This is a genomic window from Neorhizobium sp. AL 9.2.2, from assembly GCF_013317225.1.
GTDB lineage: Bacteria > Pseudomonadota > Alphaproteobacteria > Rhizobiales > Rhizobiaceae > Neorhizobium > Neorhizobium soli.
In genome coordinates, this window is the sequence record NZ_JAALXU010000001.1 from 222,773 (window position 1) to 334,604 (window position 111,832).

114 protein-coding genes and 1 pseudogene (2 of these 115 cut by a window edge) are annotated in these 111,832 nt (G+C 61.1%); 60 read left to right on the plus strand and 55 right to left on the minus strand.

The window, feature by feature from the left end:
• From G6K99_RS01155 to G6K99_RS01180, 6 genes are all read right to left on the minus strand, one after another.
• On the minus strand, positions 1–344 hold the start of the coding sequence (locus G6K99_RS01155; RefSeq protein ID WP_174195483.1) for an imelysin family protein. It extends 928 nt beyond the left edge of the window; 344 of the gene's 1,272 nt are visible here — the first part of the coding sequence; it begins with the start codon at positions 342–344; its stop codon lies off the left edge, out of view.
• Positions 345–469: 125 nt separating this feature from the next.
• A complete protein-coding gene (locus G6K99_RS01160) occupies positions 470–1,759 on the minus strand; it encodes an RsmB/NOP family class I SAM-dependent RNA methyltransferase (protein ID WP_174195484.1) in 1,290 nt (429 codons plus the stop codon).
• 99 nt (positions 1,760–1,858) lie between these two features.
• The gene (locus G6K99_RS01165) at positions 1,859–2,275 is read right to left on the minus strand and encodes a septal ring lytic transglycosylase RlpA family protein (protein ID WP_174195485.1); all 417 of its coding nucleotides are present in this window, start codon (positions 2,273–2,275) and stop codon (positions 1,859–1,861) included.
• Between the two features lie 382 nt (positions 2,276–2,657).
• Positions 2,658–3,530, minus strand: a complete 873-nt coding sequence (locus G6K99_RS01170) for an SDR family oxidoreductase (RefSeq protein ID WP_174195486.1) — start codon at positions 3,528–3,530, stop codon at positions 2,658–2,660.
• The gene (queG, locus tag G6K99_RS01175) at positions 3,530–4,708 is read right to left on the minus strand and encodes a tRNA epoxyqueuosine(34) reductase QueG (RefSeq protein ID WP_371816126.1); all 1,179 of its coding nucleotides are present in this window, start codon (positions 4,706–4,708) and stop codon (positions 3,530–3,532) included. Before queG ends, G6K99_RS01170 begins: the two co-directional genes overlap by 1 nt.
• The gene (locus tag G6K99_RS01180; protein ID WP_062454065.1) at positions 4,701–5,393 is read right to left on the minus strand and encodes a glutathione S-transferase family protein; all 693 of its coding nucleotides are present in this window, start codon (positions 5,391–5,393) and stop codon (positions 4,701–4,703) included. The genes queG and G6K99_RS01180 overlap by 8 nt, the downstream gene beginning before the upstream one ends.
• Positions 5,394–5,555: 162 nt before the next feature.
• Between G6K99_RS01180 and G6K99_RS01185 the strand changes: the two genes are divergently transcribed.
• A complete protein-coding gene (locus tag G6K99_RS01185; RefSeq protein WP_092663812.1) occupies positions 5,556–6,362 on the plus strand; it encodes an undecaprenyl-diphosphate phosphatase in 807 nt (268 codons plus the stop codon).
• A 70-nt stretch (positions 6,363–6,432) separates the two neighbouring features.
• Here the strand turns inward: G6K99_RS01185 and G6K99_RS01190 are convergent, their stop codons facing one another.
• From G6K99_RS01190 to G6K99_RS01200, 3 genes are all read right to left on the minus strand, one after another.
• Entirely contained in the window at positions 6,433–6,585 is a 153-nt protein-coding gene (locus tag G6K99_RS01190; protein WP_092663810.1) for a hypothetical protein, read from the minus strand.
• A 216-nt stretch (positions 6,586–6,801) separates the two neighbouring features.
• Positions 6,802–7,782 carry a complex I NDUFA9 subunit family protein gene (locus G6K99_RS01195; protein ID WP_174195488.1) on the minus strand — a complete coding sequence of 327 codons (981 nt, stop codon included), beginning with the start codon at positions 7,780–7,782 and terminating at the stop codon, positions 6,802–6,804.
• A gap of 113 nt (positions 7,783–7,895) precedes the next feature.
• Positions 7,896–8,183, minus strand: coding sequence for a DUF1330 domain-containing protein (locus tag G6K99_RS01200; protein WP_174195489.1), 288 nt, complete (start codon positions 8,181–8,183; stop codon positions 7,896–7,898).
• A gap of 57 nt (positions 8,184–8,240) precedes the next feature.
• On the opposite strand from G6K99_RS01200, the gene G6K99_RS01205 reads away from it, so the two are divergent.
• Positions 8,241–9,311: a NosD domain-containing protein gene (locus G6K99_RS01205; RefSeq protein ID WP_062454061.1), complete on the plus strand. Its 1,071-nt coding sequence runs from the start codon at positions 8,241–8,243 to the stop codon at positions 9,309–9,311.
• 24 nt (positions 9,312–9,335) lie between these two features.
• On the opposite strand, the gene pyrF is transcribed toward G6K99_RS01205, so the two are convergent.
• The 4 genes from pyrF to dnaN form a co-directional block, all read right to left on the minus strand.
• A complete protein-coding gene (gene pyrF / locus G6K99_RS01210; RefSeq protein WP_174195490.1) occupies positions 9,336–10,028 on the minus strand; it encodes an orotidine-5'-phosphate decarboxylase in 693 nt (230 codons plus the stop codon).
• A 5-nt stretch (positions 10,029–10,033) separates the two neighbouring features.
• Positions 10,034–10,621 carry a histidine phosphatase family protein gene (locus G6K99_RS01215; RefSeq protein WP_062454059.1) on the minus strand — a complete coding sequence of 196 codons (588 nt, stop codon included), beginning with the start codon at positions 10,619–10,621 and terminating at the stop codon, positions 10,034–10,036.
• 19 nt (positions 10,622–10,640) lie between these two features.
• Positions 10,641–11,234, minus strand: a complete 594-nt coding sequence (gene pmtA, locus G6K99_RS01220; RefSeq protein WP_062454058.1) for a phospholipid N-methyltransferase PmtA — start codon at positions 11,232–11,234, stop codon at positions 10,641–10,643.
• 123 nt (positions 11,235–11,357) lie between these two features.
• Positions 11,358–12,476 carry a DNA polymerase III subunit beta gene (gene dnaN / locus G6K99_RS01225; protein ID WP_062454057.1) on the minus strand — a complete coding sequence of 373 codons (1,119 nt, stop codon included), beginning with the start codon at positions 12,474–12,476 and terminating at the stop codon, positions 11,358–11,360.
• A gap of 262 nt (positions 12,477–12,738) precedes the next feature.
• Here dnaN and rsmI point away from each other — a divergent pair, with 262 nt between their 5' ends.
• The 4 genes from rsmI to G6K99_RS01245 all read left to right on the plus strand — a co-directional run bounded on the left by rsmI (position 12,739) and on the right by G6K99_RS01245 (position 16,830).
• Complete coding sequence (rsmI, locus tag G6K99_RS01230) at positions 12,739–13,680, plus strand: 16S rRNA (cytidine(1402)-2'-O)-methyltransferase (protein WP_174195491.1); 942 nt, start codon at positions 12,739–12,741, stop codon at positions 13,678–13,680.
• Positions 13,681–13,689: 9 nt separating this feature from the next.
• Positions 13,690–14,061, plus strand: a complete 372-nt coding sequence (locus G6K99_RS01235; RefSeq protein WP_174195492.1) for a YraN family protein — start codon at positions 13,690–13,692, stop codon at positions 14,059–14,061.
• A 112-nt stretch (positions 14,062–14,173) separates the two neighbouring features.
• Entirely contained in the window at positions 14,174–15,124 is a 951-nt protein-coding gene (gshB, locus tag G6K99_RS01240; protein WP_174195493.1) for a glutathione synthase, read from the plus strand.
• Between the two features lie 173 nt (positions 15,125–15,297).
• Positions 15,298–16,830: a YifB family Mg chelatase-like AAA ATPase gene (locus G6K99_RS01245; RefSeq protein WP_174195494.1), complete on the plus strand. Its 1,533-nt coding sequence runs from the start codon at positions 15,298–15,300 to the stop codon at positions 16,828–16,830.
• Positions 16,831–16,866: 36 nt separating this feature from the next.
• Here G6K99_RS01245 and dut read toward each other — a convergent pair whose 3' ends face one another.
• Positions 16,867–17,337, minus strand: coding sequence for a dUTP diphosphatase (gene dut / locus G6K99_RS01250; protein WP_174195495.1), 471 nt, complete (start codon positions 17,335–17,337; stop codon positions 16,867–16,869).
• A gap of 90 nt (positions 17,338–17,427) precedes the next feature.
• Here dut and G6K99_RS01255 point away from each other — a divergent pair, with 90 nt between their 5' ends.
• Positions 17,428–19,008: a peptide chain release factor 3 gene (locus tag G6K99_RS01255; protein ID WP_174195496.1), complete on the plus strand. Its 1,581-nt coding sequence runs from the start codon at positions 17,428–17,430 to the stop codon at positions 19,006–19,008.
• A 2-nt stretch (positions 19,009–19,010) separates the two neighbouring features.
• Here G6K99_RS01255 and G6K99_RS01260 read toward each other — a convergent pair whose 3' ends face one another.
• From G6K99_RS01260 to otsB, 4 genes are all read right to left on the minus strand, one after another.
• Positions 19,011–19,595 (minus strand): YigZ family protein, encoded by a 585-nt coding sequence (locus G6K99_RS01260; protein ID WP_174195497.1) that lies wholly within the window; start codon positions 19,593–19,595, stop codon positions 19,011–19,013.
• Between the two features lie 49 nt (positions 19,596–19,644).
• The gene (locus G6K99_RS01265) at positions 19,645–20,583 is read right to left on the minus strand and encodes a threonine/serine dehydratase (protein WP_174195498.1); all 939 of its coding nucleotides are present in this window, start codon (positions 20,581–20,583) and stop codon (positions 19,645–19,647) included.
• Positions 20,584–20,735: 152 nt separating this feature from the next.
• A complete protein-coding gene (gene otsA, locus G6K99_RS01270) occupies positions 20,736–22,115 on the minus strand; it encodes an alpha,alpha-trehalose-phosphate synthase (UDP-forming) (RefSeq protein ID WP_062454049.1) in 1,380 nt (459 codons plus the stop codon).
• 35 nt (positions 22,116–22,150) lie between these two features.
• Complete coding sequence (gene otsB, locus G6K99_RS01275; RefSeq protein ID WP_174195499.1) at positions 22,151–22,948, minus strand: trehalose-phosphatase; 798 nt, start codon at positions 22,946–22,948, stop codon at positions 22,151–22,153.
• A gap of 192 nt (positions 22,949–23,140) precedes the next feature.
• Between otsB and G6K99_RS01280 the strand changes: the two genes are divergently transcribed.
• Positions 23,141–23,959, plus strand: a complete 819-nt coding sequence (locus G6K99_RS01280; RefSeq protein WP_113166959.1) for a class II glutamine amidotransferase — start codon at positions 23,141–23,143, stop codon at positions 23,957–23,959.
• A gap of 3 nt (positions 23,960–23,962) precedes the next feature.
• On the opposite strand, the gene coaBC is transcribed toward G6K99_RS01280, so the two are convergent.
• Positions 23,963–25,168 (minus strand): bifunctional phosphopantothenoylcysteine decarboxylase/phosphopantothenate--cysteine ligase CoaBC, encoded by a 1,206-nt coding sequence (gene coaBC, locus G6K99_RS01285; RefSeq protein WP_174196016.1) that lies wholly within the window; start codon positions 25,166–25,168, stop codon positions 23,963–23,965.
• A 146-nt stretch (positions 25,169–25,314) separates the two neighbouring features.
• Between coaBC and G6K99_RS01290 the strand changes: the two are divergent.
• Positions 25,315–25,677, plus strand: a pseudogene (locus G6K99_RS01290) (glyoxalase superfamily protein); the annotation flags it as partial.
• Positions 25,678–25,686: 9 nt separating this feature from the next.
• Here G6K99_RS01290 and G6K99_RS01295 read toward each other — a convergent pair.
• A complete protein-coding gene (locus G6K99_RS01295) occupies positions 25,687–26,559 on the minus strand; it encodes a LysR family transcriptional regulator (RefSeq protein ID WP_174195500.1) in 873 nt (290 codons plus the stop codon).
• Between the two features lie 97 nt (positions 26,560–26,656).
• On the opposite strand from G6K99_RS01295, the gene G6K99_RS01300 reads away from it, so the two are divergent.
• Positions 26,657–27,925 (plus strand): MFS transporter, encoded by a 1,269-nt coding sequence (locus G6K99_RS01300; RefSeq protein ID WP_174195501.1) that lies wholly within the window; start codon positions 26,657–26,659, stop codon positions 27,923–27,925.
• On the opposite strand, the gene G6K99_RS01305 is transcribed toward G6K99_RS01300, so the two are convergent.
• From G6K99_RS01305 to ubiE, 5 genes are all read right to left on the minus strand, one after another.
• The gene (locus tag G6K99_RS01305; RefSeq protein WP_174195502.1) at positions 27,922–28,707 is read right to left on the minus strand and encodes an ATP-dependent Clp protease proteolytic subunit; all 786 of its coding nucleotides are present in this window, start codon (positions 28,705–28,707) and stop codon (positions 27,922–27,924) included. The genes G6K99_RS01300 and G6K99_RS01305 overlap by 4 nt on opposite strands.
• A complete protein-coding gene (locus G6K99_RS01310; protein ID WP_174195503.1) occupies positions 28,694–30,061 on the minus strand; it encodes a hypothetical protein in 1,368 nt (455 codons plus the stop codon). The genes G6K99_RS01305 and G6K99_RS01310 overlap by 14 nt, the downstream gene beginning before the upstream one ends.
• Before the next feature lie 95 nt (positions 30,062–30,156).
• Positions 30,157–31,743, minus strand: a complete 1,587-nt coding sequence (locus G6K99_RS01315) for an aromatic amino acid lyase (protein WP_062454041.1) — start codon at positions 31,741–31,743, stop codon at positions 30,157–30,159.
• Positions 31,744–31,830: 87 nt separating this feature from the next.
• Positions 31,831–33,393, minus strand: coding sequence for a 2-polyprenylphenol 6-hydroxylase (gene ubiB, locus G6K99_RS01320; protein WP_174195504.1), 1,563 nt, complete (start codon positions 33,391–33,393; stop codon positions 31,831–31,833).
• Positions 33,394–33,397: 4 nt separating this feature from the next.
• Complete coding sequence (gene ubiE / locus G6K99_RS01325) at positions 33,398–34,174, minus strand: bifunctional demethylmenaquinone methyltransferase/2-methoxy-6-polyprenyl-1,4-benzoquinol methylase UbiE (RefSeq protein WP_174195505.1); 777 nt, start codon at positions 34,172–34,174, stop codon at positions 33,398–33,400.
• 127 nt (positions 34,175–34,301) lie between these two features.
• Between ubiE and mutM the strand changes: the two genes are divergently transcribed.
• The 5 genes from mutM (at position 34,302) to G6K99_RS01350 (ending at position 39,485) form a co-directional block, all read left to right on the plus strand.
• A complete protein-coding gene (gene mutM / locus G6K99_RS01330) occupies positions 34,302–35,180 on the plus strand; it encodes a bifunctional DNA-formamidopyrimidine glycosylase/DNA-(apurinic or apyrimidinic site) lyase (protein ID WP_062454039.1) in 879 nt (292 codons plus the stop codon).
• 280 nt (positions 35,181–35,460) lie between these two features.
• Entirely contained in the window at positions 35,461–35,727 is a 267-nt protein-coding gene (rpsT, locus tag G6K99_RS01335) for a 30S ribosomal protein S20 (RefSeq protein ID WP_062454038.1), read from the plus strand.
• Between the two features lie 847 nt (positions 35,728–36,574).
• A complete protein-coding gene (gene dnaA, locus G6K99_RS01340; RefSeq protein WP_062454037.1) occupies positions 36,575–38,143 on the plus strand; it encodes a chromosomal replication initiator protein DnaA in 1,569 nt (522 codons plus the stop codon).
• A 125-nt stretch (positions 38,144–38,268) separates the two neighbouring features.
• Complete coding sequence (locus G6K99_RS01345) at positions 38,269–38,886, plus strand: LysE family translocator (protein WP_113167010.1); 618 nt, start codon at positions 38,269–38,271, stop codon at positions 38,884–38,886.
• Between the two features lie 5 nt (positions 38,887–38,891).
• The gene (locus G6K99_RS01350) at positions 38,892–39,485 is read left to right on the plus strand and encodes a bifunctional 2-polyprenyl-6-hydroxyphenol methylase/3-demethylubiquinol 3-O-methyltransferase UbiG (RefSeq protein ID WP_174195506.1); all 594 of its coding nucleotides are present in this window, start codon (positions 38,892–38,894) and stop codon (positions 39,483–39,485) included.
• Here G6K99_RS01350 and hemW read toward each other — a convergent pair whose 3' ends face one another.
• The 4 genes from hemW to rph all read right to left on the minus strand — a co-directional run bounded on the left by hemW (position 39,486) and on the right by rph (position 42,585).
• On the minus strand, positions 39,486–40,649 hold the full coding sequence (hemW, locus tag G6K99_RS01355; protein WP_062454924.1) for a radical SAM family heme chaperone HemW: 1,164 nt from the start codon (positions 40,647–40,649) through the stop codon (positions 39,486–39,488).
• 36 nt (positions 40,650–40,685) lie between these two features.
• Positions 40,686–41,330: an RdgB/HAM1 family non-canonical purine NTP pyrophosphatase gene (gene rdgB, locus G6K99_RS01360; protein WP_174195507.1), complete on the minus strand. Its 645-nt coding sequence runs from the start codon at positions 41,328–41,330 to the stop codon at positions 40,686–40,688.
• Between the two features lie 8 nt (positions 41,331–41,338).
• A complete protein-coding gene (locus tag G6K99_RS01365; RefSeq protein WP_174195508.1) occupies positions 41,339–41,743 on the minus strand; it encodes a VOC family protein in 405 nt (134 codons plus the stop codon).
• Positions 41,744–41,865: 122 nt separating this feature from the next.
• Positions 41,866–42,585, minus strand: a complete 720-nt coding sequence (rph, locus tag G6K99_RS01370) for a ribonuclease PH (protein WP_092663772.1) — start codon at positions 42,583–42,585, stop codon at positions 41,866–41,868.
• A gap of 133 nt (positions 42,586–42,718) precedes the next feature.
• Between rph and hrcA the strand changes: the two genes are divergently transcribed.
• Both hrcA and grpE read left to right on the plus strand, forming a co-directional pair.
• Positions 42,719–43,798 carry a heat-inducible transcriptional repressor HrcA gene (hrcA, locus tag G6K99_RS01375; protein ID WP_062454032.1) on the plus strand — a complete coding sequence of 360 codons (1,080 nt, stop codon included), beginning with the start codon at positions 42,719–42,721 and terminating at the stop codon, positions 43,796–43,798.
• An 89-nt stretch (positions 43,799–43,887) separates the two neighbouring features.
• Positions 43,888–44,526 (plus strand): nucleotide exchange factor GrpE, encoded by a 639-nt coding sequence (grpE, locus tag G6K99_RS01380; protein ID WP_062454031.1) that lies wholly within the window; start codon positions 43,888–43,890, stop codon positions 44,524–44,526.
• A gap of 72 nt (positions 44,527–44,598) precedes the next feature.
• On the opposite strand, the gene G6K99_RS01385 is transcribed toward grpE, so the two are convergent.
• From G6K99_RS01385 to lptC, 7 genes are all read right to left on the minus strand, one after another.
• Positions 44,599–44,835, minus strand: coding sequence for a hypothetical protein (locus tag G6K99_RS01385; protein WP_062454030.1), 237 nt, complete (start codon positions 44,833–44,835; stop codon positions 44,599–44,601).
• A gap of 139 nt (positions 44,836–44,974) precedes the next feature.
• Positions 44,975–45,439, minus strand: coding sequence for a PTS IIA-like nitrogen regulatory protein PtsN (gene ptsN, locus G6K99_RS01390; RefSeq protein WP_062454029.1), 465 nt, complete (start codon positions 45,437–45,439; stop codon positions 44,975–44,977).
• Between the two features lie 61 nt (positions 45,440–45,500).
• A complete protein-coding gene (gene hpf / locus G6K99_RS01395; protein ID WP_062454028.1) occupies positions 45,501–46,073 on the minus strand; it encodes a ribosome hibernation-promoting factor, HPF/YfiA family in 573 nt (190 codons plus the stop codon).
• 228 nt (positions 46,074–46,301) lie between these two features.
• Positions 46,302–47,885 carry an RNA polymerase factor sigma-54 gene (gene rpoN, locus G6K99_RS01400; RefSeq protein ID WP_174195509.1) on the minus strand — a complete coding sequence of 528 codons (1,584 nt, stop codon included), beginning with the start codon at positions 47,883–47,885 and terminating at the stop codon, positions 46,302–46,304.
• A 166-nt stretch (positions 47,886–48,051) separates the two neighbouring features.
• Positions 48,052–48,852, minus strand: a complete 801-nt coding sequence (gene lptB / locus G6K99_RS01405; RefSeq protein WP_371816128.1) for an LPS export ABC transporter ATP-binding protein — start codon at positions 48,850–48,852, stop codon at positions 48,052–48,054.
• Between the two features lie 18 nt (positions 48,853–48,870).
• On the minus strand, positions 48,871–49,419 hold the full coding sequence (locus tag G6K99_RS01410; RefSeq protein WP_062454026.1) for an LptA/OstA family protein: 549 nt from the start codon (positions 49,417–49,419) through the stop codon (positions 48,871–48,873).
• A gap of 12 nt (positions 49,420–49,431) precedes the next feature.
• Positions 49,432–50,109: an LPS export ABC transporter periplasmic protein LptC gene (gene lptC, locus G6K99_RS01415; RefSeq protein ID WP_062578831.1), complete on the minus strand. Its 678-nt coding sequence runs from the start codon at positions 50,107–50,109 to the stop codon at positions 49,432–49,434.
• 213 nt (positions 50,110–50,322) lie between these two features.
• On the opposite strand from lptC, the gene sppA reads away from it, so the two are divergent.
• The 3 genes from sppA (at position 50,323) to G6K99_RS01430 (ending at position 52,122) form a co-directional block, all read left to right on the plus strand.
• Complete coding sequence (gene sppA / locus G6K99_RS01420; protein ID WP_092663766.1) at positions 50,323–51,279, plus strand: signal peptide peptidase SppA; 957 nt, start codon at positions 50,323–50,325, stop codon at positions 51,277–51,279.
• A 47-nt stretch (positions 51,280–51,326) separates the two neighbouring features.
• Positions 51,327–51,626: an integration host factor subunit beta gene (locus G6K99_RS01425; protein ID WP_062454023.1), complete on the plus strand. Its 300-nt coding sequence runs from the start codon at positions 51,327–51,329 to the stop codon at positions 51,624–51,626.
• Positions 51,627–51,744: 118 nt separating this feature from the next.
• A complete protein-coding gene (locus G6K99_RS01430; protein ID WP_062454022.1) occupies positions 51,745–52,122 on the plus strand; it encodes a lipopolysaccharide assembly protein LapA domain-containing protein in 378 nt (125 codons plus the stop codon).
• A gap of 10 nt (positions 52,123–52,132) precedes the next feature.
• Here the strand turns inward: G6K99_RS01430 and G6K99_RS01435 are convergent, their stop codons facing one another.
• Entirely contained in the window at positions 52,133–52,603 is a 471-nt protein-coding gene (locus G6K99_RS01435) for a CoxG family protein (RefSeq protein WP_113166972.1), read from the minus strand.
• A 133-nt stretch (positions 52,604–52,736) separates the two neighbouring features.
• Here G6K99_RS01435 and G6K99_RS01440 point away from each other — a divergent pair, with 133 nt between their 5' ends.
• From G6K99_RS01440 to G6K99_RS01460, 5 genes are all read left to right on the plus strand, one after another.
• Complete coding sequence (locus G6K99_RS01440; RefSeq protein ID WP_371816129.1) at positions 52,737–53,936, plus strand: class I SAM-dependent methyltransferase; 1,200 nt, start codon at positions 52,737–52,739, stop codon at positions 53,934–53,936.
• Positions 53,933–54,790, plus strand: a complete 858-nt coding sequence (locus tag G6K99_RS01445; protein WP_092663760.1) for an RNA methyltransferase — start codon at positions 53,933–53,935, stop codon at positions 54,788–54,790. Before G6K99_RS01440 ends, G6K99_RS01445 begins: the two co-directional genes overlap by 4 nt.
• Positions 54,790–55,296 carry a signal peptidase II gene (gene lspA / locus G6K99_RS01450; RefSeq protein ID WP_174195511.1) on the plus strand — a complete coding sequence of 169 codons (507 nt, stop codon included), beginning with the start codon at positions 54,790–54,792 and terminating at the stop codon, positions 55,294–55,296. The genes G6K99_RS01445 and lspA overlap by 1 nt, the downstream gene beginning before the upstream one ends.
• Positions 55,297–55,391: 95 nt before the next feature.
• On the plus strand, positions 55,392–57,125 hold the full coding sequence (locus tag G6K99_RS01455; RefSeq protein WP_174195512.1) for a hybrid sensor histidine kinase/response regulator: 1,734 nt from the start codon (positions 55,392–55,394) through the stop codon (positions 57,123–57,125).
• A gap of 112 nt (positions 57,126–57,237) precedes the next feature.
• Positions 57,238–58,122, plus strand: a complete 885-nt coding sequence (locus tag G6K99_RS01460; RefSeq protein WP_062454017.1) for a GNAT family N-acetyltransferase — start codon at positions 57,238–57,240, stop codon at positions 58,120–58,122.
• A gap of 122 nt (positions 58,123–58,244) precedes the next feature.
• On the opposite strand, the gene G6K99_RS01465 is transcribed toward G6K99_RS01460, so the two are convergent.
• Entirely contained in the window at positions 58,245–58,508 is a 264-nt protein-coding gene (locus G6K99_RS01465; protein WP_174195513.1) for a type II toxin-antitoxin system Phd/YefM family antitoxin, read from the minus strand.
• A gap of 84 nt (positions 58,509–58,592) precedes the next feature.
• On the minus strand, positions 58,593–60,890 hold the full coding sequence (locus G6K99_RS01470; protein ID WP_174195514.1) for an NADP-dependent malic enzyme: 2,298 nt from the start codon (positions 60,888–60,890) through the stop codon (positions 58,593–58,595).
• Positions 60,891–61,103: 213 nt separating this feature from the next.
• On the opposite strand from G6K99_RS01470, the gene mutS reads away from it, so the two are divergent.
• The 3 genes from mutS to G6K99_RS01485 all read left to right on the plus strand — a co-directional run bounded on the left by mutS (position 61,104) and on the right by G6K99_RS01485 (position 65,302).
• Positions 61,104–63,752: a DNA mismatch repair protein MutS gene (gene mutS, locus G6K99_RS01475; protein ID WP_174196017.1), complete on the plus strand. Its 2,649-nt coding sequence runs from the start codon at positions 61,104–61,106 to the stop codon at positions 63,750–63,752.
• Between the two features lie 30 nt (positions 63,753–63,782).
• Positions 63,783–64,265 (plus strand): transcription elongation factor GreA, encoded by a 483-nt coding sequence (gene greA, locus G6K99_RS01480; protein WP_092663754.1) that lies wholly within the window; start codon positions 63,783–63,785, stop codon positions 64,263–64,265.
• 92 nt (positions 64,266–64,357) lie between these two features.
• Positions 64,358–65,302 (plus strand): MYG1 family protein, encoded by a 945-nt coding sequence (locus G6K99_RS01485; protein ID WP_092664109.1) that lies wholly within the window; start codon positions 64,358–64,360, stop codon positions 65,300–65,302.
• Positions 65,303–65,306: 4 nt separating this feature from the next.
• Here the strand turns inward: G6K99_RS01485 and G6K99_RS01490 are convergent, their stop codons facing one another.
• The gene (locus tag G6K99_RS01490) at positions 65,307–66,359 is read right to left on the minus strand and encodes a dienelactone hydrolase family protein (RefSeq protein ID WP_174195515.1); all 1,053 of its coding nucleotides are present in this window, start codon (positions 66,357–66,359) and stop codon (positions 65,307–65,309) included.
• A 126-nt stretch (positions 66,360–66,485) separates the two neighbouring features.
• On the opposite strand from G6K99_RS01490, the gene G6K99_RS23470 reads away from it, so the two are divergent.
• The 3 genes from G6K99_RS23470 (at position 66,486) to murJ (ending at position 72,361) form a co-directional block, all read left to right on the plus strand.
• Positions 66,486–67,550, plus strand: a complete 1,065-nt coding sequence (locus G6K99_RS23470) for an AraC family transcriptional regulator (protein WP_174195516.1) — start codon at positions 66,486–66,488, stop codon at positions 67,548–67,550.
• 175 nt (positions 67,551–67,725) lie between these two features.
• Positions 67,726–70,596, plus strand: coding sequence for a [protein-PII] uridylyltransferase (locus G6K99_RS01500; RefSeq protein ID WP_062454010.1), 2,871 nt, complete (start codon positions 67,726–67,728; stop codon positions 70,594–70,596).
• A 172-nt stretch (positions 70,597–70,768) separates the two neighbouring features.
• Positions 70,769–72,361, plus strand: coding sequence for a murein biosynthesis integral membrane protein MurJ (gene murJ, locus G6K99_RS01505; protein ID WP_174195517.1), 1,593 nt, complete (start codon positions 70,769–70,771; stop codon positions 72,359–72,361).
• Positions 72,362–72,363: 2 nt separating this feature from the next.
• On the opposite strand, the gene G6K99_RS01510 is transcribed toward murJ, so the two are convergent.
• Positions 72,364–72,855, minus strand: a complete 492-nt coding sequence (locus tag G6K99_RS01510; protein WP_062454008.1) for a DUF882 domain-containing protein — start codon at positions 72,853–72,855, stop codon at positions 72,364–72,366.
• A gap of 225 nt (positions 72,856–73,080) precedes the next feature.
• Between G6K99_RS01510 and G6K99_RS01515 the strand changes: the two genes are divergently transcribed.
• The 16 genes from G6K99_RS01515 to G6K99_RS01590 all read left to right on the plus strand — a co-directional run bounded on the left by G6K99_RS01515 (position 73,081) and on the right by G6K99_RS01590 (position 87,253).
• Positions 73,081–73,488, plus strand: a complete 408-nt coding sequence (locus tag G6K99_RS01515) for a VOC family protein (protein WP_174195518.1) — start codon at positions 73,081–73,083, stop codon at positions 73,486–73,488.
• A 138-nt stretch (positions 73,489–73,626) separates the two neighbouring features.
• Positions 73,627–74,691, plus strand: coding sequence for a tryptophan--tRNA ligase (trpS, locus tag G6K99_RS01520; protein ID WP_092663740.1), 1,065 nt, complete (start codon positions 73,627–73,629; stop codon positions 74,689–74,691).
• 116 nt (positions 74,692–74,807) lie between these two features.
• Positions 74,808–75,299 carry a universal stress protein gene (locus tag G6K99_RS01525; protein ID WP_062454005.1) on the plus strand — a complete coding sequence of 164 codons (492 nt, stop codon included), beginning with the start codon at positions 74,808–74,810 and terminating at the stop codon, positions 75,297–75,299.
• A 121-nt stretch (positions 75,300–75,420) separates the two neighbouring features.
• Positions 75,421–75,987 (plus strand): NifU family protein, encoded by a 567-nt coding sequence (locus G6K99_RS01530; protein ID WP_174195519.1) that lies wholly within the window; start codon positions 75,421–75,423, stop codon positions 75,985–75,987.
• Between the two features lie 21 nt (positions 75,988–76,008).
• Positions 76,009–76,662, plus strand: a complete 654-nt coding sequence (gene tsaB, locus G6K99_RS01535; protein ID WP_174195520.1) for a tRNA (adenosine(37)-N6)-threonylcarbamoyltransferase complex dimerization subunit type 1 TsaB — start codon at positions 76,009–76,011, stop codon at positions 76,660–76,662.
• A 39-nt stretch (positions 76,663–76,701) separates the two neighbouring features.
• A complete protein-coding gene (locus G6K99_RS01540) occupies positions 76,702–77,196 on the plus strand; it encodes a GNAT family N-acetyltransferase (protein ID WP_092663734.1) in 495 nt (164 codons plus the stop codon).
• Between the two features lie 38 nt (positions 77,197–77,234).
• Positions 77,235–77,660 carry a Fur family transcriptional regulator gene (locus G6K99_RS01545; protein ID WP_062454001.1) on the plus strand — a complete coding sequence of 142 codons (426 nt, stop codon included), beginning with the start codon at positions 77,235–77,237 and terminating at the stop codon, positions 77,658–77,660.
• Between the two features lie 39 nt (positions 77,661–77,699).
• Entirely contained in the window at positions 77,700–78,503 is an 804-nt protein-coding gene (locus G6K99_RS01550; RefSeq protein WP_062454000.1) for a 1-acyl-sn-glycerol-3-phosphate acyltransferase, read from the plus strand.
• Positions 78,504–78,545: 42 nt separating this feature from the next.
• A complete protein-coding gene (gene miaB, locus G6K99_RS01555) occupies positions 78,546–79,955 on the plus strand; it encodes a tRNA (N6-isopentenyl adenosine(37)-C2)-methylthiotransferase MiaB (RefSeq protein WP_174195521.1) in 1,410 nt (469 codons plus the stop codon).
• 24 nt (positions 79,956–79,979) lie between these two features.
• The gene (locus G6K99_RS01560; RefSeq protein ID WP_062453998.1) at positions 79,980–81,035 is read left to right on the plus strand and encodes a PhoH family protein; all 1,056 of its coding nucleotides are present in this window, start codon (positions 79,980–79,982) and stop codon (positions 81,033–81,035) included.
• Positions 81,036–81,052: 17 nt separating this feature from the next.
• Positions 81,053–81,562, plus strand: coding sequence for an rRNA maturation RNase YbeY (gene ybeY, locus G6K99_RS01565; protein ID WP_062578871.1), 510 nt, complete (start codon positions 81,053–81,055; stop codon positions 81,560–81,562).
• Positions 81,563–81,571: 9 nt separating this feature from the next.
• Positions 81,572–82,768, plus strand: coding sequence for a transporter associated domain-containing protein (locus G6K99_RS01570; RefSeq protein WP_062578873.1), 1,197 nt, complete (start codon positions 81,572–81,574; stop codon positions 82,766–82,768).
• A 90-nt stretch (positions 82,769–82,858) separates the two neighbouring features.
• Positions 82,859–84,460, plus strand: a complete 1,602-nt coding sequence (gene lnt, locus G6K99_RS01575) for an apolipoprotein N-acyltransferase (protein ID WP_174195522.1) — start codon at positions 82,859–82,861, stop codon at positions 84,458–84,460.
• A gap of 149 nt (positions 84,461–84,609) precedes the next feature.
• Complete coding sequence (locus G6K99_RS01580) at positions 84,610–85,029, plus strand: helix-turn-helix domain-containing protein (protein ID WP_062453994.1); 420 nt, start codon at positions 84,610–84,612, stop codon at positions 85,027–85,029.
• 176 nt (positions 85,030–85,205) lie between these two features.
• Positions 85,206–86,465 carry a methionine adenosyltransferase gene (gene metK / locus G6K99_RS01585; RefSeq protein ID WP_062453993.1) on the plus strand — a complete coding sequence of 420 codons (1,260 nt, stop codon included), beginning with the start codon at positions 85,206–85,208 and terminating at the stop codon, positions 86,463–86,465.
• Positions 86,466–86,551: 86 nt separating this feature from the next.
• Positions 86,552–87,253: a tRNA (guanosine(46)-N(7))-methyltransferase TrmB gene (locus tag G6K99_RS01590; protein ID WP_174195523.1), complete on the plus strand. Its 702-nt coding sequence runs from the start codon at positions 86,552–86,554 to the stop codon at positions 87,251–87,253.
• Positions 87,254–87,265: 12 nt separating this feature from the next.
• Here the strand turns inward: G6K99_RS01590 and G6K99_RS01595 are convergent, their stop codons facing one another.
• Positions 87,266–87,523 carry a DUF1150 family protein gene (locus G6K99_RS01595; protein WP_062453991.1) on the minus strand — a complete coding sequence of 86 codons (258 nt, stop codon included), beginning with the start codon at positions 87,521–87,523 and terminating at the stop codon, positions 87,266–87,268.
• A 43-nt stretch (positions 87,524–87,566) separates the two neighbouring features.
• Positions 87,567–88,010 carry an Hsp20 family protein gene (locus tag G6K99_RS01600; RefSeq protein ID WP_062578879.1) on the minus strand — a complete coding sequence of 148 codons (444 nt, stop codon included), beginning with the start codon at positions 88,008–88,010 and terminating at the stop codon, positions 87,567–87,569.
• A 160-nt stretch (positions 88,011–88,170) separates the two neighbouring features.
• Here G6K99_RS01600 and G6K99_RS01605 point away from each other — a divergent pair, with 160 nt between their 5' ends.
• Positions 88,171–89,112, plus strand: a complete 942-nt coding sequence (locus G6K99_RS01605; protein WP_174195524.1) for a nucleoside hydrolase — start codon at positions 88,171–88,173, stop codon at positions 89,110–89,112.
• A 102-nt stretch (positions 89,113–89,214) separates the two neighbouring features.
• Here G6K99_RS01605 and G6K99_RS01610 read toward each other — a convergent pair whose 3' ends face one another.
• Positions 89,215–90,075 (minus strand): LOG family protein, encoded by an 861-nt coding sequence (locus G6K99_RS01610; RefSeq protein ID WP_062578882.1) that lies wholly within the window; start codon positions 90,073–90,075, stop codon positions 89,215–89,217.
• A 164-nt stretch (positions 90,076–90,239) separates the two neighbouring features.
• On the opposite strand from G6K99_RS01610, the gene dapD reads away from it, so the two are divergent.
• From dapD to G6K99_RS01630, 4 genes are read left to right on the plus strand one after another with little or no spacing between them, the layout of a single operon-like run.
• Positions 90,240–91,100, plus strand: coding sequence for a 2,3,4,5-tetrahydropyridine-2,6-dicarboxylate N-succinyltransferase (gene dapD, locus G6K99_RS01615; protein WP_174195525.1), 861 nt, complete (start codon positions 90,240–90,242; stop codon positions 91,098–91,100).
• Positions 91,101–91,115: 15 nt separating this feature from the next.
• Complete coding sequence (gene dapE / locus G6K99_RS01620; protein WP_062578887.1) at positions 91,116–92,312, plus strand: succinyl-diaminopimelate desuccinylase; 1,197 nt, start codon at positions 91,116–91,118, stop codon at positions 92,310–92,312.
• Complete coding sequence (locus G6K99_RS01625) at positions 92,296–92,916, plus strand: hypothetical protein (RefSeq protein WP_174195526.1); 621 nt, start codon at positions 92,296–92,298, stop codon at positions 92,914–92,916. Before dapE ends, G6K99_RS01625 begins: the two co-directional genes overlap by 17 nt.
• A 48-nt stretch (positions 92,917–92,964) precedes the next feature.
• Positions 92,965–93,561 (plus strand): hypothetical protein, encoded by a 597-nt coding sequence (locus tag G6K99_RS01630; protein WP_062580125.1) that lies wholly within the window; start codon positions 92,965–92,967, stop codon positions 93,559–93,561.
• On the opposite strand, the gene truA is transcribed toward G6K99_RS01630, so the two are convergent.
• The 3 genes from truA to def are packed head-to-tail and all read right to left on the minus strand — an operon-like array spanning position 93,549 to position 95,823.
• Entirely contained in the window at positions 93,549–94,313 is a 765-nt protein-coding gene (truA, locus tag G6K99_RS01635) for a tRNA pseudouridine(38-40) synthase TruA (RefSeq protein WP_174195527.1), read from the minus strand. The genes G6K99_RS01630 and truA overlap by 13 nt on opposite strands.
• The gene (fmt, locus tag G6K99_RS01640) at positions 94,313–95,248 is read right to left on the minus strand and encodes a methionyl-tRNA formyltransferase (RefSeq protein WP_174195528.1); all 936 of its coding nucleotides are present in this window, start codon (positions 95,246–95,248) and stop codon (positions 94,313–94,315) included. The genes truA and fmt overlap by 1 nt, the downstream gene beginning before the upstream one ends.
• Before the next feature lie 59 nt (positions 95,249–95,307).
• Complete coding sequence (gene def, locus G6K99_RS01645; protein ID WP_062578892.1) at positions 95,308–95,823, minus strand: peptide deformylase; 516 nt, start codon at positions 95,821–95,823, stop codon at positions 95,308–95,310.
• 163 nt (positions 95,824–95,986) lie between these two features.
• On the opposite strand from def, the gene G6K99_RS01650 reads away from it, so the two are divergent.
• Positions 95,987–97,141, plus strand: coding sequence for a DNA recombination protein RmuC (locus tag G6K99_RS01650; RefSeq protein ID WP_371816130.1), 1,155 nt, complete (start codon positions 95,987–95,989; stop codon positions 97,139–97,141).
• Positions 97,142–97,190: 49 nt separating this feature from the next.
• The gene (locus tag G6K99_RS01655) at positions 97,191–98,093 is read left to right on the plus strand and encodes a ribokinase (RefSeq protein WP_174195530.1); all 903 of its coding nucleotides are present in this window, start codon (positions 97,191–97,193) and stop codon (positions 98,091–98,093) included.
• A 94-nt stretch (positions 98,094–98,187) separates the two neighbouring features.
• On the opposite strand, the gene G6K99_RS01660 is transcribed toward G6K99_RS01655, so the two are convergent.
• Positions 98,188–98,757, minus strand: a complete 570-nt coding sequence (locus G6K99_RS01660; protein WP_371816131.1) for a hypothetical protein — start codon at positions 98,755–98,757, stop codon at positions 98,188–98,190.
• 264 nt (positions 98,758–99,021) lie between these two features.
• Positions 99,022–99,735: a pyrimidine 5'-nucleotidase gene (locus G6K99_RS01665; protein ID WP_174195532.1), complete on the minus strand. Its 714-nt coding sequence runs from the start codon at positions 99,733–99,735 to the stop codon at positions 99,022–99,024.
• Between the two features lie 106 nt (positions 99,736–99,841).
• Here G6K99_RS01665 and G6K99_RS01670 point away from each other — a divergent pair, with 106 nt between their 5' ends.
• On the plus strand, positions 99,842–100,744 hold the full coding sequence (locus G6K99_RS01670) for an EamA family transporter (protein ID WP_174195533.1): 903 nt from the start codon (positions 99,842–99,844) through the stop codon (positions 100,742–100,744).
• A gap of 21 nt (positions 100,745–100,765) precedes the next feature.
• On the opposite strand, the gene argB is transcribed toward G6K99_RS01670, so the two are convergent.
• A complete protein-coding gene (argB, locus tag G6K99_RS01675) occupies positions 100,766–101,653 on the minus strand; it encodes an acetylglutamate kinase (RefSeq protein WP_062578904.1) in 888 nt (295 codons plus the stop codon).
• Between the two features lie 142 nt (positions 101,654–101,795).
• Here argB and G6K99_RS01680 point away from each other — a divergent pair, with 142 nt between their 5' ends.
• The 3 genes from G6K99_RS01680 (at position 101,796) to G6K99_RS01690 (ending at position 103,800) form a co-directional block, all read left to right on the plus strand.
• Entirely contained in the window at positions 101,796–102,335 is a 540-nt protein-coding gene (locus G6K99_RS01680; protein WP_062454914.1) for a sigma-70 family RNA polymerase sigma factor, read from the plus strand.
• Positions 102,332–103,072 (plus strand): anti-sigma factor domain-containing protein, encoded by a 741-nt coding sequence (locus G6K99_RS01685; protein WP_174195534.1) that lies wholly within the window; start codon positions 102,332–102,334, stop codon positions 103,070–103,072. The genes G6K99_RS01680 and G6K99_RS01685 overlap by 4 nt, the downstream gene beginning before the upstream one ends.
• Positions 103,073–103,242: 170 nt before the next feature.
• On the plus strand, positions 103,243–103,800 hold the full coding sequence (locus G6K99_RS01690; protein WP_062453974.1) for a fasciclin domain-containing protein: 558 nt from the start codon (positions 103,243–103,245) through the stop codon (positions 103,798–103,800).
• A gap of 82 nt (positions 103,801–103,882) precedes the next feature.
• Here G6K99_RS01690 and yihA read toward each other — a convergent pair whose 3' ends face one another.
• The 5 genes from yihA to rpmH form a co-directional block, all read right to left on the minus strand.
• Positions 103,883–104,536 carry a ribosome biogenesis GTP-binding protein YihA/YsxC gene (gene yihA, locus G6K99_RS01695; RefSeq protein ID WP_062453973.1) on the minus strand — a complete coding sequence of 218 codons (654 nt, stop codon included), beginning with the start codon at positions 104,534–104,536 and terminating at the stop codon, positions 103,883–103,885.
• Between the two features lie 58 nt (positions 104,537–104,594).
• A complete protein-coding gene (locus G6K99_RS01700; protein WP_174195535.1) occupies positions 104,595–105,551 on the minus strand; it encodes a DMT family transporter in 957 nt (318 codons plus the stop codon).
• A gap of 193 nt (positions 105,552–105,744) precedes the next feature.
• Positions 105,745–107,553, minus strand: coding sequence for a membrane protein insertase YidC (gene yidC / locus G6K99_RS01705; RefSeq protein WP_062453972.1), 1,809 nt, complete (start codon positions 107,551–107,553; stop codon positions 105,745–105,747).
• On the minus strand, positions 107,553–107,945 hold the full coding sequence (gene rnpA, locus G6K99_RS01710) for a ribonuclease P protein component (protein ID WP_062453971.1): 393 nt from the start codon (positions 107,943–107,945) through the stop codon (positions 107,553–107,555). Before rnpA ends, yidC begins: the two co-directional genes overlap by 1 nt.
• A gap of 25 nt (positions 107,946–107,970) precedes the next feature.
• Entirely contained in the window at positions 107,971–108,105 is a 135-nt protein-coding gene (rpmH, locus tag G6K99_RS01715; protein WP_062578914.1) for a 50S ribosomal protein L34, read from the minus strand.
• A 484-nt stretch (positions 108,106–108,589) separates the two neighbouring features.
• Between rpmH and G6K99_RS01720 the strand changes: the two genes are divergently transcribed.
• Positions 108,590–110,626 (plus strand): methyl-accepting chemotaxis protein, encoded by a 2,037-nt coding sequence (locus tag G6K99_RS01720; protein WP_174195536.1) that lies wholly within the window; start codon positions 108,590–108,592, stop codon positions 110,624–110,626.
• A 218-nt stretch (positions 110,627–110,844) separates the two neighbouring features.
• Positions 110,845–111,832, plus strand: partial view of a HAMP domain-containing sensor histidine kinase gene (locus G6K99_RS01725; protein ID WP_113109678.1) — the 5' portion only. It continues 521 nt past the right edge of the window; 988 of the gene's 1,509 nt are visible here — the first part of the coding sequence; it begins with the start codon at positions 110,845–110,847; its stop codon lies off the right edge, out of view.

Below are 111,832 nucleotides of genomic sequence, written 5' to 3' on the forward strand. Positions count from 1 at the left end.
TCGATCAGGCCTTCATCCAGCGGCCAGGCATTCACCTTGCCCTCCCAGTCGTCGACGGCAGAATTGCCGAAACGATAGACTTCCGTCTGCTGGTAGGGAACACGCGCCGCGATCCAGGCAGCTTTCGCCGCCTTCAGCGTTTCCTCGCTTGGATTTGCGATCAGTCCGTCCACGGCCTTTTCCAGGCTCTGCGCAGATATCAGCGAGTCCTCGAACTTGGCATGCGCCAGTTCAGAATAATGCTTGAGCACGGCGGCCGGCTTGGTTTCGGCGCGCGCTGCCGTTAATGTCGTCGATGCGGCAAGAAGCGCCAGTGCGGCGCTGAAAGCGAATTTGCGGATCATGTCCCTCTCCATTGCGGCGTCGTTTAAAACGAGGCTGCCTCAATGGCTCATCGCGCAAATCTAAACTGGTGTCAAATGATCTAGTTTAGAATTCTTTCAGGGTAAATCCGCAATGCAAGTCCCGCTCAAACCTTGCGTTGCATGCGGCAGAAAAAGAATCCGTCCGTATCGGTACTTGCGGGAGACAGCGTGACCGTCGCTGCATCCTTCAAGCGAGGCGTGGCCGCGTCGCTGCCAAAAATCTTCGCCCACTGGTCGGCTGCCGGCACAATGGAGAACTCGGGGTTTTCCTCGCAGAAACGGACAGCCTGCTGGTCGTTTTCTTCCGGCAGGATCGAACAGGTCACATAAAGAAGCGCGCCGCCCGGCTTCACGAAAGCGGATGCTTCGGAAAGCGCGTCCTGCTGCTGCGCAATGCGCTCGTCGAGGTTCTTCTGCGTCAGCCGCCATTTTGTATCGGGGCGACGGCGCCACGTGCCCGTGCCGGTGCAGGGCGCGTCGACCAGAACCGCATCCAGCTTGCTCCGGAGACCTTCAAGCTGGCGCGCATCGTCGTGAACCTGGACGTTGCGGGTACCGGCCCGACGCAGGCGCTCGATGATCGGCGCCAGCCGCTTGCGGTCGGTATCGTAGGCGTGAACCTGGCCCTTGTTGTTCATTGCCGCCGACATGGCGAGCGTTTTGCCGCCGCCACCGGCGCAATAGTCCAGCACCTGATGGTTCTCGGCAGGCTGCACGAGCTCGGCCACGATCTGTGAGCCCTCGTCCTGCACCTCGAACCAGCCCTTCTGGAAGGAAAGCTCGGCAGTGATATTCGGAAGCCGGGAAGCACCTTCGCCGGCCGCGATGCGAATGCCGTTGCGGGAAATGCGCGCAGGCTTGGCACCGGCGCGGTCCAGCGCCTTTACCACCTTGTCGCGCGACGCCTTCAGCGTGTTGGCGCGCAGATCAAGCGTCGGGCGAGTGGCAAGTGCCTTTGCCTCGGCCAGCCAGTCGTCGCCGAAATTTGCTTCGAAGGAGGGCTGAACCCAGTCCGGGATATCACCCTGGACGTGAAGCGGCGCGTCTTCCAGCGTGCGGGAGGAAAAGGCGGCGATATGCGCTTCGGTCAAAACCGGCGGCGCGAAACGGTCGTCGGAAAAATCGGCAGCCAGGGTTTCGGGAGAATATCCCCACTGGCGAAGGAGAACCGCATAGGCCAAAGCGACAGCGCTGTCGTCATCCATGATGAATGCGTGGCTGAGCCGCATACGCAATGCGTCGTAGACGATGTTTCCGATTGCGGCGCGGTCGCCGGATCCGGCAAAGCGGTGCGCGAGGCCCCAGTCCTTCAGCGCGTCGGCGACGGGGCGTCTGCGTGCCTCGATATCCGCCAGTACGTCGATTGCTCCGGCTACTCGTCCGCCCAGTCGCATGTCATTCTCCGTCTCGGTTGAACCCGTGTGGGGTGGGTCGTAACCGCGAACGGTCGAAAGGGCAAGTGCAGCACGTCAGGCGTTCAAAGCTCTGGTGCCTCAGCCGTCGACGTCCTTGATGCCCTTGCCGGAGATCTTCTGGCTGGAAGCGCGGGTGTCGGCAACGATCTGGTAGCAGACCTGCGCAGTGCCCGAAGAGACCATGCCGATATCCTTGGCTGCGGCTTTCGAAACGTCGATCACCCGGCCGCGAATGAATGGGCCGCGATCGTTGATGCGCACGACGACGCTTTTGCCGTTGCGCTTGTTGGTCACGAGAACCCTGGTGCCGAAGGGCAGCGAGCGATGTGCGGCGGTCAGCTTGGCGGCGTTCATCCGCTCGCCGGAAGCGGTCTTCGATGAAAGAGCATACCAGGATGCGTGGCCGCAGCCGGGCGCAGCATTGGCCTGCGCGGTGCCGAGTAGTGCAAAAGCAGCAATGGCAACCGCGAGTGTCGAGCGTCGAATTGTTATCAAGTCGGTCGTCCCCGTCCGTTTTGTCCCTGCACGTGGCGTGCAGCCGGCTTAAGCGGGGCCAAAAATGGCGAAAAAGTGGGATTCGTTATCACGGAGTGTTACGCGGTGTAACATTTGTGATTACATTGCGATCGATGTTGTTTACGCACCCGGCTAAGCTTATTCGGAAGAAAAGCTTTAGAATCAGTCTCCAAGCGAAACGTCATTCCGCTGGATCCCATGGATGACTCGTGTTCACGAAAACAGGCAAAATTTTTTTCTCTTAAAGTCGGTCTGCTGTCTTATTTGGACCGGTTTTGGGGCGGTGCGCCCCAGGGATTAAGAATTTATGACCGGGATAATGGCTCAGGATGAAAATTCCCACCGATGAGTAGAGGAGATTTCACCCTCTCCAGCGGTCGGAACACCACAATTCCGAGAGTGAAACATGGTAGTTCGGAAAGCGGAACTGGAAGCCGGCGGCCCTGATCTTCTCATTCGAGACGCGCTTGTTGGCGCCATAGAAGGACCGCGCCATCGGCGACATGTCGGCGGTGTCGAAATCCTGTTCGGGCGGCGGTTCGACGCCCATCATCCGGGCAGCCTCGACGATCACGTCCTGGGGCGGGCATGGCTCGTCGTCGGTGACATTATAGAGGCCACCCATCCGCTGGCTCCCGAGAAACAGCGAGGCGCCCCCGATATCCTCTACCCGGATCCGGTTGAACACCTGACCCTTCTTGATGATGCGTCGCGCGCTGCCGCGGGAAATATTGATGAAGGCGTTGCGCCCGGGCCCGTAGATGCCGGAGAGACGCAGCACTGCGCATGGCACGCCAACGCTGGTCGCCTGCTCCGTCCAGGCATCCTCTGTATCGACCCGTTCGATCGAGCGGCCAAGGATGGGGCTTCCCGGCGTCTCTTCGGTCACCCAGTCGCCACCATGGTCACCATAGACACCGACTGTCGAGAGATAGCCGATCCATTCGAGCTTCGGAAACAGTGCCGCAAGCCTGCCCTCGACGAGCTTCAGCAACGGATCGCCCTCCTGGCCGGGCGGAATGGATTGAACCAGATGCGTCACCTCGGCCATCTCGCCCAATAGCGCGTCATCGAAGTCGCTGCCATCGAAGAGAAAGGGCTGGATGCCTCTTGCGCGTAGAGCAACGGCCTTCTCCTCGCTGCGAACAGTGCCGGAAACTGCCGCGCCGTCGGCTATGAAGGCCTCCGCAATTGCCTGGCCGGAATAGCCGCATCCGAAGATCATCACCCGCATCAAACCACTCCTGCCATCGTCCATTCGTTTTCGACCTCGGCATCATCTTCCGCGCCGCGTGCCTCCGCAAACATAGCGAACTCCGCCTCCGACATCAGCCGCTTCAGCGCCCAGATCGCCATGCCGCGCACGGTAGGGGACGCATCCACCGATAACCTGCGACACTGATCGACGAAACCACGGTCGCCGGAATTGCCGGCAGCGATCAGCACGTTGCGCACGAACCGGTCGCGCCCGATCCGCTTCACTGGCGATCCGCTGAAGAAGGCCCGGAATGCCGGGTCGTCCAGCGTCAGAAGAAAGGCGATCGACGGTTCCTTGAGGTCCTCGCGCGCCTTCAGCTTCATTTCAGACGCGCTGGCCGCGAACTTGTTCCATGGGCATGCCGCTAAGCAATCGTCGCAGCCATAGATACGGTTGCCGATCAGCGGCCGGAATTCGGGCGCGATCGGGCCCTTGTGCTCTATCGTCAGGTAAGAGATGCAGCGCCGCGCATCCAGCCGGTAGGGCGCCGGAAAGGCAGCCGTCGGGCACGCGTCGAGACAGGCGCGACAGGAGCCGCAATAGTCCCGCTCAGCCTCGTCGAAGGCCAGATCCGCGGTCGTGAACAGACTGCCGAGAAAAAGCCAGGAACCGTGCGTGCGGCTCACAAGATTGGTATGCTTACCCTGCCACCCGAGACCGGCGGCTTCGCCCAGCGGCTTTTCCATCACCGGTGCCGTATCGACGAACACTTTGACATCCTCGCCGGCACGGGCGGCAAACCGCGTGGCGATCTCCTTCAGCCGGCCTTTGATAACGTCGTGATAATCGCGGTTGCGGGCATAAACCGAAATCGCGGCCTTGTCGGGCTTCTCCAGAATGCCGCGCGGATCCTCGTCCGGCCCGTAGTTCATCGCGAACATGACGATCGACCGGACCTCGGACCAGAGCGCCCTGGGATCGCCACGACGCTCTCGCGTCTCCGCCATCCAGTCCATCGTGCCGTGATGATCGTCGGCTAGAAAAGTCGTTAGCCGTTCCGGCGCCTTGGGAATGCTGTCGGGTCTTGTGATGCGACAGAGATCGAAGCCCTGGGCTGCGGCTTCCTCGCGAATGAAGGCGGTCAGCTTCTGCCGACGCCGGTCGGCCCGAAGGTCGACCTTCTCCTTGCTCAGGTCGTGGTCCGGCTCAGAAATCAAGGTCCGCATAATGCGATACCGGAGTGAGGCCGCGGATGCGCTCGGACAGCAGCGGACGGAAAGAGGGGCGCGATTTGATCCGCTGGTACCAGTCCTTGGCGATCGGGATTTCCGACCAGTCGATTTCGCCGAGATAATCGAGCACGGAAATCGAGGCGGCGGCAGCAAGGTCCGCATAGCTCAGGCGCTCGCCGGCCAGCCACTGGCGCGAGCCGGCAAGCCAGGCAAGATATTTCATGTGCTGGCGAATATTGGCGCGAGATGTCCGCAGCACTTTCGAATCAGGTGCACCGCCGCCCTGAGCCGCGGTCATCTGCAGCTTGTAGACCCGTTCGCGCGTCAGCGGCCGGGTCACGTCCTGCTCCATCTTGATCAGGAACCATTCCGTCAGCCGGCGTATTTCAGCGCGTTGCCACGGGTCTTCGGCAAGCAGCCGGCGGTCGCGCTTCAGCACGCCATGGGTCTCGTCGAGAAATTCCATCAGAACCGACGGACCGCACAGAACGCGCATATTGTCGTCAACATAGACAGGCAGGGTCGCCGCCGGGTTGAGCGTGAGAAACTCGCGGCGTTTCTCCCACGGCTGCTCCTCGACAAGATCCGTCTGGAAGCCGTATTCGGCGAGGATCAGACGGACGAAGCGAGAGGAAGACGACATTTGATGATGATACAGGGTGGGCATCGATAAGAAAACTTCAGTTATAATGTATAGGAAAGCGGCTGCTTCGGGCGCCCGCCTGACATATGCCAGCTATATGGATTTGGTAGGGCCAGTACAAGCAGGGGCCACAAACCGCTAAGAAACGATTAAAAACCACCTCTATCGCATAGCAAAGGACTAAGAATGGTGGATCAGCCCATTATCAGCGCCCTCGTACTCGGTATTATCGAGGGGCTCACGGAATTTTTGCCCGTTTCATCCACCGCACACGTGCTGCTCGCCGGCCATTTTCTCGGTTTCAATTCTCCGGGGAATACGTTTGCGGTCCTGATCCAGCTCGGCGCCATACTGGCCATTCTCCTGGTCTATGCGCAAAGGCTGATCTCGATCGCCGTCTCGCTGCCGACCAGTGTCCAGTCGCGCCGTTTCGTTCTGACCATCCTGGCGGGTTTTCTCCCGGCCGCCGTGATCGGCGCGATCGCGCATGATTTCATCAAGACGGTCCTGTTCGAAACGCCGATGTTGATCTGCGTCATGCTGATCGTCGGTGGCTTTATCCTGCTTGCCGTCGATCGCATGAAGTTCGAGCCGAAATACCATGACGTGATGGATTATCCACTGTCGCTGGCGATCAAGATCGGCTTCTGCCAGTGCCTCGCGATGATCCCAGGTACGTCGCGCTCCGGCGCCACCATCGTCGGCGCGCTTCTGCTTGGCGCGGACAAGCGTTCGGCCGCGGAGTTCTCGTTCTTCCTCGCGATGCCGACAATGGTCGGCGCCTTCACGCTCGATCTCGTCAAGAACCGTGCGCTGCTCTCCTTCGACGACAGCGCCGTGATCGTGGTCGGCTTTCTGGCAGCCTTCGTGACGGCAGTGTTTGTCGTGCGCTCGCTTCTCAATTTCATATCGAGCCGCGGCTACGCGCCTTTCGCCTACTGGCGGATCGCAGTCGGCGCCATCGGCCTCACCGCGCTGCTGCTCGGGGCCTGATGGCCGGAAGCTGAAAACAGAAAAGGCGGCCACCGGCCGCCTTTGTCATATGGGTCGTTCAATCACTGCTTCAGTAACGGATGGATGCAGTGCTGCAGGGATCGACGCCATAAGCAGGCGCACAATCGAGCTTGCCGGCGGCTCCGGTTTCAGGAGCCATGAACGATCCTGCAAGGATCACAAGTGCTGCACATACGAAAAAGAGGGCGATGGGTTTGCCCATGCAAATGCGCCTTTCAGAAGGGAAATATCTGTGTGTGGGTCTACGGGCCGTGTGGCTGATATTCAATAAACGTTTTTGCTAAACTGCCCGTTAACGCAAGACGGCCAATAACTGCGACCTTTGCGCCACAGAGCTTTCGACACCTGCGCCCAAAAAAAACGACGCGCCCCGGAGAGCACGTCGTCAAGGATCCGGTAAGGATCTAGGATATTGAAATCAGGCGGCCTTGCCGGAGCCCGTGTACTGGCCCTGCGGCCGGTAGCGCACGAGGTAGGACGCAAGAACGGAGGTAGCCAGCGTCGGCGTGATGCCGATACCGGCAAGCGTGCGGCCTTCTTTTTCCGCAGCGTCCGAAACCACATTGTCCCGTTTCAGGAGTTCCACCTGGTCCGCCGTGATCGGCGGGGTGATCAGGGGCACCATCGAGGCAACGCTGCCGATCATGGAAGCCACGCCGAAAGGCAGCGAGAGAAGCGGCTTCTTGCGGGCGGTCACACGCATGACCGCTTCCATGCAGTCGCGCATCGTCATCACTTCGCCGCCACCCAGCTCGTAGATCTTGCCGGACGGAATGGAGCCGTCGACGGAGCGTCCCACGGTTTCCGCCACGTCTTCCACGAAGACCGGCTGCAGTTTCGTATGGCCACCACCGATCAGCGGTAGGAACGGGAACGTCCGTGCCATCGAGGCGAACCGGTTGAAGAAGCTGTCGTCAGCACCGAAAACCACTGAAGGACGCAGGATCACCGCATCCGGCAGTGCGGCTTGGATCGTCGCCTCAGCGCGGCCCTTGCTGCGGGCATAGCTCGAAGCGGAATTGACATCGGCACCGATGGCCGAAACATGGGTCAGCTTCGCGCCGGCAGCCTTGACGGCTTCGACCAGCGTCTTCACGCCGATATCCTGCACGCCGTCGAACGTGTTGCGGCCGCTTTCAAACAGGATGCCGATGCAGTTGACCACATGCGCGGAGCCTTCGACGGCTCGCAGCACGGAATCGCGGTAGCGCAGGTTCGCCTGCACCAGCGAGATCTGGCCGACATAGCCGGCGGGCAGAAGAAAGCCGGCAAGATCCGGGCGACGCACCGCGACGCGAACGCGGTAGCCGCGCTTGGCAAGCGTGCGAACCACCTGTCTGCCGACGAAGCCGGATCCCCCGAAGACGGTGACGAGAGGCGGTAGATTGTTGATGGTCATGATAAGCTCCGGGAGCCTGAAGAAGGGACGACGAAATATGGAATGCTGTTTAGCCGAATCCGGGCGACGGTGGAAGTGTTTCCGCAACCGGTTGTCGCTGTCAGCGAGCGATATCAGACGCCCTCGACCACAATCATTTCGGCATCGGCCACTTCCTGGCGGATTTTTGCGGCGATCTGATAAGCCGGCGAGTTGTAGCAATCGACTGCAGCCTGCATCGACGGGAACTCGATCACCACATTGCGGCCGCGGGCCACGCCTTCCAGTTCGGTCATCGCACCGCCACGGGCAAGGAAATTGGCGCCGTATTCCTCAAACGCCGGTTTTGCCGCAGCGACGTAGTCCTCGTATCGCTCGGCGTCGCGAACATCGACCCGAGCAATCCAGTAACCTTTTGCCATAATAACCTCTCCTCGATTGGGCATATTCGATTCGAGCAAATCTGGCGGGGAGTCAACATGATAAAGACCGGACAACGCGGCCGGATTGCAGCGCGCAACGCCTATTGGGCGCTCCCTTATCTCGTGCCGTTCATGCTTCTTGGCGCGCCTACGGCAAGCGCGGCATCCTGCAGCGCCGATACGCTGGAACAGCTCCGCTCGCCCGCCGAAGCGGCCACGCGCCCGATCGAAATCGATTGCGATCTCACCCTTCAGAAGAATGCCGTCATCACCGTGCCGATCGCGTTTTCCGGCAGTCGCGCGTCTGGGACGACGATGGACTGCAACGGCGCGACGCTTGATGGCACCAAGCCCAAGGCCCGCACGATCGTGATCCGTTCGGTTCAGCGCAAGGATGGCACCTGGGACACGCCCCGCGACATCCATATCCGCAACTGCACGATCAAGGGTGATATCCGCATCGAAGGCCTCGGTCACAACGGAGAGGCCGAGAAGGTCAGGGAATCCTCACTCACGCCGGGACATACGCAAAGAGCGCAGTCGATCGCGCCAAGCGATATCGTGCTGTCACAAAACCGCTTCATCGCCAATGTCGGCACGCCGGTCTATATCGCGCCCGGCGTCACCAATGTCATTGTCGAAAACTCGCGCTTCACCGGCAAGACGGTCTCGGCCGTGATTTATCTGGATGCGGAATCGGCCCGAAACCGCGTCATCGGCAATACATTCGAAACATCAGCCAGCCAGCGCGAGATCATCGCAATAGATGGCTCCGCGGAAAATCTCATCGAGAAAAACACGTTCGTGAACCCGGTAAAGGGCGGCGTGTTTCTGTACCGCAATTGCGGCGAGGGTGGCACGATCCGCCACCAGGCGCCTCAACGCAACGTCATCTCCGGCAACAGCTTCCGCTACAAGGACTGGCTTGCCATGCCGGCGGTCTGGCTCGGCAGCCGGCAAGGCGTGCGCAAATATTGCATGACACGGCCAACGGCGTCGTTTGGCAGCGGAGCCAGCCCGCTCGATTACGCGCAGAACAACCGGGTCACCGGCAACCGCCTGTCGGGCGGCGTCGCCACCTTCGTCCTCAACAGCGACGCGAACAATGTCGTCTCGGACAACCGCTGATCCGGATCAAGCGTCGTCTGCAGGTCAGAGCGCCGCCTGCATCGCCGCGAGGATAGCCTGCGCGGCCGCCTTCGGGTCGGCTGCTTGGACGATCGGGCGGGCAACGACAAGGTGGCTGGAGCCTGACTTCAGGGCATCGAAAGGTGTCACGACACGTTTCTGGTCGCCGGCATCGGAGCCGGTCGGACGGATGCCGGGGGTGACCACCGCCATGTCGGCTCCGACGATCGCCCTGACGGCGGCCGATTCCTCGGCCGAGCAGACGATGCCGCCCATGCCGGCCGCACGCGCCTGTTCGGCGCGGCGTGCCACCAGCTCGCCCGGTGTCTGCGCATAGCCGGCTTCGATCATATCGGCCGCATCCATCGAGGTCAGCACGGTAACGCCGAGCAGGCAGAGATCGGAGCCCTTTGCTGCTTCGACCGCGGCGCGCATTGCCTTCGGATAGGCATGCAGCGTCAGCATGGTCATGCCCATCTTGGCGATGTTCTCGACAGCTTTGGCGACCGTGTTGTCGATATCGAGCAGTTTCATGTCGAGAAAGATCTGCTTGCCATCCTCTGCAAGCTCGCGGGCAAACTCCAACCCACCGGCAAAGGCCAGCTGGTAGCCGATCTTGTAGAAGGAAACGGTGTCGCCAAGCGTTGCCACCATCTTTTCCGCTTCGAACACGGTCGGGATATCAAGGCCCACGATCAGCCTGTCACGCGCTTGCATGTCTGTCAGTCTCCCTTCCATGTTTCGATCGGGGTCCAGTCGCATGTGACGGCGCGATCCGCAAGGGTGAAGCGGAACAGATTGCCACCGCCACCCGGCTGATCTTCCGTGCGGGATATGGCCGATCGTTTCAGGTGACATTTCAGGAGCGTGCCGACGCCGCCATGACCGACAAAGGCGATCGGCACCGCGGGATCGTGGCCCGCCAGAATGGATTCGACCAAAGACACGATCCGCGCCTGCGCATCCGCGGCGCGCTCCCAGCCTTTGAAGCTCTCGGTCGGGTTGGCGAAAAACCAGTCGGCTGCCGCCTCGAAATCAGGCGGCGCCAGAAAGCCTGTCGCCGAGCGATCGTTCTCGTGCAGTTCCCCGATGATTTCCGTCTTGAGACCGACGGCCGCAGCCAGGATGTCGGCGGTCTCGATTGCCTTTGTCTCGTCGCTCGAGACGATGCGCCCGAGCTTGGATACCCAGCCGGATGTCGCCGCCTGTTCGGCGCGCAGGCGACCCGTGTCGGACAGGCCCCATTGCGGCACCGGCACGTTGGGGTCGATCCGGACCTGCGGATGCGTGATGTAAATCCCAAATGTCATGTCGGAGAAGGTCCGGACGCTAAGCGCGCGTATATGTCCATAGCTGCGCCGGCGGAATGTTGCGCACCACGAAGTCATAGTGCTTGATCTTGTAGCGCTCTGGCTTGGCGATAATAGGCGAAACTGGGCTGTAGGTGATCTGCATCACCGGGCGTCCCGGCGGGACGCGGTCGAGAAGATCCTCCAGAAGCTCGATGCGGCGTTCCATTGGAAAGCTCAGCATCGGAATGGCGCAGATCACGCAGTCGAATTTCTGATGTTTCAGTGTGTCGAGCGTGCGATCCAGATCGAACGCGTCGCCATTGATGAAATGCACGCCTTCGAATGTCTTCATCAGATGCTGGTAGAAATCGGTCGAATACTCGATCGAAACAAGGTTCTGAGGCTCGATGCCGGTTTTCAGGATCGCCTTGGTGATGACGCCGGTGCCTGGTCCGAGCTCGAGAACCGGCAGGCCAGAACTTGTGTCGATGATGCTCGCCATCCGCTTGGCGGTGACTGACGATGTCGGGATGATGGCTCCGACCTGTTTCGGACCGTCGATCCATCCCTTGAAGAAACGGATCTCCTCGTCAAACTTCCGGCCGAGCCGTTCCTTCAAACGCAGTTCCATCAGGTCGTCCCCTCCAGTTTCATCCAATGTGAACCGTTTTGCCGCAAACACAAGATGAAATGTCGCAAGCGGAATACGGCACAAAAAAGGCGGCTGGGGTTAACCGAGCCGCCTGGTAAGATGCTATACGCGCATCGGCATCAGCACATAGAGCGCATCGTCGCCCGCCGTATCACGAACCAGCGTCGGTGACCCCGCATCCGCCAACATGAAGATCGCGTCGTCGCCGGAAAGCTGGGCGGTGATGTCGAGCAGATATTTGGCGTTGAAGCCGATTTCCATCGCGTCATATTCGTAGCCGACGGCCACTTCTTCCGTGGCGCTGCCGGAATCCGGATTGTTGACCGTCAGCATCAGCTGCCCTTCGGACAGCGACAGCTTCACGGCACGTCCGCGCTCCGAAGAGATGGTCGAGACGCGGTCCACGGCCTTGGTGAAGCTCTGGCAATCGACGCGCATTTCCTTGTCGTTGCCGGTCGGGATGACGCGCTGGTAATCGGGGAATGTGCCGTCGATTAGCTTCGATGTCATGACGATGCCGCCGATCGAGAGGCGGATTTTGGCGTCCGAGACTTCCACCGTCACGAAGGCTTCCGGATCGTCGACCAGCTTCTGCAGCTCGCCCACGGTCTTGCGTGGCACGATGATGCCAGGCATGCCTTCGGAGCCGGAAGGCGCCTTGAGATCTGCACGGGCAAGACGATGGCCGTCGGTTGCAACGGCACGCAGCTTCAGGTCGCCACCGGCCTCGATCGTGTGAAAGAAGATGCCGTTCAGATAATAGCGGGTCTCTTCTGTCGAGATCGCAAACTGCGTGCGGTCGATCAGCATTTTGAGATCGGTCGCCTTCATCTTGAACGTATGGCTGAAGCTGCCGGCTGTAAGGTCAGGGAAGTCCGTTTCCGGCAGGCACTGCAGCGAAAATTTCGAACGGCCGGACTGCACGGTCATGGTCGCGCCGTCGGCGCTTGTCGCAAGCAGCACCTCGGATCCATCCGGCAGCTTGCGGACGATTTCATAAAGCAGATGCGCCGGCACGGTCGTGGCGCCGGACTGTTCCACCATGGCCGGTGTCGATTCCGTCACTTCCAGATCAAGGTCCGTCGCCTTCATGTCCAGGCTCGCGTCGGACGCGCGCAGCAGGATGTTGGACAGGATCGGAATCGTGTTGCGCCGTTCCACGACGCGGTGCACGTGATTCAGCGACTTCAAGAGATTGGAGCGCTCAAGAGTTATACGCATGGACACTATCGCTTTCGACCGTGGCGATCCGGCTTGGCGGACCACCTGATATTCTCTGCCGGCCATTGCGCAGCCGGAACATGTGGACGGGCAAAATGGCAGACATTCGGATGCGAAAGCAAGAGCAGAACGGACCCTGCGCCATTTGAATTGCTCGTTCATACCGCACTTGCACACAGAAAACGCAACGCGGCGAAACCGGACGCGCAAAACATCGCCGGCCTCTGCTTGCCGAAGACTGCGGCCTCGACCATAACAGGCGATGACCCTCGACCAATCTTCAGAGCAATCCACCGAAACCGCTGCCGAACCCGTCAAGGGTCAGCGCGGTTATCGCGTCGGCAACACGTTCATCGCTTCCCGCCCCATCGAGCCGGCGCTCTATCTCGTCGCCACCCCGATCGGCAATCTCGGCGATATCACGCTGCGCGCGCTCGAAACCCTGTCCGGCGCCGATGTGCTCGCCTGCGAGGACACAAGGGTCACCCGCGTGCTCCTCGATCGCTACGGCATCGTCAATCGCCCCTATTCCTATCATGAGCACAATGCCAACGAGGCCGGGCCGAAGCTGATTGCGGCACTCGAAGCCGGCAAGTCTGTGGCGCTGGTCTCCGATGCCGGCACGCCGCTTGTGTCGGATCCCGGCTATCGCCTCGGCCAGATGGCGATCGATGCCGGTTATCGTGTCGTGCCGATCCCCGGCGCGTCCGCCCCGCTTGCGGCCCTCGTCGGTTCCGGCATGCCGTCGGATGCTTTCCTGTTCGTCGGGTTCCTGTCTTCCAAGGACAAGGCCCGCCGCGACCGGCTTGCGGAGCTTTCAAAGATCCCGGCAACGCTGATCCTGTTTGAATCGCCCCATCGCATCGCTCACACTCTCGTTTCTGCAGCCGATGTGCTCGGCGGCACTAGGCTCGCCTGCGTCTGCCGGGAACTCACCAAGACCTATGAGGAGTTTCGCCGGGGCACGCTGGCAGAGCTTGCCGCGCATTACGGTGACGGCCACAACGTCAAAGGCGAGATCGTCCTTCTGATTGAACCTCCAGCACCCGAAGAGGCGCCGGGCGAGGTGGAGGTGGACGCCATCCTGCAGGACCTTTCCAAAACGCATCCGACGGCAAAGGCTGCGACTGAGGCGGCGCGGATCACCGGCCTGCCGCGCAAGGATCTCTATCAGCGTTTGATCGCCATGAAGAACGGAACCTGATGGATCGCGATGGCACAACGGGATGAGATCGGCGCCAGACGCCGCAAGGCAGAGCGCCGCGGCCATGTCTCGGAGTATGTCGCTGCCGCCTATCTCATGCTGAAAGGCTACCGCATCCTCGCCATCCGCCACCGCACGAAGCTGGGCGAGATCGATCTCATCGCCCGCAAGCGCGATCTCGTGATCTTTGTCGAGGTGAAGGCGAGACGATCCGAGATGCAGGCGCTCGACGCCGTCTCCTACGCATCGCAGAAACGCATCCGGGCCGCGAGCGATCTCTGGCTGCAGAAACGCAAGGATGCGTCCGGATTATCGCAGCGATACGACATCATCGCCGTCCTGCCGGGAAGGTTTCCGCGCCATTTCCAGGATGCGTTCTAGGGCCGTCCTCAGCATAGGCCTTGCCGCGGCCCTGTCGGAATATCCCGGCCACGGTTGCCTTTCGGGGTTCGTCGTCCTACATCAGGCGGGCCAATCCTAGGGGGCTGAAGTCATGGCGAAAATTCGCACGGTCGCATTTCAGATGGACCACATTTCCGGCATCAACATTGCCGGCGATTCCACATTCGCCATGGCGCTCGAAGCGCAATCGCGCGGTTACGAGCTGTTCCACTATACGCCCGACCGCCTGACGATGCGCGACGGACGCATCTTTGCAGCTCTCGAGCCGCTGCAGGTGCGTGACATCAAGGGCGATCACTTTACCCTTGGGGAAAAGCAGCCGACCGATCTGTCGACGATGGATGTCGTGCAGCTTCGCCAGGATCCGCCCTTCGACATGGGCTACATTACATCCACCCATCTTCTGGAGCGCATCCATCCGAAGACGCTCGTGGTCAATGACCCGGCCTGGGTGCGCAACTCGCCGGAAAAGATCTTCGTTACCGAGTTCGCCGACCTGATGCCGCCGACACTGATCTCCCGCGACCCGGCGGAGATCGCCAAGTTCCGCCATGAGCTCGGCGACATCATCCTGAAGCCGCTTTACGGCAATGGCGGTGCCGGCGTGTTTCATTCCGCCCGCGATGATCGCAACTTTACCTCGCTTCTGGAAATGTTCGGCCAGATGTATCGCGGCGAGCCCTATATCGCGCAGGCCTACCTTCCGGCAGTGCGCAAGGGCGACAAACGCATTCTTCTCGTTGACGGCGAACCGGTCGGCGCGATCAACCGCGTGCCCTCGGAAACCGACAGCCGCTCCAACATGCATGTCGGCGGCCGTGCCGAGGCGACCGATATCACGCCGCGCGAAAAGGAAATCTGCGCCCGTATCGGGCCGGCTCTGCGCGAGCGCGGCTTCATCTTTGTCGGCATCGACGTGATCGGCGATTACATGACCGAGATCAACGTCACATCTCCGACGGGCATCCGCGAAGTGAAGAAGTTCGGCGGTGCTGACGTCGCGAGCCTCATGTGGGATGCAATCGACGCCAAGCAGAACTGATAACCGTTCACATCTGTTCTCGTTATGCAACCTGATGCACGCTGTCTTCGTCTCATGCGCGAAATTGTTCACTGCCTGTTCTTGAAATTCGCCAGCAATCGTGCAAGCTTTCAACCTGTAGCACGGTAGGCGGGAATATCCCCACCTTAGCTTGCGCATGTGGGCGGGTCGGAATGGTCGCGCGTATCAGAACGGTAGCATTTCAGGGCATTGAAGGCATTCCGGTCGATGTGCAGGTCATGATCGGCCCTGGCAAGATCGGCATGCATATCGTCGGCCTGCCGGACAAGGCGGTCGCCGAAAGCCGCGAGCGGGTGCAGGCGGCACTGCATGCCTCGGGCCTTGCCATGCCGCCGAAGAAGGTCACGGTCAATCTTGCCCCGGCGGACCTTCCCAAGGAAGGCAGCCATTTCGACCTCGCGATCGCCGTCGGACTGATGGCAGCGCTCGGTGCCGTACCCGGGGATATGCTGGCCGATTATGTGGTGATCGGCGAGTTGAACCTCGATGGAACGCTTGCCGCCGTTGCCGGTGCGCTTCCGGCGGCCATCAGCGCCAATGCAATCGGAAAGGGCCTGATCTGCCCGGCGGAAAGTGGAGCCGAGGCGGCCTGGGCCGGCCCCGGCGTCGATATCTTGGCCCCCCGCAGCCTGATCGCGCTTGCCAACCATTTCCGCGGCACGCAGGTCATGTCGCGACCGCAGCCGGCCGTGCGTGCACCGCCTGCCAATCTGCCTGATCTCGTCGATATCAAGGGCCAGGAAAGCGCCAAACGCGCGCTCGAAGTCGCAGCTGCCGGCGGTCATAACCTCCTGATGGTCGGTCCGCCCGGTTCGGGAAAATCCATGCTCGCCGCCCGCCTTCCCTCGATATTGCCGCCGCTTTCGGCCACCGAACTGCTCGAAGTCTCGATGATCCACTCGATCGCCGGCCAGCTTTCGGGCGGAAAGCTGTCCGATCGGCGGCCTTATCGCATGCCGCATCATTCCGCCACGATGGCGGCATTGGTCGGCGGCGGTCTGCGCGCAAGGCCTGGAGAAGCGTCGCTCGCGCATCACGGCATCCTTTTTCTCGACGAGTTTCCGGAATTCTCGCCCCAGGTTCTCGATGCGCTTCGCCAGCCGCTCGAGACAGGCGAATGTGTCATCGCCCGGGCCAATCACCGGGTGTCCTATCCGGCCAGCATTCAGCTTGTCGCCGCGATGAACCCGTGCCGCTGTGGTATGGCGGGACAACCCGGGCATAGCTGCGCGCGTGGCCCGCACTGTGCTTCGGATTATCAGGCGCGTATCTCCGGCCCGCTGATGGACCGCATCGATATCCGCATCGATGTGCCCGCTGTCTCGGCAAGCGATCTCATCCGCCCGGCACCGGCAGAGCCAAGCGCCGGCGTGGCAAGGCGGGTGGCGGCCGCACGCGACAGGCAAAGAGAGCGCTTCGAAGGCGAGGGCCAGTACACGGTTCTCACCAACGCGCGCTGCTCGACCGCCATGATCGAAAAATTCGCCGAGCTCGATCCGGGCGGGCTGCAGTTGCTGCGCGACGCGGCAGAGAAACTGAAATTCTCCGCCCGCGGCTATCATCGGGTCTTGCGGGTGGCGCGGACGCTGGCCGATCTCGACGAGAAGGACGGTATCGGTAGAATTCACCTGGCCGAAGCGATCTCCTATCGCATGGCAGGGGAACGTCCCACCGTATCCGCGTGATCGAACGAAGTCGGCGTCACGGGGCTCCGACGAACTTCAGACGCCGGTGGATCCGAACCCGCCGGCGCCGCGTGCCGTCGAACTTGCCTCGGTCACTTCGACGATCTGCGCCTGGGTCACGGGCGCGATTACCATCTGCGCGATCCGCATGCCGCGGGTAATCACGAAATCCTCGTCGCCCAGATTGATCAGGAGAACCTTCACTTCGCCGCGGTAATCGCTGTCGATCGTGCCCGGCGTGTTGAGGCAGGTGATGCCGTTCTTGAACGCAAGCCCCGAACGCGGGCGGATCTGCACCTCGAACCCGGCGGGGATCTCGAACACGAGGCCGGTCGGCACCAGGGCGCGCTTGCCGGGTGCGATTGTCAGTGGATCTGTATCGGTCACGGCGGCGCGCAGGTCCATGCCGGCAGCGCCTGATGTCTCGTAGGCGGGCAGATCAAGGTCCTGCCCGTGCGGAAGACGCAGGACATTGAGGACGGGTGAAGAGGGGGCTTGAATGGTCATTGCCCATTAGTTTGCGCCGCAGCGCGGCAGGTCAATTGCAATGGCGGGCTTTAGTCGCTAGATACCGCGGCAATTCACAGGATATAAAAGATGGCCGAAACCATTGCAGAGGCGGTCTCCCGCCGCCGCACATTCGCGATTATTGCGCATCCGGACGCGGGCAAGACGACGCTGACGGAAAAGCTGCTTCTGTTCGGGGGCGCCATCCAGCTTGCTGGCGAGGTCAAGGCCAAGAAGGATCGCATCCAGACTCGGTCCGACTGGATGAAGATCGAACGCGAACGCGGCATCTCGGTCGTGACGTCGGTGATGACGTTCGAATATGCCGACAAGGTCTTCAACATTCTCGATACGCCCGGCCACGAAGACTTCGCGGACGATACCTATCGCACGCTGACGGCGGTCGATGCGGCGATCATGGTCATCGATGCCGCCAAGGGCATCGAGCCGCGCACGCTGAAGCTGTTTGAAGTCTGCCGCATGCGCGACATTCCGATCATCACCTTCATCAACAAGATGGACCGCGAAAGCCGCGACATTTTCGAAGTGCTCGACGAGGTCGAGGAAAAGCTGGCGCTGGATACGGCCCCGATCACCTGGCCGATCGGTCGTTCCAAGAGCTTCTGCGGAACCTACCACCTGGCCGATAACCGGGTCCGTGGTCCAGACAGCGAGGACGCGATCTCGGTCAACGGACCGCAGGCCGTCGCCGACCGTCTGCCGGAAAACGAACGCGCGGCCTTCGTCGAGGAAGTCGAACTGGCGCGGGAAGCCTGCCGCCCGTTTGACAGAAAGGCCTTTCTCGAGGGTCACCTGACGCCGGTCTTCTTCGGCTCGGCGCTGCGCAATCTCGGCGTCCGGGATCTGATCACGGCACTGGCCGATTTTGCTCCGCCGCCGCGTGACCAGGTCGCGGATATCCGCACGGTGCATGCAAGCGAAGACAAGATGACGGCCTTCGTCTTCAAGATCCAGGCCAACATGGATCCGAACCACCGCGACCGTATCGCCTTTGCGCGCATCTGCTCGGGCAAGCTCGAGCGTGGCATGAAGGCAAGGCTTGCCCGCACCGGCAAGCAGATGGGCCTCACGGCACCGCAGTTCTTCTTCGCCTCCCAGCGTCACATCGCCGACACCGCCTTTGCCGGCGATGTCGTCGGCATCCCCAACCACGGCACGCTTCGTATCGGCGACACGCTGACGGAAGGCGAAAATCTCGTCTTCCAAGGCGTCCCGAACTTCTCGCCGGAAATCCTGCGCCGCGTGCGTCTGGAAGATGCGATGAAGGCGAAGAAGCTGAAGGAAGCCCTGCAGCAGATGGCGGAAGAGGGCGTCGTGCAGCTGTTTTCCCCGGAAGACGGCTCGCCTGCCATCGTCGGCGTCGTCGGCGCGCTGCAGCTCGACGTTCTCAAAGAGCGGCTGTTGGGGGAATATACGCTGCCGGTCTCGTTCGAAATGTCCCGCTTCTCTGTCTGCCGCTGGATCTCGTCGGATCAGCCAGCCGAGCTCGACAAGTTCCTGACCGTCAAGCGCGGCGATATCGCCCGCGACCTCGATGGCGATCCGGTCTTCCTGGCGCAGGACTCGTTTTCGCTGCGCTACGAGTCCGAACGCTTCCCCGCCATCAAGATGGTGGCCATCAAGGAATATCACGTCGCCAAGGCGGCGTGATTTCAATCGAGCGATAGCTCCGACCTGCCGCTGGTGAGGTCGGAGATCAGCCTTGAGATGAGCTCCTGCTCGGCTTCCGGTATCTGGATCCGCAGCTCGGCACCTGTCTCTGTGAACGCTTCCTCGGTGATCTTCACATCCTCGATCGACTGCAGCCTCGCTTTCGTTCTTGCGAGGTCGGAAAACTCGATGCTGACGGCACCCTGCACCGACGGCTTGAATTCGATGAGCGGGCCCGCTCTCAGGCAGGCGGCAGCCGTGCCGCCATAGGCGCGCACCAGACCACCGCTACCGAGCAGAATGCCGCCAAACCAGCGGGTCACGATGACGACAGCCTTGTCCAGCGGCTGGCCGTCCATGGCGGCAAGGATCGGCTTGCCCGCCGTCCCGCTCGGCTCGCCGTCATCGGAAAAGCGATAGGCTGATCCAATCCGCCAGGCCCAGCAGTTGTGGGTGGCATCTGTAATGCTGTTTAATGCGATAGCGTCTTTCGCTTCCCCCTCGCTCGCGACGGGAAGCGCGACCGCCAGAAAGCGGCTTTTCTTGATGACCTGCTCGAATGTGGCCGGCTGTTCTAGCTGAAACATGGCCTCAGCATTATCGCTGCCGCATCCCGAAGGGAAGTGGGTCGCACGCTCAGCCGAAATCGACTGCCGTCGTGTTCGATCCGCACACCAGCACGCAGACGCGCTCACCCGGTTGCGGACGGTATTTGCCCGACAAGACAGCCGCAAACGCCGCCGCACCACCCGGCTCGGTCACGAGCCTTGCGCCGGACCAGAGCGCCTTCTGTGCATCAAGAATGTCCTCGTCGGTCACGAGGACCGGCGGCTCGATGAATGCCTGGGCCACCGGAAACATCAGCTGCCCGACCTGCCGTGGGGCAAGCGAGTCTGCCGCGATACCGCCCGCCGGCGCATCCACGGGGCGGCCTGCCTTGAAGGCGTCGTAAAGCGTCGGAGCGCCGTCGGATTCCACGGCAACGATCTTCACCCGGCCGCGCATCCAGGATGCGATACCGCCGATCAGTCCGCCGCCGCCGACAGCCACCAGCAACGTCGTGATATGTGGCAGGTCTTCCTCGATTTCCTTGCCGAGCGTGCCTTGTCCCGCCAGCGTTTCCTTCTGGTCGAACGCATGCACCGCCATCGCCCCCGTCTGCGCGACATACTTCTCGCTTGCGGCCAGCGCATCCGCATAGCGGTCGCCGCCGATCACGAGCTCTGCCCCGTAAGAGCGGATGAGATCTATCTTCGCCTTGGAGGCGACGCTTGGGACAAAGATATGCGCGGGCACACCGAGCTTGTGGGCCGCATAGGCAACCGCTGCTCCGTGATTGCCGCCGGACGCCGCAACCACGCCTGCTGCCTGCACCTCGCGGCCAAGAAGATTGGTAAAGGCGCCGCGGACCTTGAACGAACCGGAATGCTGCAACTGCTCGAGCTTGAGATCGACTTGGCATGGTTCGGCCCCAAAGTCCTGCATGTCCACCCGCATCGTGGGGGTGCGGCGGATATGCGGACGGATCAGGGTTTCGGCTTCGGCAATATGTTCTGCTGTGACTACGACCGGCATGGAGACCTCGAAATGAATTGGCATCAATCCGCAGGCCGCGAAATGATGAAAAGGCAACGGGATCTATTCAGCGCATTGGCGGAGGCCGGTCAATCCGCCTCACTCAAGGGAGTCGAAGCCGCCCGGCATTGCGGGGCGGCTCCAGCGGATAGTCAGTCCTCGATGAGGTCCTTGAGGAAGTCGTCGCACCAGCGATTGATGTCGTAGGTCAGCAGGTGGTCCATCATCATCTGCCAGCGCTGCTTGCGCTCGTCGAGCGGCATGCTGAGCCCGCGCGCGATGGCATGCGCCGTTCCCTCGATGTCATAAGGGTTGACCAGAAGCGCGCCGCGCAGCTCGCGGGCCGCTCCGGCAAAGCGTGAAAGCACCAGCACGCCCGGATCTTCCGGATCCTGTGCCGCCACATATTCCTTGGCGACAAGGTTCATGCCGTCGCGCAGCGGGGTCACGAGGCCGATCTTCGCCAGCCGGTAGAGACCTGCAAGTACCGGGCGTGGCACGGATCTGTTGATATAGCGGATTGGCACCCAGTCCACGGTGCCGATCGCCCCGTTCACGCGGCCAGCCTGTTCGGCGACCATGCGCTGCATCTGCTCGTACTCCGGCACTTCGGAGCGCGATTTCGGCGTGATCTGCAGATAGGTCACCTTGTTGTGGTGATCCGGGTTGGTTGCGACAAACTGCTCGAAGGCGTCGATACGCTGGGTAATGCCCTTGGAATAATCCAGGCGGTCGACGCCGATGATGAGGTCCTTGCCCTCGACGCTCTGGCGCGCCTTGCGCACCATCGCGTTCTTTTCGGCCTTGATCGCGAATTTGGAAAAGATCTCGGTCTCGATCGAAATCGAGTAAGCGCCGCCCTTGAAGGTGCGCCCGAAGGTCGAGAACTTCTTGCCGCCGTCGATCCGCTCGCCGATCCCTTCGCGCACCAGCCCGCCGCCGAAATTGTCCAGATCGAAATCCGTCTGGAAACCGACCAGGTCATACTGCGAAAGACCGCGCATGATCTGCTCGTGAACCGGCATGGTGAACAGCACGTCCGCCGGCGGCCACGGAATATGCAGGAAGAAGCCGATCTTGTTCTTGAAGCCCATCTGGCGAAGTTCGGCTGCCAGCGGGATCAGGTGGTAGTCATGCACCCAGATGATGTCGTCTTCCTTCAGAAGCGGCGCAAGCTTCTGCGCAAAGAAGCGGTTCACCCGGAAATAGCCGGCCATTTCCTTGCGACCGTATTCGGCCAAGTCCATCCGGTAGTGGCAGATCGGCCAGAGCACCCGGTTGGCAAAGCCGTGGTAATATTCCTCGACGTCGGTGTCGGTGAGATCGGTCAGCGCATAGGTGATCGCGCCATGCTCCTGCATCTCGAGCGGGCCGGGTTCCTCGTTGCCGCTGGAATTGCCAGACCAACCCATCCAGATGCCGCCGCGTTCCTCAAGGGCTGCCTGCAGGGCTACGGCAAGGCCGCCGGCAGGTGCCGCACCGGTCTTGTCCGGAACGGTGACGCGGTTCGATACGACCACTAGACGGCTCACGATATTTCCTTTCGAAAATGCATTCTCAAATCAGTTCAGGCTGCGGCAAGCTTGGCGATCAACGCGCGCAGTTCGGCGGCCGATCCCAATGTTGCCGACGCGACGGTGTCTGCCGCGATATCGGAAATACGGATCGAGTGGCCGCCCAGCTTGTTGGCAACCCTGAACATCGCCTCATCAGTTACATCGTCACCGATCGCGATCGGCAACCGGCCGGCAAATGGCTCTTCGCTGAGAAAAGCCCGCAGCGCATCGCCCTTGCTGGCGCGGGCAGGGCGGATTTCCACCACCATCTTCCCCCGCTGCAGAGTGAAGTCGGATCCTGCCCGCTCGCGATAGCGTTCCATCGCCGCCTCGACTTGCCCCTGGAATGTCGGCGCCTGTCGGTAGTGGGCAGCCACGGCCAGCCCCTTGTCCTCGACAAGAACGCCCGGCCAGGCTGCTGCTTCCTCGGCAAGGCTTGCTTTCAGCGCCTCGAAATCAGGACCTGGCGTTACCCGCTCGATCGCTCCCGACATCGATCGTCTTTCCGCCCCGTGCAGGCCGGCAATCGGAAAGACATGCGGCTTGAACAGCTGATCGGCGTAGGGCAGAGCCCGACCCGTCACCAGCGCCATGGCACCGCTCAGTTTCGCGGAAAGCCGGGTCAGATTCTCGGCCAGATCGTCAGGCACGACGATACCATCAGGCGTATCCGCGATGTCGATCAGCGTACCGTCGATATCGAAGAAAACTGCCCATTTCCCGGGCTGGTTCAGCACTTCGTGCAGAATGTCGGTGCCGTCAGATGTGCCGGCATGCGCGTCCGCGCTCGATTTTGTATCATCAACCATGCAGCTTCATTTAGGCTTTGAAGCCGCCGCGACAACAGGCTGAGGCAACATTGCGTTGCAAAACGTGATGGGGAAGGGGCCACAAAACTGTCATCTGGGCCGGTAATTCATTTTTCATTAACCCTATTTCGAGACGCTTGATTTTCGACGGTTGCGTGCGTTGCAGGCAGACAGAGTGGAGCAGAAAGACAGATGTGTCGTTGGGCAGCTTATCGGGGCGAACCGCTTTATCTGGAAGAACTGGTCTCTTCGCCCGCCCATTCCCTGATCGAGCAATCCCACTGTGCCACACGCGCAAAGACCGCCACCAATGGCGATGGTTTCGGCATCGCCTGGTATGGAGACAGACCAGAGCCTGGCCGCTACAGGGACATTCTTCCGGCCTGGTCCGACTGCAATCTGCGCAGTATCGCACGGCAGATCCGCTCGCCACTGTTTCTTGCCCATGTCCGCGCCGCAACGACGGGCGCAACACGGCGCGACAACTGTCACCCCTTCGTGCATGGCCACTGGTCCTTCATGCACAATGGCCAGGTCGCGAGCTTCGAAGCGATCCGCCGGCCGCTCGAAAGCCTGTTATCGGACGAACTGTTCTCGGCCCGGACCGGATCGACTGATTCCGAGCTTCTCTTCCTGCTGGCGCTGCAGTTCGGCATGGATGCCGATCCCTTGGGCGCAATGGAAAAGGCGATCGCCGCCGTCGAAGACATCTCGATGGAACGGCTTGGCACGGCACTCGTGCGCTTCACCGCATGCTTTTCCAACGGCCGCCAGCTTTATGCGGTGCGATATGCCACGGATCACAAGCCACCGACACTTTATGCCGCACCGATGACAGGCAAGGGGTCGGATGCGGATGGATCAAAGACCGGTTACTGCCTGGTGTCGGAACCTTTGAACGACGAGGCCGATACCTGGGTGGAAATTCCAGATGGCAGCGCCGTCAAGGTCTGCCCGGATGGCATGCAGGCGTTGCTCTTCCAGCCGCAGGCGCTGTCGAAGGCCGCGTGATCCTCATGCGAGCCGGGCCGCTATCAGCTCGGCGAGCCGCATCGCAACCTCGTCCTTGCCAAGATCCGGCCACGCCTCGATAGCGGTCTCGGAGATGATCTTCACCTGATTGCGCATGCCGCCCATGACGCCGGTCTGAGGAGAGACGTCGTTTGCGACGATCAGGTCCGCACCCTTTCGCTGAAGCTTCGATCGCCCGTTCTCTTCCACATTCTGCGTCTCGGCAGCGAAACCGACGACAAGCGTGGGGCGCTTGTCGTGATGCCCAACGGTTTTGAGGATGTCGGGGTTTTCCGTCAACGTCAGCGGAGCCGGTGCTTCGCCCGGCATTTTCTTGATCTTCTGGTCGGCGGAGGTTGCCACCCGCCAGTCGGCGACGGCCGCCACCATCACGGCGATATCGGCGGGCAGACGCCTTGTCACGGCCTCGAGCATCTCGGCGGCCGTCTCCACATGCAGCGTCGTGACGCCAGCGGGATCGGGGATCGTTACCGGGCCTGAAACCAGCGTCACGTCGGCACCGAGTTTCGCCAGCGCCGCTGCAATCGCGTGGCCCTGACGGCCGGACGAGCGGTTGGCGATGTAGCGCACCGGATCGATCGGCTCATGGGTGGGGCCGGAGGTCACGATGGCGGTCTTGCCGGCCAGCGGTTTCGGCGAAGCATCAAGCAGCGCAATCGCCGCGGCAGCGATTTGCAACGGCTCTGCCATCCGGCCGGCGCCGGCCTCGTTGCTCTCAGCCATCTCGCCGACCATCGGGCCAATCATATGGATGCCATCAGCCTTCAGTGTCTCGGCATTGCGTTTCGTCGGAGGAGCCGACCACATTTTCGGGTTCATGGCAGGCGCCACCAGCACGGGCAGATCGGTCGCCAGAAGCACGGCGCTTGCCAGGTCGTCCGCCATTCCGTGGGCCATCTTTGCCATCAGGTCGGCACTTGCGGGTGCGACGATCACGAGGTCCGCGTCGCGCGCCAGCCGGATATGGCCGACATCCTGCTCGTCCTCGCGCGAAAAGATCTCCGTATAGACATGCCCGCCCGACAATGCCCCGACGGCAAGCGGCGTCACGAACTCCTGGGCAGCCCTGGTCATGACCGGCCGCACCGAGGCGCCGCGTTCGCGCAGCCGCCGGATCAGGTCGAGGCTCTTGTAAGCCGCGATCCCGCCGGAGATGATGAGAAGGATACGCTTGTCTTTGAGTTCCATAGCCCGCCCGCTTTCGAAGTGACCGGAAGCTAGGGTTTTGTTCTTGAACATGCAATCGTCCTGCAGCAAGAGTGGTGAAACTCCCATGAACGGCGGTCGCAATGAATGATTTCAAGTCGGTCGAACCTGCCTCAAGCCAGACCCTGATCCAGCCAGCCATCCCGATCTTCCGCATTTTCGACGTCGGCAAGGCGATGGAGTTCTATTGCGGGTTCTTAAGCTTCACCGTCGACTGGGAGCATCGGTTCGCTCCCGACGCACCGCTCTATTGCCAGATATCGCGCAGCGGCATGCTGATGCATCTGTCCGAACATGCGGGCGATGCCTCGCCGGGTGCCCGCGTGTTTGTCCCCATCACCGGTGCTGCAGCGCTCCACGATGAACTCAATGCCAAGGACTATCCATATATGCGGCCGGGGCTGCATCAGGCGCCCTGGGGTCTGGAGGTGTCCGTGACGGATCCTTTCAGCAATCGCATCACCTTCTGCGAACGCGAGATCAAGGGCTAACCGGTCAGCCTAGACCAGTTCGAACAGGTTGAGCGCGATCGGGGAACGCTGTGCCTTCATCACGGCGATGCCCAGTCGCGCCACCGGTCCCGGCCCCTCGATCGGCCGGTACACGACGCCCTCGATGGCGATCTTCGTGATGGAGCCCGGGACGATCGAGACGCCCAGCCCTGCGGCAACCAGATTGACCACGGACGGGATCTGCGGCGCTTCCTGGGTGACGTTGAGCTCGAACCCCGCATCGCGGCAGGCGCTGAGGATATCGTCGAACAGGCTGAGACCCACCGTGCGCGGAAACAGCACGAAGGGCTCTCCTGCAAGCGCTGCGATCGGCACGCTCCGTAAGGTCGCAAGCTCATGGTTCGCCGGCAGTGCGATCAGCATCGGCTCGTCCGCCAGACGTTTCAGCCGCACCGCCTTCGGGTCTTCCAAGCCTGGACGGATGAAAGCAGCGTCGATCTCGCCGCGTTCCAGTTTCTCGATCAGCCAGTTGCTGTTCATTTCCGCAAGCGACAGCGCAACGCCCGGCCACTCGCTCCGGAAACGCCGGATCGCGGCGGTTACGACCGGGTTGAAGGCCGCAGACGCGGTAAAGCCCAGCGCCAGCTTGCCTGTCTCGCCGCGCGCGGCACGGCGGGCAGAAAGTTTCGCAGCCTCTGCTGCCGCAAGCGAAGCCCGCGCTTCGGGCAGAAACGCTGCGCCGGCCGCAGTCAGTTCCGCACCATGCGGCACCCGGTGAAAAAGCGCTGCCCCGATCTCGGTTTCCAGATCGCGGATCTGCTGGCTGAGCGGTGGCTGGCCAATACCAAGCCGTGCCGCAGCCCGCGTGAAATTCTGCTCCTCGGCGACAGCGAGGAAATAGCGGATATGCCTCAGTTCCATCGGTATCTGTAAAACCTATCGAGAACGCCTGCGCCATATATTGGATTAATGGGAACCGACTGGCTACCTTTGATAGACCTGAAAGGTCGAATACCCCATGCCCGCCTCCGCATCCCTGAACGCCGATTTGTCCGCGGCATTGAACGGTCAAGCTCTTGCAGAAGAGGGGGAGGGGGAGAAGCTCTATCTCGTCCGCGGCACGCCGGCCTATCGGAGGGCAAGTCTGGCCTTCTTCATGTCCGGCTTTTCGACCTTTGCACTGCTCTACTGCGTCCAGCCGCTGATGCCGATCTTCGCGCGTGATTTCGGCGTCAGTCCGGCTGCAAGCTCGCTGTCCCTGTCGCTCTCGACGGGCTTTCTGGCGGTCGCCATCTTTTGCGCCGCCGCCGTTTCGGAGCGGTTCGGCCGCCGCAGCCTGATGTTCGTGTCCCTGCTCGGCGCCTCGATCTGCACCATCGCCTGCGCCGCCATGCCCAACTGGAACCTGCTTCTGATCATTCGTGCGCTGGAAGGCCTGTTGCTCGGCGGCGTTCCGGCGGTCGCCATGGCCTATCTGTCGGAGGAAGTCGATCCGAAAGGGCTCGGCGCCGCGATGGGCCTTTATATCGCCGGCAACGCCTTTGGCGGCATGGCTGGGCGTGTCGTCACCGGGGTTCTGGCGGAATATTTCTCCTGGCGTCTGGCGCTTGTCGGCATGGGCGCGCTCGGCATCGTCGCCGCCATCGGCTTTCTCGTTCTCCTGCCGCCATCGCGCAACTTCGTGCCGCGCAAATCCAGCCTGCGCTATCATGTCGATGCCTGGCTCGGTCACCTGAACCATCCGGCCCTGGCACTCCTGTTCGCCATCGGTTTCCTGCTGATGGGTGCATTCGTCACCATCTACAATTACATCGGCTTCCGGCTGGTGGACGCACCCTACAGTCTCGATCAGACGGAGCTCGGCCTCATCTTCACGGTCTATCTGTTCGGTATCGTCACGTCCTGGGCCGCGGGTATTCTTGGGGATCGCTTCGGCCATTTCGCCGTCATGCTCACGGGCATCGTCCTGGCTTTTGCTGGTGTCGTCATCACACTCGCCACGCCGCTGCCGCTGATCATTCTCGGCATCGTCCTGCTCACCTCCGGCTTCTTCATCGCCCATTCTGTGGCAAGTGCTTTGGTCGGCCGGATGGCGAAAGGCACTAAGGGCCACGCCTCCTCGCTCTATCTTCTGGGATATTATCTGGGCTCGAGCGTCGCCGGCTCGGTGGGCGGCCACTTCTGGAGCGCCGATGGCTGGTGGGCCGTATCGGCATTTACCGGGACCATGCTGGCGCTCGCACTGATGGCAGCGCTGCTGTCGCGCAGTATCACGCGCCGCGGCTAGCTCTTCTTGGCCGACGCGTTGACGGCGGGAGCCGGCGGGGTCGTCAGTTTGAAATCCGTCATTTCCTTCGGCGTCAGATAGTACAGTCGGTCCGGCGGGGTCTCCAGTGCGTGCAGCCACAGGCCGGAGCCGATCCCCATTTCCTCCAGATGCCGCGAGACGCGCGCCGTGGTCGCCTGTGCGCCGGACATTGCCTCGTCGGCGCTCGGCCTGTTGCGGCCGCCGTTGAACACCTGGTGCACACCGATCACCGCATCCTTTTGGGCCACCCGCGTGACACCACCGGCAAACACGATCGGGCAGGAGGAAGCACAGAGCCCCTTGGTCACCACAAGCGTGGCCAGCTTCTTCTCTCGGATCAGCTTCGACATGGCGATCGCGTCGCCCACCGAGCCGCCGGGGGAGTTGAGCGACACCGTCTTCACATATTCGCCGCGGGCTTCAATCTCGGTCGCAAAGCGCTCGGCAGCACCCGGCTCGATCGCTCCTTCAGCCTTCAGAATGCCACCCGTTGTCAGGTTGAAGGTCATCGCCTTGCGCAGCACGTCTGCCGGGCTTGAAGGCTCGACGGGCGGCGCTGCCGGTCGCCCCTCGGTCAGCGCTGGTGGCAGCACGGGATCCGTCTCGCGCATCGGATCGTAACCCGGGCTCTCGGGCTTTGCAGTCGCGATCTCGCGAATGTCGGTCACGAGGAAAATGCCGGAAATGCCGAGCATCAAATAAAACACGCCGCGCAGGATGACACCGTCGTCGAGCCGGCGGATTGCCTCACCGATCCTCATGGCTGCGGTCCCGGCGCGTTTTCGGATCGAGACTGGTGATATTGGTATTCTCGTCGGCCTTTGCCTCTTCGGCCTTCACCTCGTCCGCCTTCCGCTCGGCCAATCGGGCGTCCTCCTCGGATGTCACGGGCTTTTCCATGGCAGCGGTCGCCTGTTCCACGCTCATGCCGCTGGCGCTGACGGCGCGCTGGACTTCGAGCGCCTGCAAAAGCTCGGCAGCGGTAATGCGCTCGGCAAACGGAAGCGGGTCCTCCTGTCTCCGGATCGCGCCATGCACGACGGCCAGGATGAACACCATCACACCCGGCAGAAGGTCGATGGAGATCGCGCCGGCCCAGGCGGGAATAAAGTCGCCGGCATATTCCAGAACGGCGCCGGCCGGCGAAAGCGGCACGAAGCGCCGTTCTCCGACAGTCGGACGCGACAGGATCTCGTCGGCAGCCTTGGCCAGCGCCTTGGATTGCGCGCTCACCGAAGCCTTCACCGTCTCCATTACCTGGTTCTGGCGGTTGACGAGGTCGGGCGCGGCGCCATCCGGCACCGGCGCAATAAAGCCGATCGCCAGATCGTCTGCCGCACGACGGATCGACGGCGCGATCGAGGTCTGCGAGAGCGAGGACACGACCCCCGTCAGCGCCACGGCTTCGGTTGAGAACTGGTCGGCGCGAGGTCCGATATCGCCCGGCGCCGAGACCAGCCCGCGCATCGCCTCAAGCCGCTTCTGGCCCTGTTCGAAAAGATCGGCCACCTGTTCGCGCGACCCGTTGATATTGCCTTCCAGCGATTTCATCTGGGCCGACATCTGGGTGAGCAACTGCACCACGCTGCCGGAGCCGGTGGTGCCGGTCAGCGAGCCGGACTGGCGCTCGACACCGGCAAGCTGCGAGAACCGCTCACCGGCGCGCTGGATATCCGGCAGCAGGCTCTGCGCGGCGATCGCGTTCTGGTGCGCGCGGTCGAGATCGGCCGTATAGGCTTCCACGGTTTCGGAAAGGTGCTGTTCGACGGCGGACGAACCGGCAAGTGCCGCAGCGTTCAGCCAGCTCGACATCGCCATGATCATCACGGCACCTGCGGCCATCACTGCCAGCATTGCCGTGCGCCCGGTCCGCGATGTGATATGCGGATAGAACCGCGCCATGTAGGACCAGAAGGCATAGATGCCGACCGACACCGACACCGAATAGATGATCGCGGCAAAGAACACCGCCGTCGGCGAGCCGTCGAGAATGGTGCGGGCACCGAGATAGGTGTAGACGCCCGATGCCAGGGCCAGCACTGCCAGCGCAAAGCGCGTCATCGTTTCGACGGCAACAACGCCGTCCTGCAGCCGTCGGGAAGCGCCAAGCGCCATGGGCAAACTCCAAATGGCCACCTGGGGGGCACGCGAAAGGACTATATTCCTTTAAGAAAGTCTGAAGAAACCGGCGGAATAAAGGCGTATTACGCTCACGGTTGCGTGGGCTGCACGCCCTGCATGCCGAAGCCACCAAGCGCGAAGAAACCGTCGATCGCATGGATCGGCGAGATGGCGATCAACTCCGTCAGGAAGGCCTCCGACGCGAGTTCCGCCTCGATCGCCTCAACCTCCGCCGAAAGCGGCCGATCGACCGTGTAGAAGGCTGCATGGCGGCGTACGGCATCGTAGATCAGCTTGACCGCACCGCCCGGCTCGTCGCCATGGATATCCATGGCCTGGGCTGCCAGCAACGCTTCCAGCGCGGCCAGTCGCTGCAGCGCCTGAACCTGTCGCTCGAACCGTTCGATCACCAGCGGCAGGAAGGCTGCCTCGTCTTCCATACCGCCGGCCACCACCAGCGACTGAGCCGAAACCGGGTTGGTCATCGACAGCACGCGTGAGAAGATTTCCCCGGCCAGCTTGATGATTGGGCCGAAGCCGGTCGCGATCACACCATGCGGAACCAGATTGACCGGCAGATCGCGGCGCTGGCCGTTTCCAAGAAGAACGCAGCGGTTGAAGGCATTGCGTGCCGCATGCGCCATCGTCAGCGATGCCGATTCCAGGAGCACCGTAACGTCGAGCGGCAGCGAACCGCCTGACGTCAGAACCCGGCCGTCGACGATCACGGGGTTGTCGTCGGAGCGGCCCGTCGCCGCCAGTATCTTGTGGCCGGCGGTCAGCACGCTTTCAAACACCGTGCCGAACACCTGCGCGATCATACGCAGGCTCAACGGGTCCTGGATTTGCGTTGCCTTCGGCCAGTCCCAGCCTTCGGACGCGTTGCACAGCCATTTGCCGATCATCGCCTCGCGTGGCGTGCCCACATGGGTGACGGCAATCCACGGGTCGCGGGATCCGCCCATCGCACCGGAAGCGGCCATGCCTGTGGCAAGCAGCGTTCGGATGGCGCAGGCGGCCGTGCGCGTCGCGTCGGCGGCGGCCGCAAAGCTGACGGAATTGACGCTGAGCGAGGCAAGGCTGTCGCGCGGCGCCATTTTCATCGGCGCGATGCCTGCCGCCGCAAAGGCTTCCGCTGCGGGCAGGCGGCGTCCCTCGAACATTGCCTCGCCGACGCCGGTCAGGACAGCACCGATCTGCCCCATCAGACCGATATCGGCGCAGCCGATCGAGCCGGTGCGCCGCACGACCGGAATGACGTCGGCCTGCAGCAGATCGAGATAGGCCTGAACCAGTTCGGTCGAGCAACCCACATAGCCCGTCAGCGCCGTGTTGACGCGCAACGCCATCGCATTGCGCACGACGCAGATCGGAAACGGTTCGCCGGTGCCGAAGTGATGGGCCCGGACGAGCCCGATATTGAAAGCGTCCAGCTCTTCCGGCGACCACGCGACGTCCTTCATCGCACCAACGCCGGTCGTCGCGCCATAGACGGGCGTGCCCTCGGCAATCGTGCTTTCCAGCACCAACCGCGCCGCAGCGACACGGGCAAGCCCTTCGGCACTGGCTGTCACGGTTACTTCGCCACGGCCGATCTTGATCAGCTCGGCAAAGCCGATCGGCTGGCCGGTGAGTTCGATTGTGATGCGGTCTGGGTTTTTGGGTGCGGCGGACATGGCATTCCTTTTTGCCCGCACACTAATTCATCCTGTCGTCCAAGGTATATCCCAGAACCTGGACATCTGATGTCGCAACGCGCCTTTTCAGACGACGGCGAAGGCGATGACGACGAGCGAGATCGCGATGATCCACAGTGCCCAGCGGCCGGAGCGGCTGTGCCGGGCTTCCGCCTTGCCGATCGCGTCTGCCGTTTCGGGATCGAAACGCAGGCCGTGTTCGCTCATGTGAACGAGTTCCCGGTGCAGGGTTTCCGTCTTGGCGGCAATCTCCGGCAAGGCTTCGGCGAGCTTCAGCCCTGCCTTCATCCCGTCCTTAAGGTCGGATGCGATGCGCTTGGGGCCAAGATTGTCGCGGATCCACTGGCCGACGACCGGCTCTGCGGCCTTCCACATGTTGAAACGCGGGTCGAGGATACGCGAAACGCCTTCGACGACGACCATGGTCTTCTGCAAGAGGATCAACTGCGGCTGGGTCTGCATCTCGAACAGGTCGGTCACTTCGAACAGCAGCGCCAGCAGCCGGGCCATGGAGATGGTTTCGGCGGGCTGACCGTGGATCGGCTCGCCGATCGCCCGGATCGCCTGCGCGAAGGCTGCCACGTCGTGATGCGCAGGCACATAGCCCGCTTCGAAATGCACCTCGGCGACACGCATATAGTCGCGGGTAATAAAGCCGTAGAGGATTTCGGCGAGGAAGCGTCGTTCCTTTTTGCCCAGCCGTCCGGTGATCCCCATGTCGACGGCGACGATCGTACCGTCCCGCTCGACGAAGAGGTTGCCGGGATGCATGTCGGCATGGAAGAAGCCGTCGCGAAGCGTGTGACGCAGGAAGGACTGGATCAGCACTTCTGCGAGCTTTTCCAGATCGTGGCCGGCAGCCCTCAGCGCCGGGACGTCGTTCATCTTGGCGCCGTCGATCCACTCCATGGTGATGACGTCGCGGCCGGTCCGTTCCCAGTCCACTTCAGGCACGCGGAAACCTGGGTCGTCCGCCGTGTTTTCGGCAATCTCGGAAAGGGCTGCAGCCTCCAGGCGCAGGTCCATTTCCATCTTGGTCGTCTGTTCCAGCGTCCGCGTCACCTCAATCGGGCGAAGCCGGCGGCTGGAGGGCATCAGGCGTTCCTGCATGCGGGCAACCACATACATGCCTTCGATGTCATTTGCGAAACGCTGGCGCACGCCGGGGCGCACCACTTTCACGGCCATCTTTTTGCCGTTCACTTCGGCCGGGTGCACCTGCGCGATCGAGGCGGCCGCAATCGGCTCTTCGAACGATGTGTAGAGATCACTGATCGGGCGGCCAAGCGAGGTCTCGACGGCGGTTTTGGCAGCATCCGTGGGGAAGAAGGCCATCCGGTCCTGCAGCATGGCAAGATCGACGGCCCAGTCGACGCCGACGACATCCGGGCGGGTGGCGAGAAATTGGCCGATCTTCACATAGGAAGGACCAAGCCTTCCCACGGCGCGGGTCAGCCTTTCGCTGCGGGGCTGCTTCTTCGCCCTGAAACGGGTGAGCGGCTCGAGCATGGACTTGAGAATACCGACGGCCGGCGGCAGGTCGTGGGTCGGCAGGGCCGAAACCACGCCTTCGCGGACAAGAACCCAGCCGACGCGGGCGAGCCGGAAATAAGCGCCGATCGTGCTCATCGCTTCAGAGCTTCCAGCCGGAATGCAGGGCTGCTATCCCGCCGGTATAATTGGTGTAGCTCACACGCGAAAAACCGGCAGTCCGGATCATCGCTGCGAAATTCTCCTGGTTGGGGAATTTGCGGATCGATTCCACCAGATACTGGTAGGGCTCGGAATCACCGGTGATCATCTTGCCGAAGCGCGGGATCGCCCGGAACGACCACTCGTCATAGAACTTGTCGAGCAGCGGAAGCTCCACTTCCGAAAATTCCAGAACCAGCAACCGTCCGCCACGCTTCAGCACGCGAAAGGCTTCAGACAGCGCCACGTCCATGCGCGGAACGTTGCGGATCCCGAAGGCGACAGTATAGGCGTCGAAGGAATTGTCCTCGAATGGCAGGGATTCTGCATTCGCCTCGATGAAATCGAGATTGCCAGACAGCTTTTTCTTCTGCGCCCGCTCGGCACCCACGGCCAGCATCGAGCCATTGATATCGAGCACCGTCGTATGGGCCTTGAGGCCCGACGCCTCGACGATGCGGAATGCGACGTCGCCGGTGCCGCCGGCCACATCCAGCGTCCGGTAGCTTGCATCCTTGCGCGGATTGAGCGCGGTAATCATCGCGTCCTTCCACACCCGGTGCATGCCGGCCGACATGACGTCGTTCATCACGTCGTAGCGCTTGGCGACCTTGTGGAACACGTCGTTGACGAGGCCCTGCTTTTCCCCATCGGCCACCTGGCGGAAGCCATAGGAGGTTTCCATTCCGCCTTCGGCGCGGGTGCGGGCTTCGGTCATGGGCAGCTCCTCGGTGTCTCTATCCAGGCGGACCATAGCGAAACCGGTTTCCGGACGCTATGTGGTGGATTACCGACCGGTCTATAGAGCACCGGCGGCATCGTTGAAACAGGAAGTTAGGTAGACCATGCCCGAATTGCCAGAGGTCGAAACCGTTCGTCGCGGCCTTTCTCCGGCCATGGAGGGAGCAAAGCTTGCAAGGCTGCAGCTGAACCGCACCGATCTGCGCTTTCCGTTCCCGGAAAATCTTGTCGCCGCAGTCGAAGGCCGGCAGATCATCGCGCTGGGAAGACGCGCCAAATACCTGCTGATCGACCTCGAAGACGATCTCACCATCATTGCCCATCTCGGCATGTCCGGCTCGTTCAGGGTCGAGGAAGAGGCGCTTGGCACATTTCATCATCCGCGCTCCAAGGACGAGAAGCATGACCACGTCGTCTTTCATCTGGAGCGTGGCAACGAGACATTGAAGGTCATCTATAATGATCCGCGCCGTTTCGGCTTCCTGCATCTGGCAAAGCGCAGCGAGCTCGATCTCTACCCGGCATTTGCGCAACTCGGTCCGGAGCCGACCGGCAACGCGCTCGATGCGGAGTATCTCGGCAAGCGGTTTTCCGGCAAGGCGCAGCCATTGAAGAGCACGCTGCTCGATCAGACCGTGATCGCCGGTCTCGGCAATATCTATGTCTGCGAAGCGCTGTGGCGCGCGCACCTGTCGCCGAAGAGGGCAGCGGGCAGCATCGTCACGCCCAAGGGCCGGCCGAAGAAGGAGCTGGTGCTGCTGACGGAAGCGATCCGCGCTGTCATTGCCGATGCGATTGCAGCCGGCGGCTCGTCTCTGCGCGACCATATCCAGACGGACGGCTCGCTTGGCTATTTCCAGCATTCCTTCTCTGTCTATGACCAGGAGGATAAGCCCTGCCGCACGCCGGGCTGCGGCGGCACCGTTGCTCGTATCACCCAAGCCGGCCGCTCCACCTTCTACTGCCCGCGCTGCCAGAAGTGATCAGCCGTTGCAGGCGATGTTTGAAGGCGCGTCCCTATAAGGAGAGTGGGAGGGGTTATGGTCGCGAAAAGGACGCGGGACTTCGCCAAACGGCAAATTCAGCGGCACCCTTCATGCGAATCCGCGTTGACGAGGCGCGCTATACCGGTTATATGCCCGCCCACAGTTGGGAAAGCCTGATCGACGGCTTCCTCTATTGCTCCCGAATTGCTGGATTGATGGTCGCAGGACCTACGCGGCAACGGCGGAGTTTTGGTTCGAATTCGTAGAGAGGCATGATATGGCCAATACAACTTCGGCGAAAAAAGCGACCCGCAAGATCGCTAGCCGTACCGCAGTCAACAAGTCCCGCCGCTCGCGCGTTCGTGGCTTTATCCGCAAGGTTGAAGAAGCGATCGCAACGGGTGACGTATCCGTCGCTGCTGCTGCTCTGAAGGCAGCTCAGCCGGAAATCGCACGCGCTGCAACGAAGGGCGTCCTTCACAGCAACACGGCGTCCCGCAAGGTCTCGCGCCTGGCAGCTCGCGTCAAGGCACTCTCCGCCTAATATCACCTTTAGCGTGCATGCATCAAAAGCCTGGTCGGTCGACCGGGCTTTTTGTGATTCTCGGTCCTTTGTACTTCGTTAACCGGCTCAGTAACGGTTACGTGTCAGGTGCGTGACAGATTTTCCCGATGAATTACAAAGGCTTATGAGAGGTCTGCCCGAGTCTGGCGGCAATTCCGCCAACCCGCCGCCTGCTTTCTGAGTCAAGGTTTTTTTTATTTTTTCTCTGAATCGTACCATCAGAAATAGATGGATTTTGAATCCCATTGATTCAACTGGGATTCTTCTCCGCAACCCTCCGGCCATTCAAATCGCGCCCAGAGAGTCAACGGTCGCGCTCGGATTTTGCGTAAAATTCATCATTGATCTTGCCATTTGATCCTGCCTAAATGGCTTTTAGCGAGAGGCATGGAGTTCACTCCTAGAGCCTGCCGACAACCGCTCGACACCGAGCGGCCCGGGGACTTTAAGCAGCTTGCGGCGAGATGTTTTTCTCGTTTCCTTATTTAACCGATGGTTGCAAGCCGGAAATTGGCTTTTCCGGCAACAGCTGAACTTATGCGTGACGGGGCCGACTGGGGAGTCGGAAGAAGGCATTGGGAAGTCAGCGGCTCTTCATAACGAGGATGGAGCGTGCGCTGAGTTGCGGGTTGGCTCCCGCAGGTCTGGATCAGACGAGGTGATCCGGATCGATCTTTGATGGTCCGGGCGGTTGGCCTGGAACTTTAATCGATGGGGAAGGGCAGTCATCGTTTCCTCGCGGAGACGGGCTGTCGGACGTAGTTAAAAAGAATGTGTCCTGGCGGGAAACAGAACCGCCGGGCTCCTATGGAAAAGGCGGCGAATAATGCAAATGAATAACGTATCGGCTCGTGCAACCGGCAACGGGGGCAATGCACGACAGGCGTTTGATTCCGTTTGCGCACAGGCGGCAGGGGAAACACCAGTTATGAAGCATGATGCTCTTTTCGAGCGGTTCAGTGTGCGTCTTAAAGCACAGGTCGGCCAGGATGTTTACGCAAGCTGGTTTGCAAGACTTAAGCTTCACACCGTCTCGAAGAGTGTCGTCAGGCTCACGGTGCCCACGACGTTTCTGAAGTCTTGGATCAACAACCGTTATCTTGATCTGATCACGTCGATCTTCCAGGCGGAAGATGCCGAGATCCTCAAGGTGGAGATCCTGGTCCGCACGGCAACCCGCGCTGCAAAGCCGGTATCGGATGTCCAGGACGGCGTCATTGGCTCGGATGCCCCGGCACCTGTCGCGTCGCAACGCCCGTCTGCACCGCGTGAGATCGGCAAGATCGCCACGTTCCCGACGGCCGCGTCCACCCCGGTTCGCCAGTCCTCGCAGCCCGGCCCGTTGTTCGGTTCGCCACTCGACAGCCGTTATACGTTCGACACGTTCGTTGAAGGCGCCTCGAACCGCGTGGCGCTTGCCGCTGCCAAGACGATTGCGGAAGCCGGTGCCGGTGCCGTGCGTTTCAACCCGCTGTTTATTCATTCCGGTGTCGGTCTCGGCAAGACCCACCTTCTGCAGGCCATCGCCAACGCCGCCGTCGGCAGCCCCCGCATGCCGCGCGTGGTCTATCTCACCGCCGAATATTTCATGTGGCGTTTCGCAACCGCGATCCGCGACAATGATGCCCTGACGCTCAAGGACAGCCTGCGCCATATCGATCTGTTGATCATCGACGACATGCAGTTCCTGCAGGGCAAGATGATCCAGAACGAATTCTGCCATCTGCTCAACATGCTGCTCGACAGCGCCAAGCAGGTCGTGGTTGCTGCCGACCGCGCGCCTTGGGAACTGGAATCGCTCGATCCGCGGGTTCGCTCGCGTCTGCAGGGCGGCGTGGCCATTGAGGTCGAGACGCCGGATTACGATATGCGCATGGAAATGCTCAAAGGTCGTCTCGCGGCTGCCCAGCAGGATGATCCATCGCTCGATATCCCGCACGAAATTCTCGATCACGTCGCACGCAGCGTCGTCAGCACCGGTCGCGAACTGGAAGGCGCGTTCAACCAGCTGCTGTTCCGTCGCTCGTTTGAGCCGAACCTCTCGATCGAGCGCGTCGACGAGCTTCTCGCCCATCTGGTCGGCGCCGGGGAAGCAAGGCGCGTCCGGATCGAGGATATCCAGCGCGTCGTGGCACGCCATTACAACGTCTCGCGGCAGGAACTGGTCTCCAACCGCCGCACCCGCGTCATCGTCAAGCCGCGCCAGGTCGCCATGTACCTCTCGAAAACCATGACGCCGCGCTCCTTCCCGGAAATCGGCCGTCGGTTTGGTGGCCGCGACCATACGACCGTGCTGCATGCGGTTCGCAAGATCGAGGACCTGATCTCGGGCGACAGCAAGCTCAGCCACGAGGTCGAGCTTCTGAAGCGCCTGATCAACGAAAACAATCTGTGATCATCGACTGACCGACCGAAGCCGGCTCTTACCCATCGGATGAGAGCCGGTTTTTGTTTGTCCGGGCGTTGACGGGATTTGGCTTCTGGCGCACACCAATCTTTCTGGTGTGCGAGGAGCGTGTCGTGTTTCTTTTATCCGTGGCGACCATCTGGGCTGTCGCCTGCATTACCCCCGGGCCAAATACGCTGCTGGTGATCCGCTATTGCCTCACAGCACCGCGCAAGGTTGCCATTACGGCAGCCATGGGAACGATTACCGGAACATGCCTGTGGGGCTTTGCGGGCTGGCTCGGGATCAATGCCCTGTTTCAGGCAGCTCCCTTCGCCTATGTCGCGCTGAAGATCGTCGGCGGTCTTTATCTCGTATGGCTCGGCCTGCGCGTCTTCATGGATGTCCGGAAGGCCCGGACAACACCCGAATTTGCCCCCACAGAACGCGAGATACCGCTGAGGAAGGCTTACCGACTGGGGCTTGCGACCAACCTCGCCAACCCGAAATCGGCTCTCTTCGTTGCCTCGCTGTTTGCCGCTACCATGCCGGCGGGCACGCCGTTTCTCTACGGGCTAGCGGCAATCGCTGTCATGGTCGCGGTTTCGGCCTGTTACTATACGTTTCTGGTCGGCCTGATCACCCATCCGCGGGTAGCGAGCGCCTATCTCAAGGCCAAGCAGAAGATCGACCTCGGCGTTGCCACCGTCTTCGTCGGCTTCGGCACCAAGCTTCTCCTGTCACAGAAGTAAGAGCCATGGCGGAACACGATCAGACCCTCCGCTTCTACGCCGACAATGCGAAGGCCTATGCCGGTTATCGGGAAAAGGCGAACGAGATCCGGCTGGAAGCATTTCTCTCCCGCCTCTCTCCGGGTGCCCGAGTTCTGGAACTTGGCTGCGGCAATGGCCGCGACAGCGGTTTCATGATTGAACGCGGCTTTGACGTCACCCCGACGGATGGCGTTGCGGAAATGGCAGAGCAAGCCTCGCGCCGTCTGTGGCGTAGAGTCGCGCTACTGCGCTTCGGGGATATCGACAGCGTTGCTGCCTATAGTGGCGTCTGGGCCAATGCCTGCCTTTTGCACACGCCGAGAAATGATCTCGCCGATATCCTTGCCCGCATCCACCGGGCGCTGCGCCCTGGCGGCATTTTCTACGCAAGCTATAAGACCGGCGAGGAAGAGATGACGGATGCGATAGGTCGCTATTACAACAACCCGTCGCGGCCCTGGCTCGAACAGGCCTACAGGACCGTCACGTGGTCATCGCTCGAGATAAGCACGAACGACGGCAGCGGCTATGATGACCGGCCGACCGAATGGCTGCATGTGACGGCGGTGAAGGCCTAGTCAGCAGGCGAGGTCGGCAACGACAGCATCGAGGATCAGCATGCCGGACGGCGTGCAGCGCAGCCTGGAATTTCCCAGCCGCTCGATAAAGCCGTGTTCCAGAAGCCGCTCTTCGCGGACCGGGTCCGGATCGCGGCCGGAAAGCTCCTGCCAGCGCGCCAGGTCGACGCCTTCGGTCAGGCGCAGTCCCATCAGAAGCAACTCGTCCGCCTGCTCGTCGAAGCCTAGCAGTTCCTGGTCGACCATGCCGTGGCCTTGTGTCTCGACCTGGTCCAGCCACGTCTCCGGACGTCGCTCGGTGGCGGTGGCGATCTTGTCGCGTCCCCGCGTCAGGCGACCATGCGCACCGGGGCCGATGCCGGCATAGTCGCCATAGCGCCAGTAGGTCAGGTTGTGCCGGCTTTCAGCACCCGGCTTGGCGTGGTTGGAAACCTCGTAGGCCGGCATGCCATGCGCGGCCGTGATCTCCTGCGTCGCCTCGTAGAGCAGCGCCGACTGCTCATCATCTGGAACGATCAGTTTGCCGGCCTTGTGCAGGCCGTAGAACGGCGTGCCTTCCTCGATCGTCAGCTGATAGAGGGAAAGGTGATCGACGGCATAGGAAATGGCCTGCTTCAGCTCCGCTTCCCAGGCCTCCACGGTCTGCTTGGGACGGGCGTAGATCAGGTCGAACGACATGCGCGGAAAGATCTCGCGCGCCAGCTTGATCGCCTTCAGCGCGTCTGCCACGTCATGCAGGCGGCCGAGGAATTTGAGATCCGTATCGTTGAGAGCCTGCACGCCCATCGAGACCCGGTTGATGCCGGCAGCCCTATAGCCGCGAAAGCGCTCAGCCTCGACGCTGGAAGGATTGGCCTCCATCGTGATCTCGATCCCGTCAGGCACATGCCAGTGCTGCGCGATCCCGTTGAGGATCGCCCCGACGGTTGAAGGATCCATCAGCGAAGGCGTACCGCCGCCCAGAAAGATGCTCGTGACCGTCTTCGGCCCGCTCATCTTCCGCATCGTTTCCATCTCTTTCAGAAACGCGGCGGTGTAGCGGAGCTGATCCACGGGCTGGTGGCGGACATGGCTGTTGAAATCGCAATAGGGGCATTTGGCCGCGCAAAACGGCCAGTGCACGTAAACGCCGAAGCCCGGCTCACCCGTGTCGGGTAGCAGCATGCCGGGAAAAAGGGGAGCGACGGCGTTCAATGGGGATCAGGCCTCCAGGCAGGTTTCAACGAACAGCTTGAACGCGCGCGCCCGGTGCGAAAGCGCATGTTCATCGCCGGGCTTCCAGCCGTGCTTTTCCTCGCTGGTCATTTCACCAAACGTGGTCTCGTGCCCTTCCGGCTGGAAGATCGGGTCGTAACCGAAACCGGCATCACCACGCGGCGGCCAGGCGACAACGCCTTCGACATCGCCGCGGAAGAGTTCGGTGTGGCCATCCGGCCAGGCAAGGCAGAGAACGCTCACAAAACGGCAGCTGCGCTTGTCGGGCTTGGTCGCACCCTTTTCCTGCAGCGCGTCTTCCACCTTCTGCATCGCCATCGCGAAATCGCGGCTGCCATCCTCGCGCTCGGCCCAGTTGGCGGTATAGACACCGGGAGCACCGTCCAGCGCATCGATGACGATGCCGCTATCGTCGGAAAGGGCGGGCAGGCCGGACGCCTTGGCAGACGCAAGCGCCTTGATCGCCGCATTTTCCTCGAATGTCGTGCCGGTCTCATCCGGTTCCTCGAACTTCAGTTCGGCTGCGGACTTTGCCGAAAAGCCGAACGGACCGATCAATTCGGCAATCTCACGGATCTTGCCGGCATTGTGGCTGGCAACGACGATCGTTTTCGTCTCAAGCTTGCGCATGAAGGTTCCTATAGATTCCAGAGCCTCGGCTCTGCGCATTCCAGGCTGTTGCCGGCCGGGTCACGGAAATAGATGGATCGGGCGCCGGTCGGCCAGCGAAAATCGCTTTCAATCACGATGCCCGCCTTGTTGAGCTTTTCGACCATTCTGTCAATCGCCGGCCCGTCCATACGAAAGCACACATGCCCCGGGCCTGTCGTGCCATGCGGGGGAACCGGCAGCGCATCATCAGGTGGCGGCTTCAGAGTCTCGGCGCGATTGAAGATTAGGAGGATGTCGGGTCCGCATCGGTAAAACACGTGGCGATCGCCGGCCCGCAACACCCGTTCAAGCCCGAGCAGTTCACCGTAAAAGGCTTCCGCCGCATCGAGATCATCGACATAGAGCGCTGTTTCGAGAATGCCGTCGATCAAAACAGTCGCTCCCTTGTCTGATGCTGCCCCGCCATGAAGGCGGGGGAGAGGTTCGATCGAGAGGTAGTCTCTCCGGAAAGGAAGACTGCCCCTCGCAACTCTTGGATCAGCCAGCGTTGAAATCAGCCGCCGATCGCCTGCTTCTGCAGAGCTACCAGTTCCCGGGTGCCGTCCTGTGCCAGCGACAAAAGGTTGAGGAATTCCTCCTGGCTGAAGGGAGCACCCTCGGCCGTGCCCTGAATCTCGACGATGCCGCCGCTACCCGTCATGACGAAATTCGCGTCTGTCTCGGCGGCGGAATCCTCGAGGTAGTCGAGATCTATGACCGGCTGGCTTGCAAAGATGCCGCACGAGATCGCCGCGACATGGTCTTTCAGAACCTTGTCGAGCTTGATCATCGAGCGGGTGTCCATCCATTTCAGGCAATCATACAGCGCCAGCCAGCCACCGGTAATGGCCGCCGTGCGGGTGCCGCCATCGGCCTGGATCACGTCGCAGTCGATGGTGATCTGCTTTTCGCCAAGCGCGGAAAGGTCGACCACGGCGCGCAGCGAACGGCCGATCAGGCGCTGGATTTCCTGGGTACGGCCACCCTGCTTGCCGGTCGCAGCCTCGCGCTTCATCCGGTCGCCGGTGGCGCGCGGCAGCATTCCGTATTCGGCGGTGACCCAGCCCTTGCCGGAATTGCGCAGCCACGGCGGTGTCTTTTCTTCAAGGCTTGCGGTGCACAGAACATGGGTATCGCCGAACTTGACGAGACAGGAGCCCTCGGCATGCTTGGAGAAATTGCGCTCGAACGAAATCTTGCGCATCTGATTTGTCTGTCTGCCTGAAGGCCGCATCCGTCACTCCCTAAATTATTGTTTCCGCCTTCTAAGGCTCGGAGCCGTCATTTGCAAAGAATTTCCCTTTTGCGGATGCGCAAGTGAGCGACTATATCTGGGAGATGAGATCAGCAGCATGGTAAAGGGGCCAATGGTATTTCCGGGACTGACGGGTCGCGACAACGGCTCCGTGCTTGATGATCGTTCGCGGGAAATCTTTCGCCGCATCGTGGAAAGCTATCTGGAATCCGGCGAGCCGGTCGGTTCGCGCAATCTGTCGCGACTTCTGCCCATGTCGCTGTCGCCAGCCTCCGTGCGCAATGTCATGAGCGATCTGGAAGAGCTCGGCCTCATCTACTCGCCGCATATCAGTGCAGGCCGCATGCCGACCCAGACAGGGCTGCGGTTCTTTGTCGATGCCTTCATGCAGGTCGGCAATCTCTCGGAAGAAGACCGCGCCAGCATCGACCGGCAGATCCGTCCGCCGGATCGCGATCAGACGCTCGAAAACCTGATGGCCGATGCAAGCCTGATGCTGTCTGGCGTCTCGCGCGGCGCCGGCATCGTCATCACCGCCAAGAACGATCCCGTCCTCAAACATGTCGAGTTCATCCGCCTGGAGCCCACCAAGGCGCTGGCCGTCCTTGTTGGCGATCATAATCAGGTGGAGAACCGGATTATCGACCTGCCCGCAGGCGTGACCTCGTCGCAGCTCGGCGAGGCCGCAAATTTCCTCAACGCGCATCTCGCCGGCCAGACGCTGCCGGAATTCCGCGGCCAGATGAAAATGCTGAAGGAACAGGTCGCAAGCGAGCTTCACACGCTGTCACATGATCTGGTGGAACGAGGTCTGGCTTTCTGGTCGGGTGATCAGGAGGACGGAAAGCCGGGCCAGCTCATTGTGCGCGGTCGGGCAAACCTTCTGGAAGGTCTGGCTGACGTCAGCGATCTCGATCGGCTGCGTCTGCTGTTTGACGATCTCGAAAAGAAGGACAGCCTGATCGAGATCCTCGACCTTGCCGAAAAGGGGCCGGGCGTGCGGATCTTTATCGGTTCGGAAAACAAACTGTTCTCTCTATCCGGCTCCTCGCTCATCGTTGCGCCCTATCGTGATGGCGAGGAACGCATCGTCGGCGCGGTCGGCGTGATCGGCCCAACCCGGCTGAATTACTCGCGCATTGTGCCCATGGTGGATTACACGGCGCAGCTGCTTGCAAGGCTATCCCGCTAGGATGTTCCCAAGCCCTTGATTTTTTCGCCCCGAACCTCGATATCGGGCGCAACCACCCTTCCAGATTCCAATACGCACCGGAGACCGTCATGACCGACGAAACCAAGAAGAACGGACCTGACGCAGCTGCTGTCGAAAACACGGCGGAAGCCGTAGCATCCGCTCTCGAAGACGCCGCCGATCAGAGCGCAGGGGAAGCCTTCTTCGCGCAGGAGCCCGATCCGATCGATGTGCTCAAGGCTGAAAATTCCGATTTGCGCGACCGTTTCATGCGGCTTGCTGCAGAGATGGACAACCTTCGCCGCCGCACCGAGCGTGAAGTAAAGGATGCCAAGTCCTACGCCGTCTCGGGCTTTGCCCGCGACATGCTGGCCGTCTCGGACAATCTGCGCCGCGCGCTCGACACTGTTCCGGCAGACAAGCGTGCCGGAGCCGATGCGACGCTGACGAGCCTGCTTGAAGGCGTCGAAATGACCGAGCGTGGCATGCTGTCGACACTCGAGCGGCACGGCGTCAAGAAGATCGATGCCGAAGGCGAGAAGTTCGATCCGAACTTCCATCAGGCCATGTTCGAGATCCCGAATGCGGACGTACCCAACAACACTGTCATGCAGGTCGTCCAGGCCGGCTTCATTATTGGCGAACGCGTCTTGCGCCCGGCCATGGTCGGCGTCGCCAAGGGCGGCCCGAAGGTTGAAGCAGCGGCGGCTGAAGACAAGAAGGACTGAGCTCCTCAGAGCCTTTCCAAGAAAAATGGGCGCCTCGGGCGCCCATTTGCGTTTGGCGACCGCGGGTAAGGATCAGTGCGTCGTATCCAGCGAAACATGCGCCAGGGAACGGATCAGGGCCAGTTCCGAATTGAGATGGGCTCGGGTCTTCTTGTCCGCATCGCCGATCAGTCCCTCCTGACCATCGGCAATTTTGAAGATTGCATCGAGCTCATCGAGAAGATGGGGATCCTTGATCGCCAGCAGGATGATAACCGCCTTGAGCAGTCTGTCATTCGCAGCGATCCTGGCACGTATGTCGTCATTCATGTCTATCTCCTTCAACGGGAAAGACATGTGGCGTATTTGACAAAAGGCAATTCTAAAGAGGGCTCGAAAACAAGATTAGCCGCTCCATTCGAGGGCGAGCGGGCGGCTTTACTCTATAGAAAAGGAGTATAAAGCCGCCTCAGGCGGCGTGGTTTGCCTGTTCTGCATTCAGAAAGGCGTAGATTGCCGACGCGGAATCGGTCTTGCGAAGCTTGGCAACGAGATCCTGATCGCGCAATACGCGGGCAATACGCGAAAGCGCCTTCAAGTGGTCGGCGCCGGCGCCCTCTGGGGCGAGCAGCAGGAAGACAAGATCGACCGGCTCGTCATCAAGCGCTTCGAAGTCGATCGGCGATTCCAGGCGGGCGAACACGCCCTTGATGGACGATATGCTGCTGAGCTTGCCATGTGGGATGGCAATGCCGTGGCCAACGCCCGTCGACCCCAGCCGCTCCCGTTGCAGGATGACGTCGAAGATCTCCCGCTCGGGAACACCCGTCAGCTTGGCCGCTTTCACAGCAAGTTCCTGAAGAAGCTGCTTCTTGGAGGTCACTTTAAGGGCAGGAACAATCGCATCTTGCTGCAGCAAATCCGCCAAAGCCATTCTTATCATCCTTTTGCCGCGAAGGGCGAAGAGAGCGCCAAAGGCGCTCTCCCGAGAGTTTTTAGTTCTTCATACCGGTGGAATCGATCCAACCGATATTTCCGTCATTGCGCCGGTACACGATGTTCAGCTCCTTTCCAGGGCTGCGGAACAACAGGACCGGTTCGTCCGTCATGTCGAGCGCCATCACGGCGGTCGCAACGGACATGGTCATCAACTGCTTCGTGCTTTCCGCAACGATTGTCGGTGCGAAATCGTCTGGCACGTCGTCTTCTTCATCCGGTACCCGGTCCATGACCGTGTAAGCCACTTCGGAAAAACCGTTCGCGTGATTGCCGGCGTGATGGTCCTTCAGTCGACGCTTGTAGCGACGAAGGCGTTTTTCGATCCGCTCCGCTGCAGCATCGAAACTTGCCTGTGGATCATTCGCTTCTCCGGCCGCATGCAGGACGATCCCGGTATCGAGATGCACCTTGCAATCTGCCGAAAAACGCGAGCCGGACTTCTCGACGATCACCTGACCCGAATACCCCCCGTCGAAGTATTTGGTCACTGCACCGCCGATGTGGTCCTCGATCTTCTGTCGAAACGAGTCGCCGATTTCCATATGTTTACCGGATACACGCACACTCATGGAGTTACTCCTTATTGTCGTGACTTGCATGTTCCAGTCTACGCCAACCGGCCTCTTGATCCAAGCGGTTCACGAATGGCAGGGCCAAATTGGTTTGGGAATTGGTTTAGATCCCGTGTCGCCCGGTCAGGTTGCGGCGGGTCTCTAAACTGCCATTAACGGAATGTCAATCTGTGCGGCACGTGTGGCGAATACCGGGTCGCCTATGACTGCCCTCGATATGTGAGGCTAGAACGCTGCCAGTTTCGCGATGGCGCGCTTTTCCCGCCTGCGTTGCACCGATGACGGAATGTTCATCGCCTCGCGATATTTCGCCACCGTCCGGCGCGCAAGTTCGACACCGCCCTGTTTGAGGCTGATGACAATGTCGTCATCCGAAAGGACGGCACTCGGCAGCTCCTGAGAAATCAACAATCGGATGCGATGCCGCACCGATTCGGCCGAATGGGTGTCTCCACCCTCTTCCGCCGAGCCGATCGACACTGTGAAGAAGTATTTCAGTTCGAACAGGCCGCGTGGCGTCAGCACATACTTGTTGGAGGTGACGCGGCTGACGGTGGATTCGTGCATCTTGATGGCCTCTGCCACCGTCTTCAGGTTGAGCGGTCGCAGGTGATCGACGCCGTGCAGCAGGAAGGCATCCTGCTGGCGTACGATCTCGCTTGCCACTTTCATGATCGTCTTGGCGCGCTGGTCGAGGCTGCGGGCGAGCCAGTTCGCCGTCTGCATGCAGTCCGACAGAAAATTGTGATCTTCGCCGTTCTTCGGGCAGTGTTTGGAGACCGTGTTGAAATAGGTGTGGTTGACCAAAACGCGCGGCAGGGTATCGGGATTGAGTTCGACGTTCCATCCACCATCAAGCGATGGCCGGACCACGACATCAGGTGAGATAGACTGCGAGAACCCGCCCTCGAAGCCCGCACCCGGCTTCGGGTTGAGCTTGCGGATTTCAGCCATCATGTCGATCAGATCTTCGTCGTCCACGCCGCAGATCTTGCGCAGAGACGCAAAGTCACGCTTGGCGAGAAGATCGAGGTGATCGATCAGCGCTGCCATGGCCGGGTCCAGGCGGTCGTTCTGGCGCAACTGGATCGCCAGGCATTCGCTCAGGCTACGGCAAAATACCCCGGGTGGATCGAAGGTTTGCAGCTGAATGAGAACGGCCTCTACCGCCTCCGGCGCCTTGCCGAGACGGGCCGCGACCTCTTCGATGTCGCCCTGGAAATAGCCGGCATCGTCCAGCTGGTCGAGCAGGTCCTGGGCGATCAACCGGTCGCCCGGGGTGGTCACCACGAAAGGCAGCTGTTGTCCGAGATGATCGCGCAGGGTCACCTGACCCGCAACGAAATCGTCGAGGTCGTAGTCCTCGCCGGCATCGCCGCCGGGCATCGATTTCCACTGGCCGAGAAGTTCGGGCGCGTCCGGCCGCTGTGCCGGTGCGTCGTCGGGAAACACGTTTTCAAGGCTGGCATCGAGGTGATCGCCAAGCTTGGCCGTGCCGTCGCGGGTTGCGCTCTCATACCAGTCGAGGGAGCCGATATCGGCTTGCGCCGCCGACTGGCCTTCGAACGGTCCGTCATCCTCGCGCGAACCGGAAAACTCCAGATCGCGGGGATCAAGCCCGCCTAAATCCGCATCACCATCGCCGTCGCCTGCCGCTATTTCGAGCAGCGGATTTTTCTCGACTTCCTGCGCGATGAACTGGTTGAGTTCAAAATGCGTCATCTGCAGCAGCTGAATGGACTGCATCAGCTGCGGTGTCATCACCAGCGATTGGCTCTGTCGCAGAAAAAGACTGGCAGATAACCCCATGGCGGACGCGAAACTCCCGTGATCTCCTTAAAATCATGCGGTCATCGCACGATAGTCGAGAGGGAGACACCGAGATTACGGCGCCATCCTTCAACTGGCACAAGAATTGCTTTTTTGATAGATTTGGTCAAGCGGCACGAAGCGGGAAAGTGGATTCTTTCTGGCCTCAGAGGCTGAACTTGTCGCCAAGGTAAAGACGACGAACATCCGGATTGTTGACGATATCGTCGGCCCTGCCATGCGTCAGGACTTCGCCTGCGTGAATAATGTAGGCGCGGTCGATGAGACCCAGCGTTTCGCGGACGTTGTGATCCGTTATCAGTACCCCGATACCGCGCGCCGTCAAGTGGCGAACCAGGTTCTGGATGTCGGAAACGGAAATCGGGTCGACACCGGCAAACGGCTCGTCCAGCAGCATGAAGGCAGGGTCGGTCGCCAGCGCGCGGGCGATCTCGAGGCGACGCCGTTCGCCACCCGACAACGCGACAGCCGCGGACTTGCGCAACTGGCTGATGTGGAATTCCTCCAGCAGCTCGTCGAGCTTCGCTTCCCGCTTGTCGCGGTTCGGTTCATGCACTTCGAGAACCGCCCGGATATTGTCTTCGACGGACAGTCCGCGAAAGATCGAGGCTTCCTGCGGCAGGTAGCCGACGCCGAGACGTGCACGCCGATACATCGGCATATGCGTCACCTCGTTGCCATTGATGGCAATCATGCCCTCATCGACAGGCACAAGCCCGGTGATCATGTAGAAACACGTCGTCTTGCCGGCGCCGTTCGGTCCGAGCAGGCCGACAGCCTCGCCCTTGCGCACGACCAGCGATACGCCGTTCACCACGCGCCGCGTGTCATAGGTCTTGGAAAGACCATGCGCCACCAGCGTACCCTCATAGCGCGCCTTGTCGCGTGCAATGAAAGGTTCGGTCACGGGCGACCGGTCGGCGGACCGGTTGGAGAGGAAAGGTATTTTCAAGGGCTTGGATTTCTATTGCTTAGGTCGCGACTTCGGGTCGAGCATGATTTCCACGCGGCCACCGCAGGAATCGAGCTTCGCCTGTCCGGTCGCCATCTGCACGGTCAGCTTGCAGCCGCGAAACACGTTGGCGCCTTCGGAAAGCACGACTTGCTTGCCGGAAAGCACGAAGGTCTGCGAGGTCATGTCGAACTCGCCCTTTTCGGCGGTCGCCTGCTGAGTGCCCGAGGTGAGGAAAACGGTGTCGTCGAGAAAGATCTTGTCGATGTCGGTGCTGCCGGAGGTCACCGAAGCGCCTTCACCTTTGTAAAGCACGGTCATCTTGCCGGCCTTCATCGTGGTCGTACCCTGCACCACCTGCACATTGCCGGTGAAGAAGGCACGTTTTTCCTGATCCTTGATTTCCAGCTGGTCGCTCTGGATCTGGATCGGCGCATCGTTGGAAAGCTTCAAGCCTTCCATCTTGCTGCTGGTGGTCTGGGCGGTCGCGCTGAAGGCAAGGCCGAACACGAGTCCGGTGGCCATCACGGCGGAAGAGATACGAAAGAGTCGATTCGTCATTGCGGCCGTGCCCTATTTGCCTTGGTTGCGGATGCGGGCAGGGTCGAGGTCGACCTGAACCTTGCCGATCAGGGTGATTGTGTGTCCCTTATCCGTTATCTTCAGGGAGTTCGCAACAATGGAACCCGCGTCCATGGAGATTTTGACCGGGTCCGGCGTATCCATCAATCCACCCGGTATATCGAGGCGGGCGGATTGGAAGCGCGCAGTAATCCCGTTGGATAAATTAACGTCGAATGGTTTGGTCAGATCCAGCTTGTCGGCGCCACGATCGAAATCGGCACCGGCGGCGGTGACACGCGCAACGACCTCGTCATTGATCGGCACGGCCGCCTTGACGTTTTCGAGGCTGATCATGTTCGGGTTCTGGATATCCTGCAATGCGCGGTTGGCAATCATCGAATAGCTGATGCCGTCGCTGTTGCGGCCGGAAATCGCGGGCCGTTCCATGACGATCTTGCCATTTTCGATGCGCGCGCTTTCGATCGACAGGTTTTCCGGCAGATAGGCGCGCACGATCGCCACCCCGATAAAGGCGGCGGAGATGATGGCTGCACTGATCGGCAGGAATATCTTGAGCTTGCGCACCCTTGCGGAATGGGCAAGTGCCGACTGATAGATATCGTCGGGCGACTGCCCGATCGCGCGGGAAGCGCCGGCCAGGGCTGGGTTGCGGATATGCTGCAGCATTCTGCTCGTCCGGTCCTTTCCGGCAAGATTTGTCGTAAAGATGACTGGGCCGCCCGCGTTGAGATCGACGGAAGCGGCGCTAGTTGTTCACCTGCGGCCTCAATATGGTTTTTATCGTTCAACAAACAATAATGGACAACATAAAAACGTGATATGCCCGCTTGAAACAAAAAGCCGGACCCTATTTGGGCTGGCTCGCTATGAGGATTGAGAATGGATCAGATGGGGATTGCTGAACGGCGCCAGTTGCGTCGGAAACTGAGTTTCTGGCGGGTTGCGGCCCTCGTGTTTCTCGTCGGCATCGGTTTCGCGCTGTATCGGGTCACGGTCGGCGCCAGTGGCAACTCCGCGGTCGCGCACGTCGCCCGCGTCGATATATCAGGCATGATCCTCGACGACAGGGAATTGCTGGAGCGATTGGAGAAGATCGCCGAAAGCAGCCAGGCAAAAGCGCTCATCGTCTCGATCAATTCTCCGGGCGGAACGACCTATGGCGGCGAGCGCATCTTCAAGGCCATCCGCCATATCGCGCAAACCAAGCCCGTTGTCTCGCAGGTCCGCACCCTTGCCGCATCCGCAGGCTATATGATTGCGTCTGCTGGCGATCATATCGTCGCCGGCGAAAGCTCCATCACCGGCTCGATCGGCGTCATCTTTCAGTACCCTCAGGTCGATGAAGCGCTGAAAAAGATCGGCGTGTCGCTGGAGGAGATCAAGTCGGCGCCGCTGAAAGCCGAGCCATCGCCCTTCCATCCTGCCAGCGAAGAAGCCAAGACGATGATCCGCAATATGGTGATGGACAGCTACGCTTGGTTCGTCGATCTCGTGGCCGATCGCCGCAACATGCCGCGCGATGAGGTTCTGAAACTCGCTGACGGTACGATCTTCACAGGCCGCCAGGCGCTTGCCGTCAAGCTGGTCGATGAACTCGGCGGCGAAGACGAGGTCCGCGCCTATCTGGAGACCCGCGGTGTGGCCAAAAGCCTGCCAGAAGTGGAATGGAAGGACGGCAAGTCCTCGTCCTCATTCTGGTTCGCCAGTGCCGTGTCGCAGTTTTTCCGCATGACCGGACTGGGCGACCAGCTTTCCCCGGCAGCGCTTCGGATCTTCGGCTCCGACAAGTTGTTCCTTGACGGTCTGGTTTCCGTTTGGCAGGTTGGAAGCGACTGAAAGCCTAATTTTTTCAGGGGGCACCTAACTTTTTTCAGGGGGCAGAAGTGATCAAATCTGAACTGGTGCAGATCGTTGCAGCGCGCAATCCGCATCTCTACCATCGTGACGTCGAGAATATCGTCAATGCGGTCCTCGACGAGATCACTGATGCTCTCGCCGGAGGTAACCGGGTCGAGCTGCGTGGCTTCGGCGCGTTTTCGGTAAAGAACCGTCCGTCGCGCTCCGGCCGCAATCCGCGCACAGGCGAAAGCGTCTTTGTCGAGGAAAAATGGGTGCCGTTCTTCAAAACGGGCAAGGAATTGCGCGAGCGCCTCAACCCGGATCTTGCCGACGAGGACGATTGATCGCGTCGAAGGTCGGGCATCACACTTGAAAGCATGACGCCGCCCTCTATTCTGCACTAGACGCCGGCAGCGATGACCGGCGATCCATCGTTTGATTGTCACTTGCCGGGAGAAAGCCATGACCAAGTTCAAGAGGATCGTGAGCCTCGTGATCTTTGTGCCCCTCGGCATCGTTTTGATCGTTCTGGCCGTCGCCAACCGTCAAAGCGTCACGCTCGCACTCAATCCCTTCCGTCCGGAAGACAGCGTCCTGTCGCTGACGGCACCGCTGTTCCTGCTGGTACTGCTGGCGCTCCTGTTCGGCATGGCGCTTGGCTCGTTCGTGACCTGGTGGAGCCAGGGCAAGCATCGCAGACAGGCCCGGATTGAAGCTCGCGAGGCCGTCCGTCTGCAAAAGGAGAACACTGCCGCGGTCAAGCCGTCGCCGTCAGTCGTTCCGGCCAACCAGGCCATTGTTCCCGCCCCGGCCAGCAACGCCGCGCTTCCAGCCAGATAACGACCCGCGGTCAGAGCCCCTCGGTTCTGGCCTCCGCCGTCTTGGCGATGACCGCTGCGTTGAAGTCCGCAAAGAACTTTGCTGCCAGTTTCTCGGTTGTCGACCGCACGAGCTTGGAACCAAGCTGCGAGATACGCCCTCCGGTTTGCGCCCGCGCGATATAATGCAGCACGGTCTCAGTCCCGTCGGCCTCAAGCCGTACATCGGCCGCGCCCTTGGCAAATCCCGCAACGCTTCCCTGACCCTCGGCGGAGATCGTGTAGCTTTCTCCCGCCCTGATGTTCGAAAGCGTGATCGTGCCGGCAAGGCCAAGCGAGATCAGGCTGAAGCGAACCTTGATGCTGGCGGCAAGTTCGTTGTCCGAAATCCACTCCAGCCGCTCGCAACCGGGAATGCACTGGCGGATGGTTTCGGCATCGTTCAGCGCGCGCCACACGATATCCCGCGGCGCCGCGATCCGTTCCTGCCCTTCGATATCCATCTCGATCTCCCGTTTCGCTGATTAGATAGGCGTCGAAGCGAGCGAAAACAGATCTGACGCTATTGCCGGCTTTGAAGAACGCGGCACAGATGCTATCTGCTGCGAAAGACAAGAACCCGAGCGGATGATCGCAGTGATGAACAAGGAAAGGCGGCCGACCGGCAAGCGCCCGGAGAAGCCAGCAGCCAAGGGCGCGCCTAAGTCGCCTGCCAAAAGCCCGGACAAGCGCCGCAGCGAAGCGGGCAGCCGCCCGGCCGTTGCCGCAACCCGCACCAGGTCGACCGGCCCCCAGGCTGCGCGCTCGGAAGGTCGGGCCGAAGCCCAAACCACCCAGTCGCGCCGTCCTGACAGACCACAGGCACAACCGCACGTACCGGTCGAAACGCGTCCGCTTCTTGCCCGCAGCGGCGATCTGCCAGCCGAACGCGTGCCGATCATTCTGGAATCGTCCGGCGCCGGCGATTTCCACCTGATCGACACCGGCCGCGGCCTGAAGCTTGAGCAATACGGCGATTACCGCGTCGTGCGCCCGGAAGCCCAGGCCCTGTGGCAGCCGACGCTTGCCGACGATATCTGGGAAAATGCCGACGCGATCTTCACCGGCGACACGGATGAAGATGGGATGGGCCGCTGGCGCTTTCCGGCGCAGACGCTCGGCGAAACCTGGCCTCTCGCCCTTCTCGGCATCGATTTCCACGGCCGCTTCACCGCATTTCGCCATGTCGGCGTGTTTCCGGAACAGATCGTCCACTGGGAGTGGATGAAGGAACGCGTCGAGGAAGCCGCCAAGGCCGGGCGCACACTGAAGGTGCTCAACCTGTTCGGCTACACCGGCGTCGCGTCGCTTGTGGCGGCTGCCGCCGGTGCCGAGGTCACCCATGTCGACGCGTCGAAAAAGGCGATCGGCTGGGGTCGCGAGAACCAGTCCTTGTCGCGTTTGGAAAAGGCACCGATCCGCTGGATCTGCGAAGACGCGATGAAGTTCATCCTGCGCGAGGAACGCCGCGGCAACACCTACGATATCATTCTCACCGATCCGCCGAAATTCGGCCGCGGTCCGAATGGCGAGGTCTGGCATCTGTTCGATCATTTGCCGCTGATGCTCGATGTCTGCCGGCAACTTCTGTCGCCCAAGGCTGTCGGCCTGGTGCTAACAGCCTATTCGATCCGCGCCAGCTTCTATTCCATCCATGAACTGATGCGCGAAACCATGCGCGGCGCAGATGGCGTGGTGGAATCGGGCGAACTCGTCATCCGGGAAGCGGGCCTTGACGGCAAAGTCCATGGCCGCGCGCTTTCCACCTCTCTTTTCAGCCGTTGGGTACCCGCATGAGCGATAATTTTCACAGAAACGGGCCTCGGCGCGTCGGGCAGGTGAAGGAAGTCACCTCGCTCGCCAACCCCATCATCAAGGACATCAAGCTTCTCACCGACAAGAAGCACCGGGAAGAAGCCGGTGCCTTCATGGCGGAGGGGCTGAAACTTGTCATCGACGCGCTGGAACTGGGCTGGACGATCCGCACGCTCGTCTATGCCAAAGCCGCCAAAGCCAAGCCGCTGGTCGAACAGGTTGCGGCAAAGACCGTTGCTGATGGCGGCCTCGTTCTCGAGGTCAGCGAAAAGGTCCTGTCGTCGATCACGCGCCGCGACAATCCGCAGATGGTGGTCGGTATTTTCGAGCAGCGCTGGGCACGGCTTGCCGATCTGAAGCCGCAGGCTGAGCAGACATTTGTCGCGCTCGACCGCGTCCGTGATCCCGGCAATCTCGGCACGATCATTCGCACGGCCGATGCCGCCGGCGCCTCCGCCGTGCTGCTGGTCGGTGAAAGCACCGATCCGTTCTCGCTGGAAACCGTGCGCGCCACGATGGGCTCGATTTTCGCGATGCCCGTCATCCGCTGCTCGGCGGAAGAATTCCTGAACTGGCAAAAGGGAGCGGGCGTCAGCGTCGTCGCCACCCATCTGGCCGGCGCAGTCGATTATCGGACGGCGGACTATACCCGCAAACCGGTCGTTCTCCTGATGGGCAACGAGCAGTCCGGCCTGCCGGACAGCCTTGCGCGCGCGGCCGATCGCACGGTCAAAATTCCGCAGCAGGGCAGGGCGGACTCGCTCAATCTCGCGGTCGCGACGGCCGTCATGCTGTTTGAAGCCCGCCGCCATCTGCTGACGCTGGAGGATAAATAATGACCGATCGCGTTGGTCTCCTGTCTCGACCCATCAGTGCGGTCATCTTCATCATCATCGCCGTGCTACTCGACCAGGCGATCAAGATCGCCGTCGAAAATTCGCTGCCGCTCGAGCAGATGGTGCCGGTCATTCCGTTTCTGGCGCTCTACCGCACCTATAATATGGGCGTAGCCTTCTCGCTTCTGTCCGGCATGGAGAGGGAGTTCATCATCGGCATGCGCCTCGTCATCGTTGCCTTCGTGCTGTGGCTCTGGCGCCGCACGCCCAAGGACCGGCCCTTTGCCCATCTCGGCTATGCGATGATCATCGCCGGTGCGATCGGCAATCTGGTCGATGGCATCGTTTACGGGCACGTGGTGGATTACATCCTGTTTCACACCGCCACCTGGTCGTTTGCCGTGTTCAATCTCGCGGACAGTTTTATCAGCGTCGGTGCAGGTCTCGTCATTGTCGACGAGCTGTTCGGTCCCAAAGCGGCGGCATCCGTAGACGAGCAGAAGTAATTTTGCTCGACGGATAATTGTGAAATCGAGCGATTGGCATAATTTTACCGGATTGATCTAAGACTTCGGAAGGAAACCTCGGGTAATCTTTCCGTATGCGCGACATCGCCGAAATACAGAACCGTATCTCACAGGCCTTCACGTCGCTCGCGCCGAAGGACGGGTCTGACGACGCCGCATGGAATGGAGTGCCCCGCACGCCGGAGCAGCCGGTCGCGGCGAACGTCCAGAGACATCCAGGCGCTCTTCGCGCACTCTTCACAAAAATCCTCAAATGGCGCCGACCACAGGCCACTGCTCCCGACGTCTCGGGCTCTCCGCAGATCGCCAACGTCGTCCATGAGCTACGAACGCCACTGAACGGCATTCTTGGGATGACCCACCTCTTGGGTCAGACGAAGCTGACGGCGGAGCAGCAGAATTACTTGAGCGGTATCCGCCAGTCCGGCTACGCCCTGGCTCAACTGGTCGAAGATCTGCTGGATCATTCCACGATGGAGGCCGGCCGGTTCCGTCTTAACAACCGTGCAGCGGATCTGCGCCAGCTGATCGAAGGTGTCGTGGAAATGCTCGCTCCCCGCGCCCATGGCAAACGGATCGAGATCGCCGCCACCGTATCCGCCGCCGTGCCGGAGCTTCTCGACTTCGATCCTGCCCGCATTCGCCAGGTTCTGTTCAACGTCATCGGCAACGCCGTCAAGTTCACGACCACAGGCGGCGTGCTGGTTCGAGCCTTCATCGAGAACGAGACCGTGGCGATTTCTGTTGCTGATACCGGCCCGGGCATGACCGAGGAAGAGCAGACCCGGATCTTCGGTGCGTTCGAACAGGCAGGATCGGCGGAAACGCGCAGCGGCGGCACAGGTCTCGGCCTCGGCATCGCCTCGCGCATCCTCGCCGAATTCGGCGGCTCGCTGTCGGTCTCCAGCCGCAAGGGCAATGGCAGCGTTTTCACTATCCGCTATCCCATGCGTCTGGCCGAGGATGCGCCGGCCGGTGCTGCCGTTCGCAACCGCTCGCTGTTTGGCTCTCGCGTGCTTCTGCTCGCGCCAGATGGTCCGGCCGCCTTTGCGACCGTTTCCAGCATCGAAACACTCGGCGGCCGTGGGAGGCATGTGTCCGATCCCGCCCAGGTGCAGCTATTGATCGATCGGGCCAAAGCGACAGGCTCGCCCTATACCGATCTCATCGTCGATCACCGACTGGCCTCCGACTACGCGTGGGAACCGTCACACGCGCCGCTGCACCGTATTCTACTGGTCAATCCGGAGGAAAGGGCGTCGCAACCCCAGGAATATTTCGATGCCTGGCTGATCCGGCCGCTGCGCGAAAAATCGCTGGTCGATGTCCTCAGTGGCCGCATGCGTGGTTTTGGCGCCCGCGACCGCCCGGTAATGGACGTGCCGGCTCCTGAAAATTCAAACTCGGTCGATCGCAAGCGGGAAGCCGGCCCGGCCCTCGATATTCTTCTCGGAGAAGACGATCCCGTCAGTGGGCTTCTGGTCGCCGCGGTTCTGCGCAAGGCAGGGCACACGGTTCGTTCCGTGGAGGATTTCGGAAGTCTCATCGAAGCCCTTGGCGAAAACCGCCCGGATGTCGTTCTCTGCGACATGCATATGCCCGGCGGCAACATCATGGATCTCATCTCTGCCGCCTCCAGAACCGCGCTGCAGCCGGTCCCCGTCATGGTGCTGACAGCCGAAAGCCGCGGCGAGGCGCGGCGCAAAGTCATCGATCAGGGCGCCTGCAAAGTGCTTCAGAAGCCGCTCGATCCGGCTGTTCTGATTGAGGAATTGCGTCTTTTTGCGCAGGCTTCCAGCACGTCCTGACAGTCGCGTTGACGGGCCTTGCACCACTTCCTATTGTGACGATATCTGTCACGCTCTTGTTGCAGATGCATGTTTAAACGCGGGTGATCCAACCGGTACGGGAAGAATCACCATGGCTATCGAACTCCTGAACCGCACATTGACCTCTGAGACAAAGCAGGCCCCGGCTGCTGATCCGGCAAATAGCCGCGTTGGTAGCGATGTGTTCGGCCGCATCGGCACGCTGGAAACGCGGCTTGCCCGCAACCTGCGCGAAATCGATGCCGCCCAGGCCGTGCGCTACCGCGTCTTCGTCGAGGAGATGGGCGCCACGATTGAGCCCGAGGCGATGCGGCTTCGACGGGATATCGATAGCTACGATGCGATCTGCGACCATCTGCTTGTCGTCGACAACGCGATAGACGGTGAAATCGAAGACCAGATCGTCGGAACCTACCGGCTTCTGCGCCAGAGCGTCGCTGAGGCGAATGGCGGGTTTTATTCGACGTCCGAGTTCGATATCGCGCCACTTCTCGCCCGCCATCCCGACAAGCAGTTCATGGAACTCGGCCGCTCCTGCGTGCTGCCCGAATACCGCACCAAACGCACCGTCGAACTGCTCTGGCAGGGCAACTGGGCCTATGCGCTGAAGCATGGTGTCAATGCCATGTTCGGCTGCGCCTCTTTCCCCGGCGTGCGTCCGGAAGAACACGCGCTGGCGCTGTCCTTCCTCCATCACAATGCGCTGGTGAAGGACGAGTGGATGGTCCACGCATTGCCTGATCTCAATCGCAACATGGATCTGATGCCGGCCGAGGCGATCAATCCGCGCCAAGCGCTTTCCGCCATGCCACCGCTGGTCAAGGGCTACCTTCGCCTCGGCGCCATGATCGGAATGGGAGCCGTCGTCGATCAGGCTTTCAACACCACGGATGTGCTGATCGTGCTACCGATCGCATCGATCTCCGGCCGCTACATCAACTACTTCGGCGCCGACGCCGGTCGCTTCGCGAACTAGAGCGCTCTAGATTTGGAGCCTGGTCGGTCCGCAGTAGCGACCCACCATGTCGTGCACCGAGGATGGCAAGCGTTCGGACGCGGCGACAAGCCAGATCAGAAGATGGGAATCCGGCAACAGCCTCAATCGCGAGCGCCGTAGAACAGATCCTCGATCTCTTTGTCCAGCGCCTTATCCATGTCTTCCGGAATAAAGAACTGACCTTTCAAAAAGCCGATCCGCCGTTTCCTGGGCCCGGTCACCTCCTGTGCGGCCGCCTCATCGACAGCAACCACCGTCACCAGCGGCTTGCCCGCCCTGGCGATCACGAACGGTTCCCCGTTCGCGGCTTCATCGACAAGCTGCGACAGGTTTTCTTCGGCTTCCTGAATGCTGACGGTCTTCATGAAACGGGAACTCCGATCGGACCAGATGAGACACCCTAATCCGATCGGTTCAAGCTTTCAACAAATGCGTCGGCGCGGTGTCTCTCAGGACCCAGCGTTATAGGCGGCAATCGCCGCCATGTTGACGATTTCGGAGTCCTTGGCGCCCATCTGGGTGATCTGCACCGATTTATCCAAACCGACCAGAAGCGGCCCGATCAGCGTCGAGGCACCGATTTCCTGCAGCATGCGGGTGGCGATCGAGGCCGAATGGATGGCCGGCATGACAAGCACGTTGGCCGTGCCGGAGAGGCGGCAGAACGGATACTGCTCCATGCGGCTCGCATTCAACGCCACGTCGGCCCCCATCTCGCCGTCATACTCGAAATCCACCCGGCGTCCGTCGAGGATCTTCACCGCCTCGCGGACCCGCTCGGAGCGCTCGCCGATCGGCTGGCCGAATGTGGAATAGGCAAGCAGCGCCACGCGCGGCTCGTAACCCATGCGCTTGGCGACGCGCGCGGCTTCCACGGCGATGTCGGCAATCTGCTCGGCAGTCGGCATGTCGTGCACGGCGGTGTCCGCGACGAAGATCGTCCGGCCGCGGGCCACCACGATCGACACGCCGATCACCCTGTGTCCGGGCTTGTCGTCGATGCAGCGGCGCACGTCGGAAAGAGCGGTCGCATAATTGCGCGTCGTGCCGGTTACCATCGCATCCGCATCGCCCACGGCCACCATGGTCGCGGCAAAATGGTTGCGGTCGTGGTGGATCAGCCGCTGCACGTCACGCAGAAGCAGTCCATGGCGCTGCAGGCGGGCGTAGAGGAAGTCGATATAGGTATCGACGCGATTGGAAATGCGCGCATTGATGATCTCGATGCCGGGACGTTCGAGGTCGATACCGGCCTTTTCGGCCGTCTCGCGGATCACATCGTCGCGGCCGAGCAGGATCGCAGTGCCGAGACCCTGGCTGCAGAACGAGATCGCGGCCCGCATGACCTGCTCTTCTTCGGCTTCGGCAAACACCACGCGCTTGGGGAAGCGGCGAACCCGGTCGTAGATCCCTTGCGTCGTTGCAGCGATCGGGTCGCGGCGGGCGGAAAGCTCGCGACCATAGGCGTCAAGGTCGGTGATGTCGCGACGCGCTGCTCCGCTTTCCATTGCGGCTCTGGCGACAGCGACGGGAATGGCCGAGATCAGACGCGGATCGAACGGCACGGGAATGATGTATTGCGGCCCGAAACGCGGCCGGTTGCCCTGGTAGGCGGCAGCCACGTCATCAGGCACGTCCTCGCGGGCAAGATCGGCCAGAGCCTGTGCTGCGGCAATCTTCATCGCATCGTTGATTTGGCGGGCTCGCACATCGAGCGCCCCGCGGAAGATGTAGGGGAAGCCCAGCACGTTGTTGACCTGGTTCGGATAGTCCGAGCGGCCGGTTGCCATGATCGCGTCGTCGCGGATGCGCGCCACTTCTTCCGGCGTGATTTCCGGATCGGGATTGGCCATCGCGAAGATGATCGGCTTGTCCGCCATCGAGCGGATCATCGCTTCGGTAAACGCACCCTTCTGGGAAAGACCGAACACCACGTCGGCACCCTTCATCGCCTCTTCCAGCGTGCGGCTGTCGGACTTGACGGCATGCGCGCTCTTCCACTGGTTCATACCCTCGGTACGGCCCTGGTAGATCACGCCCTTGGTGTCGCAGAGGATGATGTTGGCAGGGTTGAAGCCCATCGCCTTGATCAGTTCGATACAGGCGATCGCGGCAGCACCCGCGCCATTGCACACCAGCTTCGTGGTCTTGAGGTCGCGGCCGGTCAGTTCCAGCGCGTTGATGAGACCGGCGGCGGCAATGATCGCCGTGCCGTGCTGGTCGTCATGGAAGACGGGGATGTCCATCAGCTCGCGCAGACGGCTCTCGATGATAAAGCATTCCGGCGCCTTGATATCCTCAAGGTTGATGCCGCCGAAGGACGGGCCGAGATAGCGCACGCAGTTGATGAACTCGTCGACATTTTCCGTATCGACCTCGAGATCGATACTGTCCACATCGGCAAACCGCTTGAACAGGACAGACTTGCCTTCCATGACGGGCTTCGATGCCAGCGCACCGAGATTGCCGAGACCGAGGATTGCCGTGCCGTTGGAAATCACGGCCACCATGTTGCCGCGCGTCGTATAGTCATAGGCCTTGGAAGGGTCGGCGGCGATCGCCAGAACCGGCACGGCGACGCCAGGCGAATAGGCCAGCGAGAGGTCGCGCTGCGTCGCCATCGGCTTTGTCGGGGTGATCTCGAGCTTGCCGGGACGGCCCTGCGAGTGGAAATCAAGCGCTTCCTGCTCGGTCACCGACGCTCTGTTACGCGTGTTCTTTTCCGGCGTCTTGTCGTTTGCGGGCATTGGCCTCTCCAGCTTTTTGTGGGCAGCGCCCCTCGAGGTCGCGGGGGATGTTGTAATTCAAGGGTCATCACCGATAGTGTCGCCTCTTTCCAGACGCAACAATAAATCTGCGCAACAAACATTGGTGCCGTGACCCATTTTCAAAGACCTACGCTCGATGCCCTGACGACCGACCAGCTGGCTTCGGAGGAAAGCCGCGCGTCGGCAACGCCGATGATGGAACAGTTCATCGAGATCAAGGCCAACAATCCCGGATCGCTGCTGTTCTATCGGATGGGCGATTTTTACGAGCTGTTTTTCGAGGATGCGATCGATGCCTCGCGCGCGCTCGGCATTACGCTGACCAGGCGAGGCCAGCATATGGGGCAGGACATTCCGATGTGCGGCGTGCCTGTTCATGCAGCGGATGACTATCTGCAGCGGCTGATCATGCTCGGCTTTCGCGTCGCCGTCTGCGAACAGGTGGAAGACCCGGCGGAAGCGAAGAAACGCGGCTCCAAATCGGTGGTCAAACGCGATGTCGTGCGTTTGGTTACGCCCGGCACGATCACCGAAGAGAAACTGCTCGTCGCCTCGGAATCCAACTACCTGATGACGCTTGCCCGCATCAAGGGCGCTGCCGAACCGCTGATGGCGCTTGCCTGGATCGATATCTCCACCGGCGTCTTCCGGCTGGCGGAAACCGAGCCCTCGCGCCTGCTCGCCGATATCCTGCGGATCGAGCCGCGCGAACTGATCATGCCGGATACGATGTTCCACGATGCGGAACTGAAGCCGGTCTTCGACGTGCTTGGCCGCGTCGCTGTGCCGCAGCCTTCGGTCCTGTTCGACAGCGCCACGTCGGAAGGCCGCATCGCGCGCTATTTCGGCGTCGGCACGCTGGATGGCTTCGGCACGTTTTCGCGCGCCGAAATGGCAGCGGCCGCAGCTGCCATCGCCTATGTGGAAAAGACCCAGATGGCCGAGCGCCCGCCGCTCGGCCGGCCGGAGCGTGAAAGCGGTGCCTCGACGCTGTTCATCGACCCCGCCACCCGCGGCAATCTGGAACTGACCAAAACCCTCTCGGGCGAGCGCGAAGGCACGCTCCTGAAAGCGATCGACCGAACCGTTACCGGCGGCGGTGCAAGGCTTCTGGCCGAACGGCTGATGTCGCCGCTGACGGATCCAGACCGCATCAACCGAAGGCTCGATTCCGTCTCCTTCCTCGGGGACGAGCCGGGGCTGTGTTCGGATCTGCGGTCCTCGCTGAAAAATGTGCCGGATATGCCGCGCGCTTTGTCGCGTTTGGCGCTCGATCGCGGCGGCCCACGTGATCTCGGCGCGATCCTTGCAGGTCTTGAAGCGGCGCGCGGCGTTGCAAGCTTCCTCAGTGGTGCCATGCTGCCGCAGGAACTGTCGGAAGCGCTCGATGATCTGAAGATGCTGCCAGGAGAACTCGAAACCCTGCTTGGCACCACGCTTGCGCAAGACCTTCCGCTCCTCAAGCGCGATGGCGGCTTCCTCGCGGATGGTGCACGCGCCGAACTGGACGAGGTCCGTGCGCTGCGCGATCAGTCGCGCAAGGTCATTGCCGGGCTGCAGCTGCAATATGCCGAAGAGACCGGCATCAAGTCGCTGAAGATCAAGCACAACAACGTGCTCGGCTATTTCATCGAGGTGACCGCCGGCAATGCCGGCCCGATGACCGATACGCCGGAAGCCAAGGCGCGCTTCATCCATCGCCAGACCATGGCGAACGCGATGCGCTTTACCACGACCGAACTTGCGGATCTCGAGAGCCGCATCGCCAACGCCGCCGACCGGGCGCTAACGATCGAGCTCGAAGCCTTCCGTCTCATGGTCGAGGCCGTGACCGCCGAAGCCGAAGCGATCAAGGCCGGCGCCCGCGCGCTTGCCATCGTGGACGTTGCAGCCGGCCTTGCGATGCTTGCCGAGGAGTGGGACTACCGCCGCCCGGCGGTCGATGCGTCGCGCATGTTCGCGATCGAAGGCGGCCGCCATCCGGTGGTCGAGCAGGCCCTGCGCCGTCAGTCGTCAGGACCGTTCATCGCCAACGAATGCGATCTTTCACCTGGTGGCACCGAGGAGTTCGGCGCCCTGTGGCTTCTGACCGGCCCCAACATGGGTGGTAAATCGACGTTTCTGCGGCAGAACGCGCTGATTGCCATCCTCGCCCAGATGGGCTCCTTCGTTCCCGCCGCGTCCGCCCATATCGGTATCGTCGACCGCCTGTTTTCCCGCGTCGGGGCCTCCGACGATCTCGCCCGCGGCCGTTCCACCTTCATGGTCGAAATGGTCGAGACGGCAGCGATCCTCAACCAGGCGACCGACCGTTCGCTGGTCATCCTCGATGAGATCGGCCGCGGCACGGCAACCTTCGACGGCCTGTCGATCGCCTGGGCCGCAGTCGAGCACCTGCACGAAAGCAACCGCTGCCGCGGGCTGTTTGCCACCCATTTCCACGAACTCACCGTGCTCTCGGAAAAGCTCAACCGCCTTTCCAATGCCACGATGAAGGTCAAGGAATGGGACGGCGAGGTCATTTTTCTGCATGAAGTCGGACCCGGGGCGGCCGATCGCTCCTACGGCATCCAGGTCGCACGGCTTGCCGGCCTGCCCGACAGCGTTGTCGCCCGTGCCCGAGATGTGCTGACCAAGCTTGAGGACAGCGATCGCAAAAACCCCGCAAGCCAGCTCATCGACGATCTGCCGCTGTTCCAGGTGGCGGTGAGAAAAGATGAGATGAAGCGCGGTCCGTCAAAGGTCGAGGAAACGCTGAAAGCCATCAATCCGGACGAAATGAGCCCGCGCGATGCGCTCGACGCCCTATATGCGTTGAAGAAGCAACTTGCGGCCAAGTAAGGCCGCATCTCAGTTGAAAGGAACACGCACGTGAGCGTCGCCTTCGTGAAGGAAGAAAGTGCCGAAACCGCAGCGGAAACCCAGCTGCCGGACAGGCCCGTCTCGTCGCATCCCAACCTCGTCACCGAGGCCGGCCTGAAGGCGCTAGAGGCGCAGCTTCGTACCGCAAAGGAGGCTTTTGACGCGGCCAACACGGTTGAGGACGTCAACGAGCGCCGCCGCCAGGCCGCAGGTCCCGCGCGCGACCTCCGCTACTTCGCCGAGAGGCTGCACAGCGCTCAGCTAGTGCCTGCACCGGTTTCGACTGAAGTCGTCGCCTTCGGCAACACGGTGCGCTTCAGCCGTGACGACGGCCGCGAGCAGGCTTATCGCATCGTTGGCGAGGATGAGGCCGATCCGAAGGAAGGTTCGATCTCCTACGTTTCTCCCGTTGCAAGTGCGCTTCTGGGCAAGTCGGTCGGCGATGTCGTGACCGTAAACGGTCATGAACTCGAAATTACTGCAATTTCCTGACGCATTCTCCTGAAACCACACCTCAGCGCTTGAGAAGGCCCTCCGCTCCGGCTATCTGATTCTTTCCATTGAAAGAAAAGGCTGATCGCGGCATGACTCCAGATTATCTCGTCACCCATTCCGGTGGCTTCCATGCCGACGAACTCCTGTCCAGTGTCATCCTGACGCGGCTGTTCCCCGATGCACGCATCGTCCGCAGCCGGGCTCCCGAATGGATCACGCCGGGTGGCGACCGCATCATCTACGACGTCGGCGGCTCCTTCGACGCGCAGGCGCAGATTTTCGATCATCACCAGCGCGGTGCGCCCTTGCGAGATGACGGCGCGCCGTTCAGTTCCTTCGGCCTGATCTGGAAGCACTACGGCCGCGATTACCTGCTCGCCTTCGGCGTACCGGAAGCCCATGTCGAGGCGGTGCACGCAGCCTTCGACACCAAGTTCGTGCTGCCGATCGACCTGATGGACAATGGCGCGCTCAGCCCCTCGGCCGCAGGTCCGATGGCCGGCCTGACACTGCCGTCGCTTCTTGAAACGTTGAAGCCCGCCTTTGACGAAAAGGACGAAGGCGCCGATGATCGCGCCTTCCATGCAGCGCTTGTCATTGCCCGCGCCTTTGTCGAAGCCGGTATTTCCCAGCGCGCCGCAAAGCTGCGGGCAGAGACGCTGGTTCTGGACGCCATTGCCAAGGCCGGCGAGGGGCGCATTCTCGAATTGCCGATGGGCATGCCGTTCCGCCCCGCCATCCTGAAGGCTGGCGCCGATCAGCTTCTCTTCGTCGTCCACCCGCGCGACAAGGACTGGTGCGTCACCGGCATCCGCCGTGCCGATGACGGTTTCGAACTGCGCGCCGATCTCCCCGCCGCATGGGCCGGGCTCACCAATGCAGATCTGGAAGCCGCATCCGGTGTCGAAGGCGCCACGTTCTGCCACAACGGCCGCTTTATCGCCGCCGCCAGAACCCGCGAAGCAACGCTCGCCATGGCGGAACTCGCGGTGAAGGAGGCCCTGTCTAAAGGCCTCCTCCCTGCGGCTGGCTGAGCGCTCAGCGTTCCAGCAGCGTTCTGCGAAGAAAGACGGCAATATTGAAGAAGATCTGCTGATGCAGCTTTTCGCGTGGGATGTCGCTCACCTCATCGCAAACCGGATCATCCTCATACTGCTTCAGCAATTCTGCTCCATTCGCGTTGCAGATGCTGAGGAACGAGAAATGGTTTGCGCCGGGAACTAGCGCGTAGTTGGCCTCCGGAATATCGACCGCCAGCGACTGGGCGTTGGTGCCGGACATGATGCCGTCGCCTTCGCCGAGGTTGATGAAAAGCATTGGTCTATCGATGCCGGCAAGACTTTCGTTCTGGTAAGCCATGGCAAAACCCGGATCGACCGCAATCACCGCTGAAACGCGCTTGTCGCCATAACCACCTTCGAATGCCTCCCGATCGACTTGGGAAAAATCCACCCCGCCCTTCTGAAACCAGTTGCAGCCCGCATCCTTGCCGCCTGCCTCCGCGCAATGGGTGACAAAGGTCTGAAGCGACGCGCGGGCACCGGCGGTCAGCATCATCGTGGTGCCCCCAAGCGAAAAACCGATGCCGCCGATCCGATCCTTGTCGACAAGCGCGCTCCAGGTGGCGCTCGTCGTCAGTGTATCGATCAGGGCCGAAACATCCTGTGCCCGCTCCCAGATCTTGAAGCTTTCCACCGGAATGGAATCGCCTGAGGTCGAGTGGATATGATTGGGTGCCGCAACGATGAAGCCGTTGCGCGCGAGTTCTGTCGAAAGCCAGCCCAGCCCCGCTGCATTGCCGCCCGAGCCATGGCTCAGAATGACCAGCGGAAACTTTTCCTGCACAGGCGTGGCATTGCGGCGAGCAGGCACGCCGACCCACAGAGCATCGGCGCCCAGCGTATACGGCTCGCCGTCGGCCTTCGCCGGGTAGGTGATCAGCACCCTCTCGGGTTGGGTTCGATGCGACGGATTGATCTGGATCCACTGGGTTCCCGCCTCGAAGGCGAAGGCCGGCAAGGCGGTTGCGGAATACCCGAAACCGATCAGGGCAAGGGTTGCAAGGCGAAGGCGGGGTAGGGGCAGGGCCATGGAAATCTCCATCGGGGTTGTGAACGGCACCACCCTTGCGCCTGTATCTGCCTGCCTTTCGACCTCGATCGTGATATGGTCGGACCTCAAACATGTTTCAGGCCATTTACCGCCGGGGTCACTGCAGTGCTCTCTCTCCCTTTGCCGTTTCTGGTCGGTATCGTCTTTGCCCTTGCGCTCTATCACAGCCTCAAAGGCGTCGACGTGCCGGGAAGCCGTCGCTACTTCATTGCATTTGTCGTTCTCTATGCGGCCCAGGGCTTGGTCGTCGGCCTTCATTTCGGCTACGGCATAACGGCGCTCGCACCGGTTCAGCCGGTCACGGCCTCCGTCATGCCGCCGCTTGCGTTTCTCGCCTTCCAGTCGCTTTCCGGCGGCGGCCGATCTGCGCCCTGGCGCCACCTCGCCGCACCGCTTTGCGTCGGCGCTTCCGTCCTTTTTGTACCGATCCTGGTCGATCCGCTCCTGCTGGTGATCTTTCTCTTTTACGGCGTCGCCCTCTGGCGGCTGATCCGTTCGGAAGGTTCCGATCTCATGGTCGAAGCCAGCCTTCAGCGAATGCGTCCCGCCCTACGGGCCGCCAGAATGACGGCCGCGCTGATGCTGTTTTTCGCAGTCAGCGATGCTGCCCTCTCGGTCTACACGACGTTCAACGGGAGGGACGACATTCCGCTTGTCCTGACGGCGATCAACATCGTCGTTCTCGTGGTAACCGGCATCTACTATTTTGCACCGGAAGCTGCAGAAAGCCCGCTGCCGAACGGGAAGGCACCGGAAGCCAATCCACAGGATGAGCGTCTCGTCCAGCGCGCGACAGAGGCTTTGGATCGGGACGGTCTCTACCGCGACGAAAACCTCAGTCTTGCGAAACTGGCCCGCAAGGCCGGCGTCCCTGCGCGGGATCTGTCGGTTGCCATCAACCGCGCAACCGGCCTCAATATCTCGCAGTTCGTCAACCGACGCCGGATCGCGGAAGCATGCGTGCTTCTGCGCGAAACCAGCCGGCCGGCGACGATCATCATGTTCGATGTCGGATTTTCGACCAAGTCGAACTTCAACCGCGAGTTTCGCCGCGTCACCGGCATGAGCCCGCGTCAGTGGCGCAGCGGATCGAAGTCTATCGCAGACCCGGGCAATATCGGGCTTGACGTTCCGGTCGCGAACAAACAACTTGGCGCAGTCAAGCCGTAACCGTGGTAAGAACGCTGCTCAGATGCGGAGCGCTCTGCGGTAACGGCTGCGCAACAAAAATGAGCTAAAGCGTATGGGGCAGGGCCGCAGGGACCTGGGAACGCTTTAGGGGAGGTGCCCGAAATCCGTCGTCGTCTCCATCGGGAATGGAGAGGGCGGGCACCGGCAGGAAGACATGGCCAAGCAAGCAACAAGACAAGATCATCGTCACGATATCGATTTTTCCGAACTGATGGACGTCGCCGGCCTGCAGACGAAATGCCGCGAGGCGCTCGGAACCAAGGATCGGCCGCTGCTGGAATCGCGGGCAGCTCTCCTGCCGATCCTGCGGCAGGCCAGTGTCGACGGTCGCGAAAAGGCACGCGAACTGCTGAGCCAGGATGGCAGCGGTCTTCGCTGCGCCCGCCGCATATCCTGGATCCAGGACCAGCTGATCTGCGTCCTCAATGAAACCATCACCGAGAGCCTCTATCCGGAAGGCCGCGAGATCGCCGTTGCCGCCACCGGCGGTTATGGCCGCGGCACGCTGGCGCCGGGGTCCGATATCGATCTTCTTTTCCTGCTGCCCGAAAAGAATTCCGATGCCATGCGCAAGGCGGTGGAATTCCTGCTCTATCTCCTGTGGGACATGGGCTTCAAGGTCGGCCATGCCACCCGCACGGTGGAGGAATGCATTCGCCTGTCGAAAACCGACATGACGATCCGCACCGCCATTCTCGAATGCCGCCCGATCTGCGGCAGCGGCGCGCTGGTCAATCAGCTGATGTCGCGCTTCGATCTGGAAGTCGTCGCCGGCACCGGTCCGGAATTCGTCGCCGCCAAACTTGCCGAGCGCGACCAGCGCCACAAGAAGGCTGGCGACACACGCTATCTGGTCGAGCCCAACGTCAAGGAGGGCAAGGGTGGCCTGCGCGATCTGCACACGCTGTTCTGGATTGCCAAATACTACTACCGCGTTCGCGAAACGACTGAACTCGTCAAGCTCGGCGTGCTCTCGCGCGAGGAAGCAAGGTCCTTCGAAAAGGCCGATGACTTTCTCTGGGCGGTGCGCTGCCAGATGCATTTTCTGACCGGCAAGGCGGAGGAACGTCTGTCGTTCGATATCCAGCGCGACATCGCGGCAAGCCTTGGTTACAACGCACGGCCTGGTCTCTCCTCCGTCGAACGCTTCATGAAGCATTATTTCTTGGTCGCGAAGAACGTCGGCGACCTCACCCGCATTCTCTGCGCGGCCTTAGAGGACCAGCAGGCGAAGGCCGCACCCGGCCTCACCCAGCGCGTCATCTCGCGCTTTACCAAGCGGCTGCACAAGATTGCCGGCTCCGTCGAATTCGTGGAGGACCGCGGTCGCATTACGCTGGCCGATCCCGGCGTCTTCAAGCGCGATCCGGTCAGCCTGATCCGCTTCTTCCACGTGGCGGATCTGACCGGGCTGGAGCTTCATCCCGACGCGCTGAAAAGCATCACCCGATCGCTTTCCCTCATCGACAGCGCCCTGCGCGAAGACGACGAGGCGAACCGTCTTTTCCTCTCCATCCTCACCTCCAGGCGCGATCCCGGACTTATGCTGCGGCGGATGAACGAGGCCGGCGTGCTTGGCCGCTTCATTCCCGAATTCGGCAAGGTCGTGGCGATGATGCAGTTCAACATGTATCACCACTACACGGTCGACGAGCATCTGATCCGCTCGGTCGATGCGCTGTCGGAGATCGATCACGGCCGCGCGGCGGACATGCATCCGCTCGCCAACAAGCTGATGCCGACGATCGAAGAGCGCGCGGCGCTCTACGTCGCAGTTCTGATCCATGACATCGCCAAGGGCCGCCAGGAGGATCATTCGATCGCCGGCGCCCGGATCGCGCGCAAACTCTGCCCGCGTCTCGGCCTCAACGCCAAGCAGACCGAACTCGTGGTATGGCTGGTGGAACAACACCTGATCATGTCGATGACGGCGCAGACCCGCGATCTGCATGATCGCAAGACCATCGCCGACTTTGCCGAAAAAGTCCGGTCGCTCGATCGCTTGAAGCTGCTGCTGGTGCTGACCATCTGCGATATCCGCGCCGTCGGCCCGGGTGTGTGGAACGGCTGGAAGGGCCAGCTTCTGCGCACCCTCTACTATGAAACGGAACTGCGTCTCTCCGGCGGCTTCTCCGAAGCATCCGGCAAGGAGCGGGCCAAGGTGGCGGAGGAAGATCTCGCCAACGCCCTGTCCGACTGGAGCCAGCAGGACCGCGAGGCGCTGGTGAAGCTCCATTACCAGCCGTATCTCCTCTCCGTGCCCGTCGAGGACCAGGTGCGCCACGCAAGCTTCATCCGTGAAACCGACAAGGCCGGCAAGCCGCTCGCCACCATGGTGCGCACCGACAGTTTTCGGGCGATCACCGAAATCACCGTTCTCGCCCCCGACCATCCGCGTCTTCTATCGATCATCGCAGGCGCCTGCGCGGCTGCCGGTGCCAATATCGCCGATGCGCAGATTTTCACCACCTCCGATGGCCGTGCGCTCGATACGATCCACATCAACCGGGAATTTGCGGTCGATGACGACGAAATGCGCCGTGGCGGCACGATCGGACGGATGATCGAGGATGTGCTTGCCGGCAAGAAGCGCCTGCCGGAAGTCATCGCCATCCGCGCGAAAGCCAAGAAGAACAAGAACAAGGCCTTCGATATCCCGCCGTCCGCGATCATCTCCAACGGGCTTTCCAACAAGTTCACCGTCGTCGAGGTTGAATGCCTCGACCGGACCGGTCTGCTTGCGGAAATCACCGCGGCCCTTGCCGATCTCTCGCTGGATATCCAGTCGGCGCGGATCACCACGTTTGGTGAAAAGGTGATCGATACGTTCTACGTCACCGATCTCGTCGGCCACAAGGTGACCAATGAGAACCGCCAGGGCAATATCATCACCCGGCTGAAGGCGGTCATGGCGGAACAGGAAGACGAGCTTCAGGAAGCCATGCCGGATGGTATCGTCGCGCCCCAGCCGGCTGCCGCCGACGGAGCAAATGTCTTGCCGCGGAAGTCGAAAGTCGGTGTCTGAAACACGACACCGGTGCTATCCCTGCTGAACGGGTGCTTCGTTCGGTCCGCTCTTTTGCGCCACAGAAACAGTGGGGCAGGGCGCCGGACGGATGACGCACGCCAATGCACAGGTAGAACATGAACAATCCCAGCTTCCCCAAGCATGAGCGCAAGACGATGAGCCAAGCCCGATGAGCCTCGCCAGAAAATTCGCAACCGTCGGCGGCGCAACGCTCGGCAGCCGCATTTTCGGTTTCGCCCGTGAAACCTTCATGGCGGCGGCCCTTGGCACGGGGCCGATGGCAGACGTGTTTTACGCCGCCTTCCGGTTTCCCAACCTGTTTCGCCGTCTGTTTGCCGAAGGCGCCTTCAACGCCGCTTTCGTTCCACTGTTTTCCAAGGAAATCGAGGCGAACGGCGTCGATGGTGCCAAGCGGTTTTCCGAAGAGGTCTTCGGCGTCCTGTTTTCTGCGCTGCTGATCATCACCATCGCAATGCAGCTGGCCATGCCCTGGCTGGTGCGGTGGGTCATTGCCCCGGGCTTTGCCGATGACGCGGAAAAGACCGCGCTGACGGTGCGCATGGCTGTCGTCATGTTCCCTTATCTCATGTGCATGTCGCTGACGGCGATGATGAGCGGCATGCTCAACTCGCTGCATCATTTCTTTGCCGCCGCCATCGCGCCGGTGTTCTTGAACGTCGTGATGATCGCAGCGCTTTTCTACGGCCTCTGGGTCGGCGCCGATCCGCGCGAAATCGCCTGGTATCTGTCGTGGAGCGTGCTGGTTGCGGGCGTGTTGCAGCTTGGCGTCGTCTATCTGGGCGTGCGCCATGCGGGCATCAATATCGGCTTTCGCCGGCCGAAGATGACGCCCAACGTCAAGCGCCTGCTCTGGCTGGCCGTCCCTGCCGCGATCACCGGCGGCATTACCCAGATCAACCAGATCATCGGCCAGGCGATTGCGTCGGGCAAGGAAGGCGCAATCGCTGCCCTGCAATATGCCGACCGCATCTATCAGCTGCCGCTCGGTGTCGTCGGCGTTGCCGTCGGCGTGGTGCTGCTGCCCGAATTGTCGCGGGCGCTGAAGGGCGGCCACGTCAAGGAAGCGGGCAATATCCAGAACCGATCGATCGAATTCGTGCTGTTCCTGACGCTTCCTGCGGCAGCGGGTCTGTGGATGCTGTCGGATGCGATCATCCGCGTGCTTTACGAGCGCGGTGCGTTTTCAGCGGAAAACACCGCCGTCGTCGGCTCGATCCTTGCCATCTATGGCATCGGTCTTCCGGGTTTCGTTCTGATCAAGGCGCTGCAGCCGGGCTTTTATGCCCGCGAGGATACCAAAACGCCGATGCGCTTCACGATGGTGTCGGTCGTCATCAACTCCGGCCTCGCCATCACGCTGTTTCCGATGATTGCCGAACGCGGCATCGCGACGGCAGAGGCCGCGGCCGGATGGATCAACACGGTCTTGCTATTCTCGACGCTGGTCTGGCGGGGTGATCTCGTCTGGGAATGGGCGCTTGCCCGGCGTACCGCCTTGCTGCTTGTCGCGACAGGGGTGATGGCGGCGGCGCTCTTCTATGCGCTGCCCTATGCCAGCCCGTGGCTGCAGCCCGGCTCGCATCTTCTGACCCAGGTTCTGGCTCTGGCCTGCCTTCTGGGGATTGCAATGGTCGTCTATTTCGCCTGCGCGTTTGCGATCGGCGGTGCCGATCTCGGCATGATCAGGCGAAACATCAAGCGGAAGCCAAAGTCTGCTGTACCACCACCGCCGGAGTCCTGATCTCAGGACTTTCCGCGGCGCTTCAGGCTAGCAAGGCTGCCCTTGCCACCTTTTCCACCTTTGCCGCAATGCGCCCAGGCGCGTCGCGGGCCGACATCCACATGCACGATGCCGTTGCAGTAACGGCCGATGCCGCCGATTCCAGGGGCGCTCGCTGCTGCCGCAAGCACCCTCTTTTCGGCAACGCCGGGAACGCGAATGTCGGCGGCGTAGCAGTGGCTGTGCTGTGATGTCCCAGAGCGCGGGCGGTGGCCGGAGGTCACCATCGGCTTCTTGCCGGTTTCCTTGGCGATATGGGCAAGGATGGCACCCAGCTTCTCGGGAAAGCAGTTGGTCCGAACGCTGACGCGCTGGACAGTATAGTAAGCAGAGTAGTCGTGTTTGAAAGAACTGCTGCGGCGTTTCTCGCCTTTTTCGGCGGCTTGTGCGGTCGCGGACAGCGTTAGGCAGAGCGTCATGAAGCAGGACAGCGCGACGCGGTAAAAGATGCGCATACGGGTAAACCTCGGAAAATACTCACGACCGACTGGGGTCGACTTGGTGGGGGAGTATTTCTTTCCGAAAAGTGACCTCAGTATGGAGGAATTTGCCCCAAAGTGGGATTTGTCTGCCTCAGGGGTTAAACTGCGTTAACCTTATGGTTGCTTCGAGTTCCTTGACATGGCGGGCAGTAAGCGTCGAAGACCTGTACCCGCCACGACAAAACAAGGTGTGTTTCGATGTCGATCCGTTCCCTATTTCTGGTCACGCTGGTCGTTGACGACTACGATCGGGCGCTCGATTTTTACTGTGGAATCATGGGCTTTGAGCTTGTCGCCGATACCCCTTTGGAGGCGACCAAGCGCTGGGTGGTAGTGCGCCCGCCGGGCGGAGATGGGGCCGCGCTCCTGCTGGCACGCGCCGACAGCGACGTCCAAACGGACGCGATCGGCAACCAGACGGCGGGTCGGGTAAGTTTTTTCTTGAAAACCGACGATTTTGCCGGGGATCACGCCCGGTTGTCGGCAAAAGGCGTCCGCTTCATCGAAGAACCGCGCCATGAACCCTATGGCACGGTCGCAGTGTTTGAAGATTGCTACGGCAACCTTTGGGATCTCATTCAGCACGCGGATGATGCAGCCTCTTGATCCCTCGTGGCGGGGCGTGCATAAGCCCGGCCATCAGCTACATGGCCCGCGGGGCGCAGCAGCGGCAAGCACGCACACTTGTCAGGTTGCGCAAGTCCAACGGCCTGAGGCCTTCCATCAGCCTATCGAGGATCTAGAATGAACAGCTTCAAGCCGCTCGTCTTTTCCGGTGTCCAGCCCACCGGCAATCTCCATCTCGGCAACTATCTCGGCGCTATCCGCAAGTTCGTCGCCCTGCAGGAAAACAACGACTGCATCTACTGCGTCGTCGATCTGCACGCGATCACGGCCCAGCTCGTGCATGACGATCTGCGCGGCCAGATCCGCTCGATCGCAGCGGCCTTTATCGCGTCCGGCATCGACCCGAAGAAGCATATCGTCTTCAACCAGTCCGCCGTGCCGCAGCATGCCGAACTTGCCTGGATCTTCAACTGCGTCGCCCGCATCGGCTGGATGAACCGGATGACCCAGTTCAAGGACAAGGCCGGCAAGGACCGCGAGAACGCCTCGCTCGGACTGCTCGCCTATCCGAGCCTGATGGCCGCCGACATTCTCGTCTATCGCGCCACCCATGTACCTGTCGGCGATGACCAGAAGCAGCATCTGGAACTTGCCCGCGATATCGCCCAGAAGTTCAATATCGATTTCCAGGACAAGATCCGCGCAACCGGCACGGGCGTCGACATGGTTGTCGGCGAAGAGCCGATCCACGGCTATTTCCCGCTCGTCGAGCCGCTGATCGATGGTCCGGCTCCGCGCGTCATGAGCTTGCGCGACGGCACCAAGAAGATGTCGAAATCCGATCCGTCAGATCTGTCGCGCATCAACCTGATGGACGATGCCGATGAGATCCTGAAGAAGATTCGCAAGGCGAAGACCGATCCTGAGGGACTGCCGAGCGAACTCGAAGGCCTCGAAGGTCGCCCGGAAGCAGCCAATCTCGTGGGCATCTACGCGGCACTCGCCGACCGGACCAAGGCGGATGTGCTTGCCGAATTCGGCGGCCAGCAGTTCTCGGTGTTCAAACCGGCGCTTGCCGACCTCGCCGTTCATGTTCTGGCACCGATCTCGCTCGAAATGCGCCGGCTGCTGGACGACACGACCCATATCGATGCCATCCTGCGTGATGGGGGCGAGCGTGCCCGTGCCCGCGCCGAAAAGGTCATGGGTGAAGTGTTCGATATCGTCGGCTTCCTGCGCTAAGCGGGAACATCGGCGAAAATCTTGCACCCGCCACGGTCGCGTGGCGGGTTTTCATTTTCGCGGGTTCGTATAATTTCGCCACAACGACAACGTCCGACGGGAATTGAGGGGGCGGCATGGTTTCGAAACGGCTTTCCAGGCTTGAGGGACATCGGCGCAAGTTCATAGCGGTCATCGATGGCACCCCCGAATGCGAGCTTGCCGTGCACTATGCCGGCCGCCGCGCGAAGAATTCCAATGGCGGCCTGGTGCTGCTTTTCGTCATCCCCGATGGGGATTTCCAGCAATGGATCGGCGTCGAGCAGATCATGCGCGCCGAAGCCATGGAAGAAGCGGAATCGATCATGGCGAAAGCCGCCCAGAGGGTGCGCGAAACGATCGGGATCGATCCGGAAATCGTCATCCGCGAGGGAAGCGCGCCCGAGCAGATCAACATGCTGGTGGAAGAGGATCGCGATATCGCCGTTCTGGTTCTGGCGGCCGGTTCGACCAAGGAAGGGCCGGGCCCGCTGGTCTCGGCCGTCGCGGGCAGGGGTGCTGCATTCCCCATTCCCGTCACCGTTCTGCCTGACACGCTGACCGACGAGGAAATCGACGCGCTCGCCTGACCTCTCTTGACCGGATTGGCAGAAAGGCGCACTTGAACCAAAAGCTGATCGCGACTATCTTCTTTGGAAGAGTTCTAAGTTTGCGGCGCCCGCTGGCGCGCACGGGTCAAGGAGACAAATCATGTTCATTCAGACGGAAGCCACACCCAATCCGGCAACCCTGAAGTTCCTGCCCGGCAAGATCGTCATGGAAAAGGGCACGGCCGATTTCCGCAATGCGAGCGAGGCCGATGCGTCTCCGCTGGCCGCCAGACTGTTCGGCATCGACGGCGTCACCGGCGTCTATTTCGGCTACGACTTCATCACCGTCTCCAAGGATAGCGCCGAATGGCAGCATCTGAAGCCGGCCATCCTCGGCTCGATCATGGAGCATTTCATGTCCGGACAGCCGGTCATGGGCGGCGCCTCGTCGCTTGCCGAAGATACCGATGAAGACGGCGAGTTCTACGAGGCCGACGACGAGACCCTCGTCGCGACTATCAAGGAACTGCTGGAAACCCGCGTCCGTCCGGCCGTTGCCCAGGATGGTGGCGACATCACCTTCAAGGGTTTCCGCGATGGCACGGTCTATCTTAACATGAAGGGCGCCTGCGCCGGCTGCCCGTCCTCCACGGCAACCCTGAAACATGGCGTTCAAAACCTGCTAAAGCACTTCGTGCCTGAAGTGCAGGCCGTCGAAGCCATCTGATTTCGAAAAACAGTTCCGCTCATGCTCGTTCTGGCCATCGATACTGCCGGGGTTGATTGTTCCGCCGCGCTCTATGATGGCGCGTCCGGCAGACTTCTCTCGTCCGTCACTGAGACGATCGGCAAGGGTCATGCAGAGCGCCTGATGGCGATCGTCGACCAGGCGCTTGATGACGCCGGCCTGCCCCTCAAATCCGTCCAGCGCATCGCCGTCGGCATCGGCCCGGGCTCATTCACCGGTATCCGGGTTGGAGTCGCTGCCGCCCGCGGTCTGGCACTGGCACTCAATGTGGAATGCGTCGGCGTCACCACGCTCGAAACGCTGGCCGCCGCACATCTTGCAAAGCATCCGGGACGCCCCGTCGTTGCGGCCATGGATGCCAAGCGGGACGAGGTCTATGCCCAGGCCTTTTCAGCCGAAGGCTCCCCGCTCAGCGAACCCACGGCACTGTCTCCGGACGATGCCGCAGCACTCATTGCCGAGCTGTCGGCCGACGTGACCGGGTCATGGCGCCCGCACAAGGCGCCGGTCCTGCCTGACCATTTCGATATCGCCGTCATTGCAAGACTTGCGGCGTCAAAGCCGAAAGGTTCGCAAAAGCCGAAACCGCTTTATCTTCGTGGACCGGATGCAAAACCGCAGACAGGCTTTGCGTTGGCGCGGCAGATCTCGTAACTCCGCGTCGTTCAATTCTTTCACGCGACCGAATGCCCGATGTTTGACGATTATCTCAGCTGGAAGCCGTTTTTCGAAGTCGTCCCGATGGAGATCTCCGACTGCGTCGAAGTCTCCGAGCTTCATGGTGCGCGCTTTCCGCGCGGCTGGAACGATGGCGAATTTCAGAATCTTCTTCTTCAGAAAGGCGTGTTCGGTTTCGTCGCACGCCAGACCAACGCGTTCTTTTCCAAACCCTTCGGGGGCTTCGTGCTGGTGCGCGAAGCAGCCGGCGAGGCGGAAATTCTCACGATCGCCGTCCCCGAAAAGTTTGGCCGTCTTGGGCTCGGATGGAGGCTGATGCAGGCCGGCTTGCGCGAAGCGACATCGCGCGGCGCCGAAACAATGTTTCTCGAGGTCGAGGCCGAAAACAAGGCCGCTGTGACGCTCTATGGCAGGCTGGGTTTCAAAAAGGTCGGCGAACGCCCGGCCTATTATACAGGTGCCGATGGACGACGGTCCTCGGCGCTTGTCATGAGCCGCGTTCTTCGTTAGTTCGTGATGAAACGAGAGCATTTGAAGGCCAAAACGTCATGACGGATCTTTCCAAAAATCTGGAGGAACTGTGTGCCGAGAAGGGCATGCGCATGACGGATCAGCGCCGGGTGATCGCGCGTATCCTGCAGGACTCCGACGACCATCCGGATGTCGAGGAACTGTATCGTCGCTCCTCCAAGGTCGATCCACGGATCTCGATCTCGACCGTCTATCGCACCGTGAAACTGTTCGAGGACGAGGGCATTATCGAGCGCCACGATTTCCGTGACGGTCGCTCTCGCTACGAGACGGTGCCGGAAGAACATCACGATCACATGATCGATCTCAATGCCGGCACGGTGATCGAATTCCAATCTGCGGAGATCGAAGCGCTGCAGGAGCGCATTGCCCGCGAACTCGGCTTCCGGCTGGTCGGACACAGGCTGGAACTCTACGGCATCCCGCTCGACAAAGACGAATAGCCTGAACACGAACGGCGTGACGACAGCCAAGGATCGACAGTGATCACCTCAATCCGCATCGGGTTCATCGTCGTCTGTCTGCTGGTGGTCACGGCTGTGCTGTTGCCGTTTCAGCTGATCGGCCTCGCCTTCGATCTGAAGATGCGCCGTTATATTCCGCGCCTCTGGCACCGCACCGCCTGCTTCCTGCTCGGCATCCGCATCCACGTCCACGGTCACCTGCAGCATCGGCGCCCCCTGATGCTCGCCTCCAACCACGTCTCGTGGAAGGATATCCTCGTGCTTGGTGCTATCGCGGATGTCGTCTTCATCGCCAAGTCGGAAGTCGCCAAATGGCCGATCTTCGGCACGCTCGCGAAATTGCAGAAGACGATTTTCGTCGTCCGCGAGGAAAAACGCCGAACCGGCGACCAGATCAACGAGATTGCCGCACGCATGACGGCGGGCGAGATCGTCGTGCTCTTCCCGGAAGGCACGACGTCGGATGGCAACCGCCTGCTCGAGGTAAAGTCCTCGCTGTTCGGGGCAGCCGCTGCCGCCGTGCCGCACACGCCCCACGGCGTCGTGTATGTCCAGCCTGTATCGATCGCCTATACGCGGGTGCACGGCATGGCGATGGGTCGTTTCCACCGCCCGCTTGCGGCCTGGCCGGGGGATATCGAGCTCATGCCGCACCTGATGGGCGTGCTGAAGGAAGGCGCGATTGACGTGGATGTGGCGTTCGGCGAGACGGTCGATTTCCGCACGGGCGACAACCGCAAGCATCTCAGCCAGACCATTACCGCCCGGCTTCGCCGCATGCTGATCAGGCATCTTCGCCAAAGAGAGTACGACGCCGATTAGAACCGCTTCAAATCCGGTCCTTCTTGGAGTAAGGAGACGGCCATGAACGAACACGTCACCCTTTCGCCGGCAGAAGAGCCCGTCACCATCCCCAACACCCGCAAGGTCTTCATCAAGACCTACGGCTGTCAGATGAACGTCTACGATTCGACCCGCATGGGCGACGCGTTGGCGAGCGAAGGCTATGTCGCGACCGAAGAGATGGGCGAGGCGGATCTGATCCTCCTCAACACCTGTCATATCCGCGAGAAGGCCGCCGAGAAGGTCTATTCGGCGCTGGGGCGTCTGCGCGACATGAAGAAGGCGCGTGCTGCCGAAGGCCGCGAACTGATGATCGGCGTTGCCGGCTGCGTCGCCCAGGCGGAAGGCGAGGAAATCATCCGCCGCGCGCCATCGGTCGACGTGGTGATCGGCCCGCAGACCTATCACCGCCTGCCGGATGCGCTGCGCAAGGCCCGCGGCGGCAAGCCGGTGGTCGATACGGAATACGCGGTCGAGGACAAGTTCGACCATCTGCCGGTCACCGACCGCAAGCTTATCCGCGCCCGCGGCGTCACGGCGTTCCTTACCGTGCAGGAAGGTTGCGACAAGTTCTGCACCTTCTGCGTTGTCCCCTATACCCGTGGTTCGGAAGTGTCGCGCCCCATCAGCCAGATTGTCGACGAAGCCATCCGGCTGGTCGAAAGCGGCGTGCGCGAAATCACCCTGCTTGGTCAGAACGTCAATGCCTGGAGCGCTGAAGGCCCAACCGGTAACGACTGGGGTCTCGCCGACCTTCTCTATCGTCTTGCTGAAATCCCGGGCCTTGCCCGCCTGCGCTATACGACAAGCCATCCGCGCGACATGGATGACCGACTGATCGAGGCGCATCGCGACCTGCGCATCCTGATGCCCTATCTGCATCTGCCGGTTCAGTCGGGATCCGACCGCATCCTGAAGGCCATGAACCGTCGCCATACGGGCGCCGAATATCTGGCGCTGATCGACCGCATCCGCAATGCCCGTCCCGATATCGCCCTGTCGGGAGATTTCATCGTCGGTTTCCCGGGCGAGACCGATCAGGATTTCGAAGACACGTTGAAGATCGTCGAGGACGTCAACTACGCCTCCGCCTTCTCGTTCAAATATTCGACCCGGCCGGGAACACCCGGCGCGGATCTCACCGATCAGGTCGCTGAAGAGGTAAAAGCCGAGCGTCTCGAACGATTGCAGGCTTTGCTCTTGAAACAGCAGGCCGATTTCGCCACATCCTGTGTTGGAAAGACGATCGATCTGCTTCTGGAAAAGCCGGGACGTATGCCCGGGCAGGTGATCGGCCGTTCGCCCTGGCTCCAGTCTGTGAATGTTGATGCAAAAACATCGCAAATCGGTGAGATTATCCGTGTACGAATCATTGGTACCGGCCCGAACAGCTTGTTTGCCGAGCCGGCAGAGAGTTTAATGGGTGCCTGACCAGCAAGTGAGGAGCTTGTTTACTTGAGCGGACGAGAATCGGTTTCTTCGACAGCGCGCCACCCCAAATCAGCAGCGACCGACGCCAACCACTTTGTCCTGACGTTCGAGAACAATCGCTTCGCGAGCGAGCTGTTCGGTCAATTCGACCAGAATCTGAAACTTCTCGAACAGCGCCTCAATATTGATGCGCGGCCCCGCGGTAATTCCGTGGCCATTTCAGGCGATGTCCCAGCCACCAATCAGGCCCGTCGGGCTCTCGATACCCTCTATGAGCGAATCCAGAAGGGCGGCACCATCGAAACATCCGATGTCGAAGGAGCTATCCGCATGGCACAGGCTGCGGACGACCAGCTGCAACTGCCGACGCTCGAGAAAAAGGCCAGGCTTTCGATGAGCCAGATCTCCACCAAGAAAAAGACGATTGTCGCGCGTACCCCGACGCAGGACGCCTATATGCGGGCGCTCGATCGGGCAGAGATGGTGTTCGGCGTCGGTCCGGCCGGTACCGGCAAGACCTATCTGGCCGTGGCGCATGCCGCGCAGCTGCTGGAACGCGGTGCCGTCGACAAGATCATTCTTTCGCGTCCGGCCGTCGAGGCGGGCGAACGTCTGGGCTTCCTTCCTGGCGACATGAAGGAAAAGGTCGATCCCTATCTGCGGCCGCTCTATGACGCGCTCTACGACATGATCCCAGCCGACAAGGTCGAACGGGCAATCACGGCCGGGGTCATCGAAATCGCGCCGCTCGCCTTCATGCGCGGCCGCACGCTTGCCAATGCCGCGATCATCCTCGACGAGGCGCAGAACACGACATCGATGCAGATGAAGATGTTTCTCACCCGTCTTGGTGAAAACGCACGCATGATCATCACCGGCGACCCGAGCCAGGTGGATTTGCCGCGCGGCGTGAAATCCGGTTTGGTCGAGGCGCTGCAGATCCTCAACGGGGTCGAAGGCATCTCGGTCATCCGCTTCAAGGATACCGACGTCGTGCGCCACCCGCTGGTTGGCCGCATCGTCAGGGCCTATGACGCGCAATATGCCGTCCACGAGGAAAGCGAGGAGGCCGGACGCTAGTCCGGTTTCCAGTCCCTATGCCCGAACTCGACATACAGATCAGCATCGACGACGAAGGCTGGCCGGAAGAGCCGGCGCTTTTGGCGTTGACGCAAAAGGTTTTCGCCGCGGCCGCCGATTATCTCGTCCGCGAAGAAGATCAACCGTTTCCGAAAATACCGCCCGAAGTCTCTCTCGTCTTTACCGACGATGATTCCATCCGGGCAATCAACGCCGAATGGCGCGGCATGGACAAGCCGACCAACGTCTTGTCTTTCCCCGCTTTTCCGCTCGAACCCGGCGGTATGCCGGGCCCGATGCTGGGCGATATCGTCATCGCAAGGCAGACTGTCGAACGCGAGGCAGTTGATCTCGACAAGAGTTTCGACGATCATCTGACCCATCTTCTGGTCCACGGCTTTCTCCATCTGTTCGGTTACGACCACATGGAAAAGGACGAGGCGGAGGAAATGGAGACACTCGAGACTCGCATTTTAGCCGGTCTCGGCCTATCTGACCCCTATGCGGGGCAGGACCCGATAGTGTAGTTTGGAACAATGAACGATTATTCGAGCAATGTCGCCCGCGAGGGCAAGGACAGTTCGGACTCACCCTCGTCGGACGAGGGAAGTAGTTCGGGACGATCCGAGCATCACCCCAAATCCCATAATACATTCTGGTCTCGGGCGGTCCGCCTGCTGCGGCCGTCGCAGGGCGAACAGCTCCGCGAGGATCTCGCCGACGCGCTGATGACCGACACCAATGTCAGCAACGCCTTTTCTCCGGAAGAGCGCGCCATGCTGCACAACATCCTCCGCTTCCGCGAGGTTCGCGTCGAGGACATCATGGTGCCGCGCGCCGATATCGAAGCCGTCGACATGAGCATGACGATCGGCGAACTGATGATCCATTTCGAGGAGACCGGCCGCTCGCGCATGCCGGTTTACAGCGACAATCTCGACGATGCCCGCGGCTTCGTGCATATCCGCGACCTTCTCTCCTATCTGGCAAAACAGGCCCGCAACAAGCGCCGGACCGGTACCCGTGCAACGGCAGCAGCAGCCGTCGTTGCCGGTGGAGCGGTCGAGAAGCCGGCCCGTACCGCCAAGGCGGCCTTCGATCTCAGCCGCGTCAATCTCGATCAGACCGTTGCCGAGGCAGGCCTGGTTCGCAAACTGCTGTTCGTACCGCCATCGATGCTGGCATCCGAGCTGATGAGCACGATGCAGGCCGCACGTACGCAGATGGCGCTGGTCATCGACGAATACGGCGGCACCGATGGTCTCGTGTCGCATGAGGATATCGTCGAGATGGTGATCGGCGATGTCGAGGACGAGCATGACGACGAGGAAGTGATGTTCTCGCGTGCCGGCGACGATATCTTCATTGCCGATGCCCGTATCGAGCTGATGGAAATCTCCAAGGCGATCGGCTCCGATTTCGACGTGCGGGACCGGCTGGACGACGTCGATACGCTGGGTGGATTGATCTTCTCAGCGCTCGGTCGCATTCCGGTGCGCGGTGAAGTCGTGCAGGCTGTGCCAGGGTTCGAATTCCAGATCCTCGACGCCGATCCGCGCCGCATCAAGCGGGTCCGGATCATGCGCAAGCGCGCGCTCGTTCGCCGCAGGCAGCTCAAGGGCGAGGGCGAGCCCATTGCCGAGACGCAGCAGAAGGCGATTACTGACAAGACGCCGACCGTGCTTCTGCCGGCACCCTCGTCCGATCGTGGCAACGATCATCCATCGGCCTGAGTTTCCAGGTGTTTTGAACAGCCGATAACAGGACAAGCCGCAGTTTTTCATGAAAGACTGCGGCTTCTGATTCGGGCGAAGGGGACATCGATGGAGCGACTGGCTGGCAGGGTCATTCTTCTATGGGGCTGGCCGCGCATCCTCCTTGCTTTTTTTGCCGGCGCTGTCGGCGCACTCGCCCTTCCACCCTTCGGCTTCTTTGCTGCCCTGTTCGTGTCTTTCACGCTGTTCATCTGGCTGATGGACGGCACGACCGGCAATCCGGATGGTGGGCGGCTCAGCCGCCTGCGATCGGCCTTTTTCCTCGGCTGGGTGTTCGGCTTCGGCTACTTCGTCGCCAGCCTCTGGTGGCTCGGCAATGCGCTTCTCGTCGAGGCGGACGAGTTTGCCTGGGCAATACCGCTTGCAGTTCTGGGTCTGCCGGCTTTTCTGGCGCTGTTCTGGGGCTTTGCGGCGCTGGCGGCACGCATTCTCTGGTCCGATGGCTTGGGCCGGATTGCGGCTGCTGCGTTTGGCTTTGGCCTTGCGGAATGGCTGCGGGGCTTCATGCTGACGGGCTTTCCCTGGAACTCGATCGGCTACGGCGCCATGCCGATGCCGCTGATGATGCAGTCGGCCGCTCCGCTCGGCGTGACGGGTGTGACGGTGCTGGCTGTTTTCGTGTTCTCCGCACCGGCAATGATCGGGACCCGACGCGGCATGGGGCTTGGCCTCGCGCTCGCAGGTCTTCTCCTCTGCGCCCATCTAGGCTTCGGCGCTTGGCGGCTTGCGGGTGCCGACGCGGTGCTTTCAGCCACTGCCAAGGATCCGGTCGAGGTGCGCCTCGTCCAGCCGATGATCGACCAGTCCCGCAAACTCGACGATTCCGAGCGCGGTGCGATTTTTGAAGAACATCTGGCGATGACGGCGCTGCCCGCAAAGGATGGTGCAAAGCGTCCGGATATCATCGTCTGGCCGGAAACCTCGGTTCCGTTCATCTTGACCGATAATCCCGATGCCCTGTCGCGCATTGCCGATGTGCTGGAAGATGGTCAGGTTCTGGTGACCGGCGCCGTCCGCGCTGAAAATGCCGGGCCGGGCTTCGCGACCCGCTATTACAACTCGATCTACGTCATCGACAGCAACGGCCAGATCGTGTCGGCGTCGGACAAGGTGCATCTGGTCCCCTACGGCGAGTATGTGCCTTACGAGGACATGCTGCGGTCGCTCGGCATCCCCGATGCGATCGCCATGCCGGGCGGTTTTACCGCAGCACCGGGCCGCACCATGCTGACGCTACCGGGCGGGCAAACCTTCTATCCGCTGATCTGCTACGAAGCGATCTTCCCGGATGAAATCGGTGCCGGCATTGAACGCTCGAGCGCGCTCTTGAACGTCACAAACGATGGATGGTTCGGTGAAACGCCCGGACCCTTCCAGCATTTCCAGCAGGCGCGTATCCGGGCTGTCGAAAACGGCATGCCGTTGATTCGCGGTGCCAACACCGGTATTTCGGCTTTCGTCGATCCTTTTGGCAGGGTCGTACGCGGCCTGGATTACAATCAAAAGGGTGTGATTGACTCAACCATGTCGAGTGTCGAAATCCCATTTTGGAACGCTTCTGAACGGCGTTTTTACTTCTGGTTGCTGATATGTCTCATGTTTGTGATTGCACTTATTTCCCGTACAAGTTTTAAATTCTGGAAGAATTGACCCAAAACCCCTAAAATTGCATAGTGGTTTGGCCTAACGTCTCGCCATACACCTTGCTTGCCGGATTTGTTGTGACCGGCGCCACCAAAGTGTATCTCCCACACGCGGACCGGGTTGAAGATTGACAGCAACTTCGTCAGGACGTCGTTATGATTGAAAACAAGAAGAAGCCGAACCCGATTGATATTCACGTCGGGAGCCGGATTCGTCTGCGCCGCACAATGCTGGGCATGAGCCAGGAAAAGCTGGGGGAGAGCCTTGGTATCACATTCCAGCAGATTCAGAAATACGAGAAGGGAACGAACCGCGTTGGCGCCAGCCGTCTGCAGAACATTTCGTCCATCTTGAACGTCCCGGTCTCCTTCTTCTTCGAAGATGCGCCAGGCGATCAGGCGGGTGGAGCGTCCGGCATGGCGGAAGCATCCAGCTCGAACTACGTGGTTGATTTCCTGTCGTCCTCTGAGGGGCTGCAGTTGAACCGCGCATTTGTGAAGATCGCCGATCCCAAGGTTCGCCGCCGTTTGGTGGATCTGGTCAAGGCGCTTGCCGCCGATGCCGAGACGGAATGACCGGTCGACCGGTCATTATTTGAAAGGCGGCCTCCGGGCCGCTTTTTTTATGCCGTGACCTCAAGGAATTGGTAATCGCTTGGACGCATAAAGATATATTTATGTCGTTGTACGCTTGTCTTCAGCGGATGAACTTACTAAACATTCGATGTCTGTTCTTTGAGGGGAATCCCGTTATGCGCGCCAGTTATCTGTTCACGAGTGAGTCCGTTGCAGAAGGTCATCCGGACAAGGTCTGCGATCGTATTTCCGATGAGATCGTCGATCTCGTCTACCGCGAAGCCGCAAAGACCGGGATTGATCCTTGGGGCGTCCGCATCGCTTGTGAAACGCTGGCGACGACAAACCGGGTGGTGATTGCGGGCGAAGTCCGCCTGCCGCCGAGCCTGATGAAGAAGGACAAGAACGGCAACGACGTGATCAACCCGTCGAAGTTCAAGTCGGCTGCGCGCCGGGCAATCCGCGACATCGGCTACGAACAGGATGGCTTCAATTGGAAGACGGTCAAGATCGACGTCCTCCTCCATTCGCAGTCCGCCGATATCGCGCAGGGCGTCGATAACGCAAGCGACCGTCAGGGCGACGAAGGTGCCGGCGACCAGGGCATCATGTTCGGTTACGCCTGCAAGGAAACGCCGGACCTGATGCCGGCGCCGATCTATTATTCGCACAAGATCCTGCAGCTGCTTGCCACGGCCCGCAAGAAGGGCGAGGGCGAAGCCGCCAAGCTCGGCCCCGATGCCAAGAGCCAGGTGACCGTCCGTTACGAAAACGGCAAGCCCGCCGCCGTCGACTCGATCGTGCTCTCCACCCAGCATATCGATCCCAGCTGGGACTCGAAGAAGGTCCGCTCCGTCGTCGAACCCTATATCCGCGAAGCGCTGGGCGAACTTCCGATCGCAGCCGACTGCAAGTGGTACATCAACCCCACCGGTAAGTTCGTGATCGGCGGTCCCGACGGTGATGCAGGCCTCACCGGCCGCAAGATTATCGTCGATACGTACGGTGGTGCAGCCCCCCATGGCGGCGGCGCATTCTCCGGCAAGGACACGACCAAGGTTGACCGCTCGGCAGCCTACGCTGCCCGCTACCTCGCCAAGAATGTCGTGGCCGCCGGCTTTGCCGAACGCTGCACATTGCAGATTTCCTACGCGATCGGCATTTCCCAGCCGCTGTCGATCTATGTCGACCTGCATGGAACCGGCAAGAACGTGACGGAAGACCAGATCGAAGCGGCAATCCGCAAGACCATGGACCTTTCCCCGTCCGGCATCCGCCGTCACCTCGATCTCAACAAGCCGATCTATGCAAAGACCTCCGCTTACGGCCATTTCGGTCGCAAGGCCGGTCGCGACGGTTCCTTCTCCTGGGAAAAGACCGATCTCGTGAAGCCTTTGAAGGACGCTCTCAAGGGTGATCAGCTCGAAGCGGCCTGATCGCCCTTTACGAGCACGCCTGTAAAACAGTAAAGCGGGTGCCTTCTGCCGAAGGCGTCCGCTTTTACCGTGAGAGAATTCGATCCATGACCGACAAGCCGCATCCCAGCCGTTCCACGGAAGCCTTTTTCGGCCGCCGCAAGGGAAAGCCGTTGCGCGAGAAGCAGGCGGAAGGTCTGGCGACGCTCTTGCCGCAGCTGAAGCTCGATCTGGCCAACCCTGCACCGGAGACGATCGAGAGCCTCTACGACTTCTCTGTCGAGCGGATGCGGCTGGAAATCGGTTTCGGTGGCGGCGAGCATCTGATCCACCGCGCCGCCGAAAATCCGTCGACCGGCTTTATCGGCGTCGAGCCCTTCGTCAATTCCATGGCAAAGCTTTTGACCAGCGTGGAAGAGCAGGGCTTGCGCAACATCCGCCTTTACGATGACGATGCGACCCAGGTTCTGGACTGGCTGCCGGATGCTTCGATCGATCAGATCGACCTTCTCTATGCCGATCCCTGGCCAAAGCGGAAGCACTGGAAGCGCCGCTTCGTTTCGCAGGTCAACCTGGAGCGGTTCCACCGCGTGCTGAAGCCGGGCGCAACATTCTGCTTCGCCTCCGACATCGATACCTATGTGAACTGGACGCTGATCCATTGCCGCGATCATGGCGGCTTTGCCTGGCAGGCGGAACAGGCTTCGGACTGGCTGACGCCCTATGCCGGCTGGCCGGGCACGCGATACGAGAACAAGGCCCGCCGGGAAGGGCGGTCATCGGCCTACCTGACATTCATCAAGGTCTGACGATTATTCCAATCAGTGCAGGGTAACGGTCTTAAGCTCGTCTTCGGCAGCCTTGAAAAAGGTGCTGGAGCGGTTGTCGGTGAGCAGGATCGGCGTACCGTCCGCACCGAACAGGGCCCAAAGGTCAAGGCTGGGATCGATGTCCGGAGCCTCGGGAAAACAGCGGGACACATCGTCCGACTTCATCTTGCGAATGTAACCGACTTCGCCGTTTCCGAGATGCGCGAGTTCGGACTCCGTCAAGCTCGGATTCGCTTCTTTCATAAGCATTTCTGCCTCCACAGTGGGGACGCATCAGCGATTGCTGATTGATCTACTGTGAGACGGAAATGTTAATTTTTCGCACTACACGCTCCGGCTCGGGGCGGATCAGATCGATCGAAAGAAGACCATTTTTCAACGACGCGCCGGACACCTGCATACCGTCCGCCAGCACGAAGATCCGCTGGAATTGGCGGGCCGCAATACCGCGGTAGAGGTAGTCGCGCTCGTTCTGCTCGGCCTGCCGGCCGCGAATGATAAGCTGATTTTCTTCGGTCATGACCTCGAGCTCGGCCTCCGAAAAACCGGCAACCGCAAGCGTGATGCGCAGCAGGTCGCCTTCGTCTTCGGGCGGCTCGTTACCCGCTGTCTTCTTGACGCGCTCGATATTGTAGGGCGGGTAGCCGTCGCTTCCCTTGCCCAATCGCTCGAGTGTCTTTTCCATCGCGTCGAAGCCCAGGAGGAGAGGGCTTGCGAAAGGTGTCATACGGCTCATCGATCGTCCCAGCTTTTGTCCAGCGACTGTGCCGGCGTCCATTAGGCCCGCCGACGGGTCAATATATGGGAATTTGCGGCAGTCAGCGCAAGACGCCGGCGGGCGCTTGACACGATCCGCAACCCGGCTCAAAAACCCGTAAAGTTCAAGGGGAAGAGACATGCAGCGCAGAAAGATCATCATCGACACCGATCCCGGTCAGGACGACGCAGCGGCCATCATGCTGGCCTTTGCGAGCCCCGACGAGCTGGATGTGCTGGGTTTGACTGCCGTTGCCGGCAACGTGCCGCTGTCGTTTACCAGCCGCAACCTGAGGATCGTCTGCGAGCTCTGCGGCAGGCCCGATGCCAAGGTCTATGAAGGTGCATTGAAGCCATTGAACCGGCCGCAGGTGACCGCCGAACACGTCCACGGCAAGACTGGTCTCGACGGGGCGGAACTGCCTGAGCCGACCATGGCGTCGCAGGAACAGAACGCCATCGACTTCATCATCGAGACGCTGCGCCGCGAGCCGGAGGGCACCGTGACGCTTTGCACGCTCGGTCCGCTCACCAACATCGCGATGGCGCTCACCGAGGCGCCGGACATTGCTTCGCGCGTCCAGGAACTGGTGATGATGGGTGGCGGCCTGTTCGAAGGCGGCAACATCACGCCAGCAGCCGAATTCAACATCTATGTCGATCCGGAGGCGGCCAAGATCGTGTTCGGCGCCGGTATCCCTGTGGTCATGATGCCGCTCGATGTCACACATCAGCTGCTGACCACCAAGGCACGGGTCGAAAAGATCGCCGCACTCGGCAACCGCCCGTCGCAGGTTCTCGTCGAATGGCTTGCCTTCTTCGAGCGCTTCGACATCGAGAAATACGGCTCCGACGGCGGCCCGCTGCATGACCCGTCGGTCATCGCCTATCTCTTGAAGCCCGACCTATTTACCGGCCGCCATTGCAATGTCGAGATCGAGACCGAATCGGAGCTCACCGTCGGCATGACGGTCGCCGACTGGTGGGGCGTTACCGGCCGCACGGCCAATGCGACCTTCATGCGCCATGTCGACGCGGATGGTTTCTTCGAATTGCTGACGGAGCGCGTCGGCCGTCTCTAGGGCTCAAGCTCAACCGGCAAGCTGAATGGTCATTGCCCGATCAGGGCCTGTTTCCTCTCCCCGCGCACGGGGAGAGGGTAAGGAACCTGCACCGTACCACCATCAAAGCCCGTAGAAATCCGCGATGATCTTCCACGCCTGATCTGCGGTTTCCACAAAGCTGATCAGCTCAAGATCCTTCGGCGAGATCGTGCCGAAATCGGCAAGCGCTTCGAAGTTGACGATGCCGCGCCAGAACTTTTCTGAAAACAGGATGAGCGGGATTCGCTCCATGCGCTTGGTCTGGATCAGCGTCAGCGCCTCGAACATCTCATCGAGCGTGCCGAAGCCGCCCGGGAAGACGGCAACGGCCTTGGCGCGCATCAGGAAGTGCATCTTGCGAATCGCGAAATAGTGGAAGTTGAATGAGAGCTCCGGCGTCACGTAAGGATTGGGCGCCTGTTCGTGCGGCAGCATGATGTTGAGCCCGATGCTCGGTGCGCCAACCTCCGACGCGCCAAGGTTGCCGGCCTCCATCACGCCCGGTCCGCCACCGGTCACGACCACATATTCCTGATGGTCGTAGGCTGCCGAATGCACACCACAGAGCGTCGCGAACTTGCGGGCCTCTTCGTAGAAAACCGAGGCTGCGATCAGGCTATTGCGCTGGGTCTCGTTGTGAGCCGCCCAAGGCGCCTGGCCCGGTGCCGGAATGCGGGCACCGCCGAACAGCACGACCGTGGATTTGATCCCGGCCTCGGCGAGCATCATCTCGGCCTTCATGAGTTCCAGCTGCAGCCGCACCGGCCGCAATTCTTCGCGGCTCAGGAAATCCTCATCGGCAAAGGCAAGGCGATAGGTCGGCGACAGCGTCTGCGGTGTTTTCGGCTGAACTGCGGCGGCACTTTTGTCGGCCTTGTTGTCCTTCAGCGGATCCCAGACCCCGTCCTTCCGCCGTGGTCCATCATTCTTCACCCGTGCCATCGCAATAACCCTTCCGGAGCCGTTCGCTTATATGCGTTGACGCCAATTCGCATTGACGCTTGAGTGCCGGTCGCTTAGAGCAATTGGCACCATTTGGCCAGCCACACGGCTGTGTCCCGGGCCTTTGCGGCCATCACGATATCGACGACGACGAAGGATTCTTCATGAGCAGCGCAGACCTCTCCTCCCTCGAAAAGACGATCGAAACCGCGTTCGACAACCGCGACAGCGTGACGATCTCGACCAAGGGAGAGATCCGCGATGCCGTAGAGCAATCGCTCAACCTTCTCGATGCCGGCGAGGCGCGTGTGGCCGTGCGCGGCGAGGATGGCAGCTGGACCGTCAACCAGTGGCTGAAGAAGGCGGTTCTCCTGTCCTTCCGTCTCAACGACATGGAAGTCGTCAAGGGTGGCCCCGGCACCTCCACCTGGTGGGACAAGGTTCCTTCGAAGTTCGAAGGCTGGGGCGAGAACCAGTTCCGTTCGGCCGGTTTCCGCGCGGTGCCGAACGCTGTCGTGCGCCGCTCGGCCTATATCGGCAAGAACGTCGTGCTGATGCCATCCTTCGTCAATCTCGGCGCCTACGTCGATGAAGGCACGATGGTCGATACCTGGGCAACCGTCGGCTCCTGCGCACAGATCGGCAAGAACGTGCACCTGTCCGGCGGCGTCGGCATTGGCGGCGTGCTGGAGCCGATGCAGGCCGGCCCGACCATCATCGAGGACAACTGCTTTATCGGCGCCCGTTCGGAAGTCGTCGAAGGCTGCATCATTCGCGAAGGCTCGGTCCTCGGAATGGGTGTCTACATCGGCAAGTCGACCAAGATCGTCAATCGCGCCACCGGTGAAGTCTCGTTCGGCGAAGTGCCGCCTTACTCGGTCGTCGTTGCCGGCTCGATGCCGTCCGGTAATGCCACGATGCCGAACGGCCTGGCCGCACCGCATCTCTATTGCGCTGTCATCGTCAAGACGGTCGATGAGAAGACCCGCTCCAAGACCGGCATCAACGAACTGCTGCGCGACTAACCGAAGGCCATCCCGATGTCCGCTGTCGACCCGATCGCAAACCTGCGGGACCTCATCCGCTGCCCGTCCGTCACGCCCGCCGAAGGCGGCGCATTGTCGGCGCTTGAGGCGATGCTTTCGCCGCTCGGCTTTACCGTCGAGCGGATGGTGGCGACCGAGCCCGGCATGCCCGACATCGAGAACCTCTACGCGCGGCTTGGAACGACCGGTCCGCATCTGATGTTTGCCGGCCACACGGATGTGGTGCCGGTCGGCGACGAGGCATCTTGGAGCCATCCGCCGTTTTCCGCCGAGATCGAAGGTGGAGAGATGTTCGGACGCGGCGCCGTCGATATGAAGGGTGGCATTGCCTGCTTTGCCGCAGCCGTTGCCCGTCATATCGAACAGCACGGCGCACCGCAGGGCTCGATCTCCTTCCTCATCACCGGCGACGAGGAAGGCCCGGCCGTCAACGGTACCGAGAAACTGCTGAAATGGGCAGCCGACAAGGGCGAGCGCTGGGATGCCTGCCTGGTCGGCGAACCGACCAATCCGGATGTGCTTGGCGACATGATCAAGATCGGCCGCCGCGGCTCCGTCTCCGGCAAGGTCACGGTCCATGGCGTTCAGGGCCACGCGGCCTATCCGCATCTCGCCGATAACGCTGTACGCGGGCTGCTGCCGCTGGCGCAGGCCCTGATGCATCCGCCCTTCGACGAAGGGACACCGGAATTCCCGGCCTCCAACCTCGAAGTCACCACGGTTGATATCGGCAACCCGGCAACCAATGTCGTGCCGGCCAAGGCGAGTTTCGCCTTCAACATCCGGTTCAACGACACCTGGACAGCCGAAACCGTCCAAGCCGAGATCCTGCGCCGTCTCGATGCGGCCGCAGGCGACCAGACGCTGCGTCCCGGTCGCGACAAAGTCCGTTACGAAATCGTCTGGGCCGAGCGACCGAGCCACGTCTTTTTGACCCGCAACAACGCTCTGATCAGTTCGCTTTCGGGCGCCGTCGAGGCGGTGACGGGCAGGGTGCCCGCGCTGTCGACCACCGGCGGCACATCCGATGCGCGTTTCATCAAGGATTACTGCCCGGTCGTCGAGTTCGGCCTCGTCGGCCAGACCATGCACATGGTGGACGAGCGGGTAGCGATTGCCGACCTCGAAACGCTGACGCAGATCTACGGAACCTTCCTCTCCCGCTGGTTCGGCGATGCTGCGGTTTCATGACCTCAGCCATCACTTAAGCGGTCTCTGGCTGCTGATCCGCGGCGATGCGCGCGGCCTCAGCGCCTTCGACATTTCCGACAAGGGCGTTGCCCGGTCCTTTCTCGCGATCCTGTGGTGCCTGCCCGCGATCGTCGCGGGATGGATGTTCAAGCGTGCCGAATATGCGCAGGCGCATCCAAGGGGCGGTGACGGTGTCCTCGCATTCGCCGGAAAGATGTTTCTGGTGGAGATCGCGCAGTGGATCGTTCCGGTTCTCGCCATCTGCCTCGTCGCTGTCGCCTTCGGACTGCGACCGCTGCTGCGCACGCTAATCGTCACGCGCAACTGGTTCACGGTGCCGCTGGTCTATGCATCCTACGTGACCGCATTCCCGGCCAGCCTTGCGCTGGACAGCCTGTTCGGTACCGGCCTTGTCTACCGATATGCATTGCTTAGCGTCATGCTTGCCGTTCTCGTCGGTGCAGGTCTTCTCTATTGGCGGCTCCTGACGACGGTTGTCGGCGGTTCCCCATGGTTGCGGGCTTCGCTGCTCGGGTTCACCGTGTTGACCGAACTGGTCGTCGTGTCCTGGCTGGAGACAAGCCTTGGAGTGACGGTCGCATGATTGCCCACCGCGGACATTCTTTCCGCATTCCCAATCCAAGAGGTGCCGATGCCCAGCTACGCTGAAGTCCGGTTTTACGTGTCCGGCATCTGGCTGCTGATCAAGGGCGATGAGCAAGGGTTCAAACAGCTCGATCTCTCCGACCGCGGCCTGCTGCGCTCCTTCTGGGCCTTTGTCTGGTGTCTGCCGGCAATGTTCGTCACCTGGGCCTGGTGGCGGATGATGTTTCTGCAGGCGATGCCGCCGGGGACGAAGACCGGTGGCCTGTTCTTCTTCCGGCTCGGCATGCTGGAGGCGATCGACTGGATCCTGCCGCTCATTCTGGTGGGCATCGTCTGCGCGCTATTCGGGCTCGGCCAGAAATTCCCGACGATGGTGATCGTGGTCAACTGGCTGTCCGTGCCGTTTGCCTATGCCTACGCAGTTCTGGCGGCAGCCTTCATCCTGCCGATCGGCATGACCGGATTTCTGGCGCTTCTACATCTGTCGCTGCTGATCGCCGTCGTCGTCGCGCTGACGCGAGTGATGCGCATGCTTTGCGGCCCGCAGCCGCTGCTGGTGACGGCGCTGGTGATGGTGCTGATCGTGCCGGACATGCTTCTGTCCGAGGTGCTGCAGCGGTTCCTGGGCGTCTATCCGTCCTGACGGTCGTCAGGATAATCCACCTTCATGAAATAAAGACCATCCGGCGGGGCCACCGGGCCGCATCGCTTGCGGTCGCGTGCCTCGAGCGCGTCCCGCACGTCTTCGGGCGTAACCTTGCCTTGTCCGGCGATCTTCAGCGTGCCCGCAAAGGAGCGTATCTGGTTGTGCAGAAAGCTCTGTGCCGAGGCTCGGATCTCTATCAGATCGCCTGAGCGCGTCACGTCCAGCCGGTCGAGCGTCCGGACCGGGCTTTTCGCCTGACAGTGGGTGGAACGGAAGGTGGTAAAGTCGTGATGCCCGACCAGCATCTGGGCTGCCGCATGCATCGCCTCGTGGTCGAGAGGTTTTGACACCCACCACGCCCGGCTCGCCTCAAGCGCCAAGGGAGAAGGGCGGTTGAGGATGCGGTAGAGGTAATGCCGCTTGATGGCCGAGAACCGCGCATCGAAGGTCTCGTCGACGAGGCTGACATCGATGACCGAGACTTTTTCCGATGCCGTCATCAGATAGGCGTTGACGGCGTTGCGCAGCTTGTACGGCACCCACTCGCGGGAAAGATCCGTATGAACCGTCTGGCCCCAGGCATGCACGCCGGAATCGGTCCGTCCTGCGCCACGGACCGATACGGTCTCGCCGGTCAGCTTCAAGATCGCCTTCTGCAGGGCGGCCTGCACCGAATGACCGTTGTCTTGGATCTGCCAGCCCACATAGGACGTGCCGTCATATTCGACGATCATCTTGTAACGCGGCATCAGGCCACCCGCATTCCGGTCGCCATCGCCGTGCCACGCAGGAAATCAGCGGCATCCAGCGGCTTGCCGCCGGCCTTCTGCAGCCGCGTCAGGCAAACGGCGCCGTCCCCGCAGGCGATCGTGAGGTGATCGTCCAGCACCGTGCCTGCGTTTCCCTGTCCGGAGCCCATTGCGGACGAGAGGACCTTGATCCGTTCCGGCTTACCGTTGATCTCGGCCTCGAACCACGCGCCGGGGAACGGGGAGAGCCCGCGGATATGGTTGTGAACGTCGCGCGCGGGCCTCGAGAAATCGATGCGGGTTTCACCCTTGTCGATCTTCGACGCGTAGAGCACGCCGTCGTCGGACTGCGGTGTCAGCGGCAGGTCGCCGGCTTCGAGCTTCTCCATCGCCTCGACCATGGCACGCGCGCCCGTCAGCATCAGCCGGTCGTGCAACTCGCCCGCGGTCATGGCCTCGCCGATCTCGACTTCCCGGGTGAGCGCCACCGGGCCGGTATCGAGGCCCTTTTCCATCTGCATCACCATCATGCCGGTCTTTGCATCGCCGGCCATGATGGCGCGCTGGATCGGGGCAGCACCGCGCCAGCGCGGCAGCAGCGAAGCATGGCCGTTGTAGCAACCGAGCCGGGTGCCGGTGAGGATCGCTTCGGGCAGAAGCAGGCCATAGGCGACGACCACGGCGACATCCGCCTTGAAGGACCTGAAGGTCTCGCGGTCTTCCTCGCTTTTGAAATTGAGCGGTGTCAGCACCGGGATGCCGAGCAGTTCCGCCGCCTGATGCACCGGCGACTTTACGAGATCGAGCCCGCGGCGCCCGCCGGGACGCGGCGGCTGGCTATAGACCGCGACGATCTCGTGACCGGCCTGCTTCAAGTTCTGCAGTGTCGGCACGGAAAATTCCGGTGTGCCCATGAAGATGATGCGAAGAGACATGGACCTTTTCGCGCCCGCAAGGAACGCGCCTTCAAACCGAGAGTGCCTGCAAGCGATCGCTAGACCGCCTTTGCCTTGGCAGCCTTGGTGAACCTCTTGACCACCATTTCGCGCTTCAGCCGCGATATATGGTCGATGAACAGCACGCCGTCCAGATGGTCGATCTCGTGCTGAAGGCAGGTGGCGAGCAGGCCATCGGCCTCGATCACGTGTTCCTTGCCGTCGCGACCGATATGCTTGACCGTCACGGAGGCCGGGCGCTCCACCTCGGCATAGTATTCCGGGATGGAAAGGCAGCCTTCCTCATACACCGATCGCTCGTCCGATGAGCGGATAATCTCCGGATTGATCACGACGATCGGGTTCTTCTCGTCTTCCTCGCGCGACACGTCGACCACGAGAATGCGGCGGGCAACGCCGATCTGGATCCCGGCAAGGCCGATGCCCGGAGCGTCGTACATGGTTTCCAGCATGTCGTCCGCGAGCTTCAAAAGAGCATCGTCCACCCGTTCGAAAGGCTTGGACACCTGACGCAGGAGCGGATCGGGGAGAATGATAAGCGGCTTGATCGTCATGGCGATCCCATAACCTATCTTTTTCGCCGATGGAACAGCCCCGGATCGCCGTTTTCGATCAATGTTCCCGTTTTGATCTTTCCAATCCGCGGTTTTCTGCTAGCTTGCCGCCATGAATGACCTGTTCCCCGAGATTTCCCGTTTTCTGGAGAGCCAGCACCCGATGGTGCTAATGGCTGCTTCGTGCATCTTCGGCATGCTTCTCATGTTGTTTCTCATGCGCCTTTCCGGAGGCAGCGGCCGTCAGGCGGAAGACGCCGAGGCCCGCATGGGCGAGTTGATGCGGATGCAGGGGGAAATGCAGGGCAGGCTTTCGGCGATGGGCGAAACGCTTGCCGCCCGCCAGGTCGAGCTCAGCCAGGTCGTCGGCCAGCGGCTCGATGGCATGACCCACCGGATCGGCGCAACCATTACCGAGCAGACCAGATCCACCCATGACAACCTGCGCCAGCTGCAGGAGCGTCTGGCCGTCATCGACGCGGCCCAGAACAATATCCAGAGCCTTGCCAAGGATGTCGTGGGGCTGCAGGCGATCCTTTCCAACAAGCAGACGCGCGGCGCCTTCGGTCAGGGCCGGATGGAGGCGATTGTTTCCGACGGCCTGCCGATGGGTGCCTTCGAATTCCAGAAGACCCTGTCGAACGGGTCGAGACCAGACTGCGTGATCCGCATGCCGAACGGTTTGCCACCGCTGGTCATCGACGCGAAATTTCCGCTGGAGGCCTGGAATGCCTTTCGCGAATCGGCCGCACCCGAAGCGCGCCGGGCCGCATCGCAACAGTTTCGTCGGGACATGGAAGTCCATATCCGCGATGTCTCGGAGAAATACCTGATTGCCGGCGAAACGCAGGACACCGCTTTTCTCTTCGTGCCGTCGGAATCGATCTTTGCCGAGATCCACGAGCATTTCGAGAGCGTGATCCAGAAGGCGCAGCGCGCCCGCATCGTCATCGTCTCTCCGTCGCTGCTGATGCTGTCGATCCAGGTTATCCAGGCGGTGCTGAAGGATCAGCGCATGCGCGAACAGGCGCATCTGATCCAGGGCGAGGTGGCCTTGCTGATGGAGGATCTCGGTCGCCTCGACGAGCGGACCCGTAAGCTGCAATCGCATTTCTTCGCAGCCCAGAAGGACGTCGAGCAGATCGTGACGTCGACCGAAAAGCTCGGCCGGCGCGGTGCAAGGATCGAAGCGCTCGAACTGGAAGCACCAGTGGCCGCCCCGATACCCCACGCTGGACCAACCCCCGCAGTTCCGGCATCCGGCGCAGTCGAGAGCCGCACCGGTTCGCTGCGCTTGAGGGTAGTTGACGAGGACTGATTCTCTCGGGCAGTGTCAGCCCGCATTTCACAAAACAGGCAGGCACAGCATGATCACCGTCTTCGGCTCCATCAACATGGATCTTATCGCAACGACGGAGCGGTTGCCGGGGCCGGGCGAAACGGTTGTGGGTTCGACCTTTGCGACGGCCTCCGGCGGCAAGGGTGCCAACCAGGCACTGGCCGCCCGCCGCGCAGGCAGCGACGTGCGCATGGTCGGCGCAGTCGGAGACGATGGCTTTGCAGACCCGGCGCTGGCTTTGCTCCAGGCATCCGGAACCGATCTTTCAGCGGTCACGCGGACAAGTATTTCGACTGGCACAGCACTGATACTGGTCGGCGATGACAGCGGCGAGAACATGATCGCCGTCGTGCCCGGTGCCAATGGCACGATCGGCGAGGCGCAGGCGCAGGGCGCGGTGGAGGCCATGTCTCCATCAGACACGTTGATGCTGCAGCTCGAGATCCCGCCGGCAGCCGTCGAGGCCGCACTCCGTGCAGCAAAGGCGAAGGGCATCCGGACGATGATCAACACTGCGCCGCTGACGGCCGATGCGGTGCGACTATCCGGCCTTGCCGATATCGTCGTCGCCAACGAGACCGAATTCGAGCTTCTCGCAGGTTGCACGATCATCGACGCCCAAGCGCGCGAAGAAGTTTTGCGCCGCCTTCACAGTGAGACCGGCCAGACGTTCGTGGTCACGCTCGGTGGCGAAGGGGTCGTTGCCATGCTTGATGGTGAAATCCTGTCGGCCAAGGGCCTGAAGATAGAGCCCGTCGACACGGTGGGTGCCGGCGATACGTTCTGCGGCTATCTGGCTGCAAGTCTCGATCAGAGGATAGGCTTTGCAGATGCCCTGCGACGGGCAGCCGTTGCGGGCTCGCTTGCCTGCCTCGAAAGAGGCGCCCAGCCGTCTATCCCTGAGGTATCAGCCGTCGAGGCGCGGCTCTGAAAAGTTTCGGACAGTTGAAACGACTGGACCCGCCTCCCGGAAGGGAAGGCGGGTCCATCAGACGACTACCAGTCTAGTTCAGGGGGGCGTAGAACTAGAGGGGGCGGTCCGGCAGGTCGTCGATCGTGATCTGTCCGTCCTTGTTCGTGTCCATGCGGGCGAACAGCTTTTCGGTGGCAGCAGCGGCTTCTTCCTTGCTGATCTTGCGATCGCGGTTCTCGTCGATCATGCGGAACATGCCGGGGCCCATCATACCGTCGCCAGGTCCACCCCTAGGACCGCGATCTCGGCGAACTTCCCGGCGCTCATGCCGGTCGTGGTGGCGGTCACGGGCCTGTTCGCGGTCGGCACGTGGTCCGTCAGCCTTGGGGCCCTCAGCCTTAGGGCCTTCACCCTCGGGTCCTTCTGCCATCGGGCCGTCTGCATCCGGGCCTTCGTCCTCAGCCTCTTCAGGCGTCGGCGGCGGGTTGTTCTTGCGGAACTCGGCCATCTTGTTGTCACGGAAATCAACCATTTCACCGCGGGTTATGGACCCGTCCTTGTTGAGGTCGATCTCGGCGAAAAGCGCTTCCTGGCGAGCGGTCAGCTCTTCCTTGGAAATCTTGCCGTCCTTGTTCGTATCCGCCTGCTTGAGAAGGCGAACGAACATTACATCCTGCATCATCGCAGCGCGTGGACCGCCATGCGGGCCGCCGTCAGGGCCTCCGCGCCGACCTTCATGATGGCGTGGTCCGTCAGGGCCTGGTGCAGCGAAGGCGGGGATGGCTGCGCCAGCGATAAGAGCAGCGCTCAGGCTTGCCAAAACTATCTTCTTCGCGATCATCGAGTGGTCCTTTCCGGTTGCTTCGATAGCCTGAAGATAGGATCGGCAACTGGTCAAAACCACTTAAACATCTGTAATGTAGATGAACTTTTGGTAAGGCGCGGCCTACGCGAATTTGAGGCCTGACAGGAATGCGGTGAGATCGTCGGTGACGTAGTCGATGTGATCGTCCTCGTCTGAAATTTTTTCCCAGCGCTCGATGACCACCGTATCGAGATCGCGTGGCACCAGCAGCACCGTGCGCATGCCGAGCGCTTTCGGAACGACGAGGTTGCGCGGCAAGTCCTCGAACATGACAGCGTTCTTCATGTCGACCGTGTGGAGGCTGGCAAACTTGTCGTAGGTTTCGCCGGCGGGCTTGGGCAGGTAACCGGCGGCAACGATATCGAAGATGTCGTCGAAATCGTCGAGAATTCCAAGCGCGCGGGCAGCCGCCTGCGCATGAGGAACGCTTCCATTGGTAAAGATGAACTTGCGGCCGGGAAGCGCCCGGATTGCCTCGCCCAGTTCCGGATGCGGCGACAGTGTCGAATAGTCGATCGCATGCGCCCGGTCGAGAAACCCATCCGGATCGATGCCGTGGTTGAGCATCAGGCCCTGCAGCGTCGTGCCGTGCTCGTGATAATACTGCTTCTGCAGCCGCTTGGCCTCGTCATGCTCCAGCTGCAGCAGTTCCTGCACATAGGCCGTCATGTTCTTGTCGATCTGCGAAAACAGATTGACGTGATGCGGGTAGAGCGTGTTGTCGAGATCGAAAACCCAGTCACGGATGTCTGCGAAATCGGCGGCGTCAGGGGCAGTCTTCGGCGTCTTGTCCATGGCCGTGTTATGCCAGCGTTTGGATGAGAAGAAAATCCGCTTCGACGAACATTTACGGGCCTTGCCGACCTTGGCCGATGATCGGGCCGCGTGATACCGCCTTGCGATGGAACTTTGGATCCCCATCACCATCGCTGCCGCCTTTTGCCAGAACCTGCGGTCAGCGCTTCAGAAGCATCTGCAAGGCTCGCTCGGCACCCGCGGCGCAAGCTTCGTGCGCTTCGGCTACGGATTTCCGCTCGCCGTCATCTACGTGCTCGTTCTGCATTTCGGTGTCGGCTATGCGTTGCCCAGCCCGGATCTCGAGTTCGTATTCTGGGTCGTGCTCGGCGGGCTCGCGCAGATTCTCGCGACCATGCTTCTGGTCTATCTGTTTTCGCTGAGGAATTTTGCGGTCGGCACCGCCTATTCGAAGACCGAGCCGGTGCAGGCGGCAATCTTCGGCTTCATCATTCTGGGCGATAAACTGACCAGCGGCGGAATAGTGGCGATCATCGTCGGGGTGGTCGGGGTGATGCTGATCTCGATGGCCAATCTCCCGATTTCCTGGCGCAACCTCGGCACTGCCATGGTCGGCAGGATCGCTCTGATCGGCATGGCCTCGGGCGGCCTCTTTGCCATCGCCTCGATTTCCTTCCGCTCCGCCTCGCTGTCGCTGAACGGACCCAATTCGATCATGCAGGCCGCCGTCACGCTGACCTGCGTCACGATATTCCAGACCGTCTTCATGCTGATCTGGATGCTGTGGAAGGACAAACGCGAAATCGTCCAGGTCGTACGCACCTGGCGCTCCTCGGCGCTTGTGGGGCTCGCTGGCGTGGTCGGCTCCGCCTGCTGGTTCACGGCGATGACGTTGCAGCAGGTGGCCTATGTGAAGGCGCTCGGACAGATCGAGCTGATCTTCACCTTCGCCTCGTCCTATTTCTTGTTCCACGAACGGCTGAACCGCATGGAACTGTCGGGATGCCTGCTGATCGTCTGCGGTATCCTCGGCCTTCTGATGTCCTGAAGGCCGAGCTCTTGCTGCTGATCAGGGAACGATCAGCGTGCCCGCACCGTGTTCGGTGAAGATCTCGAGCAGCACCGAGTGCGCGGTCTTGCCATTGAGGATGACGACGCCCTGAACGCCCGCGCGGATCGCCTCGATGCAGGTTTCGACCTTGGGGATCATGCCGCCGGAAATCGTGCCGTCCTTGATCAGCGCCTGCGCCTGCGCGACGGTCAGTTCCTTGATCAGGTTCTTGTCGCGGTCGAGAACGCCCGGAACGTCCGTGAGGAACAGCAGGCGGGTGGCATGCAGCGCGCCGGCAATGGCGCCAGCAAACGTATCGGCATTGATGTTGTAGGTCGCGCCGTCGCGGCCGGGAGCGACCGGGGCGATGACCGGGATCATCTCGGACTTGGCAAGCAGGTCGAGCAGCGTCCGGTCAACTTCGACAACCTCACCGACGAAGCCGAGGTCGAGCACGCGCTCGATGTGGCTGTCGGGATCTATGATGGTCTTCTTGGCCTTTTCGGCAAACACCATGTTGCCGTCCTTGCCGCAGAGACCGATCGCCCATTCGCCGGTCTGGTTGATCAGCGCGACGATTTCCTTGTTGATCGATCCGGCAAGAACCATTTCGACGATCTCGACCGTCTTTGCGTCGGTGACGCGGAGCCCGCCCTCGAATTTCGATTCGATGCCCATCTTGGTCAGCATCGCGCCGATCTGCGGGCCGCCGCCGTGAACGACGATCGGGTTGACGCCGGACTGCTTGAGAAGCGCGATATCCGCCGCAAACGCCTTGCCCAGAGCCATATCGCCCATCGCATGGCCGCCGTATTTCACGACGATCGTCTTGTTCTCGTAGCGCTGCATATAGGGCAGCGCCTGTGCCAGAAGTTGTGCCTGAAGTTCGCTTTCCGAAGCCGTCATGGAAATACCTCTGGGAAAATGTGTGGGGCCTTTTAACGCATGTTTTTGACAGATCAAATAATTCATGAGCAAAATTACTGTCGGACATGTATGTGGCGGCGATGCGTCGCGTTCGATGGCGCACGGGGAGGCTTTGGTTTTGGTGAGTGATCGCGAGATTGCCGAGTTGATCGGCCGCGTAGGCCTGCGCGACCGGACGGCATTCACGAAGCTTTATTCCGGCGTTTCGCCGAAACTATTCGCAGTCTGCTTGCGTATCCTGAAGGATAGGGCCGAATCGGAAGATGCCCTGCAGGAGATTTTCGTGCGGATTTGGCAGAGAGCCGATCGGTTTGCCCCTTCGGGAACAAGCGCAGCCGGTTGGCTCGTCGCGATCGCCCGAAACCATTCGATCGATCGCCTTCGCGCCCGCCGGCCCGTCACGGACGCTCTGGAAGACAGGACGGATATCGCCGACCTCGGTCCTGATCCGGAGGAGGCGTCGGTGATGCGCGGTGAAGGAAGGCGCATTGACAGCTGCATGCAGGAGCTCGATCCTGACCGCGCAGGTGCCGTCAAAAGCGCCTATGTCGAAGGCCTGACCTATCAGGAACTGGCGGAACGCCATGGCGTGCCGCTGAATACGATGCGAACCTGGCTGAGGCGCAGCCTTCTCAAGCTGAGGGAGTGCCTGGACCGATGACGACACCAGACCAAAGCGAAAACGATCGCTCCCGCGACCAGCTTCTGGCTGGCGAATATGTGCTCGGGGTCCTGCCGCTTGACCAGCGCCGCCGCGTCGAGGATCGCATCGTCCGTGATGCGGCCTTTGCGGCCATGGTGATGCGCTGGCAGGAAAACCTGTCTTCCGACCTCGATGCGGAATACGGCGAGGAACGTCCGCCGAAAGGCGTTTACGCCAGGATCGAAAAGCGCGTCTTTGCCCAGAACGGTTTCGGAAACGAGCTGGCACGCGGTGGATGGTGGAACTCGCTGCTTTTGTGGCGCGGCCTGTCATTCGCCTCGATTGCCCTTTTGGTGACATACGCGTCCTTGTCGACGGGCTGGATCGGCGGATCTGTGGGTGGCTCTGCGCCGGGCAAGCAACTGGTCGCCGAGATGAGCGGCGAGGGCAATGCGTTCGGCCTGAGGGCGCGGTATGACGGTGCCAGCGGTCGCTTGCAGCTGACGCCCGTTGCCGCAACGACGGCGGAACGCCGCTCGCTCGAACTGTGGCTTGTCCCCGGCAGCGGTGAAGAGGCAATCTCGCTCGGTATCCTGCCGGAAAGCGGCAGCGACACGATCGAAGTGCCGGCCGGGCATCGCAAGCGTGTCGAGAACGGCGCGTCCTTCGCCGTCAGCCTTGAACCATTGGGCGGCTCGCCGACCGGTCACCGGACCGGGCCGGTTCTCGCCGTCGGTAAAATCCGGGATCTTTAATTAAGGGATGCTAAATCAGAGGCATAGCGGATTTCTGTCTTCGCGTCGCCAGCCTTTGAAACTCTTCCCGCTTTCCTCTCGTCTCTAGCCATGTCCCCACAGAGGGAAAGCCGGACCTGGGAGGCGCCTTCAGCGCCGGGGTCGTTCAGGCTGTAGAGAGGAAGAGAACAATGTTTAAATCCGCAATCCGCCTTGCCGCATGCGCCGCAATCCTGTCCGCCTCCGTTGCCGGCGCCTACGCCGCAAACCCGAAGGTCGGTGGCGCTGCCATGTATGAAGACAAGAACATCGTCGAGAATGCCATGAACTCCAAGGATCACACGACATTGGTCGCCGCCGTGAAGGCTGCGGGCCTCGTCGAGACCCTGCAGGGCAAAGGTCCGTTCACCGTGTTCGCGCCCACCAACGAAGCCTTCGCTGCGCTGCCGAAGGGCACTGTCGAAACCCTGCTGAAGCCCGAAAACAAGGCGCAGCTGACCAAGATCCTTACCTGCCACGTGGTGGCCGCGAACGCCATGTCGACCGCGATCGAAAAGATGATCAAGGACGACAAGGGCACGCATGACGTCAAGACCGTCGGCGGCTGCGTTCTGAAGGCCAAGGAAAGCATGGGCAAGATCACGCTCACCGACGAAACCGGTGGTGTAGCCACTGTGACGATCGCCGACGTCAAGCAGTCGAACGGCGTCATTCACGTCATCGACAAGGTTCTGCTGCCGAAGATGTAACGGCTGACCAAAGCAGGTCGAAGCCTCGCATAGAGATCCGGTCGCCTGTCACAGGCGGCCGGATTTTTGCGTTTCGGGAGATTTACCGGCCGATGGTCTTCATTATCTCAGCGCGCAGCTCGTCCAGGCCGCGGCCTTTCTCAGACGATGTCGACAGCACTTCCGGATAGGCAGCGGGCCGCTTGCGGATCTTTTCGAGCGTCTCGGCAATCAGCCTCGGAACCGCAGGATCCTTGATCTTGTCCGTCTTGGTCAAGACGATCTGATAGGAGACGGCGGCCTTGTCGAGCAGGTCGAGCACGTCCTCGTCGTTCTTCTTGATGCCGTGGCGGCTGTCGATCAGCACATAGACGCGCTGCAGCGTGGCGCGGCCCCGCAGGTAATCGAACACAAGCTTCGTCCAGGCATCGACGTTTTCTTTCGGCGCCTGCGCATAGCCGTAGCCGGGCATGTCAACCAGCGCCATCGGCGGCAGGTCACCTGCCTGGCCGGAATAGCCGTCGGGCACGAAATAGTTCAGTTCCTGTGTGCGGCCCGGCGTGTTGGATGTGCGCGCCAGCCCCTTGTAGCCCACGAGCGCATTGATCAGCGAGGACTTGCCGACATTCGAGCGTCCGGCAAAGGCGATCTCAAGCGGTCCTTCCGGTGGCAGAAACTCCATCGAGGGCACGCCGCGGATAAAGATCCACGCGCGGCCGAACAGCGTCTTTTCCTCGGAATTATGGTCTGCGGCCATGGTCTCGTCGTCCTGTCTTCAATTCAAGGACATCGCTTCCGGGTTTTAACCCCATATGTCAAGCGTTCGACCGGTTCTGTCGCTTCTGCCGGCGAAACTCGAAGGTCAGATGGGTGAGGAGCGCCGCAAGGATCAGCACCCCTCCCGCGATCGTGCGCGGTGCCGGGATCTCGCCGTGGATCACGGCGACCCAGACGGGCCCGAGAACGGTTTCACCAGTGCCGAGCAGGGCAGCCAGCGCTGAGGGGATAAGCCGCGCACCGGTGACGAACAGTGCCATGCCGAGCCCGAGATTGAGCGCACCGAAGATGAAGAGAATACCGAGTTCGCCCGGGGTGACCGCGAGGTTCGAAGACATCGTCAGCGCGATCATGCCGGCTGCAAAGCATCCGAAGCAGGTGGCGGGTGTCATCCGCACATGCGGGTAACGGCGGGTGATGACGGTCGCCAGCGCAAACACCAGCGGAATGATCAGCGCCAGACCGTCTCCGAGCGGCGAGACCTTTCCGGTAAACGAGGACGATACCATGATGCCGACACCGACGATCACGGTGCCGATCGCAAGCCAGGTAACGCCCGATATGCGCTCGCCGTAAAACAGCCAGACCATCAGCGCCGCAAACAGCGGCACACCGGCACCGAGCAGCACCACATTGGCGACGGTCGTATACTGGATCGATATGATGAAGCAGGTGGACGCCACCATGAAGCAGAGGCCGACCGAAAGGCCCGGCCAGCCCATGCTGCGAAACAGCGCCACCGTGCCGCGCGGCCCGTCGCGCAGCAGCATGAAGGCGAGCAGGAACAGGGTGCCGAACAGGCTGCGCCAGAACACGATCGTCCAGCTGTCGGGGATATCGAGAAAGCGGGCGATCGCACCGCCGAAACTCCAGGCAAAAGCAGAGCCGAAGACGAGCAGGGCGCCGATACGGTATTCCGAGCCGGGAAGGCTCGCGGGGATCGTGCCGGCCAAGGGTGGACCCGGTGGGGTGGGCGGCGGGAAGGGCGCGGGCATGGGACTGTTCCGGTTGCTGGAGCAATTCCAGCGTCAGCATGTTCTACTCTGCTTGCGGAACTTGCCTCGGGCAACCTAGCGCCGGCCTAAAGGCGGGACTGATCCACCCACGCCAGCCAATGTCGCTTTCCGCTCGCTAGGCTTTCAATCGGCCAAAGAAAAACCCCGGCGAACCGGGGTTTCTGAAGAATAGCTATTTGGACGCCGCGGGCTTTCGTTTGAACAGCCCCTTCATGTTGTCGAACAGCTCGATCTTGGCGCCGTGGCGCTTCATGATCAGGGCCTGCTGCGACACCGAAAGCGTGTTGTTCCATGCCCAGTAGATCACGAGACCGGCCGGGAAGGACGCCAGCATGTAGGTGAAGACCAGCGGCATCCAGGTAAAGATCATCGCCTGTGTCGGATCCGGCGGCGTCGGGTTCATGCGCATCTGGATGAACATCGTGATGCCCATGATGATAGGCCAGACGCCGATCATCAAGAAATGCGGGACGTCGTAAGGCAGAAGACCGAACAGGTTGAACAGCGATGTCGGGTCCGGCGCGGAAAGGTCCTGGATCCAGCCGAAGAACGGCGCATGCCGCATTTCGATGGTGGTATAGATCACCTTGTAGAGCGCAAAGAAGACAGGGATCTGCAGCACCACCGGCCAGCAACCGGCGATCGGGTTGATCTTTTCTTCCTTGTAGAGCGCCATCATCGCCTGCTGAAGGGCCATGCGGTCATCACCGTGCTTGGCCTTCAGCTCTTCCATCCGCGGCTGCATGCGCTTCATGTTGGCCATGGAGGCATACTGCTTGCTCGCCAGCGGGAAGAAGAGCAGCTTGACGACGACGGTTGTCAAAAGGATTGCCACGCCGAAATTGCCCACGTGACGGAAGAAGAAGTCCATCAGTTTGAACATTGGCTTGGTGATGAAGTAGAACCAGCCCCAGTCGATCACCAGATCGAAATGCGGGATCTTGAGCTGCTCGACATACTGGTCGATCAGCGGAACTTCCTTGGCGCCGGCAAACACGAGGCTCTTCAGCTCTGTCGACTGGCCGGGAGCGATCGAAAGCGCGTCGCCCTTGTAATCCGCCTGGTAACGCGGCTGGCCGTCGGTGAAATGCGTGAAGCGGGATTCGAACGGCATCGCCTGTGGCGGCACGATCGTCGACGCCCAGTATTTGTCGGTAATGCCGAGCCAGCCGCCGGTCGCCTTCGTGTTGGCAACAGCCTCTTCCTCGATATTGTGATAGGTATGTTCGCTGAGGCTGCCGTCGGCACCGAGAACGCCGATGAAGCCTTCGTGGATGACCCAGACGGACGGCGTTGCCGGCTTGTTGTAACGGGTCACGCGGCCATAGGAGGAGATCGAAACCGGCTCTTGGGTCGGGTTGTCGATCTTGTCGTTGACCGTGATCATGTAGTGTTCGTCGATCGCGATGGTGCGGTTGAAGACGATGCCCTTGTCGTTCGTGAACGACAGCGTCACCGGCGTTTCGCGCGTCAGCCGGTCGCCGCCAGCAAGCGTCCACCGCGTGCCGGAACCGGGTACGGTGCCGCTGGTGTCGCTGCCGATGTAGCCAAGCTCGGTGAAATAGCCGTCTCTGGTATCGGCCGGGGAGAATAGCGTGATGATCGGGCTCTTGTCGTCGACCGTCTCATGATATTCGCGAAGCTTCAGATCGTCGAAGCGAGCGCCGACCAGGTTGATGGAGCCGGAAACGGCCGCGGTCTCGATCGCAACGCGCGGAGACTTTGCAAGCGCCTCTTCGCGGGTAGCCGTCGCCTGCGCCTGGTTTGCGCCAGGAAGGTTGCCGGTCGAGGTTGCAGCGCCCGGGCTTTCCGGCGTGAAGTTCTGTCCGGCCTGCTCGGTGGTCTGCTGCTGCTGCGCAAGCCGTGCTTCGTCGGCGCGCTGCTGAGCTTCCATCCTCGGGTTCATATAGAGGAACTGCCAGGCAAGGACGATCATCACAGAAAGTGCGATCGCGATGAAGTAATTGCGGTTTTTTTCCATCATGCTTTCCTGGAAAGGGTCTCCTCGGACCGCTTCGATTTCGGCAGGCTTTCGATGCGCTCGATGAGCTGTGCCGTCATGTCTGCAAACGGGGTCTTGAGGACCTCCCTCCGCGCGACAATGACATAGTCGTGTCCGTTCTTCATTGCAAATGCGGCTGAGTGCCGAACCGCCTCTTTCAGGCGGCGGCGCATGCGGTTTCGTTCAACCGCGTTGCCATGCTTCTTGGTAACAGTAAATCCGACCCGCGGCGCTTCGTCCGGCTGATGTCGATCAAGGACTTCCAGAAGGAAAGTCCGGCCGCGTCGGGTTTCACCCTTTCGCACGGCAAGGAACTGCGGCCGGCTTTTCAGCCGCCCGGCAGTCTTCTTGTTCGTAGGTTCGGTCGTCATCGCCCGCTATCCGGGCATCCCGGCGTTAAGCCGAGAGACGAGCGCGGCCACGTGAGCGGCGAGCGGCAAGAACCTTCTGGCCACCCTTGGTTGCCATACGGGCGCGGAAGCCGTGACGACGCTTGCGAACAAGCTTGGACGGCTGGTAGGTACGCTTCATTTTTTTAATACCGCGGTGTGCGGCCCTTCTTGAAGTTTGCTTCGTTAAAAGCAAGAGCGTTTAGGAAACGTTCGGGCGCCGGCCGCAGTGCGACTGTGAGCCTTGTGAACGTGCGCGGCTTATAAGGGGAAGAGGCGCGAAAAGTCAATCGCAGCACCGCGATTGCGCTCGGTTCCGGGCAAGTGTCTGATGAAACTGGCTGGATTCTGGATGTCGCGTTAACGCTTGTGTCCACACGGGCTTTCCATGTCCTGTAAGCCTGACGGATGAAAACCGTGCTTTCCCGGAGTAGACCCCATGTATTTTCGTGGATTCGGGAGACTTCAGTCAGTTGCGAGGCAGCGCTAGACTAGGCAGGCGCTCACTAATTGAGCTTTTGATCATCAACAAATGTTAATCTCTCAGTGCTATTTCTCGCACCATCAAGATGTAGGGGTTTAGGGCCCTCCGCATTTTTCAATTTGTCGCTTCGGGGGAATGCATTGTGAAGATAAGAGCCAAGATCAACATGCTCGTTGGTGTGATGAGCGTTGTAACCTGTGTCATCGGTGGCATATCGCTCTTCGCAGTCCAGAAATACAATCAGCAGACCAGAGACTATGCTGCTGTTGCGCAGCGCGTGTACCAGGGTGAGCATCTTAACCGCATGGTGACGGCCGTTGTTATGGATGCGCGGGGCGTCTATGCAGCCAAGGACGCAGCAAGCGCCAAGCCGTTCGGCGATGGTATCATGAAATCGCTTGCCGAAATCGAGAAGCTCATCGCCGCTTGGGGGCCGACCGTCCCGGCGGAGGAGAAGGAAATCTTCGACAAGCTCGTCGCGCGCTTCCAGGAATTTAAGGCCTTCCGCTCCGAGACTGCGCGTCTCGGCCAGGCCGAAGGGCCACAGGCCGCCAACGTTCAGGGCAATAACGACGCCAATCGCGCCAACCGCAAGGCTTACCAGGAGCAGATCGACGCAATCGTCAAGATCGACCAGGCGGCGATGGACAAGCTCAGCGCCGAAATCGACGGCTTTGGCGACATGATCTTCTACAGCGTGCTCGGCGCTACCCTGCTGGGTGTGATGGGTGGTCTGGCATTCGGCATTTCGCTCGGTCGCAAGCAGATAAGCCAGCCGATTCTCGAGCTTACGTCTTCGATGAAGTGCCTGGCCACCGGCGACTACGCTGCAGCTGTGCCCTTTGCCGGTCGTGCCGACGAAATCGGAGACATGGCGGAGGCTGTCGGCGTGTTCAAGAAGAACGGCCTCGAGGTGGCGCGGATGAGCGGTGCCGAAGCAGAGATGCGATCGAAGAACGACGATCTCCAGGCGCGCATGGCCAACGTCGTCGGCGCAGCGGTCGAAGGTGATTTTTCGCGGCGCATCGACAAGCAGTGGGGCGATGAAAACCTCGACCGGTTCGCACGCAATGTCGATCAGCTTGTCTCAAGTGTCGATGCAGGCGTGGCGGAAACGCGCCGTGTCATCGGCAGCTTGGCGGAAGGCAAGTTCGACGACAGCATGGCCGGCCATTTCAAGGGCGCCTTTGCCGAACTGCAGCAGAACGTCAATGCGACGATGGACACGCTGCGTGGCACCATGCGCAACATCCGTGCCGGAACCGGCGCGATGAACGACGGGGCATCCGAACTCAGCTCCGCCGTCAACGATCTCTCCAAGCGCACCGAGCAGCAGGCAGCAGCTCTGGAAGAAACCTCGGCGGCACTCGACGAGATCACAGCTGTCGTGAAGACCTCGACAGAGCGCGCCACCGAGGCGACCGTGATGGTGAGCGAAGCCAAGACAAGTGCCGTGCAGTCCGGTGAGGTGGTGCGCAGCGCCGTCGACGCCATGGGCCGTATCGAGCAGGCATCGCGCGAGATTGCCCAGATTACCAACGTCATCGACGAGATCGCCTTCCAGACCAACCTCCTGGCGCTCAACGCCGGTGTCGAGGCAGCTCGTGCGGGCGAAGCCGGCAAGGGATTTGCCGTCGTCGCACAGGAAGTGCGCGAACTGGCGCAGCGGTCTGCCAGTGCGGCCAAGGATATCAAGGCGCTGATCGGCAAGTCCGGTGACGAAGTAGCGGCCGGCGTGCGTCTCGTCCAGAACACCGGCCATGCCCTGTCCGACATTGAATCCCGCGTCATCAGCATCAACGATCACATCAACTCGATCGCGGTTGCATCGCGCGAGCAGGCGACCGGCTTGGCGGAGATCAACAGCGCCATCAACCAGATGGATCAGGTGACGCAGCAAAATGCCGCGATGGTGGAAGAAACATCCGCCGCGACCTCGAGGCTTTCCGGTGAAGCGGACAATCTTTTCGCACTCGTATCCAAGTTCCGGATCGACGGCGAATCGTCGGGTCATCGTGCGCCCGTCGCGGTCGCTTTCGGTTCTGCCACTGCAAGAACACCGGCGCCCCGCGTGTCCCCGGTCAAGACCATGACCAAATCGATCGCCCGCGCCTTTGGCGGCGGATCCGCCGCTGCGGCAGCGGCGCCGTCGGCAAGCACGGACTGGGAAGAATTCTGAGCCGGACCACCCGTGCAAGCGAACAGGGGCCCAGGTGGTATCGTCCATCCGGGCCCTTTGTTTTTGTCGGTTCTGTCGTGCTTCAATCTAGCCCAGGAAACGCTCCAAGGCCGACTTCCGGTTGGGGGGTGGAAAAAATGCGCCAGAAAGCTAGAATATGCAGATGATTGCAGCCACCACCGAACGGCTGGACAGGCGAGATAACGATGACGAGCCACATGGATGATGCGGCCGAAACTCCAAAGCAGGAGCAATCGGCGCAGACCGGAACAGCCTCCAGGGCGTCTGCCGAGCAGATGCCGCAGCTTTTCCGTGGGCTCTCCGGTCGTCTTCTCTGGCTGACGATCGTCTTCGTGATGCTGGCCGAAATCCTGATCTTCATGCCGTCTGTTGCCGGCATGCGGATGAACTGGCTGCGTGACCGGCTGGATACTGCCGCTGCGGCCGGAATCGTCATCGACGGACTTCAGCCGGCGGAACTGCCCCGCGCCGTACAGGACGACACGCTTCTTGCCACCGGAACCAAGGTGATTGCGCTGCGCAAGGACGGGACCTCGCGCCTGCTGGCAGCAGTCGATGTGCCGCCGCAGATCGACGAGCAGTATGATCTGACCGATACGCCGCTTCTGGTGACGATGCGCGACGCGCTGGACACGCTGTTTTTGGGCGGCGGACGCGTCATGCGCATCTACGGCCCGATCGGCGAAAGCGACATGATCATCGAACTGGTCATGACCGATGATGCTCTGCGCAAGGATATGCTCAAATACGCGAAGATGATGTTTCTCCTGTCGCTGCTGATTTCGATCATCACGGCAGTTCTTATCTTCCTCGCCATCAACCGCATGATGATCCTGCCGATCCGGCGCCTGACGAAAAGCATGCAGAAATTTTCTGAGCAGCCGGAAGATCCTGCGCGTGTGTTTACTGCCGACCGGTCTCGTGGCGAGCTCGCCGTTGCCGGCCGGCATTTGTCGGCCATGCAGACGGAGCTGCAGCGGACGCTGAAACAACAGCGCAACCTGGCCGATCTCGGTCTCGCCGTCTCCAAGATCAACCACGACATGCGCAACATCCTTGCGTCAGCGCAGCTGATGTCGGACCGCCTGACCGATGTCGAAGATCCGATGGTGCGCAGCTTCGCACCAAAACTGTTGCGCACGATCGACCGCGCCGTCGGCTACACGACCGAAGTGCTGGCTTACG

Excerpts from the sequence above, each read along its gene's own strand:
- fmt (WP_174195528.1), bottom strand. The coding sequence starts at position 95,248 with ATGTCTCTTCGCATCATCTTCATGGGCACACCGGAATTTTCCGTGCCG.
- rpsT (WP_062454038.1), top strand. The coding sequence starts at position 35,461 with ATGGCCAATACAACTTCGGCGAAAAAAGCGACCCGCAAGATCGCTAGC.
- ubiE (WP_174195505.1), bottom strand. The coding sequence starts at position 34,174 with ATGACCGAAGCCCGCACCCGCGCCGAAGGCGGAATGGAAACCTCCTAT.
- G6K99_RS01300 (WP_174195501.1), top strand. The coding sequence starts at position 26,657 with ATGCCCGCCTCCGCATCCCTGAACGCCGATTTGTCCGCGGCATTGAAC.
- G6K99_RS01510 (WP_062454008.1), bottom strand. The coding sequence starts at position 72,855 with ATGCGCATCTTTTACCGCGTCGCGCTGTCCTGCTTCATGACGCTCTGC.
- rnpA (WP_062453971.1), bottom strand. The coding sequence starts at position 107,945 with ATGACGACCGAACCTACGAACAAGAAGACTGCCGGGCGGCTGAAAAGC.
- G6K99_RS01515 (WP_174195518.1), top strand. The coding sequence starts at position 73,081 with ATGTCGATCCGTTCCCTATTTCTGGTCACGCTGGTCGTTGACGACTAC.
- ptsN (WP_062454029.1), bottom strand. The coding sequence starts at position 45,439 with ATGGCTTTGGCGGATTTGCTGCAGCAAGATGCGATTGTTCCTGCCCTT.
- G6K99_RS01630 (WP_062580125.1), top strand. The coding sequence starts at position 92,965 with ATGCCCAGCTACGCTGAAGTCCGGTTTTACGTGTCCGGCATCTGGCTG.
- hrcA (WP_062454032.1), top strand. The coding sequence starts at position 42,719 with ATGGTATTTCCGGGACTGACGGGTCGCGACAACGGCTCCGTGCTTGAT.
- G6K99_RS01490 (WP_174195515.1), bottom strand. The coding sequence starts at position 66,359 with ATGGCCCTGCCCCTACCCCGCCTTCGCCTTGCAACCCTTGCCCTGATC.
- G6K99_RS01685 (WP_174195534.1), top strand. The coding sequence starts at position 102,332 with ATGACGACACCAGACCAAAGCGAAAACGATCGCTCCCGCGACCAGCTT.
- G6K99_RS01605 (WP_174195524.1), top strand. The coding sequence starts at position 88,171 with ATGCAGCGCAGAAAGATCATCATCGACACCGATCCCGGTCAGGACGAC.
- G6K99_RS01600 (WP_062578879.1), bottom strand. The coding sequence starts at position 88,010 with ATGAGCCGTATGACACCTTTCGCAAGCCCTCTCCTCCTGGGCTTCGAC.
- G6K99_RS01245 (WP_174195494.1), top strand. The coding sequence starts at position 15,298 with ATGGTCGCGCGTATCAGAACGGTAGCATTTCAGGGCATTGAAGGCATT.
- G6K99_RS01385 (WP_062454030.1), bottom strand. The coding sequence starts at position 44,835 with ATGAATGACGACATACGTGCCAGGATCGCTGCGAATGACAGACTGCTC.
- coaBC (WP_174196016.1), bottom strand. The coding sequence starts at position 25,168 with ATGGAACTCAAAGACAAGCGTATCCTTCTCATCATCTCCGGCGGGATC.
- G6K99_RS01540 (WP_092663734.1), top strand. The coding sequence starts at position 76,702 with ATGTTTGACGATTATCTCAGCTGGAAGCCGTTTTTCGAAGTCGTCCCG.
- G6K99_RS01255 (WP_174195496.1), top strand. The coding sequence starts at position 17,428 with ATGGCCGAAACCATTGCAGAGGCGGTCTCCCGCCGCCGCACATTCGCG.
- yihA (WP_062453973.1), bottom strand. The coding sequence starts at position 104,536 with ATGGCCGCAGACCATAATTCCGAGGAAAAGACGCTGTTCGGCCGCGCG.
- G6K99_RS01160 (WP_174195484.1), bottom strand. The coding sequence starts at position 1,759 with ATGCGACTGGGCGGACGAGTAGCCGGAGCAATCGACGTACTGGCGGAT.
- G6K99_RS01595 (WP_062453991.1), bottom strand. The coding sequence starts at position 87,523 with ATGCTTATGAAAGAAGCGAATCCGAGCTTGACGGAGTCCGAACTCGCG.
- rsmI (WP_174195491.1), top strand. The coding sequence starts at position 12,739 with ATGACCCTCGACCAATCTTCAGAGCAATCCACCGAAACCGCTGCCGAA.
- pmtA (WP_062454058.1), bottom strand. The coding sequence starts at position 11,234 with ATGGAACTGCGTTTGAAGGAACGGCTCGGCCGGAAGTTTGACGAGGAG.
- ubiB (WP_174195504.1), bottom strand. The coding sequence starts at position 33,393 with ATGAGCACGATCGGCGCTTATTTCCGGCTCGCCCGCGTCGGCTGGGTT.
- hemW (WP_062454924.1), bottom strand. The coding sequence starts at position 40,649 with ATGCTGCTACCCGACACGGGTGAGCCGGGCTTCGGCGTTTACGTGCAC.
- G6K99_RS01310 (WP_174195503.1), bottom strand. The coding sequence starts at position 30,061 with ATGGCGCTTGGCGCTTCCCGACGGCTGCAGGACGGCGTTGTTGCCGTC.
- G6K99_RS01465 (WP_174195513.1), bottom strand. The coding sequence starts at position 58,508 with ATGAAGACCGTCAGCATTCAGGAAGCCGAAGAAAACCTGTCGCAGCTT.
- metK (WP_062453993.1), top strand. The coding sequence starts at position 85,206 with ATGCGCGCCAGTTATCTGTTCACGAGTGAGTCCGTTGCAGAAGGTCAT.
- G6K99_RS01185 (WP_092663812.1), top strand. The coding sequence starts at position 5,556 with ATGGTGGATCAGCCCATTATCAGCGCCCTCGTACTCGGTATTATCGAG.
- dapD (WP_174195525.1), top strand. The coding sequence starts at position 90,240 with ATGAGCAGCGCAGACCTCTCCTCCCTCGAAAAGACGATCGAAACCGCG.
- trpS (WP_092663740.1), top strand. The coding sequence starts at position 73,627 with ATGAACAGCTTCAAGCCGCTCGTCTTTTCCGGTGTCCAGCCCACCGGC.
- G6K99_RS01305 (WP_174195502.1), bottom strand. The coding sequence starts at position 28,707 with ATGAGGATCGGTGAGGCAATCCGCCGGCTCGACGACGGTGTCATCCTG.
- dnaA (WP_062454037.1), top strand. The coding sequence starts at position 36,575 with ATGCAAATGAATAACGTATCGGCTCGTGCAACCGGCAACGGGGGCAAT.
- tsaB (WP_174195520.1), top strand. The coding sequence starts at position 76,009 with ATGCTCGTTCTGGCCATCGATACTGCCGGGGTTGATTGTTCCGCCGCG.
- rdgB (WP_174195507.1), bottom strand. The coding sequence starts at position 41,330 with ATGCGCAAGCTTGAGACGAAAACGATCGTCGTTGCCAGCCACAATGCC.
- rpoN (WP_174195509.1), bottom strand. The coding sequence starts at position 47,885 with ATGGGGTTATCTGCCAGTCTTTTTCTGCGACAGAGCCAATCGCTGGTG.
- murJ (WP_174195517.1), top strand. The coding sequence starts at position 70,769 with ATGAGCCTCGCCAGAAAATTCGCAACCGTCGGCGGCGCAACGCTCGGC.
- G6K99_RS01455 (WP_174195512.1), top strand. The coding sequence starts at position 55,392 with ATGCGCGACATCGCCGAAATACAGAACCGTATCTCACAGGCCTTCACG.
- G6K99_RS01625 (WP_174195526.1), top strand. The coding sequence starts at position 92,296 with ATGCTGCGGTTTCATGACCTCAGCCATCACTTAAGCGGTCTCTGGCTG.
- mutM (WP_062454039.1), top strand. The coding sequence starts at position 34,302 with ATGCCCGAATTGCCAGAGGTCGAAACCGTTCGTCGCGGCCTTTCTCCG.
- G6K99_RS01435 (WP_113166972.1), bottom strand. The coding sequence starts at position 52,603 with ATGGATATCGAAGGGCAGGAACGGATCGCGGCGCCGCGGGATATCGTG.
- rph (WP_092663772.1), bottom strand. The coding sequence starts at position 42,585 with ATGCGGCCTTCAGGCAGACAGACAAATCAGATGCGCAAGATTTCGTTC.
- G6K99_RS01170 (WP_174195486.1), bottom strand. The coding sequence starts at position 3,530 with ATGCGGGTGATGATCTTCGGATGCGGCTATTCCGGCCAGGCAATTGCG.
- G6K99_RS01530 (WP_174195519.1), top strand. The coding sequence starts at position 75,421 with ATGTTCATTCAGACGGAAGCCACACCCAATCCGGCAACCCTGAAGTTC.
- truA (WP_174195527.1), bottom strand. The coding sequence starts at position 94,313 with ATGCCGCGTTACAAGATGATCGTCGAATATGACGGCACGTCCTATGTG.
- G6K99_RS01610 (WP_062578882.1), bottom strand. The coding sequence starts at position 90,075 with ATGGCACGGGTGAAGAATGATGGACCACGGCGGAAGGACGGGGTCTGG.
- dut (WP_174195495.1), bottom strand. The coding sequence starts at position 17,337 with ATGACCATTCAAGCCCCCTCTTCACCCGTCCTCAATGTCCTGCGTCTT.
- grpE (WP_062454031.1), top strand. The coding sequence starts at position 43,888 with ATGACCGACGAAACCAAGAAGAACGGACCTGACGCAGCTGCTGTCGAA.
- G6K99_RS01700 (WP_174195535.1), bottom strand. The coding sequence starts at position 105,551 with ATGCCCGCGCCCTTCCCGCCGCCCACCCCACCGGGTCCACCCTTGGCC.
- G6K99_RS01265 (WP_174195498.1), bottom strand. The coding sequence starts at position 20,583 with ATGCCGGTCGTAGTCACAGCAGAACATATTGCCGAAGCCGAAACCCTG.
- G6K99_RS01545 (WP_062454001.1), top strand. The coding sequence starts at position 77,235 with ATGACGGATCTTTCCAAAAATCTGGAGGAACTGTGTGCCGAGAAGGGC.
- def (WP_062578892.1), bottom strand. The coding sequence starts at position 95,823 with ATGACGATCAAGCCGCTTATCATTCTCCCCGATCCGCTCCTGCGTCAG.
- G6K99_RS01660 (WP_371816131.1), bottom strand. The coding sequence starts at position 98,757 with ATGATGCAGGATGTAATGTTCGTTCGCCTTCTCAAGCAGGCGGATACG.
- argB (WP_062578904.1), bottom strand. The coding sequence starts at position 101,653 with ATGACGGCTTCGGAAAGCGAACTTCAGGCACAACTTCTGGCACAGGCG.
- otsB (WP_174195499.1), bottom strand. The coding sequence starts at position 22,948 with ATGGTTGATGATACAAAATCGAGCGCGGACGCGCATGCCGGCACATCT.
- G6K99_RS01195 (WP_174195488.1), bottom strand. The coding sequence starts at position 7,782 with ATGACCATCAACAATCTACCGCCTCTCGTCACCGTCTTCGGGGGATCC.
- dapE (WP_062578887.1), top strand. The coding sequence starts at position 91,116 with ATGTCCGCTGTCGACCCGATCGCAAACCTGCGGGACCTCATCCGCTGC.
- pyrF (WP_174195490.1), bottom strand. The coding sequence starts at position 10,028 with ATGCAAGCGCGTGACAGGCTGATCGTGGGCCTTGATATCCCGACCGTG.
- G6K99_RS01295 (WP_174195500.1), bottom strand. The coding sequence starts at position 26,559 with ATGGAACTGAGGCATATCCGCTATTTCCTCGCTGTCGCCGAGGAGCAG.
- G6K99_RS01655 (WP_174195530.1), top strand. The coding sequence starts at position 97,191 with ATGATCACCGTCTTCGGCTCCATCAACATGGATCTTATCGCAACGACG.
- G6K99_RS01500 (WP_062454010.1), top strand. The coding sequence starts at position 67,726 with ATGGCCAAGCAAGCAACAAGACAAGATCATCGTCACGATATCGATTTT.
- hpf (WP_062454028.1), bottom strand. The coding sequence starts at position 46,073 with ATGAGTGTGCGTGTATCCGGTAAACATATGGAAATCGGCGACTCGTTT.
- mutS (WP_174196017.1), top strand. The coding sequence starts at position 61,104 with ATGATGGAACAGTTCATCGAGATCAAGGCCAACAATCCCGGATCGCTG.
- G6K99_RS01280 (WP_113166959.1), top strand. The coding sequence starts at position 23,141 with ATGTGTCGTTGGGCAGCTTATCGGGGCGAACCGCTTTATCTGGAAGAA.
- yidC (WP_062453972.1), bottom strand. The coding sequence starts at position 107,553 with ATGGAAAAAAACCGCAATTACTTCATCGCGATCGCACTTTCTGTGATG.
- G6K99_RS01215 (WP_062454059.1), bottom strand. The coding sequence starts at position 10,621 with ATGACATTTGGGATTTACATCACGCATCCGCAGGTCCGGATCGACCCC.
- dnaN (WP_062454057.1), bottom strand. The coding sequence starts at position 12,476 with ATGCGTATAACTCTTGAGCGCTCCAATCTCTTGAAGTCGCTGAATCAC.
- G6K99_RS01445 (WP_092663760.1), top strand. The coding sequence starts at position 53,933 with ATGAGCGATAATTTTCACAGAAACGGGCCTCGGCGCGTCGGGCAGGTG.
- G6K99_RS01650 (WP_371816130.1), top strand. The coding sequence starts at position 95,987 with ATGGTGCTAATGGCTGCTTCGTGCATCTTCGGCATGCTTCTCATGTTG.
- G6K99_RS01525 (WP_062454005.1), top strand. The coding sequence starts at position 74,808 with ATGGTTTCGAAACGGCTTTCCAGGCTTGAGGGACATCGGCGCAAGTTC.
- G6K99_RS01430 (WP_062454022.1), top strand. The coding sequence starts at position 51,745 with ATGACCAAGTTCAAGAGGATCGTGAGCCTCGTGATCTTTGTGCCCCTC.
- G6K99_RS01670 (WP_174195533.1), top strand. The coding sequence starts at position 99,842 with ATGGAACTTTGGATCCCCATCACCATCGCTGCCGCCTTTTGCCAGAAC.
- G6K99_RS01205 (WP_062454061.1), top strand. The coding sequence starts at position 8,241 with ATGATAAAGACCGGACAACGCGGCCGGATTGCAGCGCGCAACGCCTAT.
- G6K99_RS01235 (WP_174195492.1), top strand. The coding sequence starts at position 13,690 with ATGGCACAACGGGATGAGATCGGCGCCAGACGCCGCAAGGCAGAGCGC.
- G6K99_RS01200 (WP_174195489.1), bottom strand. The coding sequence starts at position 8,183 with ATGGCAAAAGGTTACTGGATTGCTCGGGTCGATGTTCGCGACGCCGAG.
- G6K99_RS01190 (WP_092663810.1), bottom strand. The coding sequence starts at position 6,585 with ATGGGCAAACCCATCGCCCTCTTTTTCGTATGTGCAGCACTTGTGATC.
- G6K99_RS01410 (WP_062454026.1), bottom strand. The coding sequence starts at position 49,419 with ATGACGAATCGACTCTTTCGTATCTCTTCCGCCGTGATGGCCACCGGA.
- G6K99_RS01460 (WP_062454017.1), top strand. The coding sequence starts at position 57,238 with ATGGCTATCGAACTCCTGAACCGCACATTGACCTCTGAGACAAAGCAG.
- G6K99_RS01315 (WP_062454041.1), bottom strand. The coding sequence starts at position 31,743 with ATGTCCGCCGCACCCAAAAACCCAGACCGCATCACAATCGAACTCACC.
- sppA (WP_092663766.1), top strand. The coding sequence starts at position 50,323 with ATGGATCAGATGGGGATTGCTGAACGGCGCCAGTTGCGTCGGAAACTG.
- lnt (WP_174195522.1), top strand. The coding sequence starts at position 82,859 with ATGGAGCGACTGGCTGGCAGGGTCATTCTTCTATGGGGCTGGCCGCGC.
- G6K99_RS01485 (WP_092664109.1), top strand. The coding sequence starts at position 64,358 with ATGACTCCAGATTATCTCGTCACCCATTCCGGTGGCTTCCATGCCGAC.
- G6K99_RS01470 (WP_174195514.1), bottom strand. The coding sequence starts at position 60,890 with ATGCCCGCAAACGACAAGACGCCGGAAAAGAACACGCGTAACAGAGCG.
- G6K99_RS01580 (WP_062453994.1), top strand. The coding sequence starts at position 84,610 with ATGATTGAAAACAAGAAGAAGCCGAACCCGATTGATATTCACGTCGGG.
- miaB (WP_174195521.1), top strand. The coding sequence starts at position 78,546 with ATGAACGAACACGTCACCCTTTCGCCGGCAGAAGAGCCCGTCACCATC.
- G6K99_RS01690 (WP_062453974.1), top strand. The coding sequence starts at position 103,243 with ATGTTTAAATCCGCAATCCGCCTTGCCGCATGCGCCGCAATCCTGTCC.
- rpmH (WP_062578914.1), bottom strand. The coding sequence starts at position 108,105 with ATGAAGCGTACCTACCAGCCGTCCAAGCTTGTTCGCAAGCGTCGTCAC.
- lptC (WP_062578831.1), bottom strand. The coding sequence starts at position 50,109 with ATGCTGCAGCATATCCGCAACCCAGCCCTGGCCGGCGCTTCCCGCGCG.
- G6K99_RS01260 (WP_174195497.1), bottom strand. The coding sequence starts at position 19,595 with ATGTTTCAGCTAGAACAGCCGGCCACATTCGAGCAGGTCATCAAGAAA.
- G6K99_RS01590 (WP_174195523.1), top strand. The coding sequence starts at position 86,552 with ATGACCGACAAGCCGCATCCCAGCCGTTCCACGGAAGCCTTTTTCGGC.
- G6K99_RS01570 (WP_062578873.1), top strand. The coding sequence starts at position 81,572 with ATGAACGATTATTCGAGCAATGTCGCCCGCGAGGGCAAGGACAGTTCG.
- gshB (WP_174195493.1), top strand. The coding sequence starts at position 14,174 with ATGGCGAAAATTCGCACGGTCGCATTTCAGATGGACCACATTTCCGGC.
- G6K99_RS01665 (WP_174195532.1), bottom strand. The coding sequence starts at position 99,735 with ATGGACAAGACGCCGAAGACTGCCCCTGACGCCGCCGATTTCGCAGAC.
- lspA (WP_174195511.1), top strand. The coding sequence starts at position 54,790 with ATGACCGATCGCGTTGGTCTCCTGTCTCGACCCATCAGTGCGGTCATC.
- ybeY (WP_062578871.1), top strand. The coding sequence starts at position 81,053 with ATGCCCGAACTCGACATACAGATCAGCATCGACGACGAAGGCTGGCCG.
- G6K99_RS01350 (WP_174195506.1), top strand. The coding sequence starts at position 38,892 with ATGGCGGAACACGATCAGACCCTCCGCTTCTACGCCGACAATGCGAAG.
- G6K99_RS01180 (WP_062454065.1), bottom strand. The coding sequence starts at position 5,393 with ATGCCCACCCTGTATCATCATCAAATGTCGTCTTCCTCTCGCTTCGTC.